Source organism: Candidatus Goldiibacteriota bacterium HGW-Goldbacteria-1, assembly GCA_002839855.1.
GTDB lineage: Bacteria > Oederibacteriota > PGYV01 > PGYV01 > PGYV01 > PGYV01.
Genome location: PGYV01000007.1, coordinates 152,615 through 261,291 on the forward strand (window position 1 = coordinate 152,615; position 108,677 = coordinate 261,291).

Below are 108,677 nucleotides of genomic sequence, written 5' to 3' on the forward strand. Positions count from 1 at the left end.
CCGTTGCTGTTCCGGTAACTGTCTGTGTTGCCGTATTTGAAGGTGTCGAAGTTTTTGTTGTGGTTTGTGTTACAGTTTCTGTTGAAGTCTGCGTGGCTGTCTGCGTTATTGTACCAGTAACAGTCTGTGTTGCAGTTCCCGTTGATGTCTTCGTGGCTGTGCCTGTTGCAGTTCCGGTAACTGTCTGTGTTGCCGTATTTGAAGGCGTAGAAGTTTTTGTTGTTGTTTGTGTTACAGTTTCCGTTGAAGTCTGCGTGGCTGTCTGTGTTATTGTACCTGTACTAGTCTGCGTTGCAGTTCCCGTTATTGTCGGCGTGGGCGACTGTACTTCTCCCGTACCATATTCATCCGCCCCAATATCCCACACTCCAGCACGCGTTTTCATATCAATATCGTCATTTAACGCAAACAGAATGTCGCCTGAAAGGTTTACGCCAAAATCTATGGCTTCAGTATCAAGCGCTGACAGATGCAAATCTTTTCCCGCAAGATCCACAAAAGAAACAGTTCTGTTTGTTTTTGAACCTGCGCCGGGAGCTGTCGAATCAGAGGATATATTTGCGGTTGACGCTATATTAAACAGGCCATAAAAATCATCGCTGTCGTTATCAACGCTTATATTATTCTTTGCAAAAGCAGGTACTGAACCCATATTATCAACACCGCTATAACAGCCCTGAACCGTATTATTATATAAAACATAAGTTCCTGCTTCAACGCCTCCGGCCAGTCCTGAAGATGACGGGTTTCCATTTACACCATAAATAATATTATTCCAAACCATAACATTTCCGCCAAAAGTAGAATAACAATAAAGACCCCAGTTAAATGAATATGATGACGCAGGGTCTCCCCATAGAATACAGTGAGAAACGCGTATATCTGTATTTGACGAAGGATAAATAACCAGCGCGCCCTGGAACGTGCTGCTCATCGAAGAGAAACTCACCTGCAGCCCTTCAATACGCACATGATTTACAGGCATGTAAATGGACGCCTGACCTGTACCAGACAGCCTGTAGCCCGTGCCCCATTTTCCCAAATGGCGCTGGCTTGCGCCTACATCTGATAACAGATAAGGGGTAAAAATACGCAGATAATTCTGCGGACCTGAATTCCAACCGGTAAAATTTGCGGACAAAGTATCAACCGCATCGTCATAACACGCAAAATGCCATTCTTCATTAAATGCAACCATATCCCTGTTGCCCGTATCAAAAATTCTCACCGCGCTGTTTATGCCGCTATTTTCTATGCCTGTTTCCGCATTTGCAAGCGATGTGTAAGCGCGGTATATTGCCCAATCCTGATCAGGCGCTGTGGTATTTGCCGCACTGCCCCCTGAAGAATTTCTTACACTATAACTGACAGAATTTATTCTTTCTGTTATAAACGCAATAGAATCTATCATACCGTTATTATCCGCATCGTATTGAACAGCATCACCTACGCCTATATTTAGAGGAAGTGAAGCCGTAAAATTGGCGATAGAACCCATTATGGTCATATTATTTCCGCTGCCCGTGGCAAGCGGTGTTGTATTGCCCGGCCCCACAGAACGGTAAATAACAGAAGCTTCAACAGCCGTACTGGTGATGGTTGCTGTTGCTGTTGCTGTTAAAGTTTGTGTAACAGTAAATGATGGTTTCATTGTGGGTGTATCCGTCGGAGTATCTACACCACCAGCCGCACAGCTGTCAATGTATTTCCACAGTGTCATGTCATTATTTAAAGATACGTTTCTGCTTTCACCCGCAACCAAAATGCTTCCATCAGCGCCTACAACCAGATTCATGCCATGGTCATTTCCGCTGCCGCCCGCCGCGTTGCCGCTTATTAAAATACCGTCATCGTCAAAATCAGTATCAAGAACCCCTGCAGTTGTAAGCCGCCATAATATCATATCGTTATCAGTCCCGTTTGTGCCGTAACCTGATACAACAACTCTGCCTGATGCGTCAAGTTTGATGCCCGCGCCGTAGTCATTGCCAATGCCTCCGGCTGCGCTGCCATGTGTAAATACTCCCGGAACCGGCGATGCCGGGTTGAATGAATTATCCAGGCTTCCATTATTAAGATATTTACATACAATCATGTCATAGTTTATGGAGGCATCAGGGAGCACATCTGTCATACCCGTCACATAAATATTGCCGACACCGTCAGTTACAATACTATATCCATAGTCAGTTCCAATGCCCGGCCCGTCAAGCGTAACGATGCCCGGTATTACGCCTCCCGGATTAAAGGAAGTATCAAGCGTACCGTTTGTGTTGTAACGCCATATTGCCAAATCAGCATTTCCGTCAGGGTTATAACTGTAACCTGTCACCACTATTTTATTATTTATATCAATTGTGACCGCGAAAGCCTGATCTGATGAATTTCCGCCTGCCGCATTATGATGCACAACAATCCCCGGTATGGCGCCGCCGCTGTTAAAAGAAGTATCAAGGGTTCCGTCAAGGTTATACCGCCAGATAACCATGTCGGAATTCCACGAACTATTAAAACTGTTTCCCACCACAATAATCTTTCCGGAATTATCCACGACAACTCCATAGGCTGAATCCGCGCTGTTGCCGCCGGCAGCATTATGGTGTGTGACAATCCCCGGTATTGCGCCGCTGTTATTAAATGTGGTATCTAAAATTCCACCCGGCGTGTAACACCAAAGCGCCATATCATTTCCTGCAGCAGCCATACTATAACCTGCCACAAATACCCTTCCGCCTGAATCAAGCGCCACTGCCCTGCCGTAATCCGCGTCAGAACCGCCGGCCGCATTATCATGAGTTGAATATCCAAACCCGGGATTAAAAGAGGTGTCAATAAGGCCGTTTGAATTATATTTCCATACCGCCATGTCAACGTTCGTTCCGTTGTATGACACACCTGCCGCGTAAATACTGTCAGATTTAATTTCTATTCCATACGCAGTATCGCTTCCAAAACCGCCCGCAGCATTGTCATGCGTAACTATTCCCGGTGTTGCACCCGCATTGTTAAATGCCGTATCAAGTCCGACTATACACCCGCCGCTTTCTGTTGTTCCAAGTGGCCCTTCATACTGAAGCAATGACACATCTTCCGGCGAACCCTGCTGTGCCCATACCGTAACAGGCCGCATATCAGCGCGCAGTGCAAGCGAAGGCGAGTAAGAATGCGGAGCATTCTGCGATATATTGCGGGATTCAAGCCCGCTGCCGTCAGCGTCCACCCATCCCATATTAAACCGTTTAATATAATTAACTTCAAAGTTGCCGGTGTCATTGCACACGAACGAGATGTGCGGCCTGCCGGACGGCTCTACAGCAAGCGACGGAGTGATGCACTCGCCGGTGTAAGATGCTGCGGCAATGGATTCAACCCCGTTGCCATCCACGTCAACCCAAGCCGAGCCGTTAAACCACAGGTAATTGATCTGATAAAAAGTCCCGTTATCCTCCTGCCATGCCGCATGCGGCCTGCCAAAACTGTCTACAGCAATAGACGGCTTCATAGAATCATAAGGCGGCGTGTTTGAAACATTAATCGGGGTGCTCCATACAGAACCGTTATAAAAGGCATAATGCACTTCCATGAACCCGCCTGCATTACTCTCATAAACCACATGTATGTTTCCTGTATTTTTGTCAAAAGCTGCGGAAGGGTACTGCGACAGCACTGTGTCGTTTGATATATTAACAGCCGTCCCCCAGGAAGTGCCGTTCCAGCGTTTCATATAAATATCATAGTCTCCGTCATTATCGTCTGTCCAGAAAATGACGGGGTATCCGCTGTTATCTATTACTATTGAAGGATAACCGGAATTACCCGCGTTGTTAGAAACATTTCCGCCGCCTAAACCCTGCCAGGCCGAACCATTCCAGTAATAACAGTAAATTTCCGAAGGCAAAGCGCCTTCCTGCCAGGCAATATAAGGAGTGCCCGTACCGTCAACCGCAAGCGCCGGAATGTTGCTTGGGTCAACCGTATTTGAAACATTTATATTCCCCCGTATGTTCCATGCCGTTCCATTCCAGTATTTATAAAATATATCTGTGTTACCGGGAGTGTCGTCGCGCCATGCGGCATGGTAATATCCGTTGTTATCAATAGCAAGCGAACGCGGCATGGTATATGACACGCCCGCGTTTATTTCTATCTTTTCCGATTCCCTTGCTGTCCCGTCCGCGTCCACCCATCCGGTATCAACAGTATTTATAGGGGTAACCGTAACTGTAATAGTTATTGTATTTGTAAGAGTCGTCGTCGGTGTCGGTGTAAATGTAAAAGTGGGCGCAGCTGCAGGCCCGATATATCTTAACCTTACAAGCGCGTCGTAATTAAGATAATTAGTGTAGGAAATGTTATTGTTTGTGGAAAATCCGGCATAGCCCGCTTCTCCCTGAAAGGTTGCTTTTTGCATGTCTGCTGAACCTGACAAAGTCTGCCCCGCAATCACATGCCAGCGGTTTGTGGACGGGCTGTTATGCGAGCAGAATAATACTTTATATATCTTCCCTTCTTCAAGAATATACTGAGCTGCAAGATCCGCTTCAACCCATGTACCGCTTATCGCAACAGGCGCATTGCTTGTCCCGGCAAGAACACCGCTTGTTATTGTAACCTTTGCGGCTTCATCATAAATATAATAGTCAAGCGTCCCGCCGGGCGCCGCGGTTGACGCGTACACAAACGCCCCAATTTTATCAACTTTCCATCCGTTTGGCCCCGGTACAAATACCTGCATGGCAAAACGGTCATCGCTTACATCACCTGCCGTACTGTTATTATGGACAGCAAGCGCTACGTTCGCGTGATAAGGGTTTCCACGCACGGTTCCGTCTGAATATTTCAGCGCCATAATCGGATGTGTTGAATCGGGATTCCATCCAAGCCCAAGATTTGAAAAAGCAAGAAATTTAGAGTCATAGAAATTATCCGTGGGCCATATCCGCCAGCCCGGTGTATTTCCTTCTTCCCATTCGGAATATTTAGAGCCGTTTGGATTTCCACTTGGTTCTATCACAACAAAATAATCTCCCGGATTAAGCGTGTAATTTGTAACAGGGCATGCAATCCACCCTGCCGCTGCCGGGGTAATAAAGCCCGATGTAAGATATATTCCCGAAGGCAAATCGCCTGCTGCCGCCTGTATGCCCACTTTGTACTGCGGCGATGCACTTACAGCATTAACATATGTGTAAACAGAAGTTATTATTTTTGATTCCGGCTGCGTAAAGCGCATTGCAATACGCTTACCTGTTGCATCAAGGCGGGAAAGCCTTGAACTTTCCGCGGCTGACCTGTGCCCCACCCATTTATGCTGCGGGCAGTACGATGCTTTTACTGTGTATCCGTTGGTATTTGATGTACCTGCAGGAAACACGGCAGGAAATGGCCCTTCACTGAAAGCCGAAATATATCCCGGTACATTCATAGTAGTGTCATAATTAAGCATTGAATCGCCCGCGTCGGATAATTGTACCGCTATCCAGTAATAACCTTTTTGAAGACTGTACTGCGTATTAAGCGGTGTACTGTTCCAGCCTGCAGCGCATGCCTGCGGTGCACCCTGAAATAAAAGGCTTCCCGGCGCTCCGGCAGAATCCGAATAAAGCGCCAGCCTTATTGTTCCGCCTGATGACGAATAAATATAAGCGGATAATTCATTTATAAAACCATCTTCATGCAGCTGATAACGGCTTGCTGCAATATATGCTCCGTTTAAATCCACATCAATCAAGCCGGTGGAACACGCGCCAAAAAATTGCATGTCAGAACAGGCATAAACAGTCGGAGTATAAGTCGGTGTGAATGTAAAAGTGGGCAAGTTTGTGGCCGTTGGCTGAACTATCGGGCCGGAATACCATACGTCATTCGGATATGTGCCGGTGTTACCTGATATTGCCCACATGCTGTCATTAAAAACGCACGCGGCAGGGGCAAACCTTCCCGAAAAATTGGCGGCAGCGGTTTTTTGCGTCCAGACAGAACCATTTTCTGAATACCAGACATCATTAAAAAACGAAGCGCCAAGACCCGCGTAAACCCACATTTTCATCCCTGTGCCGTCATCAAAAGCAACGGCGCACAATCCCCTGCGTTCTTCAAAAGGCGCGGCAGCGGTTTCCTGCGTCCATACAATTCCGTCAGGGCTGCTCCACACGTCATTAAGTGTCGCCGCGTTATTTCCGCCTATTACATACATTTTTCCATTATACACAACCGCTTCATGCTGCCATCTTCCCGAAAACTGGGCGTTTCTTGTAGCAGCTGTCCAGTCAACTCCGTTTGTTGAATACCACGCATCATTAAGAAACGCGCTGGAATTATCGCGGCCGCCTATTATCCACATCTTATTGTCAAAGACCAGCGCTTTTGCAGAGCCCCTTGCCGGAAAACCCGCCGCTGCAGTTTCCTGAACCCAAGAGGAACCGTTAACAGAACTCCACACGTCATCATCATAAGGCCCTGTCACTCCGGTCATAACCCACATTTTTCCATTATATACAACACCTGTATGATATGCCCTTGGAAAAGTAAACGCGGCGTTTGTTTCCTGTGTCCAGTTTATTCCGTTTGAACTGCTCCACACATCATTTTTAGCCGCGGCATCAGTTCCGGCAATCAGATACATTTTTCCGTTATGAGGAAGAAGCACCGCTCCCGCCCTTCCGCTGAACTGCGCGTTACCGGTTGCAAGTATCCAGTCCGCACCCGCGTTAGGCGTTGATACAGGATTGTATTGAAGTTTAAAAAGAATATCCGCTTCATTATATATGGACCATGTTCCGCCGCCGTTTCCGGAAAAAACCGCTTTTTGATTCAGGCCCTGATAATTTATACCATCATGAATAGGATCTGCAACAAGACTGTAATTTTCCGGCATATTTATTTCATAATAATCCGCGCTTCCTGTCCCTGTGTTCTGAGAATGAAAAGTCAGCCTGTATGTTTTTCCCGCAATAAGCGTAACCGCAGGAAAGCCCGCGGTCTTCCACTGATAAGCTGCAGTTACATCCCCGGGGTTTGCAAGTACGCCTGACGCTTCATCAAAACCGTCAGTTATATTTTTAATGGTATAAGACACCGGATCTGTTGGATTTCCCGCCTTTCTTAAATAACACACAACTTCATTTATTACGGTATCAGCGGTAAGGTTTGATATGTCCTCGCCATATATTTTATCATCCGAAGTTGAAGCGGAATTATTTCCGTGAATGTATGCAGTAAAAATATTAAAGTCGTATGGATTTCCAAAATGTTTTCCGCCTGTGTCTTCAATTTCAAAAAGAGGCATTCCATTATATGACGCCCATGATGTACCATTAAAAAACAGCACATCCGCATCCGCGTCATAGTACTGATTAAGGGGAAAAACTTTGTGGTTTGGCGTTGTATATGAAAACTGGTATCCCCCAACCTGCAGGACAGATGCTTCAACCACAATATGATAGATGTTTCCGGCATTTAAAGTATACGCGGGAACTTCAAAAGTATTCCAGTAATTCGCGGCTGCAGTAGGTGTGCTGCTTGTAAGATACCCTGCCAGCGGTTTTCCAAAACCGTCATCCGCTTTAATACCAACCACAAAAGTGGATGTTGCTCCGCCCTTATAACCTGTAAGCCTGATACTCTGCGCCTGAATGTCATAAGGCGCCTTAAATTTATAGCTTAATTTATATGATGCATTTGTAAAAAATACTTTTTCCAGAGTTTCTACAGAACTGACGTTAGACAAAATAACGGGCGGTGTCGGTGTAGGCGTCGGCGCTTCGCCTTCGCAGTACTGCGCGTAAATAGACCACTGCGTGTCATCGTAATTTGTCGCGGCAAATACGGCCGGAAAGCTTCCAAAAACATAACCCGTCCTGTATCCTTCACTGACTGAACCTATAGAATAATTATTGTCAATTTGCACTCCGGTTTCCGCCTGAAACGCAAGCCAGTAATCTCCGGGCGTAATATTAATTTCAGGCACAGGAACCGCATTCCATCCTAAAGCCGCATTATATAAAGCTGATTGTGTTAAAAGATTTTCCGGCCCGCCTATACCGCCGTTTAAAGACTGGTTGTTGGAATACAGCGCCGCACGTAAACCTGTATTTACCGACATGGCGGCAACGTTAATATTAATTGTATTTACAGTTCCGGTTACACCCATTTTATATTTTGTGGAATTTAAAGACGCGCCGTCGGACGCCCACGGATTTGAATACCCTTTGGTGGTCTTTCCAAAAGTCCCCTGAACACATCCCGCGTCCCCCTGCACAAGGCTGTAAACAAGGTCAGTGTCATCATAGAAAGTAAACGAAGCCCCGCCGTTGGAATCAATAATAAAATTATTCTGCGTGCCGCCAAAAGTCTGCGACAAAAATAAAGTTTCCGTCCTTGGATAACAGCTGTTTGTCAGCACTTCATATTCATTTAAACTTGAAGAAATCCCGTCAGCGTAAAGATAAATTCTGTATGTCTTTCCGGTTTCAAAAGTAACAGGTGTAAACAGCGCCCTTTTCCAGGCGTAAGAGGTTGAAACATCAGTCTGATCAGCAAGAATACCATCGGCTAAAACAATGCTGTTTGTAACATTTATAATTCTATACTTTAATGGTTCCCCAGGATTTCCATATCTTCTTACATAAAATTCAACACCGGTTATCTGTGTGGCGGGCGGCGCCCATACTATTTCTTCGCCCGCAACGCTGTCATCGGTTGTAACACCGCTTGTGCCCGAAGCGTGTACGGAGTAATAGTACGGATACATATATGGATTGCCAAATTCCGTGGTGCCGGATTCATCTATCAAAAATATCGGCATACCTCCTTCGCCAAAGTTTGCAGGCTGCCATGTGCCGTTGTATTCCAGCACCTGGGCATTGCCGTCATATTCCTGATTTTTAGGAAATAGTTTTTGATTAGGATATGAATACGCAAGATTATTATATACCGAAGCTGTTGCATCGCTGCTTCTGATGACAATGTGATATATCTGCCCTTTTGTCAGCGCAACCGTTGTAATGTTCACCTGCGTCCAGTCATTCGCATTAAGGGAAGTTATTGTGCTTCCGTTTAAATAAGTGCCGCTTGGCACGCCGTTAGAATCTGTCTGAATTCCAATTTCGTAGCTGGCATTGCCGGATTTTGTTCCGCAGTAAACCCACAAAGAACTTGTGGTCATATTGAGAGATGCCGTGAAACGGCAGCTTAATCTTTTAGTTGATGAATTCAATGAAACATATCTGTTGCTATCTTCGGAAATATACCTGTTTCCAAGAAGCACGGGTTCTGCTTTTATGGAAACCGGCACAGTAATAGACACAAGTATTAATAGTATAATTTGTGTTATTTTTACCGCTGCCCTCTTCAAACTCTTTTTCCCCGCAACAAATCTGAAATCATTTTTTCCCCTGTTTTAAAATATTCTCATCCGTTATAAATTTTTAAACTTCCGCTTTTTTAATTGCAGCTTCCACCACTTTATTTCTTACAGTTACAGAAACTGCTTTCGGATACCCCGCCTCTATTATCATAAGTTTCTTGTTTATCGCAGCCGCTGCTTTCTTATAATTTTCCACGCCCGTGCCTGTCTTTATCGCTTTAAGCCTCATCGCCAGAAGTTCCATCATTGCGCTGAATGCTTTTTCAATGTTTTCATTGCCAAACTGCTGAATATTTTTAATGAATCTCTCAAAATCGACAGAACCGTCTTCTTTTAATCTGCCGTCGCTGTCCCAGTTGGTGTTTTTCATTACAGGGTGCATAAGCGCTATTTTTTCCAGGGAACGCAGCATCATATTATTTACCGCTTTTTCACTTATAGATGACATTAATATATTTCTAAGTTCCGCCGATATTTCTTCATACATTTTTATCATAGCGGCTTTTTCTGTTTCACCGTAAAAACCAAAGCCGGAAACAGGCTGCGCGGCTTCTGTCTGCTTCGCAAACTCTTTTTCAAGTTCCTTTGCCCGCTTCATAAAATCATCAGTGTTGTTTTCCTGCACATACGGCTGTTCTAAAATTGCTGCAGGTTTTTCTTTTTCTGCCGGCATAACTGCTGCCGCAGGCTTTGCAGGTTCAATTACCTGCATGACAGACCCAAAAATTTCCTGTATATCTTCCAGGCTTAAATGATTATCTGTTTCCACTTTTATACCCGCCCGTTTTTATCAATTACCTTTTTTGCGTTTACAATACTGTCTATTACTCCGCCTTCTATGCACCATGCGATATATGCTGAAATATTCTCGGTTTCATCAGGTGTTAAATTTATCACGCAGTCAATAAGCGCCTTATTTCCCGCGCCTATGAGGGATGCAAAAGTAAGCCCTGCGCCGCGGTACCCCGCGGCAATGGAAATAACCTGTTTTAAATTCTGTTCAATTATTTCGGGCCTCATTTTCTCCCTTTTCTTTTCATCGGCACAGGCTGCATACTTTACGCAAAGTTCTTCCAGCTTATACACCGGTATTTTTTTTACTGCGTTTATAGCCAGCAGGTAGTCCTTTAACTTTGTATCTTGCGGGCAAAAAATTCTATTTTTCATAAAACACTCCCCCTTTTTTTACCGCTTTCTTTTTCTATTATTTTCATAAGGATGTTCATATTAACCTTTTTATCTTCCATTATTCCGGGATGCTCTTTTAAAAATTTACCAAATGTCGGTAATGATACCTTCATGTAAGCCGCACCTTCTTTTTTGCTTCTTAAGGTATTCATTAAAGCACCTTCCTTATTATACAATCCGCCCATTATCTGTAGCAATTACCATGCCCTTTTTTACCCTATAATTTAAAGGCAATAATAACTGTATTTTCACAATGTGAAAATATTTAGCCTGTTTTTTGACTGTTTGTTTGTTTTTTGACAGGTTCTTAATAGTCTGGAATTGTACTTCTAATGGCAGGTAATATATATGCAGCATCTATCCATAAATATTCTTTTCCATTTCTATCAGTTTTACCACCTGTTCTTTTACTATGTCTATGTCTATGCGGTCCTGTTCCTCTTCATTTGTTTCAGACAGCACCCGCAGGGAACATGACGCAAGCACATTTAACGAATAAAATCCCGCAAAGTATTCCATTACTTCCGGCCTTAGTTTATGCTCTTTAAAATTCTTTCTATACTCCGCGTAAAACTTTTCGAAATCAGGCAGCCGCGTCATAAACCATAAATCACCTTCCGGCGGTCCAAAAAAAGAAAATTCCCAGTCAAAAAAATGCAAATGATTATTTTTATCGGCAAGTATGTTCCAGCCGTGCAGGTCGCCGTGGCAGAATACTACCGGCCCTTTTAAATTTTTCATCATAGGCGCAAGTTTTTTTATCCTGTCCATATACCCGCCGCACCTGTTTTCAAAACCATCCAGCACTATCTTTAACACCCCGCACGACGTGGTGTCCCCGCTGTGGCGCGATATTTTAATGACAGACTTTAATCTGCTTTCAAGCCCCGGAATATCCGAATATATTTTTTCAAAATCCGGTTTTTCATTCCACTCAGCGCTGGCAGCATGATAACGCCCCATATCCTGCGCAAGGTTCATTGACATCTTTAAATCAAGTTTACGCAGGTCACCTATAGGCACGCCGCTTATAAAGTCATAAATCATAACAGTCATGGAATTAAAGGTCATTTTCATCGCACCGCTTTTGGTAATGTATGGGACATTAATGTCGGTGATATTTCCTTCATTTTTAAGCTTATAGATAAGGGGCAGGTATCTTTTCGATAGGGCGGATGCTTTTTTTCCTTCTTTTGAATTATCATATATTTTTATGAAATATGTCTTTTTATCGCTTCCCGCCGCTTTATAATTATGGCTTACAGCGCCTTCAGGAATCAGTTCAGGAGGTTTAATTTGAATGCCGTATTCTTTAAACACGGCTTCCGCAAACTGTTTTTTGTTAAATTTAAGTTCTGCCTGCATCGTTACCTTCCGCCCGCAGAAGCCGGCAGTGCTTCCAGCTTCTTTTTTATCTGTGTCATTTCTTTTATTTTTTCATTTACGGTGTCTGTATTTGCCGTATTAGACACTATGCCCGCTTTTTTTGCTTCAACTATAATATTTTTTTCGTCATTAAGAATAATAAGCCGTTGTTCCGCCTGCATCATTTTTTTCGCGTAATATTCCCTGACATCATCTTTAGAATCCCTGCTATCACCCGCAGCAAGGCCATAATTTACATCAAGTTCAAACACATCCTTAAAATTAATAACTTTATCAGACCAAACACGCCTTTGCACAAAAATAGCCGCAGCGTCAGGGCATTTCTCTTTAAGGCAGTCCCTGAACCTGCGGTTATGCTCTTCCAGAACAAGTGCATTGTAGGTAAAATAATCGTCTTTTGTTTCCCTTATTTTTTGTTCCGCCTCTTCAATTTTAAACGCGGTTTTATTTCCTCTTACCAGAAAATACCACAGGAAAAAGTCCCTGATAACCCCTTTTTTTTGCCCTTTAAGGTGGTTAATTGTTTCTGTGATGGAGGTGTTCTTTATTTCAAGTTTGGATAGCTTTTTTTCAATACTTTCAACTTTCTTTCCGCATTCATCCGCTTTAACCGCAAAATTGTCATCCGCCACGGCAATAACCGCAACTGCCGAGAACATCAGCGCCATAATCCACATCATAATTACTTTCATGTTATTCTCCGTTTTTCAGCATTCATTATCATGATTTTTTTGTCTTGGTCGCCGCGGGCTTCAGCCCGAGGCAGTTAAATACAAAACATACATCTAAACAACGCGCCCTAAAGGGACGCGGCTACCAAACATATAATACAAACCCCGAGACATAATATATTGTATCTCTACATTAAAACCATTAATTCCTACTCAATCCCTAATTTTTTTATCTTCGCCAGAAGCGTGGTCCTGTTCATTCCCAGAATCTCCGCGGCTTTTGCCTTATTCCCGCCGCTCTTTGTCAAAGCCCCGTTTATCTTCTGCCTTTCAAAAGCTTCAACTTCATTTTCAAGCCCGGCGCGGATTTCTTTTGCCGTATTGGACCTTATTTCGTACGGAAGGTCTTCCGGGGCAATCACTTCGTTATTACAGGTCACAAGAATCCTTTGAATAAGGTTTTCCAGTTCCCTGACATTTCCCGGGAAATCATATTTCATTAAAATATCAAGCGCGGCTTTTGAAATTGCTTTAACTCTATATCCGCCGAATTCGGCGTATTTTTTTATAAAATATGAAACCAGTTCCGGGATGTCCTCTTTTCTGTCGCGCAGCGCGGGCACGTGTATTTCCATCACATTAAGCCTGTAATAAAGGTCTTCCCTGAAAACCCCGTCCGCTACCGCCTGTTTTAAATCCCTGTTTGTGGCGGCAATTACCCTGGCATCTGACCTTATGGTTTTTTCGCTGCCCACCCTTTCAAATTCCATGTTCTGCAGAACGCGCAGCAGTTTTACCTGCATTTCAGGGGCAAGCTCCGCAATCTCATCCAGAAATATTGTCCCCTTATCCGCAAGTTCAAACCGCCCTTTTTTCATGTACATAGCGTCTGTAAACGCCCCTTTTTCGTGTCCAAATAATTCAGACTCCAGCACTCCCGGCGCCAGCGCCGCGCAGTTTACCTTTACAAGCGCGCCTTCTGTCCCGCGCCTGCTTCTTTTGTGTATCTCTTCCGCTATCAGTTCCTTGCCGGTGCCGGATTCGCCTGTTAATAATATTATTACTTCTTTGTCCGCTACTTTTGCCGCAAGGTCAACTGCCTCTTTTATCTTCGCGGAATTTCCCACAATAACCCTTGAAGTGATTTTTTTAAAATTCCTGTTTTCTTCTTTAAGCGCGCGCTGGCTCATTATCTTGGCGGTAAGCACCCTCATCTGTTCTATGGAAAACGGCTTGGTGATAAAATCAGATGCCCCTTTTTTCATCGCCTTTACCGCGGTATCCACAGTGCCGTACGCGGTCATAATAATCACTTCAGTATCAGGGCTGGTATTTTTTACGGCTTCAAGGACGGCCATACCGTCCGCTTCAGGAAGTTTTAAGTCTGTTATCACAAGGTCAAATGATTTTTCTTTTATTATGGAGAACGCCTCTTCAGCGGAAGCTGCCGCAATTATTTCATTGCCCCTGTCGGATATGGCCTCTGCCACTATTTCCCGCAGGCCGTCATTATCTTCAACTATAAGGATTGAATTCATCTGCTTTTCTTTCCTCCGCTTTAATTTAACTTATTGTATCACGCAGTGCTTTTCTTACCAACGAATAACCTGAACTCTGTGCCTTTACCTTCTTCAGAATATACTTTAATATCCCCGCCGTGCGCTTCGTGTATTATTTTATAGGCAATGGGAAGCCCAAGCCCGTGCCCTTCTTTTCTGCCGGTAAAAAACGGCTGAAAAATCTTTCTTATAATTTCCTCTTTTATCCCTGCGCCGTTATCTTTTACCGAGATAAACACCTGCCCATTTTCTTCTCCGGCGGATATTAATATTTCTTTTTTATCCTTATCAAGCGCCTGATAAGCGTTAAGCACAATATTATAGAGCGCTTTTTTAATAAGATAGGTATCCACATTAGCGCGCAGCCCTGCGCCGGCGCCTGTTATTTTAACCGCCGCCTGTACCTGCATTGGCATTTCAAAAACTGCTTCTTCCAGAAGTTTATCCATGTCAGCGTCCTGTTTATCCGCTGTAAAATCCTTAGTATAGGACAGAAAGTTATTTATAAATTCGCTCATCTTTAATGTGTTTTTTACAATGTCGGCAGAGTATTTTTTAATTTTTTCATCCTGCGCTTTTTCGTTTATCAGCTCCGCGTACCCCAAAAGCACGCCAAGCGAATTGCGTATCTCATGCGCAACGCCGGCTGAAAATTCACCCACATCCGCCATCTTATCCCTTTTTTCCATGTACTGTTTTACTTCCACCCTCATATTTTCCATGGCATCCGCAAGCACCTTAATTTCCGCCCCGCCTTTGGTCTCTATCTTTTCGGAAAAATCCCTTTTTGAAAGTTTTTCCGCTTTTTCTTTCAGCCTGCGCAGCGGCACGGTAATTCCCGAAGAGATAATAAACGCAAGTATAAAAGCCGCGGCAATGGCAAGCGCCCCGATTACGATAAGAAAAATTCTGTATCTGGAAACATACTGCAGGTATTCAACGCTGGCTTCCACGCCCACCACGCCTGCAATTTTGTTTTCATTTTTTACCGGAACATATCCGGTTTTAAAGTATTCTCCGCCCTTTCCCGCGTAAAGGCGGGAAGACGCTGCAGCTCCCGACAGCGCTTTATCAATTTCATATTTATCCATTTTTACAAAGAACTTGCCGTCATTTTCAATTGTGGAAATGGTAATTTTACCGGCTGCCGGTTCAATTATGAAAATATCTTTAACTTTAAGAATTTCCCTGAGGTTTATAAGTTTTGCAAGATAACCGGCATAAACTTTTCCTTTAAGCCCAATATGCACAATGTCTTCAGGGTGTATATCCGCCGCTATCACCCTTCCCGCGGATAAAAGCCTGTTTTCCATCTCGCTTTCAATATTCCCCAGGATAAAATTATATGTAATGATGCCGAACACGCTTATAATAAGCGCCGCGGAAAGCAGAAAATACATAAATACTTTTACCCTGATCGTCCTGGCCATCATCCATCCCCGATTTTTGTGCCTTATTACATTCTGCCCTTTTTAAGCCCTATGCCGCCGGATGCTTTATCCTTTTATAAAACAGAATAAACATTTCGCATCCAAGAAAAACCACAAGGCATCCGATAACAGTTGTCACAATATCCGGATATTTGCCGGAAAAACCCGTTTGTGACAGGTGCTTTAAAAGTATGCCGCAGTAAGCCCACATTAACACAAACCCGTAAGCCATATCCATGCGCTTTATCATAGTAACAGCGCCTATCAGCATTCCCGTTGCCAATACAGCCATGGTCCAAACTGATTCCGGATATCCAAAACCATCCCATTTAAGGCTTACAAGAAGCACGGTCATGTTGGCAATTGTGGCAACAGTTATCCACCCGAAATACACGCTGAAAGGCAGCCTGATAAAAACTTTTTCCCTTTTTGTAAGGCTTTCTTTATGGATGATACCGTTTATTTTAATAAGGCATACAAGAATTACAGCCATAAGAATCATTGAAAGTATTATGTACTTATAGTGCCAGGAAAAAATCCAGGCCGCATTTGCCAGGCAAGATGTCGCAAAAAGGCCGCCCACTTTTCCAAACAGGGCGCTTCTGTCGGTATCCTTAGGCTGAAAAACCCCAAACTGATATACGGTATAAAGCAAAAGCAGCAGATATATCAAACCCCATATGGCAAATGTAATGCCGGCAGGTGCGAAAAGGTTTTTATAGGAATCAGACACTGCACCTGTATTAAGCCCGTTTATCGGAAGCGCGTTTGCAAGGTAATTTACCCCCACCATAATTATAAAAGTTAAAGCCACCCATATTTTTCCTTTAATGCCCCATTTTACTGTCTCCATTTGTTCTCCTTTACTTTTTGCACAAAATTTAAAACCGCCCTAATACCCTATTTTATTACTTAAACGCGGAATTATCCACAAAAACTTGTATTAAATACGTGTATTAAAAGAAACATAATTCTGGCTTCCTTGACAATGGTTGTTTTTTCATATAACATTATCTTCATAAGGGATGTTAATTTTCAGCATGGGAGGTCTTAATAAATGGGATTATTTGGAAACATCTTATCAAAGCTTGGACTTGGCAAGAAACCTGCGGCTGCAGCAGCAGCGGTATCACAGGTTGATGTGGTTGCAAAACTGGAAGCCCTGGCAAAAGCAAGCAAGGAAAAACTTGACTGGAAGGTTTCTATAGTTGACCTTCTTAAACTTCTTGGCCTTGACAGCAGCATTGGGGCAAGAAAAGACATGGCAACCGAACTTGGCTGCCCGGCAGAAAAAATGGCGGATTCAGCACAGATGAATATGTGGCTGCATAAAACCGTCCTTCAGAAAATAGCAGAAAACGGCGGAAACATACCTTCCAAATTCACAAAATAAGCCTTATCAATATAAAGAGCCCGTATCTGCCTCAGGCGGATACGGGCTTTTTTTTTATTTTAAATTCTTAATAATTTCTGCCTTCTGCTTCTTGTTTAAAAACTTTGCTTTTTCGTCATTTGATTCCACCGCTTTTAGCAGTTCTTCCTTTGTACCGAACACCGTATATATCTCCCTTTTAGTTTTCTCGCCAATGCCGGGGATATCGTCAAAAACAGATTTGATTAATTTTTTATCTGACAGCGTCATCTGATATGTTATGGCAAACCTGTGCGCTTCATCACGCACGCGCATTAACACAAACCGCGCCGCGTCCGACAGGGCAATACCTTCGTTTTTCCCGGGGAAAAAAACAAGTTCTTCCCTTTTGGCAAGGCCTATAACAGACACATCTTCCGCGCCCACCATTAACAGCGCCTCTTTTGCCGCGTTCACCTGGCCAATTCCGCCGTCTATCAGTATTAAATCCGGAAAATTAATGTTCTCCTGAATCATTTTTCCGTACCTGCGCATGACCACTTCACGCATGGAATCAAAATCATCTATCTTATGAACCGTTTTTATTTTATACCTTCTGTAATTTTTTTTGTCCGGCACGCCGTTGCTGAATACCACACAGGACGCCACCGTGTTTTCGCCGTGCAGGTGGGAAATATCAAGACCGTCAATCACCTGCGGCATTTTTTCAAGTTTTAATTCGGTCTTTAAAGCTTCAAGCTGTTTTAAGAACTCGCCGCTTGATTTATGTCTGCTCTCTTTTGTTTTTTCATCCTGCTTTATCTTTTCGTGTATGTTCTCTGCGGCCATGGATAAAAGGGAATCCCGCACCCTTTCGGAGAGTTTTATTTTTTTACCGGAAAATACCCCGTTAATAAGCACTTCAGTATCCGCCGCCCCTTTTCTTATGACAATTTCTTCCGGCAGCATCCTGCCCGCGGAATAATACTGCGCCAGATATGTTTCAAAAGCATTGTCAGATTTGGCGGCATTTTCAAACACATCGGTTTTTTTATTAATCAGCCTCCCGCGCCTTATGTTAAGCACGCAGAACCAGTAAGTTCCGTTCTGATATGCAAAATCAAAGACATCACATTCAGTTTTTTCAAGCCCCACCACTTTCTGCTGAATGGATATTTCGTCTATTGCCTTAATGGCGTCGCGCGCCTCTGCCGCCTGTTCATACTTCTGAGCGGCGGAATATTGCGACATTAATACGCTTAATTTTTCCTTAACCGCATCATAATCACCGTTTAAAAAATCAATAACCTCTTTTATCATGCCGGCATATTCGGCATCAGTTACGTGCCTAATGCACGGCGCAAGGCAGACGCCTGAATCGTAAAATACGCACGGTCTTTTAAGCGGTTTTTCATCAAACGAATATGTGCACTGCCTTGCCTTAAAAATACTGTATATGGCGCGCACCACCCTTTTGGTTTCAAGGGCGTAATACGGTCCAAAATACAGGGCGTTTTTATCATCCGTCATCCTTGTGACATAAACACCCGGATATTTTTCTTTTGTGACTTTAATATAAGGATATGATTTGTCATCCTTTAACAGGATGTTATATTTGGGTTTGTATTCTTTAATAAGGGAGTTTTCAAGAAGAAAAGCTTCCAGTTCGTTTTTTGTAACCACATAGTCCATATCTATAACAAGAGACGCCATTATCTGTGTCTTTAAATCTTTCTTGGAGCCTCCAAAATATGACCCCACCCTGTCACGCAGGACTTTTGCTTTTCCTATATAAATAGTATCCCCGGCTGCGTTTTTAAAAATATAAACACCGGGTTTTTGTGGTAATGCCTTTAATTTGTCTTTATCCATGTGGATATTATAACATATAAGAAATGAGGGACGGAAGGTCGGATGCACAGAGGGACAGTAAAATATAAACCCGATGTTCGGAAGGTCGGATGCACAGAGGGACAGTAACTACTAAATAAACCTTCTGACCCTCTGTCCTTTTAACCTTCCGTCCCTCTGTGCATCCGTCCCTCTGTTTTATAGTGTATACTTACTATGGAAGATGAAATAAGGAGGTGAGGGTTATGGCAACGGCAAAGAATCCAAAAGTGAAAGCAATTCCTTTTTATCCGCACACCAGATATGAAGCAAAAAAAATGCACCCGTGGGAAAAGTTTACCCCGGAACACGCACGTGACATGCATGTAATTCATAACACCGACAAACACCACAACAAGAGCGGGTGGAGGAATTATTAGAACAGCAGATGATTGGATGCTTGGAAGGTTAGAGGCTTGGTAAAAATAATAAAAGATTAATACATAAACATTTTATAAAACAAAGGTTTGATTATAGAATTTGGGTTATTTTTGCAGGTTTTTAACTAAGTTGCCAAGCATCTAAACATCTAAGCATCTATGCGTCCCTCTGTTCTTACTGCACTTTCTCCATCTGAACTTTTTTCCCTTTAACCGTGCTTTCTTTTATTTTTCGGATTACCGTATCAACTATTTCATGTTCAAGCTCTATATATGTATGTGAAGCGCGTATCTCCACCTTGCCTATCTTATCAGCCGAAACACCGGCCAGGTCTTCTATTGCGTCAATTATGTCATGAACTTCAACACTGTCATCACTGCCAACATTTATAAAAACAGTATCTGTCGCAATGCCTGTTTTTTCCGGCAGTCTTGCCATTTCCGTCCTGTTATGATTAAGGTCATCTTCCCTCTTGTCAGTCAAAGACGCAATTTTTAAAAGCGCGGCTGCAACTTCTTTAAGGCTGTAATTTTTCTGCAGCAGTTTTTCTATTTCAGCAGTCTGCCTTTCAAGATTGCCCGCGGCAAGTTCTTCACGCAGCCTGTCCATTACCCTGACGGTTTTGACATCCGTAGATTCATCAAACGTGGGAACTTTATCACAGCGCACCTGTACATTGGCATACTGCTCTATTTCATAAATTTTATTTCTTTCAGCGGCGTAAATAAAAGTCAGGGCTTTGCCCTTTTTGCCCGCCCTTCCTGTCCTGCCTATCCTGTGCACATAATATTCAATATCCTGCGGAATATGATAATTAATAACCGCGTCCAGCCCTTTTATATCAAGCCCGCGCGCCGCCACATCTGTTGCCACAAGAATTTCTGTTTTTCCTTTTTTAAAACGCTCCATTACTTTTTCACGCTGCTGCTGCGTCTTGTCGCCGTGCAGCCCTTCGGTGGTATAACCCATAAGCTTTAAACGCTCCGTCACGCTGTCCACTTTATGCTTTGTATTGCAGAACATTAGCACGTTATTAAATTCAAAAGAGTCCAGCACCCGGCCTATAGCGTCAAGCTTGGCGCCGCGTTTTACTTCATAATAGCACTGGTCTATTCCGTCGGCGGTAAGCACTTCTTTTACCACCGTGATATATTTGGGGTCGTTCTGATACCGTTTTGTAAGTTTTAATATCGGTTCCGGCATTGTGGCTGAAAACAGGGCAGTCTGCCTGTCTCTTGGAATCTTTTCAAGGATAAGGGATATGTCTTCAATGAAACCCATGTTAAGCATTTCATCCGCTTCATCAAGCACAACAATTTTCACGGTGCTTAAATCAATGTTACCTCTGTTTATATGGTCAATAAGCCTTCCGGGCGTGCACACAATCACCTGCGCGCCGTATTTTAACTGCCTTATCTGTCGGTCTATGGGCTGTCCGCCATAAATAGGAATGACTTTAATGCCTTTGACGTATTTGGAAAATTTTATTATCTGTTCAGCCACCTGCACGCAAAGTTCCCTTGTCGGGCACATGACCAGCGCCTGCGTAAGGTTGGAATTAAGGTCTATTTTTTCAATGATTGGAATTCCAAAAGCCGCGGTTTTTCCGGTGCCTGTCTGCGCCTGCCCGATAACATCAAGGCCTTTCATCATGTCAGGAATAGCAAGCGACTGTATCTGGGTGGCCTCTTCAAAACCCATTTCCTGGGCTGCTTTTTTTACCTCTTTGGAAATTTCCAGGTCGCTGAATCTGATTGTCTTCAAAATGTCTCCTTTTTGAATCTTATCCCTTTATTATAAGCCTAAAAAGAAGGACATTCAACAGATTAAATAATAGGGCATAAAGAATCCGAGGGACAGATGCACAGATGGTCAGATGTCAGATTTTAACCATGCATCCAAACATCTAAGCGTCCAAGCATCCTGATTATTGATTTTTCTTCTTGGTAGGTATTAAAATTATAATAATTGTGGCTGCCAGAACGCCCGCGGCAAAAGCAACTTTCATCCAGGTTTCATGTATTAAAAAATGTGATGATATTGCCATACCCACCCATGCGCTTCCTGTTCCCATTATTTTCGCGCGTACAGAAATTCCCCTGCCTTCCATAAAATCCCTGACAAAACGCCCAAGAATTTTATGGTGAATAAGCCACTTGTAAAACGCGTTGGAACCCCTTAGATACATGGCAGCCGCCACTATAAGAAAAGGCGCCGCCGGTATTATAGGCATTATAAATCCTATTATTCCCAGAACCGTAAACGCGTGGCCGACGGCAATATACGCGTCTCTTTTATTATTACTTATTTTTTCCGCACAAATTAAAAATATGGGATATTGCCTGTTGTTCCTGTCAATTTTATAAACTGTTTTCAGCCTTATTCCGGTAAAACCCGCGTCTGCCATAAGGTCAAAAATTTCATCACTGTCAAAGCCATAGTGAAAAATTCCATTATTATCACCGTGAAAAGTGCCGTCTTCTTTTTCCAAATCTGCTATCGCAATACGGCCGTTTTCTTTAAGCGCGTTAAAAAGTTTTTTAAGCGCTCCGGCTGTGTCTTTTATGTGGTGAATTGACATGGAAGATAAAATCACATCATACTTTTCATTAAAATTGTCAACAGTTTCAATATCCGCCTGCATGGTAATTATATTGCCTGTTTTGGACTCTTCTATTTTTTGTTTAAGGTTTTCAAGCATGGCAGCCGAAGAATCAACCGCTGTGACAGAATTTACAAACTGTGCGGTTTTAAAAGATATAAGGCCGGTTCCCGCGCCAAAATCCATGACTTTATGTGTTTTTTTCAATTTTACGCGTTTCATCATGGCGTCAGCTATAGCGGATGCCATTTCAACCCGCGCGGGGGTATCCCAATTTTTGGCTTTCTCTTCAAAATTATCCATTTATTCTCCCGGCTTGTTTATTTATCCGCATATGAATTATAAATATTAAAATTCAATAAAGCAATGGTATTTGCCGGTAATAGAAATAACTGGATGTTTGGATGCTTGGAAGTTTAGATGCTTGGTTTAAACCATATATCCGGCCATACATGTATCCATCCTTTAGAATCAGCAGATAAAATAGAGATGCTTGGATATTTAGATACTTGGTTGTTTAGTTTTAACCGAACATCCAACCATCTATGCATCCAACCTTCAGGTTATTTATGGGCTATGGCTTATTAACCGCCCTTTGGGCCGGCCCTTCTGTTCATGTGCTGTCCCGCGAAACCCTTCATATTTTTGAAGGAATTAGTCTGTTTAAAATGTTCCCACGGTTTTTCTTTCTGCATTTTTTTTACAGGTTCTGCAGTTCCGTCAGCCTTCACTTCCACAGGCTCCTGTTTCTTCTTATTTTCCGCCATATAGCACCTCTTTTAATAGTTTTAATTATTATACTACATATTTATTACTTTTTTACTTTAAAATTATAATACGGCTTAAACGCGCAGCATAGCTGCGGCACACACTCATATTATAAAATAAAAAAGGCGCAGAATACCAAAAGCACCCGCGCCCATGTTTATCTTTAATATTAATACCTTATTATTTCCTCAACAACAGTTTCTATTTCCTCAACAACTGTACCGCTTCCTATGGTGCCGGGCGTGGGAGTGGGTTCTATCGTGCCGTTCTTTATAAGCCCCTGCCCCTGACCGTTAGGGATATTCTTTTTTTCCTTTCCTTCCTGTGAAGCCATTACTGATACTGCAAGTACCAAAACAAGTGCGATTATGACAAGTCTCTTCATCTTTTTTTCCCCTTAGTATTTGATATTTACCGCCATGCTGTAAGCTTTATTTTTTGCGTCGTATCCTGTCTTTACGCTTACATCACCCTTAAAGGCATTATGCAGCCAGAAATAATCAATAGCCGTATAGCAAAGCGCCGCACCGGCTGTGATTGTTGATATTAATACCAAGTCTTCAGCTGCGGTGACTTTTTCTTTCTCATATTTAAGCCTCCAGTACTCCGCTTCATCAAGCTCCCCAAGGTTTGTCTTAAGTGTGTCATAGTCAGTTGCCAGCGTATTCTGCTGAACAATTGCCATAACAGATGCCGTTACCAAAAGCGCGTCAGAAGCAAGAAGCACCACCGGCGCCCACTGAAATTCCGCAGCCGGGCTTTCTTCAGCAAAAATACTAAACGGCACTACAAAACACATAACAATTAAAGTAATAACAAATTTTTTCATCTGCTTTTTCCTTTTTTAAATTATTATATTACTGTTTTTACATTATAATACAAAACAAATATAAAGATTATCACTTTAATAAAAGAGCCCCGCAAAAATCACGGGGCTTTTTTATTATTTAAGAATTTTTATTCCGGCCCCGGAAAAGTATCACATGTTATATCTTTGTTTGATCCCGGAAGATATGTATTTGGGCTTGCCGGGAAAGGATTATCCCAGTCAGTTATAGGCGGCGTCACACCGCATATTCCCGCATAATCTCCCGGTGTAGGGCCGTCATCCAATCCATTACCGTCAACATCAACAACTGCCGTAACATAATACGTTCCCGGATAAAACATAAAAAAACTGTAATTAAATGAATTACCTGATGCGGGAGTCGTACCCTGAACGCCGGTAAAAGGATCATACCCGTCTGACATAGGCCCTGTTGAAACATATATGATATACGCATCGCTGGTGACCTGACCCGGCGTTGTTACAGTTCCTTCGACATTGTCCGCAACGTTGACCATTGTAAGGTTTACCGTCATATTGCCGTTTACGGTAAGATTCGGCGCAGAAGGGATATTCTGAAGATTTGTTGTATTATAAACACCTACATAATCGCCGTAAGACGGGTCTATATTATCTGAATCATCCGCGTCCGCAAATCCGCCCAGTATGTATGTTCCGGATTCAACCCCGTATAAAGTGACGCTGAAATTATTGCCGGCAGGCAAAACCTCTGTTCCATATTCAGGCTCTACTCCGGGTTTTAAACTTTCTGAAAATAAACCTATATGCGCGTCACCCGAAGAAAGTCCGGGCATTGTCACATTAACAGTGACGTTATACCAGTACCGTTCCAGCTCAATTGACAGCCCTGTATTTGGAAGATATGTTGACGCGGAAGAAGGCGGTTCAAAAGGCGAAGATGCATTTGCATACCCCAGAAAATCACCTGACGTGAATGTCCCTGAATTGTCCATATCAACAATGGCATACACGTAATAATTTGTTCCCAGTCCAAAATCAGGTTCAAAAGAGAAATCAGTAAAAGTACCTGCCGTACACAGATTATTGTACATGAATAAGTAACCGTCTGTTTCATCCCCATTATTGTCAATAACCACAAAATACTGTTTACCTTCCAGGGAAACATCGTAGTTTAAGGTTCCTCCCACGCTTCCAGGAGTTGGATTAACAGTTGGCGTGTGAATCAAAGTAAAAACAGGCGTTGGCGTCGCAGCCGGCTGTGACGGAGAAGAACCGCTGTCTTTTGAACACCCCGAAAAAACAAAAACAAGCGCGAAAACAAAAAAACCAAACAAAGCCACAACTTTTTTCATTTCCCATACCTCCCGCATTTATTTGTATATAAATTATACCTGTATTTAGAACTTTTTCAATTTTTTATATCTTAAAACCGAATTTTTTCTTTTTGCCTTTTTTTATATTTATTCCGCCCCTTATATCTTCTATTTTATCGCGCAGTATTGCGGCGCGTTCAAAATTAAGCGCGGCTGCCTCTTTTGCCATCTCTTCTTCCATTTTTTTCATCAGGTCCGCCCTGTCGGTATATTCTATGTTTATTTCTTCTTCTGCCACAGGAACCGTAAAATAATCCATTTCATAAACGCTTCCCTGAATGGATTTAATCTCTTTAATGATGCTCGTGGGGGTTATGTTGTGTTCTTTATTGTAAGTTTTCTGTTTTACACGCCTTCTGTCTGTCTCGTTTATCGCGCGCCTCATGGAATCGGTCATATTATCAGCGTACATTATCACCCTGCCGTTCACGTTTCTTGAAGCGCGGCCCGTGGTCTGTATAAGCGATTTATCCGAACGCAGAAAGCCTTCCTTATCAGCGTCAAGAATGGCAACCAGCGACACTTCGGGAATATCCAGACCTTCGCGGAGAAGATTAATGCCTATTAACGCGTCAAACTTTTTCTCGCGAAGCTCCCTTATTATCTGAATACGCTCCAGCGTGTCAATATCGCTGTGCAGATAGCGGCACTTTACCCCTTTATCCTTCAGATAGGAAGTAAGGCTTTCCGCCATTTTTTTTGTAAGCACGGTAACCAGCACCCGCTCCCCTTTTTCAGCGCGTATTTTTATTTCTGCCATCAGGTCATCCACCTGTCCGTCTGTCTTTCTTATCTCTATTTCCGGATCAATAAGCCCTGTGGGCCTTACTATCTGCTCTGCTATATTATCCGTGCCGGATTTTTCAAGTTCATAATCGCCCGGGGTGGCGGATACAAAAACCACCTGATTCATCTTTTTTTCAAACTCTTCAAAGTTAAGCGGCCTGTTGTCAAAAGCGCACGGCAGGCGGAACCCGTAATCTATAAGATTCTTCTTGCGCGAGCGGTCGCCGGCATTCATGCCGTGAAACTGCGGCAGAGTAACGTGCGATTCATCCACAAACATCATGTAGTCTTCCGGGAAATAATCAAGAAGCGTGTACGGCGCGTCGCCGGGTTTTCTGCCGTCCATAAGGCGCGAATAATTCTCTATTCCTTTACAGTATCCCATTTCTTCAAGCATCTCTATGTCATAACTGACGCGCGATTTTAACCTTTCAAATTCCACCGGCCTTTCCTTATAAAACTTAAGCCGGCTTTCCAGTTCCGCTTTTATCTGCTTAACCACGCCTTTCATTTTTTCAGGTTCCATTACATAGTGAGAGGCGGAAAACACAGCTGTCCTGCGTATGCGGTTAATCACATTCTTAGACACGGGTTCTATCTCTGATATTTTTTCAATTTCGTCGCCGAACAATTCCACCCTTATGGCTGTGGTGGAATAAGCAGGCCAGATTTCAACTATATCTCCCTTTACGCGGAATATGCCCTGCGTAAATTCAAATTCATTTCTCTGATACTGCATGCGGACAAGGCTTTCCGCTATGTCATTTACGGACATTCTTCCGCCCTCTTCCATAAAAAGGCGGATATTTTTATAATTTTCCGGCGAACCCAAACCGTATATGCATGACACAGATGCCACTATGATAACGTCCCTGCGGGTTAAAAGTTTCTGAGTGGAAGCCAGCCTTAACCTTTCAAGTTCATCATTTATCGCGGAATCTTTTTCTATGAACATATCTCTATGGGGAATATAAGCTTCCGGCTGGTAGTAGTCGTAATAGGATACAAAATATTCCACGGCATTATCGGGAAAAAATTCCTTGAATTCCATATAAAGCTGCGCCGCAAGGGTTTTATTGTGTGAGACTATGATAGCTGGCCTGTTAAGCTGTTCTATTACCTTTGCCATGGTAAAAGTCTTGCCGGAACCGGTAACGCCCAGAAGGGTCTGAAACTTTTCCCCCGCCGCGATGGACGAGACAAGTTTTTTAATTGCCGCGGGCTGGTCCCCCTGCGGTATAAAATCTGATTTTATTTTAAATTTATCCAAAAAAATAGCTCCTTAGCGGATTAAGCATTTAAGCTATAGCATTAAACATAACCCTTTAACAAATTAAGCAATTAAGCTATAGCATTAAACATAGCACTTTAACGAATTATGCAATTAAGCTATAGCAGAAAACCTGATGTTTCGCTTATGCTTATCTGCTTAATTGCCTAATGTGCTATTATTTCATCTTCCTGTATTTCGCAATCAGCGCGTTGGTGGAAGCGTCATGATTAAGTTTTGTTTCTGATTCTAAATCAGGCGCTATTTTTCCCGCAAGCACCTTTCCAAGCTGAACTCCCCACTGGTCAAAAGCATTTATACCCCAGATTACAGACTGCGTAAATACACAGTGTTCATATAGCGCGATTAACTTGCCCAGCGCTTCAGGGGTAAGTTTTTCCATTAATATTGTGGTGGACGGTTTATTGCCTTCAAACACCTTATGATTCACAAGATTTTCAGGGGTTTTTTCAGCCCTTACTTCTTCCGCTGTTTTTCCAAACGCAAGGGCCGCTGACTGCGCGAACACGTTTGCCATTAACAGGTCGTGATGTTTACCGGTCGCGTTAAGTGATTTCCCGAACGCGATAAATTCGCACGGTATAAGTTTTGTCCCCTGATGTATAAGCTGGTAAAAAGAGTGCTGCCCGTTGGTTCCCGGCTCTCCCCAGTATATGGAACCTGTCTGATAAGTTACACGCTCGCCTTCATTGGTAACTGTTTTGCCGTTACTTTCCATTGTCATCTGCTGAAGGTAAGCGGGAAAACGTTTTAAATACTGTTCATACGGAAGCACGGCTATTGTTTCCGCGCCAAAGAAATCCGCGTACCAGACGCCAAGCAGAGCCATAATTACCGGCATGTTTTTTTCCAAGGGAGCCGTACGGAAATGTTCATCCATTTTATTAAAACCGCTCAGCATAGCACGGTAATTATCCGCCCCAAGCGCTATCATATTAGAAAGCCCGATGGCCGATGTCATGGAATACCTGCCGCCCACCCAGTCCCAAAATTCAAACATATTAACGGTGTCAATTCCAAATTTTGAAACTTCTTCCGCGTTTGTGGACAGCGCCACAAAATGCTTTGCTATAGCGTCATCATCTTTAAGCGCGTTTAAAACCCACGCGCGCGCGGTAAGGGCGTTTGTCATTGTTTCAAGTGTGGTAAATGTCTTGGATGCCACAATAAAAAGCGTCTCTTCCGGGTTCAGATCCTGCGTGCATTCGGCAAAATCCGTATCATCTATGTTTGAAACAAAACGGAATACAAGGTTTCTCTGCGTGTATTTTTTTAAAGCTTCGTACGCCATCACCGGCCCCAAATCAGACCCGCCGATACCTATGTTAACTATATTTTTAATTGTCTTTCCCGTGTACCCTTTCCATTCTCCCTTTCTTACCTTCTCCGAAAAAGCTGCCATTTTATCAAGCGTGGCGTGTACGCCCGGCATTACATCCCTGCCGTCCACAATTATCTTACTGCCTTTTGGGGCGCGCAGCGCTATGTGCAGCACAGACCTGTCTTCTGTGTTATTTATTTTTTCGCCTTTAAACATTGCCTCTGTCTTTTCTTTAAGGCCGGCTTCTTTTGCCAGTTTAATAAGCAGGTTTATGGTTTCTTCGTTAACCCTGTGTTTGGAATAATCAAAATAAATACCTTCATCTTCTATTAACATTTTTTCCGCGCGCTTGGGGTCAAGTTCAAAAATCTCCCTTAAATGCAGATTTTTTACCTTCTCATAATTTTCTTTTAATTCTTTCCAGGCCGGAAGTTTCACTGTCTGTGCCATTTTATTTCTCCTTTATATGTAAAATAATTTTTTAGCCGGCTTACATTGGCTTCAATAGGTATTATATGCGGCGTGGCTGCATATCAGCTGCTTTATTTCCCCTGTCTTTTTGCCACTTCAGCGGCTATCTGCTGAACTTCAGGATTGCCGCTGTATTTTTCAGATACTTTATTATAAATATGAAGAGCTTCTTTTAAAAGATTCTGGTTTATGTATATAAATGCGGTTGTGATAAGCGAATCAAGAGTGTCATCATTTACTTCAAGGTCATCCCTTGATTCCATTTCATTATCTTCTATCAGTTCATCAAACTTTGACGAACTCCTTACCGGCACTTCCACTATGGGCTGCGCGGAAGCGGTAACAACAGAAGGGGCAGAAACAGGCGCCTCTTCTTTCGCGTTTTTTATTTCCCTTGCTGTTTCCAGCGCGGACTTGGCAAGCGTTGGAAGCGCGTAAGCCCCTTTTAAAGCGTCAGATAAACTTTTCTTCTTTTCTTCTCCATTTACAGGCTGTTTTCTAAGGTCATCTATTTTGAAAGGCTGCTGAACAGGTTCATTTTTTATTTTTATCATCTTTGGTTCTTCAGGCACGGACGCAAAAGAGGGCGCTGCCGAAGGAACGGGCTCCGGCTGTTTTGCAATAAGCGGCTTAGATGCTGCCTGTATTTCCGGCTCCGGCATTCCTTCCCTTGCTTTTTTCATAATATCATCTTTTTGTTTATTCCATTTATCTATAGCTTCACGTTTTAGTTTTTCAAGAAGCGCTTTTTTCTTTTCTTCCTGCTCTTTCATTATTTTCTGAACTTCTTCAGCTTTTAATTTTTCATTCTTCTGCGCTTCGTCCAGTTTTGTTTTAAGCTCCACAGCGGCTTTCTGAATAATTTCAAGCTCCAGTTTTTCATATTCGCCCTGCATTTTTGCTTCTTCTTCCAGCAGCAGGCGCGCGCGGTCTTCTTCTTCCTGCATTATTATTTTATTGCGTTCTTCCACCGCTTTTCTTTTTGCTTCTTCAAGCTTATCTTTAGGTGAACCGTCAAGTTTCTCCCATATTTTTTCCCCTGTGGATTTTGAGGCAACAATGGAATACACCCTGTGCAATTTATCCCTTAAACCCTTATCATTAGGCGCAAGTTTAAGCGCGGTAATATATGTTTCCACAGCGCCGTCATAATCCCCGTTATCCAGATAGTTCTGCGCCATTATTTCAAATTTATCCACAAGCTCGTTTCCGGTTCCGGACGTCTTCGCCTTCATTTCATTTTCCATCTGTTTCATTTTGATGGATTTGTGCCTGGCTTCGGCATCATTTAATTCCTTCATTTTTATATTTATAGGGTATTCTTCACTGTTAAAATCAATTATGGATTCATAGATGTTCCTGGCTTCTTCAAATTCCCCGTCCATCACTTTCTTTTCCGCGTCGCGTATCATAGTCCTTAAAGCGGATTTAAGCTTATTTTTTACCCTGGGTTCTTCCGGATAGGTTTTCATAACTTTCTTTATTATCCTTACGACTTTTTCATACTGAAGTTTTTTTTCATAAATGGAAAGCGCCGCGACATAGCCGTCAAGCGCTTTTAAGGAATTGCCTGTTTTGGAATATGAATCCGCAAGCATATTAAGTATGTTAACATCTTCAGCATCGGCACTGTACAGTTTTTCATACAGTTCAATGGCTTTTTTGTACTCTTTATTCTGGTAGTAGCCGTTGGCAAGTTTTACATAAAGCTTCTTTTCGTCCGCGTCCACTATCGCCGTCTCCCTTGATGCCGTCTCCCGCAATGAAAAAGTAATAAACGCTGAAATACGGGGCTTTTTCAACATTAATACATAAAATATTATAATACAATCAGGGTATAAACTCAATTGTTAAAAACCGGAGGGACGGATGGACAGATGCACGGATGGCCGGAAGTATAAACAAATATTGAAAATTCGAAAATTAGATGAATAGAAAAATCAAACAGGGATTGGGTGTGTTTTTTCAGTGCGCGCCGCCCTAACCTGCTGTATATGCGGCAGGGGCGGTTTAATGCAGCGCCGGCATACATGTATGTTACGCGGGCTTACGATTGCCAATGAATTAACATACCTGCTGATTTCAAATTTGTTTGGATACAAGATTACCAATTTGCGGCGCGTGCTGAAAAAATACACCCAAACCCTGTAAAACTGATGCATAGAGGGTCAGAGGGACGTAAGCAAATAATAAATTAACTATTGCGCCCTTCTGGGCGCGTTGTTTTAATTTATGGGATATTAGTTTATGGGTTAGGTAATCTTTCGTCCCTCTAAATTACTCCGTCAGCAGTTCAACTTCCACCCTGTTTCCCTTTGCGGGGGCTGATTCTTTGATGGAAACATCCGCGTATTCTCCGTCGCCATAACCAACAATATATATATTTTCGGCCGGAATACCTTTGCCTTCAGACAGATAATCCGCAACCTGCCTTGCCCTGTCAATGGACATTTTAAGGTTCCTGTCCGGATCATTGGAATCAGTGGAGAAGCCTTTTATGAATATATTATATCCCTGCGCGTACTGTTTTACCGCTTCAGCTGCCTGATTTAAAACGCTGTATTCTTCAATTGGTATCGTTGCATCATTTGCCGGAAACTTTACCGCGGCAAGAATTAATTTTATGCCTGTGGCCTTAAATTCCGGAAGGTCTGCCTGCAGCAGGCTCTTTTGTTCCGACAACACGCCGGATTTCTGTATAACTTTCACGTTCAGCCTGTAACCCCTGCCGCCTGTGACAAACTGATTTTTACTGTTGGTGCCGTCCCATACAACGCTTTTAATGCCCGGGGGTTTATTGTTAAATTCCGCCATTACATTGCCCGCGCCGTCGGTTATTTCTGCTGACCAGTTTAAAACCTGCAATTCAGGAAACTTTACATTAACCGTGACGCTGTCCCTGCCCGGTTTAAATATTACATTTTGGGTATTAACGCTGAATTTTATTTTTTCTGTGTTTATTATAAACTTTTCTGAAGCGTCATATTTATTTCCCGCAAGGTCCTCAAGAAAAAGCTGAGCCCTGTAGCCGCCGTCTTTGGCGTAATTTGAAAGCGCGTCTTTTCCGTTCCACATAAGCCTGGAAGTAAACCCTTCTCCTGTTATCTTTTTTATTGTATGGCCGGCATCATCTTTTATAAAAAACTGCCACGCTTTTATGTCCGTGTATTTTGACTCTATGCTTATTGACATTTCTTTTATTACTGTCATTGGCCCCGGAGCAAACACTTTAGGTTCCAGATATAAATCAAATACCGGCGGCGTTTTATCCACCGTTACCACCCTTGTCTTCTGCCAAAGCAGCGATTCACCTGACATAATGGTCACACGCGCGGTATAATCGCCGTCATTTAATTCAATTGCCTCTTCATTAAGGCCGTTCCATTCCATTGAAAGAGGCACGTTTCCCGTGTACTTTATTTTCCGCACAATTTCATTAAGGGAATTAAATATTTCAAGCGTGGTCACCGTATTACCCGGATCATAAGGCGCGTCTTTTATCACAAACTTTATAGTATCATTCACACCGTTCTTATCGGGAGAAACGTATTTTGAGGAGATTGAAAGAGAAGCCTGCGTGTACGCGTCTTCCGGAACCGCGGCTGCTTTTTCTTCCGTCTTTTTTTCAGCCGTTATAACAGACGGTTTTTCTTCTTTTTCTTTTTTAATCAAATCACCAAAAAACCATGCCGCATCTATTTTATGGGTTTCCCCGAATCCTCTCATGTCCGGCAGGAAAACATAATCAACTTTAAATTCTTTCCTTGCGTATGAAGCGCCAAAAGCAAGCGTAATTCCGGATTCATAAAGAGATTCCCACGCAAACCCCGCCCTGAAACCAAAATTTCCGGCAACCTCATTATCGAACGTCTTTTCGCCGCCAAAGTGCACGCCAAAACCTTCATTGCCGGCAAGGCCTGAAATATATTTAAGGTCAAGCGAGGCAAAAGCCGAATCATCAAAAAAATAGACACTTCCAAATCTTGCAAAATACGGAACCGTTTCCTTTACGCCGTTATTCCATTCAGCATTGGTATCCAGGTCATTTATGACAAAAGCAAAACGCATTTTTTTCTCAAGGTATAACGGTATGTACATTATTCCGGCATTCAAACTTGGAACAAAAGCGCTTAAATCATAATCGGCCGCAGATATGCTTGTCCCTTTAAAATTTATCCCAAGATAGAACTCTTTGGCTTTGTCAACAATGGCGGATGCCGAAAGGTAAAGCACACCTTTTGAAAAAATTGAAGAAGAATATGAAGTACTTATGTAGGCTGCAGAAAGCCCTATGTCCTGCGGCCCCGGATAAAATACTGAAAAACCAAAATCAGACTGAGTCCCTTTAAAAATTGAATGATAAAAAATATTAGCGCTTGCGGTATCAAGAAGGGATAACCCGGCAGGGTTCCAGTAAAACGCCGAATAATCATCAGCCACCGCGGAAAAAGCGCCTGCCAGGCCTGACGCGCGCACTCCCGGTGATTTAAGCATGTCGTCGCTGAATTCCGAGGCGTAAACAAAACATGCCGCCGCAGATATTAAAACTGAAATTAAAAGAATTTTTTTCAATTTTTCCCCTGTAATTAATTCAAACACAAATACAGCCGTAAAATCAGGTTTTATTACAACCGGCAGGCTTAATTTTATGCCGTACGGTCAACTTATTTACTCCATCTAAATATACTATAAATATATCATAAATAATACCCTGCAGCATAAATAAAAAAAAATCCCGGCGCCCTTGCGGGAACCGGGATTCTTATCTTATTACTTGATTGCCTTTTTACAGGCAATTAACTATTAAAGTACTTTATCTTTAAGATCTTTTGCTACCCTGAATTTTACAACTCTCTTTGCAGGTATCTTGATTTCCGCGCCTGTGGCGGGGTTTCTTCCCATTCTTGCTTTCCTGTTCTTTACGGCTAAAATTCCAAGTCCCTGAAGCTTAACCTTTTTTTCTTTCTTAAGGGTCTTGATAACCACTTCGTTAAACGCGTCAAGAACCGCGTTAACTTCTTTCTTGCTCATCTTTGATTCTTCTGCAATTGCTGCGATCATCTGGCTTTTCGTCATGCTGCACTACCTCCTGATAATTTTGTGGTTCTTTTTATTGAATAGTATCGTTTATTTTTAATTAAAAAGCCCACCCAAGTTCAAAATCAAATGAAGGAAGAATTACGCCGCTGAAAGGAGCGTCCACATCAAAATTGGCATCCGGCGATGTAACTGATGCGGCAAAATTTTTCATTCCGCCGAGAGATATACCCATTTCAAAACCGCCTTCAAACACCCATCTGTAGCCTGCCTGAAGCCCAAGAAAATAAAGCGCCCCTGTTGCTGTCTGGTTATCTTGCGAGTATGAAGCCACCCATGAATCAAACCTTGGCCCTAAAAACCATCCAACCAGACCAATGTTCTGCGGGTGAAAGAAAACATCCGCGCCATATCCCATAAGCCCCCAGCCTGCCTGGTTCATTCCCCAGTAAAAACCCCTTACTCTTACGCTTAAGTTATCAATTATTTTTCTTTCATACCCAAGATTAAAAAACGCGCCAAGATAAGGCCATACATTAACGCTTATTGCGTTGTCATAAATCTGTTCTTCTGTCTTTTCGGCCATACATACAGTGGAAAATACCAAAAGTAAAACCAGAACAATTGCTGCTGCTTTTTTTCCCATATTGCCCTCCTTATTTTAATTGTTTATTTTATAACACACTATAACAGACAGGTCAACAAAAAAATCAATGTTTACGGGCTTTATATCAGACACTGTTTATTATTTCTTAGGAAATAACGCATTTTTTATTTCTAATTTCAGATGTACTGCTTTTTCTGTATTATAAACAGCGCGTCTTCCGCGAAAAAATTGGCAAAAAGAGATTTTCTGCGCATTCTGTTGCCGTTTTTTACAAGATAAATTTCCTTTAATATTTTTATGCCGTTCTTCGCGCAGAATTCTTTAAAGTCCTTAACTGTAAGGTGCCTGATATTGGGCGTGTTATACCATTCATAAGGAAGCTTTGACGTTTTTGGCATCACTCCCCTGAAAAACAATCCGAACCTTATGGAATGATGCGCAAAGTTTGGAAAAGAAACAATTGCTTTTGAACCTATGCGCACAATGTGCTGCAAAACGCTGTCCGGCCTTTGCACCGCCTGCATTGTCTCTGTCATTATTACATAATCATATGATTTATCTTTATACTGGGAAAGCCCTTCGTCTATGTCTTCCTGAATTACGGATACGCCTTTTTTTACGCAGTTCAATACGGCTTCCGTACTTATATCTATACCAAGGCCATAAATGTCTTTTCTGTCCATTAATAGTTTTAGAAGGTCGCCGTTTCCGCACCCAAGGTCAAGCACCCTTGCCTTGTCTTCTATAACGGCGGAGATTTCCTCGTTTATCCTGTTTTCGTATGCCTGTCTGTCCGTTGTCAATTTTTTCAGCCTTTCCGTATCATATGTTTTTACTTCCACCCTTATCTTTTCATTCACTGCTATGTCCTTGAATGTAATAGGAAATTCTTTATTGCCTGTGACAGAATTTTATTTTCATTCATCGTCTTTTTTTCAAGAAGAAAAGCGTCGTGGCCGTGCTTGCTGTCAATTTCTATATAGGATACGTCTTTGTTATTCACCCTTAGCGCTTCCACTATTGCTTTTGACTGGTCAGGGGAAAAAAGCATGTCAGAAGTAAAAGAGATAAGAAGATACTCCGCTTTAGTGCGTTTCATCGCCTGTTTTAAAGAGCCGCCGCCCCACTTGGCCGCGGCGTCATAATAATCCATTGCCTTTGTTATATAAAGGTAGCTGTTCGCGTCAAACCTCTTTACAAATTTTTCCCCCTGATACGCAAGGTAGCTTTCCACGGCAAACTCCCTTTCAAAATCCTTGTCAAACACAGTGGACCCGGTAGTACACGGTACCTCTTTTTCATACCTTATTTTATAGCTTAAATTTTTATCGCCGCTCTGCAGCCTGCGTTTGAATTTTTCAGCCATTCCTTCTTCGCTTAAATATGTGATGTGCCCTATCATCCTTGCGATGGCAAGCCCTTTTAATTTTTTATCTTTGCCGTAATACTCCCCGTTTTCCCATTCTGTGTCAGACTTTATGGCATTTCTGCCTACTGTGTCAAACGCAATTTCCTGGTCAGATAAAGCGGCGCACGAAGCGATTACAATGGCGCTTTTGGGGACGTCCGGAAACTGCAGCGTCCATTCAATTGCCTGCATTCCGCCCATAGACCCGCCTATTACCGTCACAAGCTGGCTGATACCAAGCGAATCTAAAAGCGCCTTCTGCGCTTTTACCATGTCGGATATTGTGACAATTGGAAATGAAAGCCCGTATGGCTTTCCTGTCTTGGGGTTTAAGGAAGACGGACCTGTGGAACCGTAGCAGCTTCCTATTACATTGGAACACAAAATAAAATACTTGTTGGTGTCCATTGCCTTGCCGGGGCCCACCATAAGGTCCCACCAGCCTGGCTTGTTCTGCCCTTCAAGATAACCTGCCACATGCGCGTCGCCGGACAGGGCGTGCAGGATTAAAATAGCATTGGTTTTATCTTTATTCAGTTCGCCGTATGCTTCATAAGAAAGGGTTACAGGGCCAAGTTTCTGCCCGCTTTCAAGGATAAGTTCATTGGGAGATTCGCCGAATGTGAAAAACTGCGGTTTAACAACAGGTTGTGCATTACCGGGGGGTTTTTCCATTTACCGCGCGACACTCTCCTTTACCGGAATTTTTTTATTCTGTAATGATAATTTAACATATTCACGCAGGAATACAAGAAAAAATTAAACTGTTGTTAAGGCAGAACATAAATATCCGGTCTGATGCAGGTATACTTTAAAAACGAGCTTTTTCCTGCCTGACTTTTTTGTACATGTACAATTTTGTCGGTTGTATTTTATCTTATACCCGCTGTTATTTTGTGATAACATGACAATATTATATTATAAGGAGATGTAAAGGATGAAAATACTGCTGCTTGTCTGCTGTGCACCGGACGCTACTTACAGCACTTTGGCGCTGCGCGAAGCGGGATACGAAGTTATAACGTATTTCTATAATCCCTGCATCCATCCTCAAGAAGAGTATGATAAACGCCGCGGCGCCATGACGCAGCTTGCGGAAAAAATGTCAATTGAGGACATAAAAGAAGTGCCGTATGATCCGGAACGTTTTTTTGAAGCGGTTAAAGGTTTTGAAAATGAACCTGAAGGCGGCAAACGCTGCGACATCTGTTTTAAACTACGCCTTCTGGAAGCCGCACGCAAATGCAAAGAACTTGGGCTGGAAATTTTTGCGTCCACGCTTACCATTTCCCCACACAAGAACGCCGTTCTTGTAAACAAGCTTGGAAATGAAGCCGCCGCACAATACGGGGTAAAATATTACGAATCTGATTTTAAAAAGAAAGACGGATTTAAAAAATCAATTACAATGTCTAAAGATTTCGGCCTTTACAGGCAGAATTACTGCGGATGCTTATTTTCAATGAAGTAAATATTTATCCCATAGACTGAAGCCGAGGTACGGATGCACAGATGGTCGGAGGGACGGAAGTAAAGACAAACAACAAATCAACTGCCGCGCCTTAAAAGGCGCGCCTACCAGTACATATACCAAAAAGACAATACCGGGATTGGGTGTGTTTTTTCAGTGCGCGCCGCCCTAACATACTATGTATACGACAAGAACCATTTAATGCAGCGCCGGCATATTCGGATGTGCCGCGGGCTCAGGATTGCCAATGAATTAACATACCTATTGATTTCAAGTTTATTTGGATACAATATTACCAATTTGCGGCGCGTACTGAAAAAATATACCCAACCCCGGTGAAGCCGAGGGACGGATGCACGGATGGTCGGAGGGACGAAAGTAAAGATAAAACAAACATTAAAAATTAAGAGAAAAAAACAGGAATTGTGTGTGTTTTTAAACAGGAATAATAGAAAATTTATATTTTAAATTTTTCCATCTGCGAAGAAAGGATTGAAATGGTCTCTGACATTTTTGAAGCGGTTTCTGCCACCTGCTGGGCGTGGCCAACCTGTTCTTCCGCGGATGATGACACCTGTTCTGAAGATGCAGAAGCTTCTTCAGTTGCTGCTGCCACCTGTTCCATCTGCATGAAAACATCTTCAATTGACTTTGTAATGTCGCCAAACATTTTATCCACGTTTTCCATAAGTTCCATACCTTCATTGGCTGTCTTGTTTGTCTCTTCCGTTATGCTGGCAGCGTGTTCCGAATACTGCAGGATTTCTTTTAATATTTTTGTTACTTCTTTTGTAGACTTGGCGGAATCATCCGCAAGTTTTCCAACTTCTGTGGCCACCACGGCAAACCCGCGGCCTGCCTGCCCGGCGCGCGCGGCTTCAATGGCCGCGTTTAATGAAAGCAGGTTGGTCTGTGACGTAATTTCCTGAATAACCTTGACTATGTCGCCTATTTTGGAAGCACGCTCCCCAAGCTGCCGTATTATATTGGAATCTTTTTCAACTGATTCTTTCATGGACTTCATTTTATCAGAAAGCCCTGTTACCATTTCATTTCCGCTCTTTGACATTTCACTGGTATTCTTGGCCGATTCCGCCACGGCCTGCGCGGTTTCCGCTATTACCTGATTGGCGCCGGAAATCTGGTTCATTGTTTCAGTGACCTGTTCCGTGGCATTTCTTGAATCTTCTGAAACCCTTGCAAGTTCCTGTGAAGATTCACTTAAAAAATTAGACGTTGATTTGATATCATTAAGCAGGTTTTCTATACTTTCCACCATTTTTTTAAAGGAAATACCAAGCTGGTCTTCTTTTGAACGCATAAAGACATCCGTATTAAGGTTGCCTTCCGCAATCTGTTTTGCGCAGTAGGTCATCTTTTTTTCTGCCTGAATAAGAATATTTGTTTTCTTGCCAAGTTCATTCATCATCTCATCGCCGGTCTTTTCATTCGCGGCAACGCTTAAATTTCCTTTTGACAAAGCGTCAATCACCTGAAAATAATCGCTTAAACCAATTGACTGATTAAGGATTGTATTATGAAGTTTTTTATTTTCAGTAAACAGTTTGCGCAGTTCCAGCCCTATAAAGCCGGCAAGGATAAATATTGCAAACGCAAGCAGTATAAAAACGGCGGGGCCCGAGCTTATTTTTTCAAGCCACTGCATTAATCCTATAATGGCGGCTATAAAAAGCAAAACTGCCGCAGCGCCAAAAAAAACCGTGATTTTCTGTTCTCTGTTCAGTTTGACCACTTATTTACGCCTTTCATGACTTTTTTATTTAAGGTAATTATGGCCTTTGTTATTTCTTATAATAACATATAATATTTGAATTATCTGCCTGTTTTTTATACAGGCGACCCTATCACAATTATACCTATAATAATGAAGACAGCAGCGCCTAATACCGGAAGTATATCTTCTATAATATGGCCTGCTTTTTTAAACTTTTCGCCCACTGCTTTTTCCCTGACAAACCATACCGCCATCGACACCGCCGTAGTGGCAAGCGCCATTCCCGACATAAAAATAAGCATAAACCATACAGCCTGCTTTACAAGCCCCAGCGCAATAGCTGTAACAATTATTCCGCTTGTAACCGGACAGGGAATAATTCCCGCGTTAAAAGCTATAATAAAAGGATTCCCGTCGTTTTTAAGGTCGTGGTCGTGGCAGTGCGCGCAGACATGTTTTATCTTGGCAATAATAAAGGTATAAAGCATATAAGCGCCGATGCTTATTGTAATACCGCCGGCTACAAATTTCATAATTTCATTTAACCTGTCAACGGAAACTGTGGATTTTAAAAGAAACCATGTGCCAAAGACCACCACGGATGCTGATAAGGCGTGAAAAACCGCGGTCATTGACGAAGCAATAAGGACATTTTTAAATTTTCTTTTGGACGCAACAACCCAAGCCTGTACTATAATTCCGCCGTGCGCCATTCCAACGCCATGAAGAAGCCCATAAACAAAAAGTATAAACGCCACTCCCCAGAATGCGCCAGGACTTCCTTCTTTAAGCGCCTCTATCGCTTCATGAATTGCGCCAAGTTTACCGCCATGGTCATGCCCGTCTTCGGCATAAACCGGAACGGAGGCGATAAATACAAACAGTTGAAATAACAGAATTTTTATTTTTTTCATATTCCTATTTTCCCCTAATTTTTGTAAAAAATCAAATATAAAGACGGATGCTTGGACGCCTGGATGCTTAGTAAAACATTTTGTTTTCCGCTTATGCTTATCTGCTTATAGTTTAATTTGCTGTTATTTTTCCCGCCGCAATTCATCCTGTACATTTTTTTACCATTTCAAGCACACATTCAGAGTCTTTAATCATTTTTTCAGCTTCTTTTGGTTTCATAATTCTTTCTTCATATTCCGCCATATTTTTTAGCCTGATAACTTTCATAGCTCTTTACCCAATAAGTTCCAGTTCATCTTTTTTCACGGTATTGATGCCATATATGAACCTTACGCCGTCTTCGTGATTAAACCCGGCATGCCTTTTGCGCATATGATTCACGCACAATGCGTCCAGCGCGGATATGCAGCAATGAACAGCGCTTATAGGAGCGGACATTATTTCATTATTCTCAAGAGCCCTTTTTGCGCTTTTAAGGCATTCTTCAGAACGCCTTAAAAAATTTACATATAAATGTTTATCAACCGCCCTAAATTTGTATTTTTCCATCTCTACCCCTCTATTTTTACAAATCTATATTATTTTTATTCCCTTTTCGGCCTCTTTTATTACGCCCAAATTTTTCTTCATTTTATACTCATCAGGCGTAATCATGTATGTTACCAGTGTGTTTCCAAAAGAACGCGAGATATATGTTTCAAGATCATTTAAAACGTTTTCAAGTTTTTGCAAATCTTTTTTTGAGTTTGCCACTACAAAAAGATCTATATCACTTTCCGGCTTGGATTTTTCTGAAGCAACAGAACCATAAACATAGGCCTTTTCAATAAGTTTTGCGGGAAGTTTTTCTTTAAATATATCCTTCATATATTCAACAGGGTTTTTAATATTTTCGAATGCCGAATATACACGCATAAGCATTTTAATCGCATAACTGTCTTTGTTTATACGAAAAAAATTTACATTTCCAGCCCTGCGGTGATGCATAGCATTCATAGCACAGTAATTGTTTAATATTCTGCTGACTGTCATAACCGGCAGTTCTGCCTGGCGGGCAAGTTCCCCCGCTGTTATTTCTGTTTTTTGCCCCATTATCAAACTAAAAAGCTTAAGTTTAACCCTGGAATTTATCAATTCATAAGGCATGGTATTTAAATCCATAACCGCTCCTTTAACATTTATGTTATAAGTATAACAAAAATGTTAAATATGTCAATTATTTTCAGATTGTTTTTATGCTAAAGGTGTTCCGGCAGCCTATCAATCCATATCCCATAAATAAAGAATTTACATCAACTGCCGCGGGCTAAAGACCCGCGTCTACCATTACCAAACCGACCTTCCGTACAGCCGTCCCTCTGGCTTTCTGTTTTCCGCTTATGCTTATCTGCTTATAGCTTAATTTGCTGTTATTTTATAACCTAGCCGCTTTCTTTATTCAACTGCCGCACTCTTAAGGGATGCGCCTACCAAATCTAAACCGTTCTGCTGAGCCACCGGGCTGCTTTCCTTCCGTCCCTCCGTGCATCCGTCCCTCTGTACCTCAGCCTTTTCGTCCCTCCGCCCATTCGTACACAACCGGTATTACAACAAGGGTTAAGAAAGTGGAAGTGATAAGCCCGCCGATTACCGCGATAGGCATAGACTGTGTTCTAAGCGCGCTTTCGCCGAAGCCCAGCGCCAGCGGCAGCATTCCGAATATCATGGCAAACGTGGTCATTAAAATAGGGCGCAGCCTTATCGGGCCGGCGTGTAATAAAGCCGCGCGCGCGGACATTCCCTCTTCCCTCATTTTATTCGTGAAATCTATAAGCAGTATCCCGTTCTTTGCCACAAGCCCAAGCACCATTAAGAAACCTATCATTGCCATTATGTCCAGCTGCTGCCCGGTGATAAGCAGCGCCAGGAAAGAACCAATTATGGCAAGCGGCACAGAAAGCATAAGTATCAGCGGCTGCGTAAGCGAATTATAAAGCGAAGCCAGAATCATATACATAAACAGAAGTGCAAGCAGCATGGCTTTTCCCATCTGTACAACAGTATCTGTCATCTGCGTGGCCTGTCCGCCGAAGGAGTATTCGTACCCTTCGGGTATATGCACTTCTTTTTTTATTCTTTCATTTAAATCCCTTACCACATCGCCAAGGGCAAACCCTTCCGCGATTCCGGCTGTCACTTTAATTATCCTTTTTTTATCTTCCCTTTTTATTTCCACAGGGCCGGACCCGGATTCAAAACGCGCCACTGCGGATAAAGGAATTTTATCCCCTTTAGCGTTGGTCAGCATTATGTCTTTTAACGAATTTAAATCTGTCTTGTCTTCCTGCGCCATCTGCAGAATTATTCCGTATTCTTTATCGCCTTTTCTGTAGCGCGACACTTCCTTGCCGTTTATCAGGATGTTTAAAAGCATCCCTGTTTCATAAGTGGAAAAACCAAGTTTTGCCGCCTTCACCCTGTCAATCATAATACTTATTTCCGGCATGCCCGGCCTGGAAGAAGTATTCGGGCCGGACGCGCCCGGCGTTTCCAGCGCGGCTTTTTTTATGTCCATGGCAATTTTTTCCAGCACTTTTGTATTTTCTCCGGTAATGTTAATAGTTATAGGGTCTGTATCCCCTCCCCCGGAAACCACAGTGCCTGCGCCGCTGTCCTGCTTGGTAAGCAAAATTCCTGGCCCAAAATTATTTTGTATATGATTCATAACTTCATCACTTACTATTGTGGTGGCCCTTGCTTTTTTATGTATAGCGCAGTAAATTCTGCCTATGTTATTTTCGCCGTAACCCGCGACCGTATAGTAAGTCTCTATATCTTTTACTGTTTGTAAATACCGCTCTATCTGAAGCAGTTTTTTGTCCATCACATCAATTGTGGCCCCCGGCTGCATTTCCATTGTCATTTCAATTTCCCTGTAATCGGAATTTGGAAGAAAGCTCATGCCTATAAACATCGCGGCGCCTATGCTTGCGCCTATAAGCCCCGTCACGGAAACAATTACGGTTTTTTTGTGGTCAAGGCACCATTCCAATACGTCTTCATACACTTCTTTAAAACTGTCATAGTACACATTAAATTTCTGATGCATTTTATCAAAAATATTTTTCTTTTTATCCGGGTCCTCTTTTTTCCACCAGTACGCTGAAAGCATGGGAGCCGTGGTAAAAGCATCCACCAGCGATATTGCAAGCGCGAAAGTTATGGTAAGCCCAAATTGCTTGAAAAACTGCCCTACAATACCTTCAAGAAAAGATATGGGGATAAAGACGGCAAGAATTGAAGCGGTTGTGGCTATGACAGCCAGCGCCACTTCATTGGTACCTTTAACAGCGGCTTCTTTCGGAGAAAATCCTTTTTCCAGATACCTGAAAATATTTTCACGCACAACTATTGAATCGTCTATCAAAAGCCCAATGGAAAGGGACAAAGCCAGCAGCACCATCATATTTATCGTAAAGCCGGACGCGTTTATAAAAAAGAAAGCGCCCAAAAGGGAGTTTGGCAGGGCAACAGCTGTAATCATTGTGGAACGGAAACTTCCCAGAAAAAGCCAGACTATTATAATGGCACACAGCGCGCCAAGCCCTATGTCTTCCTGAAGCCCTTTGATACTTTCTTCAATATGTAAAGTCGGATCCCTGAAAACACTTATAGTCACACCCTGCGGAAGTTTTTTCTGTAATGAATTTATTTTTTTCTTCACGGCTTTTGATATGGCCACGGTATTTTCACCGCTCTGTTTATATACGCCGAAGATTATGGCATTTTCGCCGTCCACGCGCGACCTGGCGGTTTCTTTTTTCAGTCCAAAATCAACTTTTGCCACGTCTTTTAACCTGATAGTCTCGCCTGAAAAAGTTTTTATAGGCACATTTTCAATATCGCTTATGGATTCAAACCTTCCTTTAACCCTAACAGCGGTTATCCTTCCGGGTTTTTCTATATTGCCTGCCGGATAATTAAGGTTTTCTTTTCCTATGGCTTCCATTACATCCGCGAATGACACCATGCGCGCGGCCAGCGCGCTTTTATTTACCGTGACATTTACCGCTTTATCACGCCCGCCCCACAGGTCAATTTTTCCCACACCTTTTACTTTTTCAATATCAGGCTTAATTTCTTCATCAATAATTTCTTTTAATGCGGCAAGGTCTTTTTTTCCTTTTACCTTCATCATTAATACCGGTATCCATTCAGCGGACGAAAATCTTACCACGGACGGTTCGTCCGCGTCATCCGGAAGCTCCCATTTTGCCTTATTAACGGCGTCGCGGACTTTTGTCTCCGCGTATTTGATGTCTGTGCCAAGCGAAAAACGCGCGGTGACACGTGACATATTTTCACTGGAACCGGAAGAAAGTGATTCCATCCCTTCCACCACGGCAAGTGCGTCTTCTATAGGCTTGGTTACAAGGTTTTCTATTTCTTCAGCTGACGCGCCTTCATAAACCGTTACAACAGACAGCGTTGGGTATTCCACATCCGGCAGCATGTCCACTCCCATGGAAGAATATCCCAGCGCGCCAAGCACAAGTATAGACATAACTATCATTACTACAAATATAGGCCTCTTTATTGCAAGTTCCGCTATGTTCATTTATTCTCCAATAAACTGGAGGGACGGATGCACAGATGTTCGGATGGTCAGCAAAAACATTTATTTCGCTTCTGCTTAATTGCTTATAGCTTAATTATCTTTCTTTCTTCCGTCCCTCCGTGCATCTGTCCCTCTGTCCCTCATTCTTTGATTTTCAAAAGGTTTCCTTCGTTTAATTTAAAATTACCTTCCGTCACAACAACATCTCCTATATTAATACCTTCTGTTATTTCAATATTATCCCCTTCAATATATCCTGTTTTAACATCCGTCATTTTCGCGCGGCCGTTATCATTGATATACACATATGACCGGCTTTCCCCAAGCAGCACCGCGTTTTCAGGAAGCATTATCCCCTGCCGGCGCTGCCCGTAAATTTTTACATTTACCGACATGCCGGGTTTAATATCCCTTTTAGGATTATCAGCTTTTACAATTACCGTACCTGCCATTGTATCCTTGTCTATGAAAGGGGTGACGGATGAAACACTGCCTTTTAATGTTATCTTATCGCCGTAAGCTGCGGAAATTTCCGCAGTCTGTCCGGCCTTTATTTTAATCATATCCTCTTCACCGGTGCTTAATATCACCTTTATTTTATCCGGATTTGCAATTTCTGCCACGGGGTATTGCGGAGTGACAAACGCGCCTTTGTCAGTGGTGTATATTTTTGTCACTATCCCGGCTGCCGGCGCCATTACATTGGCAAGCTGATAATCCATACCGACAATATCCCTGTTTATATATAATATGGTATCGTCTTTATTTACAAAGCTGCCCTCTGATACTGCATTGCGTTCAAACTTGCCCGGCACCTGGGAATAAACTTTTATCTGTGGATTCCCTTCCGCAATGCCGCGGATAAAAATAGCTTCCTGAATATCTGTTTTGCCTGCCTGAACCGCTTTTACGTCATAAGCCGTTTCTGAAAGTTTTTCTCCCGCGCGGGTCACTTTTTTTATTATCTGAAAAAGTATAACCGCGCTTAAAACGGCTATTATTATCAACGCCCATCTTTTTGCTTTTGAATGCATCTTTCCTCCGCTTATAATTTTTTCAGAAGTCCCTGAATTTTTTCAAGCAGGCCAATGGCATTTTTTCTTTCCTGCCGGCTTATCATTGAAAAAAACATCCCAAGATATCCAAGGTTTACATCCCTGGTGTGTTTCATTACTTTTTTTCCGCGTGCTGATAATCCCACAAAAACTTTTCTTTTATCCTTATTATCCCTGTTTTTTTCAACATAACCCAGTTTTTCCAGGCGCGTAATGCTTTCTGTCATACTTGGCAGTTTAACACCCGCGGCTGACGCAAGTTCCCCCATTGTTTTACTGCCGGAATCAAGCAGAAGCTGAAGCACAAAAGTCTGCCCAAGGTTTAATTCCTTTATTTTTCCCTTGAAAATCTGTATTTTCCGGCTTTTCCTTATCCGGTCGCTTATATCCACAAGCATGTCAAAAGCTTTTTGCGCGTCTTTGTTCACATTTACTCCTTAAACTGTTTAGGCATACCTAATATTTAGGCAGACCTAAGTATATATATTTACGGGATTAATGTCAAGTTTAAATGATTTTTTAAAACGCTTCGAACGCGTAAAAGATAAACGCCAGGCCGTCGCGGCCGTACCCAAGGTCTATCCTTAAGTTGGCGCGTTCTTCGGGCACAAGCCCTATCCTTAACCCCACGCCGCCCGCGAACTTCACGTTCATATCCGCCGGGGATGATTCGTACACATCACCCGCTCCGGCAAACACGGTAAACCCCACACGCTCCCATGGTATTATCCTGTATTCCGCCTGTACAAAACTCATGCATTTATCCCGGTACCTTCCATAAAAATACCCGCGCATTTTGTGGTCGCCGCCAAACTGTTCCATTAATTGGATTGGAGGGCTTCCGGCAATAACTCCGGTAAACACTTCCGCAGCTATAGACTGGTTGTCAGCCAATTTAAAATACTTTCTAAAATCAAACTCTGTTTTCACAAATGAATCCCGCACGTTAAGCCCAAGCCCGTAGTAATCGCAGTATAAAGTGGTATAAATTCCGTCCATGGCAAGAAGCGAATTATCGCGTGTATCCATTGAAAAAACCAGCCCCTGCCCAAAATAAGACCCGCCCCTGCTGCCCTTAAACACTTCACTGCTTATAAGCCCGTTTGGTTTGGCTTCTAAAAGTACAAAGTTTTCATATGACAGCCTTACACCCGCATACAAAAGGCCGGCAATTTTTTTATGAAATTCAGCCCTGAACTTTAACATCTGAAAAGTAACTTTTTCCGCGGCGTCATCTTTATTATCGTTGCCCACCCCAAAAAATGTGTCAGGATATTTTTTATAATATGAATTATGATACAGCTTATATTCGTTATTTTCCCAGTAATGCCACCCTTCTTCTTCAACTGACACCTGGTTTTTTAAACTGTAAGAAAGGTACAGCTGGATGTTGGAAGAAAAAGTATCAGGCTTTTTATTGTAAAAATACGCGCCTGTTATTATGCCTTTTAAACCTGTTTCTTCGGAGTATAAAGGAAGCGGAAGAATAAGCCAGGAATCTTCGTATTTTTTGGCATCATCCGCGGCAAAAACAAAAGACGCTGTTATAATCATAACCGCAATAATAAGAATTTTTTTCATAACACCCTCCTGCTTATTGTTTTAATCCTGCTCAAGGTATTCCGCAAATTCGTCCGATGTCATTGATTTAAAGTGATTGTCTATGGCGTACTTAATAAGCCTGTTGTCGCTGGAAATAACCATATGGTCTTTTGCCTTGCCTGTCCTGTTTCTTATCATCTCTTCTATTATATCGTCAGCAGATTCGCCCGGCCCGGAAAAAACAGCCTTTATATCGCCGAACCTCTGATGCCCGCGGTGGTTGGAAATGGAACGGGAAGCGTCAAATATGACTGTTACTTCGTTTGGATTAAGCGCAAGAAATTCCTTTATCATATCCATCATCTCTTCGCGCTTCTGTTCAAGGGTAACCCCCTTAAACCGCACCCTGTACATTAAATTGTACCCGTCAATAATAATTTTCATCTATCCTCTACCCTTTATCCCTTTTGTATGAAACCGAGATTTGTTTCGCTTCTGCTTATCTGCTTATAGCTTAATTCGCTCTTATTTAAACCGTCCCTCCGTGCATCCATCCCTCTGTCCCTCTATACTTTATATTTCTCCGCTTCTTCCCTGCTTATTGGTTTTACATTTATAACCCTTTCATTATTATCCTTAATAATTTTGACAGCTACTTCTTCTTTATCCATTAACTTTGTATAGCCGGCGGAAAACGCGGCTATATCTCTTATCGTCTCTTCATCAGGGCTGTCAAAAGTAAGGACAAGCGGGCCGGGAATATCCATAACTTCAAATACTATTGCCCCATCTTTTACCTGCTCCAGTTTTTCATTATCGCCGTTGTGCCTTCCTATTATAAACTTTATGCCGTTTTTTCTGAAATGCCTTCCGGCCGATAATAAAAACATATCCTGTTCCGTTATCTCTTTTTCTTTATTGTGCTGTATAAGGTCATTTAACCTTGCCGCATAGTGTTTATCCGTTAAAAGGCATCCGCCGCCCGGGGTTTCCATCACATCGGTAATTTCAAATTCCACCGCAAGCTTAAGCTGCTGCTGCCTGTTTCTTCCTTCTATGCCTAAAAGCTGTTCCCTGTCCACCCAGCCAAGTTTTTCCGGTTCTGTGGGTTCCATTAATTTTGCGGACAGCGGCCGCAGCAAATACCCTTCAAGGCCCGATTCATTTTTTATCATTTTAATTGAATTTGAATTCTGAGTCATAGGCCGCTGACCCAGCACTTCACCTGTTATGACAAAACCCGCGCCAAGTTCTTCCATCATCTCTTTTGCTTTACGCATCATAAGTATTTTGCAGTCAATGCACGGGTTCATGTTCTTGCCGTATCCGTGCGCCGGATTTTTCAGCATATGCAGAAAATCTTTTGTTATATCCACAACTTTTACTTCTATGCCTTTTGGAAGCGGTTTATTGTATTTAAGCTCACCGCCCTCCCGGATATATTTTTTAAAAAATACGCCTATGTTAAAATTTACCGGTATGACATTTATTCCCTGTTTCTGCAGCAGTTTTACCGCTATCATGCTGTCCAGTCCGCCCGAAAAAAGAGCGATACATGTTTTTTCTTTCATCAGATTTTCCTTTTTTGACACAAATGGTTTTTTACGATTTTATTTTTGATTATGCCTTATCTTTTAATCTTTATTTATGGGCTTTCTTTTTACTTCATAACCGCCATTTTTCCAAAGACGTATTTTTTCTCATCCCCGTTAACGGCATCTATTTTATAAATATAAACTCCGGATGACACGCGTTCACCCGCGTCATTCAAGCCGTCCCACAATGTTTTATTTACTCCCTTAACCCCGTTTATGCCGTCTATCTTTCTTATCGTTTCACCGGATATTGTAAAGATTTTAATTGTGACATCCGCGCGTACAGACAGATGAAAAACAATTATTGCCTCTCCATCGGTCGGATTTGGATATGTGACGTCTTTTTTAAGTTCAAGGTCGGGCACAATTGCCGCAAGCGTTGTCTGGTTTGAAACAAAAGCGTAAGCCGCCACATCGCAGTTGGAAAGCGCTGTGTTATAAAATTTTTCGTTTTTATTAATTGAATCATCAAGCATCGCGGTAAACGAATAATCAATATAACTGCCCACAGGTATGGTTCCCGTGCTGAAAGACACAACCCTGTTTACCGCGTCATAAGTACCGCCCGCTATATAAGTGTGTTTTGGCGGCAGAGTATCCCAGATAATTACATTATCAGCTGCAATAAGCCCCGCGGCATTGGAAGCCCTTATTGTATAGGTTATTGTATCGCCTGTGGCCGCGCTTGACGGCGCAACTGATTTGGACATTACAAGAACCGGAAGAATAGGCGTAGGGGTCATTGTTAAAGTAACTGTCATTGTCATGGTGCTTGTAACTGTAATTGTGGGCGTAACTGTAATTGTAATAGTGTCAGTGGGGGTTATTGTCGGCGTTATTGAAGGCGTGCCGCAAGGTATGTCATACATAACGCTGTTTGAATTTATTATCGGATTAAAATCATTTGCTTTAATCGCGCCTGTGTTTGTTATCTGGCCGCAGGAATTAATCACGCCGCTCCACATTAAAATATCTGCGCGGTCTGTCTGCAAACCGGGATAAAGCCAGCTTACAACACTTGAAACACCATCATAAACCGCCGCATCGTGAACGCCTGCAAGCGCGCCTGTTCCGTCAAGATATGTTATTTCAGCAGGCACGGTGTCAAATATAACAGCGCCGGACGCTATCGGGTTGCCGCTTATAACTTTCAAATTATCATAATAATTGAAATTATCGGGGTGCCCCTGAAAACCCACATATCCGCATCCGGGCATCTGCGTATAAGTTGCATTTGCAGTGTCTGTGACAGCTAACATCCACGCTGCAGGTTCAGCGGTTCCTTTAATCCACGTTTTAGCCCAAAGGCCTACAGAATTTCCTGAAAGGCTCATTACCTGAACTTTTACCGTATACCACTGGCTGTCACTTACTGATATTGCATTGCTGTGCCAGGAAGCCGGAGAGTAAGGCCCTGCAACTCCCGGATTTGTTTTCTGAAGATAAAGGTCGCCCGGCGTATGGTCTCCGGAAATACCCACACCATACGAAAGAGCCGGAGCTGTATTGCTGTGCCTGAAAGATATTAATCCGTCTTCATATCCGCCTGCTCCTACATAAATATCAGCCTGAACTATACCGTCGCAAAAATCCGTTGGAGTGTCCCTTAAATATTGAGGATATGACCCTGCTCCCTGTGAAGGCGAATAAAGATAACCGCTTCCGGCGCCGTCGCTCATCCAGCTCCATGACCCGCCGCTTACCGGATGAAAACCGGTTATGGGATTTGAATCAAATGTATCATAAGATTTAAGGCTGTACCCTGTCAGCGAAACACTTAACGTGTATGTAACCGTATCGCCAATCTGTGCTGTCGCGGGCTGCTGGCTTTTATTAAAAGCAAAAGGCCTTATAACCGTCACCGTTGTATCATTGCTTGTGCCGCTTGTTGACGCGCTGAAAGTATCAACCAGTGTCCAGTCAGCCGAGTTATTTATAATTGTCCCCGGCACTGCTGCCGCATCCACGCTTACAAGAAACCATACTTTTTCACTTTTTCTTTTTGTTACTGCAGGCAGTGTCCAGGTAAGGGCTGAACCTGCAGCTGTTCCGGAACTTGTTCCTCCCGGACTTATCTGCTGAAGAGTACAGTTTGGCGGCACCATATCTGTGATTGTAAGGCTGTTTGAATTTACATAACTGTAATTTAAAGTGTAAAGGACAAGCCCTCCGGGTATTACTGTTGAAGCTTCCGCGGTTTTTGTCAAAGATGCTGATGCAGGCGGAAGAGGTACTGTAAAAGGATAATTAGCCTGCGAAACCGGCAGAGCGGATCCTGAATCAACAAAATCCCTTTTGCCGCCAATTAAAATAAAATATGGGCCGCCTTCAAGTGTGTCAGGTATATGAAATGTATATGACGCGGGGCTTGCAATAAGAGAAGCTCCGTTTCCATCACCCATTCCGTTACCGCTTGAAGCGCTTATAGCTCCGTCACCTGTACCGCCAATATCTACAATTCCATTTGCCACTTTAAAGGTCTGGCCTAAGGTGCTTCCGCTTTGAAAAGTTCCAACCGTTGATACTGCTGCCAGAAAGAAACTCTGATTCCACACATCGCTTGTCCTGTCATATGTAAAATTCACTGTTACCAAATCGCCGGCATTAGGGCTTGGAGGAACCACACTTACAATTGTAACATTACTGACTTCTGCCATTACAGGCGCGTACAGTGTTATTAACAGAGCCAAAAGGCACAGTATTTTTTTCATACTTATCTCCCTTAAATGCAGGTTTATTGATATATTTTTAATTATATGCCATGTAATCGCTATTTTCAATACATATTATTTCTGTTATACTTTATTCATGATACCCACAATAACCATAGGAAACTTGCAGCTTGATTCATATCTGTTGTTTATTATAATTGCGGCTGTGTCCGGTTTTGCCTTTTACCTTTCCGGGCTGTCCGGAACAAAAAAAGAAAAAACCATAACACACGCTTACGTGCTTTTTTTTGCAGCTGCTTTTATAACAGGCGCGGTTTTTATTCCAAAAATATTTGGCATACAGGGAGCTTCTTTTTCTGCCGGTATTTTTCTGGCCGTGCTTGTTTCAATACCTGCGGTTAAAAAATACAGTACGGGTTTATTTCACGCTTCTGACAGTTCAGTGGCGGCAGCCGCGCTTGGGCTTTCCATAGCAAAATTGGGCTGCCTTTTTAAGGGGTGCTGTTACGGCATTCCGGCTGACCCGCAGAAAACCTTCACAGTTTTCTATCCCGAAACATCCGCGGCTTTTGAAAAATTTTCAGGTGTCCCCCTTTTACCCTCTCAAATATACCAGTCGCTGGCATTTTTTATCATATTTATTGTCCTTATTAAGCTTACTAAAACAATACCATTTTATAAAACTGCAGTTTTTCTGATATTGTCATGCGCTGTAAACTCCCTTATTTTATTCACCAGGCCTGTCAGTTCATCCGAATTATGGCTTTTTCTTATACTTAACTGCCTAATCTGCCTTGCAGCTTCTATTATGCTTATAATAGGAAAGCACACTAAAACAAATACCTGACGAAATACTTGACATAAGTTATATTTGTGTATATAATTACTATGGATTTAACTCCGTAAAGGAAGTGGTTGTATGAAGCTTTTTAGAGAATCTAAAGGCCTCACTTTCATAGAAGTAATTATAGCTTCTTTTGTAATAATATTTTTAGTAATGGGTTCTTTAAATCTTATCACAAGGGTATATAACGATATTTTTGCATCCCGCGTAAAAACATATGCTTTTAACATTGCCGCTGAAAATCTTGAAAACCTTAAAAGCTATAATTTTGGCGCTTTAAAAATTACCCCGGATGATTTATTGCCTTACCCTCTTACAAAACTGGAAAGTGATTCCAATCCCTGGGGAAACCCGGACGACCCTTCAAATATTCTTCCTGTAGGCGGGATTAAAATGAAAGTTTATAAAATAGTCCAGAACGCGGAAGAAGATGGCGAAAGCAATATTGTGGGGCGCACGCAGTCAGACCTTCCAATATCAAACCTTAAAAAAATAAAAGTTGTTATTGCTTATCAGATAAAAAGTGCTTCCGGCGGTTTTATGGACAGGACTACAGAACTTGAAAGTTTTGTATCAAACCCGGAAAGCCAGATGTCAGGCGCCACCATACGCGGCAGGGTTTTAAGAAAAGAACGCAGCAACCCTAATGCTAATCCGGCACCGCCCGGACATGCTACTAAAAGTTTTGTACATGTTGAAGGGCACCCTGAATACACGGTTAAAGTTGGAACAGAAGCCACAACGCCGCAGGAACGCGGCTACTATACAATTTATAATGTATTGCCCGGAACATATAATTTATATACACAGGGTGACGGTTATGAAAAATCTGATTACAAAGATAACCCTGTAGTAATAGAAATTACAACAAATAACGTCAACGGTATTAATTTTACAGCGCCTGATATTCAAGAAGCTTCAATATCCGGAACAATATTAGATTCTTCCGGAAATCCTGTTAATGTCAACGACTATAAAAAAGAATCGCGCGAAATACGCGCCGATGACGGAACATCTTTTACCACAACCGCAGACACTCATGGAGATTACCTTATTTCCGGCATAAATCCGGATGCAGGTTCAGTTTCGGTAACTGCTATTTTTACACATAAAGATACAGGCGTGACATATTACGGCGCTTATCCCGGAAGGGTGAATGTGGGCAATAATTCTAATATTACAAATGTTAATATCACCCTTCAGCCGGTAACAGGCAATACTGCGGTACTTATGGTGCAGGCGCTTGATGCCAGGGACAAATCCACCCCTATCGGCAATATAAATATTGTGTTAAAAAATGTTGTCACTGACGCGGTTATGTATACAGCCACAACCGCGCCGGTTTCGGGAATTGCCACAATTCTTGTCGATGTGGGCAATTATAAACTTACAGGTGCCGGTAATTATTACGTGCCTGAAGAACCCACAAAATTTATTTCCGTGGCAGCAGCCCCCCCGTTAATTAAACTTTATTTTTACCCAAGCGGAAGCATAAGCGGGCAGCTAATTGATTATGATACCAATCTTCCTCCGGCAGGCCCTATTAACCTGCAGGCTTACAGCGAATACAGCAGGCTTGTAGGCAGCGCGTCTTCTGACACAATTACAGGACAGTACCAGTTTGACGGCGTGTGGGCGGGTACTAACAACGTGGTGCGCATTTACCCGGACGCTTCTTCTTACGCGGGATATCCGGATGAAGGCGCGGAAGCCATATATTCAATTTTAGTCACACAAGGCAACGTGACGCCAAATCAAAACTTTACCGTACAGGTTAACGCTAAAGAAGTTTCCGGCAAGCTTCAAATAAGCGCGCCGGGCGTGGGAAACGATATAATGGACGGCGCGATGATAATAGCGCAGCCTTCAAGCATAACAACACCTCCGCATACTTACACGCTTGACAGTGTAAACCCGGATGAAAAAATTCAGACATCCTTAAAAAGAAAAAGAATGCAGTTTTACGGATTGGTTTCCGAGAGGACAGGCGCTTATAAAATAATGCTACCGGCAAACACAGACTATGACATCTATGCTTACTATTCCTATGTATCATATCCGGCATCAACTATTTTAAAATACTATAAAAAATTGTCCGGAGTGACCCCTCCTTCTGAAGACCAGGATTTTAGCGGAGCATGGATCACTTATTAAATAAAAGAAGGGCTGATAAAAATGAAAAGATTTAAAAAACACACAGGCGGCTTTACCCTGATAGAAGCTTTAATAGTAATTGCCATAATGGGCATAGTAACATCGGGCCTGGGCCAAATGCTTAATACGGCAATATACGCGTGGAACTTTGGTTCCGCAAATATTGCCGTCAATATGGAAGGCCGCAACGCCGTCACCGCGCTTACAAAATTCATGCAGTACGCTCAAGCGCCCACTATAAAAATTTCAAGAATAAATACCAACCAGCCTGCAAACAGTTATGTGTCCGGAAAACTGGCGGAAACTGTTTACGTCACCACATCAAGCCCGGGCAGCTGCGGATTTACCACATCTGCTTCCGACATGGTGGGCGGCGCCGGAGCTGAAGTGGAAATGTTTCAATACGGCAGAAAACTTTACGCGCGCGTACCAAAACTTGCAGCGGGGTCTTCCATATCCAACCCGTCCACAATCAACTATACCTATACTTATATGACAGTGACTTCAAACCTGGATTCATTTATGGTTACATTCAACGATTCAAAAAAAGAAAAATCTGTCTCCGTGGCAGTCAGGCTTTCAAAAATGGTTTATAAAAACAGGCCGCCTATACGGGTACTTTTAAAACAGCAGATTGTGTTAAAACACAGCACTTCTGCGGGATTTTACGGAAATTAAACAGGAGGACTTATAATGAAAATAAAAAATTCAGACGGGCAGATACTTGCGACAGCCCTTATCGTGGGCGCTGTCATTGCTATCCTTGCATATGCGCTGCTTTTTCTTTTTCAGCAGGAATCAAAAATGCTTGTAAAAACAATGGATATAACCCGCAAGCAGGAGCTTGCTTCTATAGGAATGGAACACGCGCGGTACAAAATGCAGCTTCAGAACAACTGGTATAATGTTCCAATGACCGGATTTAAATATGATGAAGAATATGAAATACCGGGGCTTGGTTCCTACGCAGTAACAATTGAAAAAGGAAATTTATTTATGATAGATAACGTACGTCAGGGCAACGAAGAATACAGGACTATAGGAGTTAAAGTTAAAGTTTACCCTTCCGGCGAACTTCACCAGTTTTATGGCGTAATTAAAAAACTTGGCTACGGCGGGCCGCTTATTTCCAAAGGTAAAATCAACCTGCCCTGCACAAATGATTCAATAGACGCCAACGGCATTCCTATGTATGGTTTTTTCTGGGGTGATGTCTACCACGCAAACAGAACAGACGATACTTTTCACTTCCCATACATACCCGTGGCAATGGGAAGCACCACTCCCAAAGCCTGGGGTCCTGCCGTATATTCAGCTTCAAATATTTACACTGCTTACGGTAAAAATGGCGGCAATTACCAGTTTGGTTACGTGGGCGAAGATATGAGCCCTACTGCAAAATCACACCCTTATTCCCCTATGGCTATAGCGCCGCAGCTTTCCCTTCAGGCATACAAACAGCTTGCATATGAAAAAGGCAATTATTACGGGCCGGCAACAGTCGGCGGGTCAGGCACAGCCAATCCTTTTTACATTAACGACGGCCTGCACGACCTTGCGGATTTAAACAGCGTGGCAATTCATAACGCGCTTAAAACCACTTCCGACGTCCTTTTTGTTGACACCACAGACGCGCTGCCATTAAGGGTTCCTGAATCGCCTTTAACGCCCACCAATACCTATTGCGGCACAACTTATGTTTCCGCGAACACAGTGGCTGTCTATTACAACGCTTATTCCCAGCTTTACACTGTAGGGTCAATGATAATACAGGGGCCTTTGGTTTTAAAAGGCGCTGACCCCGGACCGGAACCTGCTAATAATGAAAAAGACCCTTTATTGCCTTTCTGGCCCACTTTATTGGGTATTGATATTCCTTCAAATTATTATTACCCGCAGGAAGATACAACAAACCATCTGGAATTTGACACCAAGGGATTTCTTGGCTCTGCCCTTAACAATATTAAACACGCCGGCTTTATGTACATAGACGGAGAATTGAAAATTGGCGGCGTGCGGTGCAAAACAAGCACCTGTGATAATACTACCGCAGAAAAAACAAATGCCATTGCATCTGCAAAACCTTCGCTTTTTACAAAAATTAAAGCAGCCGCTTCTAAACTTATGGAACCACCAGCTGTTTACGCAAACTGGAAAGATGATGCCACGGCAACCGCTGTGGCCGGAACATTAACGGCAGTTGCCACTTTAACACCGCAGATAACAAATACCCCCGTTGCTACAAATACACCCGGCGGGCCTACTGAAACACCAACGGTGCCTGTTCCACCCACTGCAACAGTAGGGGTTGTACTTGGCACACCCACACCGCCTGCTGACTGCGACGGAAAGACAACAGTTTCAGATATTGTAATATTCGGTACTTTATATATTGGCGAACACGGCTCCCTTTCCATAGATACAGTTAATGACACTCCAAGGCTTGCGGTATATTTTAATATGAACGCCAATGCCTTCTCTTACCTTCAGAACAGCGTATCTCTGCTTTCTTTCAGAGAGCTTACATACCTTATTCCGACGCCGGTTCCGGAATACCCGTTCTGATAATGGTCGATAAACGCAATATTTCTCTTCAAAATTATCTGTTTTACGGAATTTTTCTGTGCATCCTTACTTTTACACCCTTATTTTATGATATGTATCAGCTGCCGAAAGCATTATTTCTTACAGCAGGATGCGCTTTATATATCGCTGTTTTTTCTTTTTTTCATAAAAAAATAAATTTTGGTTTCACTGCTATTGCCGCGGCTGCATTTATGCTTTATATATCACTGCGCACCCTTTTTTCATTTGATAATTTTCCGCCTGTTTATTATCTTCTGACTCTGCTTGCACCGGCGGCTTTTTTTATGCCTTTGATAACAAAAATAAAAGCCGGTAATTTTCTTTTTTTCATAAATATTATTTCTTTTGTATCTTCTATCTACGCAGTTTTCCAGTATGTAAATACAGGTGAGCGCCCCATATCCTTTTTTGGCAACCCCGTGTTTCTTGCGGAATTCACTGCATGCCTTTTTCCTCTTATTCTTGTATCCCTGCTGGCATATAAAAAATACAAGCTTTTTACCGCAATCAACCTGTGTTTGTCATTGCTTGTACTTGCTTTAGCTTCTTCCAGGGGCGCCATATTATCGCTTGGCGTTTCACTTTTTATTTTTTTATATCTGTCAGTCTCAAATAAAGCTTTTGCGGTAATTGACAAAAAGAAGACTGCCATAATTTTACTTATTACTTTTGCCATATTTACAGCCATAACTTTTTTTCCCCGTTTTAAGCCGGCAGTTACCTACAATATAAACAGGGCTCTTGAAGTTACCCATGGCGGCGGCGCTTCCCTTTCTAACAGGGCTGTCATATTAAAAACAGGGCTTAAAATGTCAGCGGAAAAACCTGTTTTCGGGTTTGGAACGGGCGGATTCAGATATTATTTTCAGAAATATCAGGTATCTGTGATAACCGCTGAAAATCCCTCTTTTATAAACACTTCTTACGCCCATAACGATTATCTTCAGCTGCTTGTGGAAACAGGCGCTGCCGGGCTTTTGCTTTTCCTGTTATTTGTATCCTCTCTGCTTATTTCTTTTGACAGGACTAAAACTTTAATTATCAATCAGGATAAACCGCCGGCTTACGCGCTTTTGGCATCCGTAATATTTTTTCTATGTGAATCAATGTATAATTTTCCGCTTTTCATAATGCCGTCTGCGTTTATCTTCTGGCTTTTCTGCGGCATTCTATATTCACTGCCAAAAAAAGAAAATAAACAAATACAACTGCCTTCTCCTTTTCTTACATTATTAATAGTGCCGGTATTTATTTATCTTTTTATTTCCATTATGCCTGTTGCGGCAAACCTTCATATTAAAAAAGGCTTTACCGCTCTTCAGAAAAAGACAAATATGGAAATGAAGCATTTTGACACAGCCCTGTTGCTTGAGCCCAATAACTTTTATACACGCTATTACAGGGGATATTCCCTGCTTAATAATAACAGACATAAAGCCTACACAGAATATGAAGAAGCATTAAAAATATACCCCTATTCGGCAGATATGCTTTATAACCTTGGCGCCATGCATCTCTCGGATAACCAAAATGAAAAAGCTGAATTTTATCTAAAAAAATCGCTTGAACTTAACCCTTATTTTGGAATGGGGCATACAGCAATGGCAATGCTTTATATGAAAACAAAAAGAGAAAATTTGGCATCTGCGGAACTTTATCTTGCCGCCAAATATGACCCAAATTCCCTTGGCAGGGGCACCGACCAGATAATAATGATGATGGAAGAGACAAAACTTAAACCATAATTTTTTTTAAATTTAAAAAACAAAAAGCCACAGGTTTTAACCTGTGGCTTTTTTAATTTATTTATCCAACTGCATCATTTAGAAAGCGTTTATTTTAACACGCTCGAAGGTGCAGTAAAAATATTTTGCATTTTAAACAAAAATCTTAGCTATTACCATTTCCGGGTTGTTGCCAAGTATTCTCTGTACCATTGCGTCTTCTTTTACGCACGCCCTTACCATTTCTTTGGACTGTTCATAATTTCTGTTTGTATATTTAAGGATAGTGTCGCGTACTTCCGTGGGCTCTGACTGCGCCACATAGGTTAAAAGCAATTTAACATTATTTTCCATGCTCTTTACCGTAGCATACCTTAAAAGCACGTTAATTTTACGTTTTGACATTTTAGGCGGAGGCCCAAGCCCGTTTAACGCGTTAAACATAAAGTCCATGTAATCCTGGACCGCGTCATCGCGCGACGCGGCGTCCACAAGCTCCGCGCTCATTACCATGTTCATTTTCTTATCCGCTCCGGTCCATTTTACCTGGGCTGTTTTTTCTATTTTTCCTGTGTAGTCTCCCATAAACGTACCTTCGTTTATTTCACCGCGGTAGTCATAAACCGGGTCTTTTGCAAGGTACATTCCTATGGCTTTCATAACCTGAAAATCAATGGGTGAAAAAGTAACATAAGCGCCTTTTTTTCCTGATTCGCCGCTTACAAAACCCATAACAAACCTGTCTTCAAGAAAATCCACATAGTTTCTTAACGGTTCAATAAGGATAGGCGGAATTTTATAATTGCCGTCTTCATCAATAGGGAAAGCGTTTGTGTGAATGGAAAGGATTTTCTTCAGCGATTCTATCACATTATGCGGCGTGCACAGATAGTTTGTCATTGCAGTCGGCATATCTATAATCTGGCTGTTTAAAAGTATCCTGGCGCCGGAATATGGCACTCTGTTGCCGGCTTTTTCCGCCGCAGTTACAATAAAACTGTTAAGTATGCTTATGTCTTTTTTTATTATTTCAACATGTTCCGGCCTGAAAGAATCAAATACCCTTGAAGACTGATCCGCAACCACATCTGATACTTTTGACAGGTCATTTTCAAGTTCCTTAATTACATCAACTTTTTCTTTAATGGCATCAACGCTTTCAGCAGACCTTGTAAAAGTTTCGGCGTACATTTTTGTAAAATCCGCAAGCACTTTTGCCATGCCGTCGCTTCTCATTGCAAGGGCGGACTTAAGCTTTTTTTCTTCGGGGGTGACCCTTTCGCCCTTCGCAAGAATTCCCATATATTTATCCAGCGCGTCAAAATTAAGTTTTAAAGTTTTAAGTTTTGTAGCATCAAGCTGCAGCATTTTATCTATATTTGTGCCAAGCGTTCTTACAAGGTTGGCTCCCGCTTTTAACGCGTCATTCTTTTTCCATTCAAGTTCGGCTTTTACTTTTTTCGGGTCGCGTATGTCATCTTTTTTTCTTTTCTTTTTTCCGGATGTGTCTATCAGTTCAATGTTACCTTCGGCAAGCGCCCTCATTTTATCCGGAACGCTGAAAACCACCTGAGACAAAGCGCTTAAAGAATCCTTTGTTTCAAAAGCTTCAAGCAGCTGTTTGTAAATTTCCGGGTCAAGCAGGTTAATTCTATTTTCGCCGATTTCTACAAAATCACCGATAGCGCCGGTGGCAAGAAAAAGCCTTTGCTGTTTGTTCAGATCATTCAACCTTGTATTAACCAAAGCGGTAATAAGGGTATTGTAAGCCGTCCTAAGCTTATTTACTTTTATGACATCTTCTATTTTATTGCCGTTATCTGATTTCTCTTTTCCAAAAAATTCAAGGGCTGTCATTACCCCGTCTTTAACTGTCTGATCAATACCTTCAAGAACGTAATTTATTGCTTCACCTTCTTTGATTGCTGTTTCAGACATACCTGACTTCCTCCTTCAAAAAAATAAATTAAAGCCGTTTCTGCCATATGAAACAGCTTTCTATTATGTAAACAGCGAAAAATGCTCTCTGTTTAATCGCTTAATACGGTATTATAATGCGTTTTTAGACTTTCTTTTGGCCAGTTCTTCTTTGATTATAGCAGATATCTTGGGGTTGGCAAGAAGTATTTTCTTAAAAGAGTTCTTATGCAGTACAAACAGTTCTGTAGGGGCCTCTGCAATAACAGTGGCATTTCTTGGGGCATCTGTAACAAGTGCTGTTTCGCCAAAAAAATCACCTTCAGCCAGGCCTGCCACTTTTTTTTCTGACATTCCTTTCTTTATATGTATGGATACCGACCCTACCGATATCATATAGAAAGCATCGCCGGTTTCACCCTGTTGAATTACCACTTCGCCTTTTCTGAATTTCTGCTTTTTCATGGCTTTAATCAGTTCATCAAGCTGCGCGAAATTTAAGGAATAAAAAAAATCAACTTTCTTAAGTGTTTCCCTTAACTTTGTAATGTCATCTGCCATCTTTTGCCCCCGGTATTTTTTTTAAATTCATTAACATTATATATTTTGTCAGTTATTTTGTCAATATTACTTTTATTACTTTTTCTTTTTATTAAATACCGACGTCTTAACAGCCACAAATATCATAGCTATGCCTCCTGCTATCATAAAAAAATGAAACCAGGGGCTTACCTTTTCTTTTACAAATATAAGCAGAATTGCCAGTCCAAAAATAACACAGGTAACAGTCCATACAATCATCGCCACAGGAGATTTTAAAGTATTGGCAACATAACCCATCCTTTTGGCTCCGGGAGCCATATTTACATCTTTTTCCATTTCCCCGCTTATCTGCTGCGCTTTTTCCGCAAGGCGCGATGACACACGCCCGCCTTCCAGGCCATGCTGCCTGTCATTTACATCCTGCCACATGGCAAGCTCCCGCATGCACAGTTCGCACTTTTTAATGTGCGCCTCTATTTCAGTTTCTTCCGTTTTATTTGTTATAAAACCTTTTGAATAATCATTAAGCTTTTTTCTTACATCAGAATGTTCCATTTTTTACTCCAGCCCTTCAAGCCTTATAATCAGCTTTTTTACTTCATTTTTATCCGCGTTGTGCCGCCTTATATAACTGCGCCCTTTTTCAATACGGTCCACAAATTTTTTAAGTTCTTTTTTATCATGTTTTAACCTTGAAATGTATTTTATAAACTCCGGCATTTTTGCAAAGACATACATAAGTTCAAGCGAGCGGTTAAAAAAACCTTCTTTTGAATCACAACATACGGTATTGGGGTGGACTGTCTGAAAAGTATCCGCGGATTTTTTTTCTCTGTCATAATGCCACCTGACAACCGCCTGATTATCTTTTATCTTTAAACCGCATGTTTCACAGTCAAACGGCTTCATACGTTAAAGCATTTTAAGCTTATTAAGCATATTTTTTGCGCTCATACTGTCCTGCGTCCTGTGCGCGGCGTCATAAAGCGACGCCAGCTTTGTAAGCGAGTCTATAAGCTTGTTTTTCATCTGTTTTTTCGTGTAAATGTCAGTTAAAATTTCATGCACTTCTATGTTATCGCCGTCCACATTTAGCACTTTGTTTGCCGCAAGCATGGTGTGGTCAAGGTCGCCCTGGCTTTTAAGCATACGTACCACTTTCATATAATATTCGGAAGATGTCTTTAACTCTCTTAACTTAAGAAATACATCGCCTATCTGGTCAAGCAGTTCTTCGCTTTCATTTATTATTGCCGGGTCCATTGAAAGAAAAACAGATTTTGCTTTTTCAAAATCGTTCATCTTGTAGCATATTTTTCCAAGAAGCAGTTTTTCTTCAAGCGTAAGGGAATATTTCTTTTCCAGAATTTTTCTGGCATCTTCATATTTCCCGTCTTTAAAAAGAAAGTATGAAAAAAACTGTTCGCCGTATGTTATCCCAAGTTCCATCGCCCTTTTTGACACGCCTTTGCCTTCTGCCACAAGGTTTTTTTCCGCTAAATTTATAAGCACATCCTTAAACATCTCTTCAGCTTCCTCTTTTTTGCCGTTTTTTACCATGTCTTCCGCTATCATTGCAAGCGCGTCGGTATTTTCTTTCTGCAGGTTTATTATCTTTTTGGCCAGTTCCAGACCCTTGCTGCTGTTGTTTTTTTCAACATATATCCTTAACGCCTTAACATAAGACTCTATTGCGTTGCCAATATCCGTCTGTTTTTCATATACCTCGCCTAACATCATAAATAATTCAGGGTTCATTTTATCGTTTGTAAGCGCCTCTTTAAGCGCCGGCAGTGCGGAAGCATCTCCGCCATCCTGTTTTTCAAACATATCCTTTGCCTTAACCGATTTGGAAATGGTTTCGTGCAGCGCCTTGCCGTCAAGGTCAAACTTTTTGGGGTCAAGTTTTGATATTTTTTTATTCAAAAACGACATTTTTGTCGGGTTTGCCTTTATCTGCGGGTCATTTAACACGCGCAGATAATGTTCAAACGCTTTTCTATCTTCGCCCATTTTGGAAAAGGCGTCGCCTATTGAATTGTGAACATTAATGTCATCAGGATCGGTTTTAAGCAGTTTTTCATACTCTGCTATAACCTTTACCCATTCGCCTGCCTGGGCATATCTGGTGACTGTTTTTAATATATCTTTTTTAAGCTCCATTAGTTTCCTTTTCCAGCAGTTCTTTCGGGTATTCCATTATAACAGTTTTGGGGCTGTAAACTTTTACCGGTTCTTTTTTGCCCTTTACCATTATAGGCGTAAGTTCTTCATATTCAATATAATCTTTTGTCTCCAAATATGTGCTTTCGCTTACCCATACCTGACCGCCCGGAGCATTTGCTTCAAGCCTTGCCGCAAGGTTTACATTATCGCCAATAACAGTATAATCCATTTTCTGGGGTGAACCCATGTTTCCGGAAACCACATCCCCGGTATTTACCCCTATGCCTATCTGCACCACTATCATATTTCTTCTTTTTCTTATCACATTTAATTTTTCCACGCCTTCCCTTATTGCCATTGCCGTCCTTACTGCGCGGTATGAATCATCCGCTTTGGGAAAAGGCACGCCATATACCGCCATTACGCAGTCACCCACAAACTTATCAAGAAGCCCTTCAAATTTAAACACCTTGTCGGTCTGAAGTGTTAAGTATTCATTTATAACACTTACAACCTCTTCCGGCTGAAGATTTTCAGACATCGCGGTAAAACCCCTGATATCTGTAAACATCATTGTGGCTTTTACTTTTGTCCCGTGAAGCTGAAGTTTATTGGGGTCTTTTAAAACCTGCTGCATTACTTTATCTGACACATAAGTGGAAAACGCGCCTTTTAATACTTCTTTTTCTTTTAAACTTTTAGCCGTTGAATTAAAAGCTTTTGTCAAATCGCCTATTTCATCGTGCGATTTGGTGGGAATAACCACATCATAATTTCCTTCCCCGATTTTATTGACGCCTTTAACAAGCAGCTTTATGGGTTTTACCATAAAATTTACCAGCAGCACCGTAAAAAGTATTCCGGCTATAAGCCCTATTATTGTAATAAGAGCGACTTTAACAGAAGCCACGGCCACGCTTTCGGTTATTATCTGCGTGGAAACCGTAAGGTGAACCTCTCCTATCATATGTTCATTCATACCAAGCTTTGCTATTAAGGGTACCGCAATATCAAAATAACTTTTCCCGTTTTCTTTATATTCCTGAATAAGCACATCATTTTCTTTTTGAACCGGTTTTAAACCCGCAGGAAGGGTATAACTTTCATCTATCCTTCTTACTTCATCTGCAGATGCTATGCTTCCGTCTTTTTTTACCACAACCGCTTCCATAATGCCTTCATTTTTAATAATTTCTTTCTTTTTCTGTTCAATTATATCTTCCTTTAATATCTTCACTATCCGGTCATATAATTCCATTTGTGTCTCGTCAAATTTGGTTTCCTGTACTGCCTCTCTGGCAAGTTTTGAAAGCGTAAGTTCATCATCGTTGGTCAGCGCTTCGGACGCATTATTTGCAAGGTTAACTGCAATAGCCGTACCGCGCTGCTTTATTTGGTTTGAAAGAACATCGCTTTCGTGATTATAAATAAATACGGTGACAACCGTCATTATTCCGGCAAACAACAGCCCCACCAAAAAACTGAACTTGGCCCCCAGTGAAATTTTTAATCCTTTATTTTTTTTCTTTACCGCTTTTTTTTCTGCCATTAGGCTTTTCCTCCTTCCTTATTAATTACCTCAATAAACCTTTCGGTTATAACAGGGTCAAACTGCTTTCCTTTATTAAGCCTAAGTTCATAAACGGCCTCTTCTTTATCCAGCGCTTTTCTGTGCTCCCTTTCGGTTGTCATGGCGTCATAAGCGTCCGCTACCGCAAGAATCCTTGCTTCTACCGGAATTTCTTCGCCTTTCTTGCCGTCAGGATATCCGTTGCCGTCAAACCGTTCGTGGTGCGCCACTATAATAGGAACCACATCTTTTAAAGCATCAATATTTTTTATTATCTTGGCGCCAATTTCCGGGTGTTTCTGTATTTCAAGCACATCATCAGCCGTAAGCGGGTCTTTTTTATCTAATATTCTTCTTTTAACCCCTATATTGCCCACATCTTTTAATATGGCAGCCACCCTTAAATTTTCCGCCCTTTTGGGTGAAAGCCCTGCTGCAACTGCTGTTTTAAGCGCCATCTTTGAAACTCTTTTTGCGTGCGCGGGAATATATTTATCCTGGGTATCCACAGCCACCGTAAACGCGTTTAAGATGCCGTCATAATAATCCTTAAGCTTATCCGTCATGCCGTTAAAACTGTTTGCAAGCTCCTGAAATTCATTTCCCGCGGAAATTTTTATCTTATAACTTAAATCCCCGGCTGCAATTTTGTTTGTCCCACTTACAAGATTATTCAGCGGATTCATCACCCTGTGCATAAGGGCTATAACAAAAAGTATTGATATAATAATTACACCTGCCGCTATACCGGCGCTTTTAACATATACTTTGAACAGCTTTTCTTTTACGTATTCATTATCAAAACCGGCGTAAATCTTTCCCACTTCTGTTTTACTGTGCCCGGCCTTTACATCCACGGTTCCGGAAAAAGCAATCACTGAATAATCTCTGCCTTTATATTTCAAAGAAACATTATTTTCACCCGTTACAATCTGCGGCAGCCTGTTTTTTAAACCGGCTCCAAGCAGTGAAGAATCATTGCCGGCTTTCACGTCTCCGTCTCTTCCGGTTATAATAAGGTAGACAAGCCCTTCAGTTGAAATCATTTCATTAAGATATGTGTTAAGCGTCACCTCATCATTATTTAGAAGCGGTTCCGCGGAAACCCCCTTGAAGTAATTTATTATGATGACCGCTTTTTCGTTTATCTGCCCCTGTATTATTTCTCCGGCATCCCTTACAAGCACAACAGTGGTTGCCGTGACAGAAAGAATGACAATGGCAATTATTCCTAATATCAACTGGCTTCTGATTTTCAAAAAAACCTCCGCTAAATGCTGTAGGAATATAATATCACAACGGTAAATCAAGGTCAACAATAGCCATTTTTTTGGGGGGAACAGGCCAAGCGGCTGATAAATTTTCAAATTTTGTTCCGGTTTCGGCTGTTTAAAAATTCACGCGGGGAGTATTACAGTCTTAAAATGTATTTTGTTAGTCTTGTCTAACTTTACCTTGTTCCACGTGGAACATTCTGGCGGGGATAAGTTCTTTTAAATTTTCCGGATAGGTGGTCGTGATAATTATTTGTTTAAACTGTTCAAGCGTCCTTCCAATAAATCCCCGGTTGGGGTTGTCAAGTTCGGAAGAAAAATCATCAAGCATAATTACCGGGTAAGTATTTTTTCTTTCTTTTATAAAAAGCCCCTCTGCAAGTTTTAATAAAATGGCGGACACCCTCTGCTGGCCTTCAGACGCAAAAGTTTTTGCTTTTCTGCTGTTATAAAATATTTCAACGTCATCACGGTGAGGCCCTATTAAAGTCACGCCTCTTAAAATTTCGTCATCAATTTTTGTTTTAAAATGATTTTCATATTCGGCTTTTATGTCATCCGGTTTGACTGACATAAAATTTTTGGAAAGGTACGTCATAGACACATCATTTTTTTCCGATGAAAATTTTGAAGCAAGAATTGAATTCAGTTCTTCTATGGCTTCAAATCTTTTCAACACTAAAAGCGTTCCGTTATTTTTAATCTGTTCATTCCATACATCAAGGTTAGAAATATTTATTTTCTTTTCTTTGATCCCTTTAAGCAGATAATTTCTGTGGCTGACTTCTTTTGTATACTTTACCAGTGTCTCAAAATATTCTTTGCTTACCTGGCACAGCATCTGATCAAGATACTTTCTTCTTAAAACCGGTTCGCCTTTTATTATCTGTATATCTTCCGGAGAAAAAAGTACAACAGGAATTTCACCTATTATGTCAGCCATCTTTTTTATTTTAGTGTTATTAATTCTTATACTTTTTTTTCTTGATGCCGCGGAATAATCAAGTGAGAATAATTTATCAAGGCCGCTTATCTCTGCTTCCGTATATACCCGGCATGAATCACAATTTTCTTTTACAATTTCTTTATCATCAGAAGCTCTGAAAGATTTCCCCAATGACAGCCAATAGATGGCTTCAATAATATTTGTTTTACCGGAACCATTCTCACCATGAAAAACATTTATACCCTTAACAAGCTGTATATCAAGTGATGAATAGTTTCTAAGGTTTGAAAGTTCAATCTTTTTTATGTACATCCTGCCTCCATAAATATATTTCTGATGAGACAAAGATACACTAATAGAAATATATTTTCAAGACATATATTCTTAAGCAACTTTATAGATTGTTCCACGTGGAACAATTTGCAAATATTCTATATTTGATAACTATGATCTTATAAATTTCTTTCCTAAGTTGTATTTTACATCAAACATAGAAAATTTTTACATGTAACTGATATGTAAAAGAATATTTTCATCTATAACATCATTAGTTTGCCATAAAGTAATTAATATCAGTTATTTGAATCTTATCAATACCATATTATACACTTAAGCTTGTGTATTTATCTGCCGATATTGATTCAATACTGTATATTTTAATGGCATAAATCTGAATTACCGGCACACTTAAGTTATTGTTCCACGTGGAACAATAGGTACTACTAAAAAATATATATTTGATGTAATTTAACCGTCTTAAAATTGTCATTTGATAATATGCAGGAATATTTTTTAAGCATTAGTTATGGATATATAATATTAAGTATATTCTTAATGTCAGCATATTGTCTATTTGTTTGAACACGCTAAATTGTTCCACGTGGAACAATGGATGTAATAATAAGGATTAATTGTTTTTAATCATATTATTATCCGGAAGACAATCAATACAAACAAAGTACAAAAATAAATATATCTGAAATAACTTCTGATTAGCTTACAAAAATTTCAATGATTAAATATTTTAAGGTGTTGATGTAATAGAATCTTTCACCTTTAACAAAAAGCAATTTATGAAAGTATAAACTATTTTGCTGATTAAAAATATATTTCAATACATTCAAAATAGTTTAAATATTTTACAGACAAATATATCCGCATAAAATTATCCGATGAGGTTATGAAAGTCTTTATGATTTAAAAAATAATTTGTCAAAATATTGTGATTGTTCCACGTGGAACAATTTAGAAGCTGATAGGTTTTATCTTAATTTTCTGAAATGTTCTTGGATAACAATTTGGTGTGTCCCCTGTCCTGCTTAAAATTACAATGTGCCGTTTTCCAAGATCAAGCGGCAAAGTATAATCGTAAATATTTTCAAATTTTAATTTCAGTTCTTTATAAATATTTCCATCACTCTTAATTTCTTTAACCTGGTCCGCGCTTGCAAAATAATAAATTTTTCCTTTAAGCGCGCACAGCGGCGATGTCAGTTCCATTGCAGTTTTAAATTCCGCAAACGCCCTCATAGTCACCGCTGAAAATTTTTGCCTTAACTTTTTATCACGCGCACATACTTCACTGCGTTCCTGAATTACTGATACATTTTTCAGTTCAAGTTTATTAATGACATCTTTTAAAAAATTTGCTTTCTTGCCGTTTGATTCAATCAGTGTAACTTTAATATTTTCATTTATTATAGCCGCGATAATTCCCGGAAGGCCGGCGCCGGTTCCGGCGTCTGCAAGTGATGATGGTATGTCTTTTCCCATTGCGCCTGACAGGTGAAGTGAATCCAGAATGTGTTTTACCGCCACTTCTTCAGGGGCTGTAATTGCCGTAAGGTTAAACTGCCTGTTCTTTTCAATTAACTCATTTGAGTAAATGAGTATCTTGTTGAACATTTCACCGCTTATAACAGCCGGGCTTTTCTCTAGATGCTTTTCAAGTGCAACTTGTAAGTTCATAAAAACATTATGGCATACAGAGTGCCTGCGGAAAACACTTTTTTTCTTAATTGAAATTAACCCGCTCTGTGATAATATGAAGTATGAAAAAAAATAACACGGTGAAAAATGATAACTTTTAAAAGCATCCGTCAGGGGCAGCAGCAGAAATTTTTTAAGGATACATCCACCCTTGCGGCTATGTGGACCTTTAACCCGGATGGCAGTGTTGTAAAAGAAGGCGAAACAATTTCCGGAGAAACCGCCTGTGTGAAAATAGATTCAGCCGGCATCAAAACTGCCGCAAAAATAACCTATGAAAACAATTCTATAAAAGACGGTATTGTTACCTGGTACTTTGACAGCGGCAAACCGGCGGAACAGGAAACCTATCAGGACGGTGAAATTTCCTGGCCATATAAAAGCTGGTTTGCGGACGGCAGCCAGAAAAATGAACGCACTATAAATGAACTTACAAGCGAAGCTGTTAACCGCACCTATTACGAAGGCGGCATCCTTAAACTTAACGAAACCTACCGTGACGGAATTAAACACGGAAGTTTTATAACTTTTTACGACAATGGAAATAAAAAGTTAGACGGTTCTTACAAAAACGGAAAAGAAGAAGGCGCTTTTAAACTTTACTACCCTTCCGGATCCATTAAGCTGGAAGGCATTTACATTCAGGGAAAAGAAAACGGTGTCCATAAACTTTACTATGAAAACGGAAATTTAATGGTAAAGGAAACCTACACATCCGGAATCAAAAACGGGCCTGTTCAGAAATATTATGAAAACGGCACCCCAAAAATGACCGGTGAATACATAAACGGAAAAGAAAACGGAAACTTTACCTTATATTATGAAAGCGGCGGGGTTAAACTGCAGGGTATTTATAAAGAAGGGCTTGAAGAAGGCCCGTATAAACTTTTTTACGAAACAGGCGAACTTAAAGTGGAAGGCGAATATCTAAACGGCGAAGAACACGGATTTTATAAACTATACTACAAGTCCGGAAAACTTAAAGTGGCGGGCGCGTATAATAACGGCAAGCAGCAGGGGCTTTATAAAATGTACCACCCTTCCGGCGAAGTTCAGGTGGAACAGTATTTTGAAGAAGGCATACCCTCGGGCAACTATACAAGTTATTTTGAAAACGGAAAGGTTAAACTTGAAGGGCGCTATAAAAACGGAGAACTTACAGATGTAAAAAAATATACAGAAGAAGGCACTCTTGCTTAATAAATTTTTTAATCTTTCAGCCGGTAAAATAAAATATAATTGCTGCCCTGCCTGCCCTTCTTAAAAAAACCTTAAACGCTTTTACCGCAAATTAACAGCTGTCATTTTTCTTAACATATATTTCACCTCAAATATGTATTAAACCGGCGCTCAAAAAAACATTCTTATATGTTATAATTTCACGCATGAATAAATTCAATCTTGAAAATTACGACTATGAACTTCCCGAAGGGCTTATAGCGCAGTTGCCAAGCCCCCAAAGGGATAAATCACGCCTTATTGTGGTTGATAAACATACAGGCGTACTTGAACACAGGCTGTTTGAGGACATTACCAATTATTTAAAACCCGGCGACTGCCTTGTCTTAAACGATACCCGCGTTATACCCGCGCGTATTTACGGAAGGACAAAAACAGGAGCCGCGATAGAACTGCTTCTTCTTTCATTTAAAGAAGGCCAATGGGAAGCCATAATGGGAAATTCACGCAGGGTTAAAGAAGGCGATTCCGTTATACTGGATGGTAATATTACAGCTGTCATTAAACAAAAAAACGGCAAGACGGTTATGGTTGATTTTTCGGCCGGCAGGGAAGAAGTAATGAAGGCTTTTCAGAAACACGGTAAAATACCGCTTCCGCCGTATATAAAAGAAGATGACAGCGCTTTTCACAGGGAAAGGTATCAGACTGTATATGCCAGTAAAGAAGGCGCTACAGCCGCTCCAACTGCGGGACTGCATTTTACCCCTGAACTTATTAACAGAATTAAAAAATCCGGTGTATCTGTGGAATATATTACTCTGCATACCGGGCTTGGCACTTTTGCTCCGGTGACAGAAACTGATATAAGAGAACATAAAATACATAATGAAGAGTATGAAATATCGCAAGCAGCGGCCTGCGCCATAAACGGCGTGAAAAAATCCGGCAGCAGAATTATAGCGGTAGGCACCACATCTTTAAGAACCCTTGAAAGCGCCTGCAGCGAAGGTAAAATAGTAAGCGGCAAGGGCAATACTTCCATATATATATACCCTGGTTATGAATTTAAGGCCGTAGACTGCCTTATAACCAATTTTCACCTTCCAAGAACGACGCTTCTTGCGCTTGTTTACGCGTTTGCCGGAGAAAAAAACACCAAAAACGCCTATAAAACAGCCATTGAAAACAAATACAGGTTCTTTTCATACGGCGACGCTATGCTGATTAAATGATAAACCCCTTATTTACTGTTGACACTTCCATAAAAAGCATATATTATAAAGGAAAATATACCTTATGAGGTAAAAATGGGCGTGAAAAAAGGCAATTTAATTGCAGTGCTTTCCTTATTATTAATATCTTTCATGCTTCCTTCTGCTGTTTTAGCACTTATAGAAGAAAATACCAAGCCTGTTTTAAAGAAGGTTTTATATTTTGTAATGGAAGACAACAAAGGCAGATATCAGATTGGAACCATGAATGAAGACGGCACAAAAAAAGAAATTCTTACCTCCCTTGGAAATAACTGGTCGCCATGTGTTGATCCCACAGGAAATAAAATAGCCATGTTTTCTGACAGAAACGGATCTGTTAATTTATATATAATGAATGCTGACGGCACCAGGCAGGAAGCCCTTACAAAATACACTTCAAATAAAGTAATCCCCGACCTTTATAACAAGGGGCTTATACAGTGGGACAAAGAAGGAAAAAATATTTATTATTTAATGCATGGAAACATCTGGTCAGTTGATAAAGGCGGCCTTTCGCAGTCCGCTTTAACACAGCACCACGATGTGACTTCATTTAAACTTTCACCAAATTTCGCAAAAATTGTTTTCTTCAGGGAAAAAACAAAAAATAACAGCGGCATCTTTGTAATTAACATAGACCTTACCAACGAAATACAGCTGGCTAAAAGCGAAATAATATTTCCTTCCTTTGACTGGTCCGGCGATGATTCAATAATTTATTCCGACAATGCCGGAATAAAAACAATAAACGCGTCAGGACTTGGCATTAAAGTGTTATTTTCAACAAATTATATAAAAAACGAATTGGCATTCAACAGGGCAAAACTTGAAGCCAAGCAGCAGGTTTTTTCATACATAAAAAACACTGAAAAAAACATTCCTGTGATTTACATAAATAAGACAGAGGTAAAACAGCAGAAAGACCCCAAAGCAGACCTTAAAATAACAGACAAACCCGGCTACAGCGCTGTGTTTTCAAAAGACGGAAAGTTTATCTATTATATTGAAAACTATGATATTTACAGCCTTGAATATGAAACAGGCAAAAAGAAAAAACTTACAACATTTTTTAAGGCATTTTTTCCTGTCCCTTCAGAAATAGAAGATACAGCCGCCATGAAAGGTAATAACAGATGAAAAATAAACTTTTAATAATCTGCATCCTTTTTCTGTGCGTTATTATTCCTTTCAGCGGGTGCAAAAAAAAGAAAGCAGAAATTAAAGCGGTTCCCACTCCCGTGCCTACCGCCGTGCCCGCGCTTGATAAAATAGTATATACATCAAACGGCTCCCTTCACTGGATAGACCGCGACGGTAATTCAAAGCAGGAACTTTTCCCTGACGGAAAAAGTAAATGGTTTCCAAGTGTTTCGCCGGACGGCTGGACAATTGCGTACTGGGTGCAGCAGAACGGATACTTTAACCTTTGGACGGGAAATTTAAGAAACAACAGGGCATCACAGATAACTTTTGACCAGGACTCCCTTGAAGGCGACACCACAAATTTAAAGATGAGCAATCCCGGCGGCTGGACAGCCGATTCAACCGAAATAATATATTCACGCCACAAGAATATCTGGAAGATAAGCAAAGAAGGGTATAACCCTGTTGCGCTGACAGACACACACGACTGCGTTTCCCCGTCGCTGTCAAAAGACGGTAAACTGATTTATATAAAAATAGAAGATGCAAACACGTCCAACATATATTCAAGGGAAGCCGACTTTGTAAATGAAACGCGCCTTACAACCTACACCAACAAAAAAGCCGCTTCGCCTTCTTTTTCGCCTGACGGCAAAAAAATTGTATTCACGCTTTTTGAAGGCGAAACATCAAACATCGCGGTTCATGACATTGCTTCGGGTAAAACAGAAGCCATAACCCTTGACGGAAAAAGCCACTCCCCTGTTTATTCATATGACGGCAAAGATGTCATTTTTGTTAATTTTATAAACAATAAATACATTCCGGAAATATGGATAATGAGGCCTGATGGCACCAACAGAATGAAAATTGCAGGCGACGGCGGCGTTTCGCCTTATTGGCTGCACAGAATTCTTGATGCACCGCTTCCCACATACACGCCCACGCCGGCTCCCGCATCCGCAGATAAAACTTTGCCGGCGGTTGTTCCCGGTAATAACGCAGTTTCACAACCCGCTGCTGTTAATACGGTACAAACCACAGCCGCACCAATAAAAGCCACAGTAAAAAAAGGCAGCAAACTTTCCGCTAATATAGCACAGCCACAACCAACACAAACACCAATTACTTCTATCCCGGGCACTGTTGCCACACCAATCCGCGCTGTACCTAATAAATCCACAGGAGCCGGCTGGTAAGTTAGCCCTTGCCGAGGTAGTTTCGAGGTTTATACCCAAGCTATTATCATAAGTTAATAACGAGCGACATCACGCCCTTAAAATAAAATTCACTTTTTTTAATGCATTGTTTTTATTATCTTTGTTGTATAATATTGCCTGATAAATCATTATATTTTTTTCAGGAGGTACAAATGGGCAGCGTAAAAGAGGTTGAAATAATAAAAACCGCGACAGACAATTCAGAAGGGGAAGGTACTTTTACATTTTCAGACAGGTACTCTGTTTTTGACTGGGGAGAAATGCCGGACCATATAGACCATAAAGGTGCAGCACTGTGCACCCTTTCTTCATACTTTTTTAACCTTCTTGCAAAAAAAGGAATTAAATCCCACTTTCTTGGCCTGGCAGAAGGAAATAAAGTAATTCCCTATGAAAACGCCTTTAAACCCTTCAATAAAATGAAAGTTCAGGTTCTGCGCGTAATTCGCCCCGCTTATAATAAGGAAAGGAACACATATAATTACGCACAATATGAAAATGTATCCGGAAATTACCTTATTCCGCTTGAAGTTATATATAGAAACAGCCTTCCGGAAGGTTCTTCCGTATTCAAAAGGATAAAAAATGGAGATGTTACTTTTCAGGCGCTTGGACTTGAAAAAATGCCGGTTCCCGGCGATGATTTACAGACACCCATACTTGATGTTTCCACAAAACTTGAACATACCGACCGCTACATTGACTGGACAGAAGCAGGGGTAATTTCCGGGCTTCACAATGAAGGCATAAAAAAGGTTAAGAATCTTATACTGGAAATTAATACCCTTATCACTGAAAGGTGCGCAGCTGCCGGCATTAAAAATGTTGACGGCAAATTTGAATTCGGAATGAACAGCAGCGGCGAACTGATTGTGGTTGATGTGCTTGGAACACCGGATGAATGCAGATTTACCATAGACGGATTCCATATAAGCAAAGAAATCGCGCGCAGGCATTACCGCGGCACACAGTGGGCGGAAGAAGTGGAAAAAGCAAAAAAAGAACGCGGTAATGACTGGAAAACTTTTGTAAAAACCGCGCCGCCTAAACTTCCGTCAGAAATGAAAAACCTTATTTCCCAGATGTACCAGGCTGTCACCAATGAAATATCCGGCACTAAATTTTTTGACGTGCCGGCGCTTTCAAAAATAATACCGGAGCTGAAAAAATATGACAAGTAACGCCCCAAAAAACGCGCAGTCATACAGGTTAAGAATTCTTGAAAAAATAAAACCATATTTTTCCGGCGATTCACTGCTGGATGCCGGCTGCGGCGACGGCGAAGACGCGGTTTTAATGGCTCCGTTTTTTAAAAAAACAGAGGCCATCGATTTAGAAGAATCCATAAACTGGAAAAAATTTGACGGGTCGGGGATTGAATTTAAAACAGGCAACTGCGAAAAATTAAATTATCCGGTCGGTTCATTTGACACTGTTGTGGAAAAAGACATGCTGCACCACGCGGGCGACCCGGTAAACGCCGTAAAAGAAATGTGCAGGGTTTCAAGAAAAACCGTGATTATTCTGGAAGCCAACAGGTACAACCCAATTTTTTACCTTCACCTTACTTTAATGGGCGGGCACCAGCATTTTTCACAGAAACGTTTTGAAGAAACTATTAAAGCCTGCGGCCTGCCTTATGAAATAAAACATTTTTCAGCCAGGGTAAGCCCGATAAATATGCCGTTTTTTATAAATCTGGTAAACGGCGCGTCTGACCTGCTTGAAAAGATTCCGTTATACGGCCCCATCATAGAATACAATATGGCGGTTATCAAAAAAAAATGAATTTTAAAGCGCGCGTAAAAAAAGTTTCAGCATCATTAAAAAATAATGAATGCTTTTACGCGGCCTTCGCTTCAGACATTTTTTATCTTTCCGGCTTTTCAGGCACTTTCGCAAAAATAATAATCACGCGCGATAAATCTTTTTTTATAACAGACAGCCGCTATAAGGGAATTACGGATAATCTGCATCTGGCTTCTTTTTATGAAGTGATAATCACAAATAAGTTTAAGGACAGCCTTAAAAAAATAGTGTCAGCCAAAACAAAAACCCTTATTTCAGCGCACACCCCCCTTGCAGACTATCTTAATCTTGTAAAAATAAAAAAGAATCCTCAAATCACTCCCTTAATATCATCCATGCGTCTTATTAAAGACGGTGATGAAATACAGGCAATAAAACATTCCATAAAAATAAATGAACACGCCATCATGGCTGTTGTCAAATCACTTAAAGCCGGGGTAACAGAACAGGACCTGTCCGCTGAATTTGAATACAGGGCAAAAAAACTGGGGGCGTCTTCAGTAAGTTTTAATACAATTGTTGCGTTTGATGAAAATGCCGCAATCCCGCACGCCATGCCTTCTGACAGAAAACTTCAAAAAGGATCGCTTATCCTGCTTGACTGCGGGGTGAAGTGCGGCGGCTACTGTTCTGACTTGACAAGGGTAATCAGCTTCGGTATAATGGGAACTCGTTTCAGGGAAATACAGCGCAGTTATGATATTGTAAAAAAAGCCAAAAAAATGGCTTTAAAAATGGTAAAAAATGGAAATAAAGCGGTTTTAGCGGACAGGGAAGCCAGGCGTGTGCTTTTTGAACACAAGCTTGATAAATTTTTCACCCACTCCCTTGGCCACGGCCTTGGGATAGACATACACGAAGAACCGTATATGAATTCCACTACGGATACAGTATTAAAGCAGGGAATGGTAATAACCTGCGAGCCGGGCATATACCTGGAAGGCAATTACGGAATAAGAATTGAAGATGATTATCTTGTAACAAAAGACGGGTCCGTTAAGCTTGGCTCTATGGATGATAAACTTATTTTACTTTAGGAGGATTTTTTAATGGTAAGCGCAAATGATTTCAGGCAGGGCGTCACGTTTAAAATGGAAGGTATTGTATACGAAGTTGTTTCATTTCAGCACGTTCAAAGGCCAAGATTAGCCCCTCTTGTAAGGGCAAAAATAAAGAATTTAAAAGCAGGCGGAGTGGTTGAAAGGACTTTTTCGCCTGATGATAAATTTGAAGATGTCCAGCTTGAACAGAGAAACCTTCAGTTTTCCTACATTGACGGCGACGTCTATCACTTTATGGATACAGAATCATTTGAACAGTATGAATTTCCAAAAGAACAGATAGGCGAGCAGATAAAGTTTCTTAAAGAAGAAATGATAATTAACATGCTTATGTTTGAAGGTGTGGTTCTTGGGGTAAAGATACCGTTTAAAGTGGATTTAAGGGTTGTGGAAGCGCCCCCGGGAATCAAGGGAGATTCCGGCGGTTCAGTTACAAAACCTGTTACTTTAGAAACCGGAGCTATTGTCAACGTCCCTCTTTTCATTAAAGAAGGGGAAATGATAAAAGTTGATACAAGAACCGGCGAATATATAGAGAGATCAAAATAAGAAAAAGAGGTGCTTAAAACATGGCAAAGAAACCCGTGGTCAGCAAAGCAAAAATAGACGCCGAATCACTTACACTTGCCTTAACCATCATGGAAAAAGGGGACCTTGTTGAATTCATTTATGAACAGGGTGACTTAAAAATTCAGTTCAGAAGGCAGGGCGCTTTCGCTCCTGCAACTATTTCCTACTCTTCAGCACCTGCTAACGTTTCAATGCCCGCTATGTCACATGCACCGGCTGCTGTTTCAATTTCCGCACCGGCTGCTGTTGCCGCTGCAGCTGCAGAAAACCCCAACGCGCACGCCGTGAAATCACCTATGGTCGGCACTTTCTACAAGTCACCCTCGCCGGATTCACCCGCTTTTGTAAACGTAGGCGATATTGTAGAACCCGGAAAAACACTGTGCATAATTGAAGCTATGAAAATAATGAACGAAATAAAATGTGAAGTTAAGGGAAAAGTAAAAGAAATTCTTGCAGAAAACGCTCAGCCTGTTGAATATAACCAGCCTTTAATAATTATTGAAAAATCCTGATTGAAAGGGGCCCTTACTTGTTTAAAAGAATACTGATTGCAAACAGGGGAGAAATTGCTTTAAGAATAATCAGGGCATGCAGGGAAATGGGAATTGAAACTGTTGCGGTTTATTCCGAAGCGGATGAAAATTCACTTCACGTCCGCTACGCGGATCACGCTATCTGCATAGGTCCAAACACTCCAAAATCAAGTTATCTTAATATTCAGGCTATTTTATCCGCGGCAGAAATTACCGATGCGGAAGCCATACATCCCGGATACGGATTTCTTGCTGAAAACGCTCATTTTGCGGAACTTTGCGGCAACTGCAACATAAAATTTATAGGGCCGGCTCCGGAAGCCATACGCCTTATGGGCGCGAAAGCCAAAGCCATAGAAACAGCCACAAACGCAAAAGTTCCCACTACGCCAGGAAGCGGCAGAATTCTGCGCGATGAAGAAGACGCGGCAGAAGTTGCAAAAAAAATCGGATATCCCATAATGCTTAAAGCATCAGCAGGCGGCGGCGGACGCGGCATGAGGGTGGCTCACACCGAACTTACCCTTCGCAACGCATATAAAACCGCAAGCCAGGAAGCACAAACAGCTTTTAATGACGCTTCCATCTATCTTGAAAAATTCGTGGAAGAACCGCGCCATATAGAAGTTCAGGTGCTTGGAGACCCCAAACATAACAATTATTTCACACTTGGAGAACGCGACTGTTCTGTTCAGCGCAGGCATCAAAAACTTATAGAAGAATCACCTTCGCCTTTTATAACAGATAAAATAAGGCACGAAATGTGCGCCGTTGCCCAGAAACTTATAAGGGCAATTAAATATGAAGGCGCCGGTACAATAGAATTTCTTATGGATAATAAAAAGAATTTCTATTTTATGGAAATGAACACAAGAATACAGGTTGAACACACGGTCACAGAAGCAGTCACGGGTTTTGACCTTATTAAAGAACAAATAAAAATAGCTGCAGGCGAACGCTGTTCCCTTCCTGCCAACAAAGATATAGCTTTAAGGGGCCACGCGATTGAATGCAGGATAAACGCTGAAGACCCTGACAATAATTTCATGCCTTCACCCGGAAAAATAACAGAATACAATGTTCCGGGCGGAGCCGGTATAAGGGTGGACACGCACGTATATCAGGGATACACAATCCCCCCTTATTATGATTCCATGGTGGCAAAAATTATCGCGCACGGTTCTGACAGAAAAGAAGCTATTTGCAGGATGAAAAGGGCGCTTGATGAATTTGTCATAGAAGGCATTAAAACCACAATTCCTCTGCATAAAAAAATACTTGAAAATGAAAATTTTATACAAAATAACTATTCAACTTCCTTCATTGAACAGATGGGAAAGTAAAGGGGTAAAATAATGGAACAGAAAACTTTTTCCGGCAATATAAGGATTTCCGACGAAGCAATAGCGGCAATAGTTGCCATCGCGGCAAAAAGCGTTGACGGCGTTATTGACATGGACAGCGGAACTGTGGGCGGAATTGCCGAAATACTTGGAATAAAGTACCTTAACAAAGGCGTAAAAGTTGACCTTAAAGGCGATACCGTATCGGTTGACGTAAACATTATTATCGCTTTCGGCAGGGACATAATTGAAACAAGCGCAGAAGCACAGGAAAAAATAAGGGAATCAATAGAACAAATGTCGGGGCTTATAGTGGACAAGATAAACCTTACAGTAACCGGGGTAAGGCCGGCTTCTGAAAAAAAGAAAATCTGACCGGAGGTAATAAAAAATGAGATATTTTAACCGCATCATTATTGCACTTAATACGCTGCTTTTTATAGCAGTGGGTATATTTTTTGTGTCTGTCAGCGTTAATGCCGGCATGAATAAAATTGTTGTTGAACACATGAATACAATCCTTACCAATTTAAACATGCAGTTTGCCGCAAGGCTTGTGGTGTTTATAACAGGCGCCATTTTATTATTAATAGCCCTTATGACAATTATAGGAAACATACAGAACAAAATTAATGAAAGGACAGTTGTGCTGCAGTCGCCGCTTGGCGACATACTGGTGTCGCTTTCCGCAATAGAAGATTTCTCCAAAATTATCAAAAATCAGGTTGCGGGAATAAAAGAAATCCGCGGCAGGGTCACTTCCAAAAGAAAAGGTTTAAACGTAACCGCGTGGGCCACGCTTTATTCAGACCGCTCTGTGGCTGATGCCACCCAGGAAATACAGGAAGCCATAATCCAGTACATTAAATACACCCTTGGAATTGAAACGGAAATTAAACCGCGCATAATTGTCAGTAAAGTTGTCTTTAAAAGCCCGCAGGAAAGCGGCAAAGGCAAAAAATGACCGAATTTTTAAAATTAATTTTACTTAACATAGGCCGCATCACAGGCGTGCTTGCAGGTTTCATACTTGCTCTTTTTCTTGTTATCTTTGGCGTATGGAAAACCGTGTTTATCCTTCTTCTGACAATTTTTGGTTTTATTCTTGGCAGGTTTTACGATGACGGATTTGACATCAAAAAAACCTTCCGGGAAATTCTTTCCGTCCTCCGGATGGATAAATGGCACAGCTGAAAAAAAATCTTTACCGTATAATTGACGCCAACCTTAACAGGGCGCTTGAAGGCATAAGAGTCTCTGAAGATATCGCCCGCTTTGCCTTATCGGATAAAAAATCAACATTATTACTTAAACAGATACGCCACGCTGTTGCTTCTGCGGCTAAAATTATAGAACCCGATTATTCCGCCATTGTCTCATCTCGCGACAGTGAAAAAGACGCGGGCAGGTCATTAAACACAAAAAGCGAATTTAAAAAAAATAACCTTAAAGAAATATTAATATCAAATTTAAAACGCGCTCAGGAATCCTTAAGGGTGCTTGAAGAAACATCAAAACTTATAGACATTAAAGCGGCCGCCGCTTTTAAAGAAGCGCGTTATAATATGTACACAGCCGAAAAAAATATTCTTAAAAGAAGGAACCTACAATGACACAGCTTGAATACGCAAAAAAAGGCATTATCACGGAAGAAATGCGCCATGTTGCCTCCGATGAAAAAGTAACTGTTGAATTTTTGATGGCAAAAATGGCAGCGGGTGAAATTGTAATCACAAAAAATAAAAAACACTCCAAGGTTAAACCTACAGGTATAGGCAGCGGCCTGCGCACCAAAGTAAACGCAAACATAGGAAGCTCGCAGGATGTCTGCGATATGAACAATGAACTTGAAAAACTTGACCTTTGTGTTAAACACGGCGCGGACGCGGTAATGGACTTATCCACCGGCGGCGACATAAGGGAAATAAGAAAAGCCATAGTGGCAGCTTCGGTTGTCCCCATTGGAACAGTGCCTATTTATCAGACAATGGTTGATATAAAGCGCGACGGCCGCGGTTTAAAAGAAATGACCGGCGATGACCTTTTTAAAACAATAGAAGAACACGGCGAACAGGGCGTGGACTTTGTAACAGTTCACTGCGGTATCACAAAAAACACAGTGCAGTCGCTTTTATCACAGGGAAGAAAACTTAACATAGTAAGCAGGGGCGGGTCAATGCACGCCGCCTGGATATTAAACAACGAAAAAGAAAACCCTCTTTATGAACAGTATGACCGCCTTCTTGAAATTGCATACAAATATGACATGACGCTTTCGCTTGGCGACGGCATGAGGCCCGGCTGCCTTTCAGACGCCACAGACAGGGCACAGATACACGAACTGTCCGTGCTTGGCGAACTTGCAAAACGCGCTTATGATAAAAACGTGCAGGTAATGATTGAAGGCCCAGGCCATATGCCTTTAAACCAGATAGTCACAAACATGCAGATACAGAAAAAACTTTGCAACAACGCGCCTTTTTATGTATTGGGCCCTTTAGTCACTGACATTGCCCCGGGCTACGACCATATCACCGCGGCAATAGGCGGCGCATTGGCGGCGGCTAACGGAGCTGATTTTCTGTGTTATGTGACCGCGGCAGAACATTTAAAACTTCCCGGCGCTGAAGAGGTTAAAGAAGGCGTAATAGTTTCAAGAATTGCAGCGCACGCGGCTGATATAGCAAAGGGAATTCCCGGCGCGATAGAATGGGATAATAAAATGGCAGAAGCCAGAAAAAACCTGAACTGGGAAGCACAGATAAACCTGTCAATAGACCCGGAGCGCGCTAAAAAAATGCGCGAATCTTCCAAACCCGCCGCGGAAGACGTATGCACAATGTGCGGCGAACTTTGCGCCATTAAAGAAATGAACACAGCGCTGCTTAATAAGGAAATTGAAGATAAAAAGAAAAAATAAAGTATAATTACCTTGTACTGTCTTAACAACCCGGAAAAAACATACACACCTTAAGGAGACAGCAATGCAGGTAAAAGGAAGGACTTTAAAACAGACCCTTGAATATTTAAGGGAGAAATTCGGGGAACAGAAACTTTTATCTTTTCTCGATAAATATCAGGAATTTGAAGCCATTAATTCCTCTTCTGAAATTGACTGGTATCCCGTAGAAACTTTAATTTCAGCCCTTGAAAAAGCAGACTCTTATTTTGGCTATTGCGATTTGTCATTACTTGAAGATATGGGCTTCTACGCGTCAAAAAAAGCTTTTGAAGGTTCACACAAACTTTTTACCGGCATGAAACCAGCCACGCTTTTTACCAACGCCCCTATGATATTTTCCACATATTATTCAAACGGCAGCGCCCGGGCGGAATTTATAAAAGATAACAGGGTAAAACTTACTTTAAACAATTTTCCATGCTCCCCGCACCTTTCAAGAAGGATACTTGGATGGTCAAAAGGGGTAATTGCCCTTACAGGCGGCAAAAATGTAAAAGGCAGTGAACTGCCGTGCAAAAACGGCCTTTCTTTTATATTTGAATGGAATAATTGATAAAACCTGACGTTTAGAAGCTTAGATGGTTGGATGCTTTGATGCTTGAAAAAATAAAGCCTTGGTAGGCGCGCCACAACAAAAGCAGCTGGGCAGCTAAGCAGCTAAGCGGCTGGGCAACATGGTTTGGTATTAGTAGGTGCTCCTTTTAAGGCGCGGCAATAGACTTAGATTTGTTCTTTACTTCTGACTTCCCGACCTTCTGCCTATACTTTCGTCCCTCGTGTTTATATGGTTGCCTATCTGCGGCTTTTCTTCCGTCCCTCTGTCCCTCGCGTTTTTTCTTCCCAGCTGCCAAGCTGCTTAGCCGCCAAGCTTCTTATTTTACGACTTATAAATCACAGAAATACATATTCCCGCCGCCACATAGCTGATAAGCCCCTGTGCCAGCCATGAAATTAAAAGCCCTTGTGTAAGCGTTCCCGCTGCTATAAGGGTAATTAGCGGCTGTGTAATAAGTAAAAACCAAATCATAAAACCCATAAATATGCCTTTTATCATCCCTTTTCCCGGAAGCCCCCCATTTATTACGGAATAAAACCCCGCCATTACCATTCCCATTCCTATATTAAGGAATAGAAGCTTATAAAACCACTTCATTGATATATTTTCCCTGAAAAGGTAGCGTAAAGAAGGGTCGGTAAGCTGATTATTGTATTTATACGCCAATGCCGCCACCAAAAACAGCACAAAACCCGCAACTATCCCCGCCAGAACAAGCCTGAATATCTTTTCCATTGATATTACCTCCCGTGATTTTTGATGATAATAACACAGATAACCGCATAAAACAAGAGTATTTGAACAATTAATGATATCTTAACACAATATTTACTTCATATATAAAATACCATAATAAACTTACATTTTTTCTTGACACAAAAATCATTTATGATATAATCTATTCAATTATAACAGGGCAGGGTTATTAAACGTTCATTAAAGCATACAGATAAAACTTAATTAACTTGATATTTATGCAATAAAGAAGCATAAAATACCCTTACAGGAAGGGGGGTGGATTAAGAGAGTTACAAAAAACGCTCTTTACCCCATTTTTAAGAAAAGTTAAGCATCTGAACCAAAAAACAAGGTAATTAAAAAAAACAGGCAGTTCAAAATCCTTTAGGAGGGCAATAAGAATGAAGAAATTTATCGTTGTAGTAGCTTTACTCGCACTCGTTGCCGGTTCCGCTTTCGCAGGCGTAACCACAGCAACAAAGCTTCAGTCACAGGCAAACTATCCGGGAGTATTAGTACCGGGCAGCGTAATTGGAATGGGAACATTTGTAACAGATTTATCAATAATGTCAAACGTAGCACTTTTAGAAGTTGTTGATGGCGATGCTTACGGATTGACAGTTTTAAAATCAGACCTTGGCACATTCGCAGCATCTGTTGCAGAAAATTCGTTACTTGGACTTGGCTGGGCTACAGCACTTGACGGAATGAACGTAGCAGCAATGATACAGTATGGCGTTGTAACTGACGGAACAGAACTTAAAGACGAAGTACTTGCTGCACCTTTAACATTAACATCAAATTATAATCAGACACTTGACTTAACACTTGGCGCAGCATTACAGGGCGACATGCCTATGGATCTTTCCTTAAACTTTGGACTTGCAGGAACAGAAGCAGTTGCAAAAGACTATGCAACAGACAAATCCATCACAGAAATAACAACAACAACAGTTTCTGTAATGAACATCGGCGCAGCAGCAAGAATGGGACTTGGCGACGGACTTAAAGCAGTTCTTGACGTAAATTATTTAATGGGTTCATCTTCAGTTAAAGCAAAAGAAGCTGATACAAGCTCAGTAACTGAAGGAAGCTTGCTTTCAGTTGCAGCTTTAATTGGAAAAGACATCAAAGCATCTGAATCACTTACAGTTAAAATTGCTTCAGGCGTTGAAGTTGCTTCTGATTCAGTTGTTATGAACACAGCAAAAGGCGCAACCACATCATACTCATTAGTTGACGGAGATTCTTCAACAGGTATTGTAATTCCTTTTAACTTTGCAGTTGAAGGAAAACTTAACGAAACCTGGTCAGTTAGCTCAGGCGTTGAAGCACGTTTACTTGCAGCTTCTTTTGGTGCAGAAAACGTAATAGAAGACAACACATCCAGCTCAACAAAAGTTTACAGGACATCAAGCTCACTTAACATTCTTGATCCTTTAACACTTGTACCGGTTACATATGTTGGATACGCAATCGGAACAACAGCAAAGATCGGCGACCTTACACTTGACCTGAACGTAAACCCGGGAATTCTTATGAACGGGCCTGAATTCATCTCAGGAAACGGCGTTACTCTTAACACAGATTTAGCAGTTGTTTACAACTGGAAGTAATTTCAGTTTAATTAAGTCTTCACAAAACGCCCGGGTTAACAGCCCGGGCGTTTTTTTTTGTCTGAATTTATAATACACACAATAATTAATTATAGACAGACCGGTATGTTTGTTCTATATTATATGGACAAACTAATAAGGAGAGACACCAAATGAAAAAAATATTTTTGACACTTGTATTTACAATAGTACTAATACCTTTCGCGGCAGCTGAAGGCGCAGATTATTCATCGGTGGCCGCAACTGCCACGGCAATAACCGCAGCGCTGCAGAATATGTCAACCACACCGGTAATTTCACCTGTGATAAATACAACCACTGCTGTTATCGCATCGCCTGTGCCTTCCGCAACTATTATACCTACAAAAACAAGAAATATGTTTGATGACATAGGTGACTTTCTTGGGGTAAAAAAAGACCCTCTTCAGGTTCAGGCAGAAGCAGCTGCAGAAGCAGCAAAAGAAGCGGAGATTGCAGCAAAAAACAGGGAAAATGAAATGTCCCTTGCGGGTAAACTGCTTATTACCGCAGATATTTTTGGCGCTGCAACCACAGCCTTTACCTGGCTTGGCTATTCTTCAATGTTATCTGATTATAATGACATATATGCTATAGAAGATAACACTACAATGGAAAATTATGAAATGTTAAAACGGATGAGTAAATCTGTAGATGATAAATTTACCACTGCGGTTGTAGTGACATCCATCACATCTGCCCTCCTTATATATACTGCTGTAGATGCTATATGGCTTCACCTTGCTTTTCCTGTAAAGGTTCAGGCTGCTTGTTACGATAACAACCCTGGCGTATTGCTGACATATAATTATTAAACCCTGTAATTAGCGCTTGACATTTTAACCGCATCTTCCTATAATACGCTGTCATTTAAAACTACTATTATTTGTGTATATTTGTATTCCATAATGTGATATTATTGCTTTGTTGATAAGTTTTGTGGAAAATCTTAATAAGTTATAAAACGTCTTATTTATATGGTATTAATATTGTGGATAACTATACGTCAACTTGTGGATAAGTTGTGCAAAAACAAGGGGTATTTTAGCTTGAAAAACAAAGAATTTAATTGGGAAGTTATTATTGATTCCCTTAAAGAAGAAAATAGCGGCCTGAACTTATGGCTTGAAAAGGCCACAGCGTCTTTTAACACAGAAAAAGACTGTGTTGTTATCACCATACCTGATTCCCTTCATCAGAAAACCCTTGCCAAGTACAAAAACGAGCTTATGGAATCAATTGAAAAGGTATTCAAAAAAGTATCTGACCTTAAACTTGAAGTTTCAAAGACAGAAGAACCCAAAAAAGACCACTCATCCAAAATTGTCATTAAAGAACAGCAGATATTGCTGCCGCTTGACCCACAGCACCCTTTTATACCTTCATTAAACTCACGTTTCCGTTTTGATAACTTCATAGTGGGCCAAAGCAACAGGTTTGCCCACGCAGCCTGTAAAGCAGTGGCAGAGGCACCGGGGCAGGCATATAACCCTTTATTCATCTACGGGGGCGTAGGGCTTGGAAAAACCCATCTTCTGCACGCTATCGGCACATACATTTATGAACAGGACCCTTCAAAAAAAATAATGATAATCACGGCTGAAAAGTTCCTTTTTGAAGTCACCCAGGGAATCCGTGAAAATAAGATGGATGAATTTAAAAACCGCTACAGAAGCACTGACCTGCTTTTAGTGGACGACATTCAGTTTTTACGCGGCGACGCCACAATTGAAGAATTCTTCCATACTTTCAATGAACTTTACAATCACAACAAACAGATAGTGGCCACATCAGATTCCCCTCCGGGAGATTTGAAACTTGAAGACCGCCTTAAATCAAGATTCTCTTCCGGAATAATAGCGGATATACTTGCGCCGGATTTTGAAACAAGGGTCGCCATTTTAAAACAGAAAGCTATGGAATCCAACAAAGAAGTACCTGATAACGTTATCGGGTATATTGCGGAACACATTGATAATAATATAAGGGAGCTTGAAAGCACCCTTAAAAATCTGCTTATACTTGCAGAAAATCCCGAAGAACTTGATATTGAACTTGCCAAAAAAGCCATTAAGATAAGAAATCCAAAATTTGACCAGGCAAAAAAAATAGGCATTGATATGATACAGCAGATAGTGTCGGATTATTTTGGAATAAAAGTACAGGACCTTTTATCCAAAAAAAGACATGAAAACATAGCAAAATCACGCCAGGTTGCAATGTATATCACCCGCAACCTTACGGATTATTCGCTTGTTCAGATAGGGCAGTACTTTGGCGGCAAAGACCATACAACGGTAATGCACGCAATAAATAAAGTGGATAAACTTGTAAAATCAGACGATAAATTTAAAAACACAATAAATGAAATAGTAATGAGAGTGAAAAAGTAAAGTATTGTACTTTGTTACCCCGTCATCACACAGAAGCTTGATATTTTTCATCCTTTATTTGCTTACCAAGCCTCAAAGCCTCAAAGCATCTAACCTTCTGTGTTTTTAAGCATTCTTTCTTTATTATATATTTAGCAATAGATACTGTGTTAACAACTATCGTAACAACATGTTCATTAAAATGTTAATAAAAATAGGGTCATTTTTTTGTGGATAAATACCGGGTTATGTATTAAAATGTTATAACAATTAACATTAACAAAACTTATAAAGCTTTTTAAAATATAATATTTTTAAGGTTATTAGTCATATTAACACTACAACAACTACAACAAAGGTTATACATATTTAAATAATTGTTATTGCTGCGTTTTTACAATGTTGAAAACTTTAAAAAATATTTTATTCAGGAGGAAATATGAAAATTAAGACTAATAAAGAAGAAATTTTAAACTCGCTGCAGGTTGCACAATACTTTATAGCTTCCGGTTCCACATTACCCCTTCTTTCCAATATCCTTTTTGAAGCTGACGGGGATTATTTAAATCTTACTGCTACAGATATGGATATAAGCGCTAAAATTAAATGTAAGGTGGAAAATATTAAAGAAGAGGGAAAAACCACTATTCCAAGAAAGATAATAACCCTTATTAAAGAATTTGAAGATGGCGCGGATATTACAATAGAATCAGATAAAAATGATAATATAAGTTTAAAATGTAAAAAAGCCGCGTATAAAATGCCGGGATTGCCTGCTGAAGATTTTCCCGCGCTGCAGCTTGATGAAAAGAAACTTGAAAGTGTTAATATTTCACAGGCTCTGTTAAAAGAAATACTTGATAATATCCAGTACGCCGCTTTAAAAGATACATCAAAGAGAAATTTAAACGGGGTATTTATAAAATTTGAAGGCAATAAAATAGAAGCTGTGGCAACAGACGCGCACAGGCTTGCTTATTATAAAGCCGAAACAAAATCACCTGTAAAAGGCAAACTGGATTATATAATTCCGCTGAAAACTATTAACGAAGTATCCAGGGTTTTAAACCCGTCAGATGAAACAGAAATTACTTTGAATTTTTATGAAAAGGTTATTGAATTTATTTTTCCCAATATGGAAATTGTGTCCAGGGTAATTGATGAAAATTATCCCAATTACTCGCAGGTAATTCCCAAAGATTTCAATATGAAAGCGCTTATTAAAAAAGAAGAACTTGCATCATCCATCAGAAGGGCTGCTGTTATTTCAAGCGATAAATCCAAGATAGTGCTTTTTAAATTTGAAAATAACAAACTATACATTAATGTTTCCACCGCGGATGAAGGCGAAGCGTTTGAAGAAATTGACATTACTTATGACGGCGAGCCTATAGAAGTTTCTTACAATGCTGTCTATATAATGGATTTTTTAAAAGCCAATGAATCGGAAAATATTGAAATAAAACTTATCAGCTCCATGAATCCGGGAGTAATGAAGGCCGAAGGCAAAGAAAATCTTACTTATGTGATAATGCCCATAAGAAAGTAATCGGAATGTAAAAGAATATAGTATAGAAACAACAAGGAGACTACCATAATGGAAGAAGAGATAAAACCGGGCGGAAGAGTAATTCAGGCCGCTATAGAAGATGAAATAAAAACATCGTATCTTGATTATTCAATGAGCGTTATCGTGGGAAGGGCTCTTCCTGACATACGTGACGGTTTAAAACCGGTTCACAGAAGGGTCCTGTATGGAATGCACGATATGGGGCTTTATAATAATAAATCTTATAGAAAATCCGCGAAGATAGTCGGAGAAGTAATGGGTAATTACCATCCTCACGGAGACTCCTCTATTTACGATACCATGGTAAGGATGGCGCAGCCATTTGTATTCAGAATGCCCCTTGTGGACGGACAGGGTAACTTTGGTTCGGTGGACGGTGACCCGCCCGCCGCTATGCGTTATACAGAAGCGCGCTTAAGTAAATTCGCGGAAGAACTTTTAAAAGACCTTGATAAAAACACAGTTGATTTTGTACCCAACTATGATGAATCCACAAAAGAACCCACAGTACTGCCGGTATCTTTCCCGCACCTTTTAGTAAACGGTTCTTCCGGTATTGCCGTAGGTATGGCTACCAATATTCCGCCGCATAATCTTGCTGAAGTTATTGATGCAACGGTAATGGTCATAGAAAATAAAAATACAAAGATAGAAGAAATTATGGGCGTAATAAAAGGCCCTGATTTTCCGACAGGTGCTTTCATAATAGGCAAGGAAGGAATAAAATCGGCATACAATACGGGCAGGGGCTCTATTGTAATGCAGTCAAAGATAAAAATTGAAGAAAGCAAAAAAGGCAAAAAACAGATAATAATAACAGAACTGCCTTATATGGTTAACAAAGCCAATCTGCTTGAAAACATAGCCAACCTTGTAAAAGACAAAAAAATTGAAGGTATTACGGATTTAAGGGACGAATCGGACAAAGACGGCACAAGGGCCGTAATAGAAATTTCCAAAAATGATAATCCTGAAATAATATTAAATCAGCTTTATAAACACACGCAGATGAGGACCACGTTTGGCGTAATAATGCTTGCAATTGTAGACGGCAGGCCGCGGGTTCTTAACATAAAAGAATTCCTTGAAAATTTCATTATATTCAGAAAACAGGTAATAATAAGAAGGTTGAAATTTGAACTTGATAAGGCAGAAAAGCGCGCCCATATTCTGGAAGGGTTAAAAATAGCGTTAAAGTATCTTGACAGGGTTATAAAGATAATCAGGGGTTCTTCCAGCACAGAAGAAGCAAAGGGCAAGCTTATAGCGGCTTTTAATCTTTCTGTTATGCAGGCACAGGCAATTCTGGACATGAGGCTGCAGCAGCTTACCAACCTTGAAGTTGAAAAACTGGAAAATGAATATAAAGAACTTTTAAAACTTATAGAACATTTAAAATCAATCCTTGCCAGCGATAAGAAAATTCTTGATTTGATGAAAGAAGAACTTCTTGAAGTCCGCAAAAAATATTCGGACGACAGAAGGACACAGATAATTGCCAAAGAAAAAGAGATGACAATGGAAGACCTTATTCAGGAAGAGGATATGGTTGTCACCATAACCCACCGCGGCTTTATTAAAAGGACTCCCGTGTCCGCTTACAAAGCGCAAAAACGCGGCGGCCGCGGCATAATAGCCATGGAAACAAAAGAAGAGGATTTCATAGAAGATCTTTTTGTTTCCAACACGCACGAATTTTTAATGTTCTTTACCTCCAAAGGGCGCTGCCACTGGCTTAAGGTATATGAAATACCCGAAGGCGCAAGGCAGACCAGGGGCAAAGCGATTGTCAACCTTATTAAGCTTGAAGAAAATGAAACTGTGGCGGCTTATGTCTCTGTCAAATCATTTGATGAAGATAAATATCTGATAATGTCCACGGAATCCGGGCTTATTAAAAGGTCAAACTTATCGCTGTTTGGAAATCCAAGAAGCGGCGGCATCATAGCAATAGGGCTTAATGATGATGACAAGCTGATTGATACCAAAATAGCGTCAGAAAAAGATGAAATTTTTATCGCCACAATGGACGGCATGGCGATACGCACAAAGGTAAAACAGTTCAGGGAGATAGGCCGCACAGGAATGGGTGTCCGCGGAATTAACCTGAATAAAAAAGATAAAGTGGTAAGCATGACAATTCTTGCCATTGATAAAAAAGATTCCACCCTTTTAACCGTGACTGAAAAAGGATTCGGCAAGCGCACAAAAATTTCAGAATACAGGGAACAAAGCCGCGGCGGAAAAGGGCTTATAAGCATAAAGGTGACCGATAAAACAGGCGAAGTAGTTTCCATAAAACTTGTGGAAGACGCCAATGAGCTTATGATAATTACGAATAAAGGCACCCTTATAAGGACAAAAATTAAAGATATTAAGACCATAGGCAGAAACACGCAGGGCGTAAGGTTAATTAAACTTAAAGACGCGGAAAAAGTAAGCGCTGTGGCAAGGGTTGCTGAAGAAGAGGAAGAATCACAGGAATAACAAAGGCGGGTTAATTGATAAAATTATTCCGCCATAGATATTTTTTTTGTAATACATTTTTAAGGAGGAAGTAAATGAATAAGGGATCTCTTATCAGAAACATGCTGCTTGCGGCTGTTTTTCTGTTTGGCGTGCCTGCTGCGATATTTTATCTTTATGATATGGCAAGGGTGGCGCAGTTAAATGACCTGAATTCCAAGATTGCTTGGGCGGATAAACAGAAAGAAATAAATATAATAAGCGAACAGATGAAAGAAAAACTTAATGTTGTTCATAATGGGACTGTAATGCTTTCAGAACAGAAAATTCAGAATAGATATTCAGGAGTCACATCGGATTATGTTATTCGTAATTCCAGTTACAGCAATTCTAAAGTAAAATCAAGAATAATATCGGCTTATCAGAAAAAAGTATCAGGTCTTTCCGGCGTTACAGCATTACTATATCCCAATGGCAATGTGCTTGCCGGCGCCGAATCTTCAAGTTCGGGAAAATTTGCCCAGAACGCAAAATTTATACAGGCAAAGGCTTCTAAAAAAATAATAAGCGATATAAAATTCAGTGAAGGCACTGCTGAATATTATATTCCCATTGTTGATGTAAAAGACAACCTTGCTTCCGTTTTATATGTAAAAGAAAATATAGAAGCAATAGCCGATAAAATACGCAAAGAAACTCAGTCTGCAAGGGGCCGTAATTTTATAATTAATATGGCTGGCACCGTGCTGTTAAGCACTGATAAATCAAAAGAAAACGCGGAAAATATTCAGGAATCCAAAGATTTAAAAATAATTTTAACTGATAATGTGGAAGATGAAAATATTAAAGAAGCGGTATATGTAAATGAAAGAGGGCTTCTGGCATATAAAAAGAACAGGGAAACCGGAATGATTTCATGCGTATTTACACCTTATATAGATTATAAATCGCTGCAGACAGATAGTGTTAAAAAATATAGCCACTCAATTTATGACACAAAATACATACTTCCTGTTTACGGTATACTTGGGCTGGGGCTTCTGGCGGGGTTGCTGATAATTATAGGCGCAAGCGGTGCTCCTTTTGCGCCGGTGTCAAAGATAACAAAAGCCATGACCCATATTGACGAAGAAAGTTTTGAATCAATGCTTCCAAAACTTAAAAGCGGGCCTTATAAAAAAATGTCGGATTCTCTTGTAATATTAAAGGGAAGGATAAACGCGTCAGAAGACAAAGCGGCAAAGCTTTCGCAGATGTCAAAAGAACTGGAAGAAGAACTTTCAAAGGAAGCGTCAAGGGCTGATATGGAAATATCTGAACTGCGTGACGCTTTAAAAATAGCGGAAAACGGCAAGATTAATTTTGAAGATGAAGCGTCAAAGTTAAAAGCGGAAACTGCCAGGGTAAAAAAAGAACTTGAAGACAGATTAAAAGCGGCGGCAGATGAAGCAAAGTTAAAAATTGACTCGCTTGAAAGGGAAAAAATACAGCTTAAGGAAGAAGCAAAGAAAATAAAAGACGCGCCTGTTGTTTCTGATAAGGAAGACATGCGTACTGACGCGGTTTTAATGATGAACACGGAATTAAAAGGAGTGCTGTCGGTAATTAAGACTTATATCTCTTCCGTCCTTGGGGGAGAAGGCAAAATAACAGACGCTCAGCAGCAGTTTTTGGGCGTGGTTATAAACAAGTCGGCAAGGCTGGAAAGGCTTATAAACGATTTATCCGAACTTGCAAGGCTTGAAAAAGGCGAAATAAAATTAAACCAGAATCCTGTGGATGTTAATACCATAATTCAGGACATAATTTTCTCTGTGCAGCCGCAGGCTGACGTAAAAAAGGTGGAAATAAAAACCAAGTTTATGCAGACGCTAAACGCGGCTTCAGGCGATTCCGCAAGGCTTTCCGCTGTGCTGTCACAATTATTAACACAGTCCATTAAAGTATCGCCAAGGGGCGGTGCGGTTTCTGTGGAAACAAAACAGGAAGGAAGTACTGTTAAAATAGTGATAATGGATTATGGAATGAGTATGCCAAAGTCAAAGGCAGAATCCCTGTTTTCAAATTTCCACGGCCCTGAATCACAGGCCGGGCCGGAATTTATAAATTCAGGCTTAAGATTCCCTATAATAAAAGCCGTCATTAAAAAGATGGGCGGAGATATCTGGATAGAATCAGAAATAGGAAAAGGAAAGGCCTTTATAATCTCAATGCCATTTGATAAAAAAGGCGGATTAAAGCCGGATACTGTTCCTGCTTTTAAATCAGAACCCGTAAAATCTGCAGCAGAAATTAAAACTGTGATGGCTGACATGAAACCACAGCCAGCTGAAAAAATAGAGCCGCTTCCTGAACTTGCGGAGCTTCCGGAAATAAAACCCGCAGCCGAACCACAGAAGCCAAAAATAGTGAATTCTTTTGCCTCTATGTTTGGCGGTCAGGAACAGCCAAAGGAAAAACCCGCGGAAAAACCGCAGGCTTCTTTTAAAATTCAGACAAATTCAATGGCAGGCTGGGACACATCAAAATCTCCGGAAACGCAGCCGGAAGTTATAAAAGTAAATGATATTCTTGATATGGATAAACCGGCCGGCCCTGTGCCGGAACTTCCCGGCAAAGAAGTAAAAATACCAGAAAAACTTCTTGAAAAAGAGCCGCCTGCGCCTTTTACAGGCGAATTACCTCCGCTTCCGGACCTTGAAGATGACAAAGGTACAGATATCATATAAAAGGGGTGGTGTTTTTGAAAAAAATCGCCGCTGCGGCAGTTTTACTGCTGTCAGGGATCTTTACAGCCGCCTATGCAGAAACTAATGTAAACGGTACACTTGAAAAAAGTGAAACGTGGAGCGTTAAAAATTCTCCATATATTATAAGCGATAATGTCACCATAGGAAAGAAAACAATAATAAACGTTCAGCCTGGCACCGTAATAAAATTTAAAAAAGAAGGAAAAATTACGGTTCAGGGGGTGTTTAACTGCAAAGGCCTGCCGGAAAACCCCGTAAGGCTGCTGCCGTTTGATGGTGAGACTTTTTATGAAGGGCTGGTTTATGAAGGCAAGTATAAAAGTATCATGGAATTCACGGTCTTTATAAGAGGCACAATTAAAGTTGAAGGCGGAAGCCTGATTTTTTCAAATAACTATATTTTAAATGCCACAGGCATTACGCTTTTCCATTTTGCCAAGGCTGTTATCAAAGACAGTTATTTTTTTAATAATACGTACGGCGTTTATGCAGAAGGCCAGAAGATGAGTTTTACAATAACCGGAAATACTTTCAGCAAGAACAGGTTTGCTGTTTATCTTCAGCGGTTTGATGATACAAAGATGCTTATTGAAAAAAATAATTTTTCTTCAAGCAGTGTAAATGTCACAAATTATTCGGTGCTTAACGCGGAATGTAAAAATAATTTCTGGGATTATACGGAAGATAATAAAATACAGAAGTTTTTGTATGACAAAAGAAATAACCCAAAAGTGGGAGAAATTAATTTTAAGCCTTTCGCGCAGCAGAAATTCGCGGCGTGGATGCCGCCTTCACAGTTTCAAGCGCTGGTAAAATACTATCTTTCTTTAAAACGGCCGGATGAGGAAATGCCAAAGGTTACGATAGGCGCGGGCGCAAGCGGGTTTATGCCCCTGTCCCCGGATTATTTGAAGGAAGAAACGAAATTCGGCCTTGGGTTAAACGCTGAATTTCAGTTAAGCATTAACGGTGTTTTCAGGATTGGAGTGGCAGGAAGGACAATGTCGCTTGAAAATGAGAAGGAATTTTATAAATATAAACTTGATATGACAGATTTGCTGGTAAATGTTTACTGGTATATGGGTTACAGAAAAGACCTGTTTCTTATGCCTTACTTAAGGCTTGGCAACGGGGTAGCGCTTGTAAGCACCATGTATTTATTTGATACCGGTGATTCTTTTAAAGATAATGACATAGATTACACAGTTGAAGCCGCGGCAGGTGTGGAATATATTTTTCTTAAAATGTTTTCAATAAGGGCTGATGCGGGTTATAACTATACTTTAACCCCAAACGGAAAGAATATTTCATACCCTTTTCTTAATATTACAGGCGGGGTGGTTTTTGATGTCCCGCTGTTTTTAAGTGAATAAAATGGAAGAGATAAAAAACATAGTCGAAAGGCTGATGAAGAAGACTGGTATTTCGCAGGAAATGATAATTGAAAAGATTCACGATAACTGGAGCAGGATAGCAGGCCAGAAACTTTGTTCAAAGACAGAGCCTTTTAAATATAATGAAGGCAAACTTTTTGTGTACGCGGATAACAGCACGGTAAAGTCAGAATTTGGATATATCCGCAGGGAAATAATGGAAAAAGCAAACCTGGCTGCGGGCAGCAATATTATTAAAGAAGTGGTAATAAGGATAAAAGGGTGATGAAAACGCTTCACATAGGACAGGGAGTTTTTTTTGGAGAACATGAAGTAATTGGAATTTTTTCATCAATAAGTTTAAATTCAGATTTTTTGGAAAAAATGAAAGAAGAAAGAAAAATCAGGAATGAATCGGAAAAACAGAAAAGCCTGGCGCTGATAGATAAAAAAGGAAAAGTACTGTTATATTTTTCCCGTATAAATGCGGGAAGCCTTATAAAAAGAATAACGGAATAAACGGAGGAATTAAATGGCAAAGAATGATAAAAAAGATAAAAAATCCGCAAAAAAAGAGGAAATAAAACCGGATAAAAATATCAAAGCTGAAAAAGAAACACAGGCTGATAAACCAAAAGATGTGAATAAACAGGATGCTTCAGCCGGCGACTATACAGCTGATAAAATAACCGTTTTAGAGGGGCTTGAAGCTGTAAGAAAAAGGCCTGCCATGTATATAGGAAGCACATCAGCAGCCGGGCTTCACCATTTGGTATATGAAGTTGTGGATAATTCCATAGATGAAGCTATGGCGGGCTACTGCGACAGCATTAATGTACTTATCCATGTGGATAACAGTATCACTGTCACGGATAACGGCAGGGGTATACCTGTTGAAATTCATAAACAGATGAAAAAATCCGCCCTTGAAGTTGTTTTAACTGTGCTTCACGCGGGAGGTAAATTTGACCATAATTCATACAAAGTTTCCGGCGGCCTTCACGGGGTGGGTGTTTCCTGCGTAAACGCGCTGTCTGAATGGCTTGAAGTTGAAGTCAGAAGGGACGGTAAAGTTTATACGCAAAGCTACGCGCGGGGCGTTCCTCAGGCTCCCGTAAAACAGATAGGCACAGCCAAAAAAACAGGAACAAAAGTGGTTTTTAAACCCGACGCGAAAATATTTGACACGCTTGTGTACAGTTATGAAATACTTGCCACAAGGTTAAGGGAACTTGCGTTTTTAAACAAAGGTATCACAATTACCATAATGGATGAACGCGCCGATGAACCAAAAGAGGAAGTTTTTAAATTTGAAGGCGGTATATCAGAATTTGTAAAGCACATGAACAAGAATAAGGAAGTTATTAATAAAAAACCCATTTATGTTGAAGGCGAAAAAGATAATACCATAATAGAAGTGGCGCTGCAGTATAACGAAGGATATTCGGAAAATATCTTTTCCTTTGTAAATAATATCAGGACCACAGAAGGCGGGACACACCTTTCCGGTTTTAAAACTGCGCTTACAAGGGCTGCGTCCACGCATGCCAGAAAAAATAACCTTATAAAAAAAGATAATTTTACCATTCAGGGAGACGATGTCCGTGAAGGGCTGTATGCCGTAGTAAGCGTTAAGGTACAGGACCCTCAGTTTGAAGGGCAGACAAAGGCAAAACTGGGAAATTCAGATGTTGAAGGAATTGTAAACTCGCTTGTATATGAAAAACTTGTGTCTTATTTTGAAGAAAATCCGGGGGAAGCAAAAAAAATAATAGGAAAGGCCGTTTCAGCCGCAGAAGCGCGCGAAGCCGCAAGAAAAGCGCGCGACCTTGCCAGAAGAAAAAGCACTCTGGATTCCGCGGGGCTTCCGGGAAAACTTGCGGACTGTTCCGAATCAGAGCCTGCATTGTGTGAACTGTACCTGGTAGAGGGAGATTCCGCCGGCGGTTCAGCAAAAATGGCAAGGGACAGAAGGACACAGGCAATACTTCCCCTTAAAGGTAAAATTCTTAACGTGGAAAAAGCGCGTATTGATAAGGTGCTTTCAAATGATGAAATAAGGACAATGATAACCGCAATAGGCGCGGGGATAGGAAAGGATAATTTTGACGTCACAAAAGCCCGCTATCACAAGCTTATAATAATGACCGATGCCGACGTTGACGGCGCGCATATTTCCACCCTTATTCTGACTTTTCTGTTCAGGCAGGCAATGCCGCTTTTAGAATCGGGTTATGTATATATAGCCCAGCCGCCGCTTTATAAAATAAAAAAAGGCAAGTCAGAGCGTTATCTTAAAGATGATAAAGAAATGAATGAATTTCTTTCAACAGAAGGTACAAAAGAGCTTAAACTTGTATTGTTAAGCAGGAAAGGAAAAGATAAGGAAATAAAAGAAGCTGACCTTAAAGAAATTCTTGGGTATGTCATAGATTTAGAACATATGATACCCCGTTTAAAGAAAACCGGATGCAGCCTGCAGAGTTTTCTTTTATCGCGAGAAAAATGGAAAAAAATACCCATGTTTGAAATCGGCCATAAAGGGAAGACAGAATATGCTGATAATGAAAAAGAAGCGGTGGAGCTGATTAAAGACCTGCTGCCAAAAGTGGGTTCAAAGATAACTTTTGATGACATTGTGGAAATAATCAAAAAGAACAAGGAAACTTCGTATATGATAGACCTGCGCGACAGGGCGGAACTAAGGACAATTGACGAGATTATGAAAAAACTTGAACATCACGGGCTTGACGCAGAAGGCCTGTTTGAAGAAGAAATGGAATCTGTATCAAAAGAAAAGGACTCGAAAAAGGAAAACGTTCTGCCTATATTTAAAGCGGTGGATGATTCTGAAGAAACGCTTCTCTTTAACATCGGGGAACTTGCGGATTATATAAAGGCAAGGGCAAAAAAAGGCCTTCACATACAAAGGTATAAAGGTCTTGGAGAAATGAACCCTGAACAGCTTTGGGAAACCACCATGGATCCAAAGACAAGGACTTTAAAACAGGTTACGATGGAAAATGTGGCCAAAGCGGACGAGCTTTTTACAATTTTAATGGGTGATGAAGTGGCGCCAAGAAGGGAATTTATTGAAACCCACGCGCTTGAAGTAAAGAACCTTGATATTTAAAGGAATGTAAAATATAGCCGGAGATAAAAATGACAAAAAAGGAACTTATTCTTTGTCTGAAAGAAAGTTATATATTTTCCGGCGTAAAAGACAGCGGGCTTTTAATAATTCTTAAGCATATGAAAGAAAATGTATTTTCCTCGGGAGAGACGATTTTCAGCGAAGGTGAAGCGGGAGATTCGCTTCACATAATAATTTCAGGCGTGGTCAGGGTGGTAAAATATTCAAAGGACGGCAAAACAAAGACCCTTGCCATTTTAAAAAGAAAAGATGCTTTCGGTGAAATGGCCCTGCTTACAAAAGAAGCGCGGTCTGCCACCGTTGAAGCTTTTGAAGATACAAAAACACTCAGTATTTCCAGGATAAATTTTGAAGAAGTTATTTCAAAAGAGCCTTCAATATCGCTTCAGATAATTAAAAGCCTGTCGGAAAGGCTTTCAAAAGCTGACCGCGATATTAAAATTCTGGCTCTTGGAAATGCCAAAAGCAGAATAGCCTGTGTATTGATGGATTTTAAGGATGTTGAAGGAAAGGTAAAATTTACTCATCAGGAAATAGGCGATTTAGCCGGGCTTACAAGAGAAACCACAACAAGAACCTTAAAATTAATGGAAAAAGAGTCAATTATTTCCGTAATACAAAGAAGGATATACATTAAAGATATTAAAAAAATGAAAGAATTGTGTCTGTAAAAATTTAAAAAGACAGGGTGAATTAATGGAATTAAAAGCGGTAATTTTTGATGTGGACGGGGTTATAATTGACACAGCGCCTCTTCATCACAAATCCTGGGAAACGGTTCTAAAGAGGGATTATAATATGAAATTTACATTTGCGGATTTTAAAAATAAGATAGACGGTATGCCGCGGGCAAAAGGGGTAAAAGCGCTTCTGCCTATGGCTGATGATAAAGAAGTGGAACGCATATGCGCGGAAAAACAGAAATTCTTTGAAATATATCTTAAAAAAAACGGGGTAAAAATTTTTAAAAGCACCGTAAACCTTATAATTCAACTTAAAAAAGAAGGAATAAAAGTGGCAATGGCAAGTTCAAGTAAAAATGCCAGGCCGATTCTTGAAAAAGAAGGTATCTTTAAATATTTTGACATAGACGCGGAAGGGGCGCTTGCAATAAAAGGAAAGCCGCACCCGGATATTTTTTTAAGGGCTGCAAAAAAGCTTAAAGTAAAACCGGCTGAATGTGCTGTTTTTGAAGATGCCCAGATAGGTATTGACGCCGCTAACGCGGCAGGAATGATAAGCATAGGCGTAACAAGGGAGCACGAGCTTAAAAAAACATGCCTTAACGTAAAAAATATGAAACAGATAAACGTAAATAAAATAAAGGAGTTATTTTAATAAAGGCGCGTATTTTAAGGGGAGAAAAGGCAGGAGATAATTATGAGAAAAAATAAAGCCCCTATAAAAAGAATGATGTTCTTCAGCGGGTTAATCGGAATGCTTATAGCTTTTGGTTATGATCCCCTGTTTAAACTGCTGTCAGACACACTATCAAAGAAATTTTCAGTATCGCCATGGGAAGATATTCTGGCCTCCGTAATTTTAGGCGCGTTTTATCTGGGTATCCTTATTTATTTTTTTGTTATGATGAACCTTTCCGCGCTGGCCTCAACAATATTGAAACACATGGTAACTCAGATGAGAAGCAAGGAAATTCTGCCTGCCGGGTTTCAGATGAAAACAAAAGGCGGATATGCAGGTTCATACGCCAATATACTTAAAATATTTGATTTATTTATATGCTCTTTTATCAGTGTTAAGCAGGATAAGGACAAATTTAAATCTTCGCTTGGAAAATATCTTGACCCTTCATTGAAAGATGAAATAGAAAACCGCGGGATTAATGAGCATTACGTGGGCGGAAAGAAAAAAACTGCCACAATATTTTTTTCCGATATCAGGGGATTTACATCGTTTACGGAGAATTCTGAGCCTGAAAAAGTTGTAATGATGCTGAATGAATATTTTACCATTGCCACAAAAGCGATACAGAAAAACAGGGGAAGGGTGAATAAGTTTATCGGGGATGCGGTAATGGCCGTGTTTGAAGAAGCGCCAAAGTATATAGATTATCTTGACGGCGATAAAGCCATATTGTCAGCGCTTGATATACAGGTGCAGTTTGCAATGAAATTAAAAGAATGGAAAGAAAAAGACCCCACCCTAAATATAGGGCTTGGGATAGGGCTTGCAAGGGGTGAAATAATAACAGGAAACATGGGGTCGGAAGAAAGGCTTGAATATACTGTTATAGGGGATACGGTAAATTTTGCAAGCAGGATATGCGGCACCGCGCTTAACGGGCAGGTGATAATTTCCGAAGAAGTCTACAGACAGGTGGAAAAAATCGTGGAAGTGGATTCGCTTCCGCCCGTGGAAGTAAAAGGAAAAGCGGGTTTTCACAATGTTTATTCTGTAAAAACAAGAAAAATGCTGATATAATTTCCAATATGAAAAATATAAAAATTTCAGCGGTTAAAATTATAACAGTTTGTTTATTTATCGCGTGGGCAGTTGTGTCTGTTGCAGCCATGAATATGGGTGTAAGCGCGGGTGTAACAAAAGAATATATCCCTTTTGACGTAAAGGTAAGAAAAAGTAATTTCATTAAAAGCGGCTGGACAATATGGCTTGAAGAAGGCCGCAAAGGCTACAGCCATTCAGTCAGTAAAAATCTGAACCTTGGCGATAAAACTATTTATTCAAAAGCAATATTCAAAACAGGAATAATAAAGAAACCAAAAAATGGTTTTATGATACAGGGTATTTCAAAAAATAATCATCCCATAACTGTTCCGCAGACCACGTATGTGCATTATGTTCACGATGTGGAAGCCACTGCATATGACCCGTCGCCTGAATCCAACGGTTTGAAATGGGCGGGAATAACAGCCCTTGGATGGCGTACCAGGTACGGAATAGCAGCGGTAGACCCTAAAGTAATTTCATTACGCTCTCTTATTTATGTGGATGGGTACGGATTCGCATGGTGCGGTGATACCGGCGGCGCCATTAAAGGCAAAAAAATTGACCTTTGCTACAATACTACCGAAGAAGCTTTCAGATGGGGAAGAAAAAAAGTCAAAGTCTATGTACTTGGGACAAAACCTCAAAGTTTCTATGCCAATAAAAAGAAAAAATAGCCGTTTATAAGGCCGCGCATGTCCCGAATTTAGGATGGTTTTTTCGTGATTTTCATGATAACATTACCTTTATTCACGCGGTGTTTATTGTTTTAACCGCTGTTTTTACGGCAGCCGCCGTTAAATACGCCAAAAAAGGAAAATATAATGAGTCAGGATTTGGTAAAAGAGATATTACTTTCTGTAATTATACCGGTTTATAATGAAGAACGCACCCTGGAAGAGCTTGTGGACAGGGTAATGAACGTGCAGCTTGAAGGGGTAACTAAACAGGTTGTAATAGTTGACGACAAGTCCACGGATGCCACCCATTCAATACTTGAAAAAATAAATTTAAAATATCCGCAGATTGAAATAATTTACAAAGAAAAAAATGAAGGCAAAGGTGCGGCTTTAAAAACGGGTTTTGCCCTTGCAAAGGGCGATTATACCATTATTCAGGACGCAGACCTTGAATATGACCCTGAAGATTATAAAGTGATAATTGATTCTTTTAAGCATAAAGAAGTTGATGTGGTATATGGTTCAAGGTTTCTTGGAAGGCACAGGGCTTTTTTATTCATGAACCTTATAGCAAATAAAATACTTAATCTTGTCACCAATATACTTTATAACACCACCCTTACGGACATGGAAACCTGTTATAAGATGTTCAAGACAGAACTTATACAGTCACTAGAGATAAAATCAAAGGGTTTTGAAATAGAGCCGGAAATAACCGCTAAAATGCTGAAAAAACAGGCAAGAATATATGAAGTGCCTATAAGTTTTTATGGAAGAAGTTATAATGAAGGAAAAAAAATAAAAGCCATAGATGGTTTTAAAGCAATCTGGGCGCTTATCAAATACAGGTTTGTGGATTAAGTAAATGGATTCAAAGCACAGCCTTACAGATTCTCTTAATAAAATCAGTAACTTGCAGAATTATAATTCATGGATATATGAAAATATAAAAAAAGGTATAAGCGGCAGGGTGCTGGAAATAGGCTGCGGCATAGGCAATATTACTGATTTTATCTTAAAAGACAGTCAGGAAGTGTGCGCTTCTGATATTGATGACAGTTATCTTAAGTATGCCTGTAAAAAATATAAAGGAAATAAAAAAGTAAAAGTTACAAAAATTGATATAATAAAGCCGGGTAATAAAATTGCAAAAGGCAAATATGATACAGCTGTAATGCTTAATGTGCTTGAACATATTAAAGATGAAAAAAAAGCGGTTGTAAATGTAAAAAACGCGCTGGTAAAAAATGGAAAATTTGTTATTCTGGTTCCGGCAATGAAGTCAATTTACGGCGAAATGGATAAGGCTTTGGGACACTATAAAAGATATAATAAAACAGAGCTTAAAGAACTGCTTGAAAAAAATGGTTTTAAAATTCTTGATATTTTTTACCTTAATTTTGCGGGAATTATAGGCTGGTATTTCAGCGGAAGAATTTTAAAAAAAAGCTGTATTCCGGACAATCAGGCAAAATTTTTTGACAGATATATACTGTCCTTTACAAAGCCGTGCGAAAGATTAATAAAACCGCCGGCCGGGCAGTCAATAGTGGCAATAGCGCAGAAAGTTTAATAAGGCGGGGCCGGCGCGCTCGCGGCCCGTGAAGTCCGCCAGGACCGGAAGGTAGCAACGGTAAGCGGATACCGGAGGTGTTGCCGTAACCCCGCTTTTTAATACTTGAATTTAAAAGTAATTGTAGGAACAGCGCTCCTGCGCTGTCCGTTTGAACTAAGATATAAAAATTATAGAAAATTTTAAAAGGATAAAAAATGTCTGAAAATTACTTGGTTTATACAAGAAAATGGAGGCCTCAGGATTTTACTTCCATCATAGGGCAGGATCAGGTTATAAAGCCCATTATGAGGGCTATAGAGACTGAAAGGGTAATGCATTCATATCTGTTTTCCGGCCCAAGGGGTGTGGGTAAGACCACGACTGCCCGCGTATTCGCAAAAGCCTTAAACTGCAAAGAGGGCCCAACTGTAAACCCCTGCGGCGTATGCCCAAGCTGCGTGGAAATTAAGGACGGCAGTTCGCTTGATGTCATAGAAATAGACGGCGCATCCAACCGCGGCATTGATAAAATACGTGAATTAAGGGAACAGGTTGGTTTTTCAGCGGCAAGAAGCCGCTATAAGGTATATATAATTGACGAAGTGCACATGTTAACCACAGAAGCGTTTAACGCGCTTTTAAAAACACTTGAAGAACCGCCGAGGCACGTAATATTTATTTTTGCCACCACTGACCCGCAAAATATTCCGCAGACAATCCTGTCGCGCTGCCAGCATTTCAGGTTTAAAAGGGCGGCCATATCAACCATAATTGAAAACATAAAAATGATAGCTTCGCGTGAAAAAATAGACGCGGAACCTGAAGCCATGAAAATGATTGCAAAAGCGGGCGACGGCGCTTTAAGGGACGGTCAGCGGATATTTGATCAGGCTGTCACTTTTGCAAAAGGCGGAAAGCTTACAGCCTCCGCGGTCGCGGAAATGCTTGGAGAAATAGAAAGTGATAAACTTTTTGGGCTTATAAAAAACGTGTTTAACCATGATTTAAAAGCGGCTCTTACTTCTGTTGAAAATGTGGTGACAGACGGTTATGACCTTAAGCATTTTACAAGGGGAATAGTTGAAACACTGCGCAACCTGCTTGTAATGAAATCATCGGGCGATACGGCGGGGATAGATTCCACAGAGGATGAAATACGTGAAATGGCCTCTTTATCGGCGCTGGCAGATAAAAAGGCCGTGCTATTAATGCTTCAGAAGGCGATAGATACGGAATCAAGGCTGTCCAGAAGCAATGTCCCGGCCATAATAGTGGAAGCTTTTGTAGCTGATATGATATTATCATCCGGAGCCCAGATACCTGATGTGCCTGTGGCAATAACCGAAAAAAAAGAGATTAAGACAGCTGTTCCGGCGGAAGCTGCTGAGGCTGAACCTGAAACAGAAATACAGGAAGAATCACCGGTAAGGACAGGGCTTTTAATAGCTGATGAAATTGAAGAAGAAGTGGAAGTAAAAAATCTTACGGCTGATATTATAGAAAAACGGTGGAAAAATGTGGTGGCAAGGGCAGGGCGCGCCGAAAACGGCGATGAAGTGATTCCATCCATAGAGAATGCCAAGGTGGTATCATATGAAAATGAAGCGCTTACTATAATCGGAGAGAATCCTTTTCTTGCCGAACTTATCAAGAAACACGCGGAAAAAATAAAGGAATTTTTAAAGGAAGAATTTAAAAGGGATATGAAACTTGTGGTATATGAGAAAAATGAATATAGAAAAAAAGTCAATATTCAGAAAGAAGTAACCCAGGAAGAGGCAATGAATCTGCAGCCCATTAAAGACCTTTCAAAAGTATTTAAAATACAGAGCGTGGAAATAAAAAAACACGGCAGGCACGGAGGTTAGATATGAACATGAATCAGCTTATGAAACAGGCGCAGCAGATGCAGGCGCGTTTTGCAAAATTACAGGAAGAACTTAAAACCAGGACGGTGGAAGCGCAGTCCGGCGGCGGGGCTGTTAAAGTAACCGCATCGGGCGGCAAGGAAATTAAAGAGATAATAATTGATAAAGAACTTATATCATCAGGCGATGCTGACATGCTTCAGGACCTTGTACTGGCGGCGGTTAATGAAGCTTTAAACCGCGCCCAGGAAATGGTGGAAGAAGAGACCAAAAAACTTACAGGCGGAATGAACATTCCCGGATTATAGCCCATAAGGCGGAAAAATACAAAAGTGTATACATACCCTTTTAAACTTGAAAAACTTATCAATGAAATATCCAAACTTCCCGGCATAGGCCCTAAAATGGCTGAAAGAACGGCTATTTATCTGTTAAAAAAAGGGCAGCCTGCCGCAGACGCGTTAAGTGAGGCGTTAGGCGGCATTAAAGACATAAAATTCTGCGCCATATGCGGCAATATAAGCACCCTGGATACCTGCCCGGTGTGCATGGATGATAAAAGGGATAAAGGCGTAATATGCGTTGTGGAATCGCCCGAAGATGTAATCACAATAGAACATACGGGAAAACACGCCGGTGTTTATCACGTCTTATACGGCCTTATAAATCCTTTAAATAATATTCTGCCTGAAAATCTTAAAATAATATCCCTTGTGAAAAGGGCTGCAGCCGCTAATGTACGCGAAATAATTCTTGCCATTAATCACACGGTGGAAGGCGACGCCACATCTTTATATATAGCGGATGCGGTGAAAACCGAAAAACCTGACGTAAAAATAACCCGCCTTGCAAAAGGCCTGCCCACAGGGTCTGATATTAAGTATGCCGATGAAATAACACTTGGGCAGGCAATCCTTGAAAGAAAAGAAGTCTGATATTAAAATGAAAAAACCGGAGATACTATCCCCCGCGGGAAATATTGAAAAACTTAAATTTGCATTTGCTTATGGCGCGGATGCTGTTTATGCTGCCGGAAAAAACTTCAGCCTGCGCAACTTTTCCGGAAACTTTGATGATAAAGGGCTTAAAGAAGCCGTGGAATATACCCATTCAATAAATAAAAAAATATACATAACCGTAAATATCTTTCCGCACAACAGGGATCTTGAAGGTATTAAAGAGCATCTTAAATTTTTAAATACAATCAAACCTGACGGCCTTATTATTTCCGACCTTGGAATATTCGCGATGGCAAAAAAAGAAGCGCCCGGCATACCGCTTCATATTTCCGTGCAGTCAAATAACCTTAACTATATGGAAGTGAATGAATGGTATAATCTTGGCGCCAAAAGGATAGTGCTGGCGCGCGAACTTTCTTTTGAGGAAATAAAAGAGATAAGAGAAAAATGCCCAAAAATGGAACTTGAAGTATTTGTACACGGCGCCATCTGCATGTCCTATTCGGGGCGGTGTATGTTAAGCGATTACATGACAGGCAGGGGGGCTAATCAGGGAGAGTGCGCCCAAAGCTGCAGGTGGAGTTATGAACTGACAGAGGAAAAAAGGCCCGGTGAAAGAATGCCGGTTAAAGAAGATGAAAGAGGCACATATATTTTTAATTCAAAAGATTTAAAAACCATTAATCACATTCAGGAGTTCATAAAAATAGGAATAGACAGTTTTAAAATAGAAGGAAGGATGAAAAGCCTTCATTACGCGGCGGTAACCGCTGCGGTATATAATAAAGCATCAGAAAATTTTATAAAAAATCCTGGCGGTTATCTGCCTGACCCAAAGCTTGACGCAGAGCTTAATAACATTTCACACAGGGAATATACCGCAGGATTCTATTTTGGAAAAAAAGGGGACATACAGCAGAGTTTTAAATCTTCGGATTATATGTCAGACAGTATTTATATGGGGCATATTAACGCGGTACAGGATAATAATACCTATAAAATTCTTGCAAAAAACACAATAAAAATAGGTGATAAAATTGAAATATTTACGCCTGCCGCGCGTTCTATAGAAGCGGCGGTATTATCCATAAAAGAAATTGATGGAACAGAAATTACACACACAAAAGGTGAACGGGAATACTATATTAAGTTTGAAATGAAAGAAACAGCTGATACTTTCAGTATAATAAGAAAAAATACTGATGATAATAAAAAACTATTAGAATTATAATAAAAAAATTAGTTTTTTATATATATCTATATACTTCCTGGGTGGCACATTTACAGCGTTTTCGGGGTATATTTCGCAAAAAACAGGTTTTTCCACAGGTTTTCCACAGTTATTAACATTTATTAAATTCTATTTTACTCTTATTTTAAAGGCATTTTATAAGCTATACGTAAGAGTTTATCACATAAATGGTTATTAACTATAATATTACAATTTCTGTGTGAAATGAGTCATTTGTAACGTTAATAATACCCACAGAATTAACCCCATTTCCCTTTGTGGGGCTTCCCGGATTAAATAATAGTATACCGGCGTGCAGTTTATTCATCGGCACATGAGTATGGCCAAAAATTATTACATCAGGTATTTCAGAAATAAATTTTTTATACATTCTTTGCGGTGTGGTGGAATGAATACCGGCGCCGTGACAGACTGCAATTTTGAATTTATTATTTATCATAAGAGTAGTTTGTTCTTCAAGGTTTAATTCAGCGCCGTCCATGTTTCCGCGTACTGATACAAGGGGCGCTATTTTTTCAAGGTCAGTTATAATAGACTGCGAGGTATGGTCGCCGGCGTGAATAATTAAATCTACCCCGCTGAAAATTTTTTTCACTTTATCAGGAAGATGCGTGGAATGGGTATCTGAAATAACGCCTATTTTTGAAATACTATTTATTGTCTCCATTGTCCTTTTTCATAAGTTCCGCCAAAAGCGACTGCAGCTGGCCGTCTGACAGCTTATCCAGCGCTTTGTCCACAACTTCCTGGTGTGCTTTTGGGGAATTAATTATTTTATAATCGGTGCCTTCCGGCGGTTTCATAAGCCCGGCTGCCACTACATATTTCTGCTGAAGTTCCCCTAAAATCCTGAAAACAAGTTTCGATTCACCGGGTGTTAATTTCCCCGCTGTTTTATCAGCTATTGCTTTTATCATGTTTATTGTCTGGCGTGCCATTGGAAGGTTCTGCTGTTTTTTGCCGGACACAAAACGTGCGGCTTCTCCAAGGGAAATAAGGGCATTCTGATTTAACATAAGGACAAGATTGATAAAATCAACATTATCTTCTTTTTTTATCTCCATAAGTAGCTCCCATATGTTTTTTTACATTAAAACACAGGGGAAGTTAAAAATCAAGTAACAGATAACAAGTTACAAGTTACAAGTATCAACTTACAGGTTATAAACAAGTGGCAAGTTACAAGTATCAACTTACAGGTTATAAACAAGTGGC

90 protein-coding genes and 1 other RNA gene are annotated in these 108,677 nt (G+C 40.9%); 44 read left to right on the forward strand and 47 right to left on the reverse strand.

The annotated features are described in order from the left end of the window. The 9 genes from CVV21_08835 to CVV21_08875 all read right to left on the reverse strand — a co-directional run. Positions 1–9,355: hypothetical protein (locus CVV21_08835; GenBank protein PKL91307.1), on the reverse strand; the 9,355-nt coding region annotated here is incomplete at its 3' end. A gap of 73 nt (positions 9,356–9,428) precedes the next feature. Continuing rightward, positions 9,429–10,136: a hypothetical protein gene (locus tag CVV21_08840; GenBank protein PKL91308.1), complete on the reverse strand. Its 708-nt coding sequence runs from the start codon at positions 10,134–10,136 to the stop codon at positions 9,429–9,431. A 2-nt stretch (positions 10,137–10,138) separates the two neighbouring features. Further along, positions 10,139–10,534 carry a hypothetical protein gene (locus CVV21_08845; GenBank protein ID PKL91309.1) on the reverse strand — a complete coding sequence of 132 codons (396 nt, stop codon included), beginning with the start codon at positions 10,532–10,534 and terminating at the stop codon, positions 10,139–10,141. 189 nt (positions 10,535–10,723) lie between these two features. Next, on the reverse strand, positions 10,724–10,912 hold the full coding sequence (locus CVV21_08850) for a hypothetical protein (protein ID PKL91310.1): 189 nt from the start codon (positions 10,910–10,912) through the stop codon (positions 10,724–10,726). After that, entirely contained in the window at positions 10,913–11,920 is a 1,008-nt protein-coding gene (locus CVV21_08855) for a hypothetical protein (GenBank protein ID PKL91311.1), read from the reverse strand. It lies immediately after the preceding gene. A 2-nt stretch (positions 11,921–11,922) separates the two neighbouring features. Further along, positions 11,923–12,633, reverse strand: coding sequence for a hypothetical protein (locus CVV21_08860; GenBank protein ID PKL91312.1), 711 nt, complete (start codon positions 12,631–12,633; stop codon positions 11,923–11,925). Between the two features lie 188 nt (positions 12,634–12,821). Continuing rightward, positions 12,822–14,150 (reverse strand): hypothetical protein, encoded by a 1,329-nt coding sequence (locus CVV21_08865; protein ID PKL91313.1) that lies wholly within the window; start codon positions 14,148–14,150, stop codon positions 12,822–12,824. Positions 14,151–14,188: 38 nt separating this feature from the next. Then, positions 14,189–15,604, reverse strand: coding sequence for a hypothetical protein (locus CVV21_08870; protein PKL91314.1), 1,416 nt, complete (start codon positions 15,602–15,604; stop codon positions 14,189–14,191). A gap of 46 nt (positions 15,605–15,650) precedes the next feature. Further along, the gene (locus CVV21_08875; GenBank protein PKL91315.1) at positions 15,651–16,454 is read right to left on the reverse strand and encodes a lantibiotic ABC transporter permease; all 804 of its coding nucleotides are present in this window, start codon (positions 16,452–16,454) and stop codon (positions 15,651–15,653) included. Positions 16,455–16,658: 204 nt separating this feature from the next. Here CVV21_08875 and CVV21_08880 point away from each other — a divergent pair, with 204 nt between their 5' ends. After that, positions 16,659–16,994 (forward strand): oxidoreductase, encoded by a 336-nt coding sequence (locus tag CVV21_08880; protein PKL91316.1) that lies wholly within the window; start codon positions 16,659–16,661, stop codon positions 16,992–16,994. A gap of 54 nt (positions 16,995–17,048) precedes the next feature. Here CVV21_08880 and CVV21_08885 read toward each other — a convergent pair whose 3' ends face one another. The 15 genes from CVV21_08885 to CVV21_08955 all read right to left on the reverse strand — a co-directional run bounded on the left by CVV21_08885 (position 17,049) and on the right by CVV21_08955 (position 36,370). Beyond that, positions 17,049–18,824 carry an excinuclease ABC subunit C gene (locus tag CVV21_08885; protein ID PKL91317.1) on the reverse strand — a complete coding sequence of 592 codons (1,776 nt, stop codon included), beginning with the start codon at positions 18,822–18,824 and terminating at the stop codon, positions 17,049–17,051. Between the two features lie 573 nt (positions 18,825–19,397). Continuing rightward, entirely contained in the window at positions 19,398–20,987 is a 1,590-nt protein-coding gene (locus CVV21_08890) for an ATP-dependent RNA helicase (GenBank protein ID PKL91318.1), read from the reverse strand. A 163-nt stretch (positions 20,988–21,150) separates the two neighbouring features. After that, positions 21,151–22,128 carry a hypothetical protein gene (locus tag CVV21_08895; protein PKL91319.1) on the reverse strand — a complete coding sequence of 326 codons (978 nt, stop codon included), beginning with the start codon at positions 22,126–22,128 and terminating at the stop codon, positions 21,151–21,153. A gap of 281 nt (positions 22,129–22,409) precedes the next feature. Then, positions 22,410–22,592 carry a hypothetical protein gene (locus CVV21_08900; protein ID PKL91320.1) on the reverse strand — a complete coding sequence of 61 codons (183 nt, stop codon included), beginning with the start codon at positions 22,590–22,592 and terminating at the stop codon, positions 22,410–22,412. Positions 22,593–22,762: 170 nt separating this feature from the next. Further along, positions 22,763–22,978, reverse strand: a complete 216-nt coding sequence (locus tag CVV21_08905) for a hypothetical protein (protein PKL91321.1) — start codon at positions 22,976–22,978, stop codon at positions 22,763–22,765. 12 nt (positions 22,979–22,990) lie between these two features. Beyond that, positions 22,991–23,422: a hypothetical protein gene (locus tag CVV21_08910; GenBank protein PKL91322.1), complete on the reverse strand. Its 432-nt coding sequence runs from the start codon at positions 23,420–23,422 to the stop codon at positions 22,991–22,993. Positions 23,423–23,550: 128 nt separating this feature from the next. Then, the gene (locus CVV21_08915) at positions 23,551–24,753 is read right to left on the reverse strand and encodes a hypothetical protein (GenBank protein PKL91323.1); all 1,203 of its coding nucleotides are present in this window, start codon (positions 24,751–24,753) and stop codon (positions 23,551–23,553) included. Between the two features lie 64 nt (positions 24,754–24,817). Further along, positions 24,818–26,830 carry an excinuclease ABC subunit B gene (locus tag CVV21_08920; GenBank protein ID PKL91324.1) on the reverse strand — a complete coding sequence of 671 codons (2,013 nt, stop codon included), beginning with the start codon at positions 26,828–26,830 and terminating at the stop codon, positions 24,818–24,820. Between the two features lie 178 nt (positions 26,831–27,008). Next, positions 27,009–28,622, reverse strand: a complete 1,614-nt coding sequence (locus CVV21_08925) for a glucose-6-phosphate isomerase (protein ID PKL91325.1) — start codon at positions 28,620–28,622, stop codon at positions 27,009–27,011. A gap of 92 nt (positions 28,623–28,714) precedes the next feature. Continuing rightward, positions 28,715–30,490 carry a hypothetical protein gene (locus CVV21_08930; GenBank protein ID PKL91326.1) on the reverse strand — a complete coding sequence of 592 codons (1,776 nt, stop codon included), beginning with the start codon at positions 30,488–30,490 and terminating at the stop codon, positions 28,715–28,717. A 430-nt stretch (positions 30,491–30,920) separates the two neighbouring features. Continuing rightward, positions 30,921–33,242, reverse strand: coding sequence for a hypothetical protein (locus CVV21_08935; protein ID PKL91327.1), 2,322 nt, complete (start codon positions 33,240–33,242; stop codon positions 30,921–30,923). 204 nt (positions 33,243–33,446) lie between these two features. Beyond that, positions 33,447–33,719: an HU family DNA-binding protein gene (locus CVV21_08940; protein PKL91328.1), complete on the reverse strand. Its 273-nt coding sequence runs from the start codon at positions 33,717–33,719 to the stop codon at positions 33,447–33,449. 61 nt (positions 33,720–33,780) lie between these two features. Further along, the gene (locus tag CVV21_08945; protein PKL91329.1) at positions 33,781–34,326 is read right to left on the reverse strand and encodes a hypothetical protein; all 546 of its coding nucleotides are present in this window, start codon (positions 34,324–34,326) and stop codon (positions 33,781–33,783) included. 137 nt (positions 34,327–34,463) lie between these two features. Then, positions 34,464–35,168: a methionine biosynthesis protein MetW gene (metW, locus tag CVV21_08950; GenBank protein ID PKL91330.1), complete on the reverse strand. Its 705-nt coding sequence runs from the start codon at positions 35,166–35,168 to the stop codon at positions 34,464–34,466. After that, positions 35,150–36,370: a homoserine O-acetyltransferase gene (locus tag CVV21_08955; GenBank protein PKL91331.1), complete on the reverse strand. Its 1,221-nt coding sequence runs from the start codon at positions 36,368–36,370 to the stop codon at positions 35,150–35,152. Before CVV21_08955 ends, metW begins: the two co-directional genes overlap by 19 nt. 262 nt (positions 36,371–36,632) lie before the next feature. Between CVV21_08955 and CVV21_08960 the strand changes: the two genes are divergently transcribed. Next, a complete protein-coding gene (locus tag CVV21_08960; GenBank protein ID PKL91332.1) occupies positions 36,633–37,166 on the forward strand; it encodes a hypothetical protein in 534 nt (177 codons plus the stop codon). A 457-nt stretch (positions 37,167–37,623) separates the two neighbouring features. On the opposite strand, the gene CVV21_08965 is transcribed toward CVV21_08960, so the two are convergent. From CVV21_08965 to CVV21_09015, 11 genes are all read right to left on the reverse strand, one after another. Then, a complete protein-coding gene (locus CVV21_08965) occupies positions 37,624–38,919 on the reverse strand; it encodes a hypothetical protein (protein PKL91333.1) in 1,296 nt (431 codons plus the stop codon). 95 nt (positions 38,920–39,014) lie between these two features. Then, positions 39,015–39,815 carry a hypothetical protein gene (locus CVV21_08970; GenBank protein ID PKL91334.1) on the reverse strand — a complete coding sequence of 267 codons (801 nt, stop codon included), beginning with the start codon at positions 39,813–39,815 and terminating at the stop codon, positions 39,015–39,017. 274 nt (positions 39,816–40,089) lie between these two features. Further along, the gene (locus CVV21_08975; GenBank protein PKL91335.1) at positions 40,090–40,365 is read right to left on the reverse strand and encodes a hypothetical protein; all 276 of its coding nucleotides are present in this window, start codon (positions 40,363–40,365) and stop codon (positions 40,090–40,092) included. A 24-nt stretch (positions 40,366–40,389) separates the two neighbouring features. Beyond that, on the reverse strand, positions 40,390–40,977 hold the full coding sequence (locus CVV21_08980) for a hypothetical protein (GenBank protein PKL91336.1): 588 nt from the start codon (positions 40,975–40,977) through the stop codon (positions 40,390–40,392). Positions 40,978–41,359: 382 nt separating this feature from the next. After that, positions 41,360–44,413 (reverse strand): hypothetical protein, encoded by a 3,054-nt coding sequence (locus CVV21_08985; GenBank protein ID PKL91337.1) that lies wholly within the window; start codon positions 44,411–44,413, stop codon positions 41,360–41,362. A 140-nt stretch (positions 44,414–44,553) separates the two neighbouring features. Next, entirely contained in the window at positions 44,554–45,447 is an 894-nt protein-coding gene (locus CVV21_08990) for a hypothetical protein (protein PKL91338.1), read from the reverse strand. A gap of 11 nt (positions 45,448–45,458) precedes the next feature. Then, complete coding sequence (locus CVV21_08995; protein ID PKL91339.1) at positions 45,459–45,896, reverse strand: hypothetical protein; 438 nt, start codon at positions 45,894–45,896, stop codon at positions 45,459–45,461. A gap of 91 nt (positions 45,897–45,987) precedes the next feature. Then, the gene (locus CVV21_09000; GenBank protein PKL91340.1) at positions 45,988–47,049 is read right to left on the reverse strand and encodes a hypothetical protein; all 1,062 of its coding nucleotides are present in this window, start codon (positions 47,047–47,049) and stop codon (positions 45,988–45,990) included. A 21-nt stretch (positions 47,050–47,070) separates the two neighbouring features. Beyond that, positions 47,071–47,454 carry a hypothetical protein gene (locus CVV21_09005; protein ID PKL91341.1) on the reverse strand — a complete coding sequence of 128 codons (384 nt, stop codon included), beginning with the start codon at positions 47,452–47,454 and terminating at the stop codon, positions 47,071–47,073. Positions 47,455–47,576: 122 nt separating this feature from the next. Beyond that, positions 47,577–48,581 (reverse strand): tRNA 4-thiouridine(8) synthase ThiI, encoded by a 1,005-nt coding sequence (locus tag CVV21_09010; GenBank protein ID PKL91342.1) that lies wholly within the window; start codon positions 48,579–48,581, stop codon positions 47,577–47,579. An 89-nt stretch (positions 48,582–48,670) separates the two neighbouring features. Further along, the gene (locus CVV21_09015) at positions 48,671–51,316 is read right to left on the reverse strand and encodes a hypothetical protein (GenBank protein PKL91343.1); all 2,646 of its coding nucleotides are present in this window, start codon (positions 51,314–51,316) and stop codon (positions 48,671–48,673) included. A 97-nt stretch (positions 51,317–51,413) separates the two neighbouring features. Here CVV21_09015 and CVV21_09020 point away from each other — a divergent pair, with 97 nt between their 5' ends. The 5 genes from CVV21_09020 (at position 51,414) to CVV21_09040 (ending at position 58,606) form a co-directional block, all read left to right on the forward strand. After that, complete coding sequence (locus CVV21_09020; GenBank protein PKL91344.1) at positions 51,414–52,124, forward strand: hypothetical protein; 711 nt, start codon at positions 51,414–51,416, stop codon at positions 52,122–52,124. Positions 52,125–52,196: 72 nt separating this feature from the next. After that, the gene (locus CVV21_09025; protein ID PKL91345.1) at positions 52,197–54,275 is read left to right on the forward strand and encodes a hypothetical protein; all 2,079 of its coding nucleotides are present in this window, start codon (positions 52,197–52,199) and stop codon (positions 54,273–54,275) included. Between the two features lie 21 nt (positions 54,276–54,296). Then, positions 54,297–54,953: a hypothetical protein gene (locus CVV21_09030; GenBank protein ID PKL91346.1), complete on the forward strand. Its 657-nt coding sequence runs from the start codon at positions 54,297–54,299 to the stop codon at positions 54,951–54,953. Positions 54,954–54,968: 15 nt separating this feature from the next. Beyond that, on the forward strand, positions 54,969–56,840 hold the full coding sequence (locus CVV21_09035; protein PKL91347.1) for a hypothetical protein: 1,872 nt from the start codon (positions 54,969–54,971) through the stop codon (positions 56,838–56,840). Between the two features lie 2 nt (positions 56,841–56,842). Beyond that, positions 56,843–58,606, forward strand: coding sequence for a hypothetical protein (locus CVV21_09040; protein PKL91348.1), 1,764 nt, complete (start codon positions 56,843–56,845; stop codon positions 58,604–58,606). A 132-nt stretch (positions 58,607–58,738) separates the two neighbouring features. Here CVV21_09040 and CVV21_09045 read toward each other — a convergent pair whose 3' ends face one another. The 9 genes from CVV21_09045 to rsmG form a co-directional block, all read right to left on the reverse strand. Continuing rightward, positions 58,739–60,523, reverse strand: coding sequence for a hypothetical protein (locus CVV21_09045; protein PKL91349.1), 1,785 nt, complete (start codon positions 60,521–60,523; stop codon positions 58,739–58,741). Between the two features lie 111 nt (positions 60,524–60,634). Then, the gene (locus tag CVV21_09050) at positions 60,635–61,063 is read right to left on the reverse strand and encodes a hypothetical protein (GenBank protein ID PKL91350.1); all 429 of its coding nucleotides are present in this window, start codon (positions 61,061–61,063) and stop codon (positions 60,635–60,637) included. Positions 61,064–61,138: 75 nt separating this feature from the next. Next, positions 61,139–61,600 carry a hypothetical protein gene (locus CVV21_09055; protein PKL91351.1) on the reverse strand — a complete coding sequence of 154 codons (462 nt, stop codon included), beginning with the start codon at positions 61,598–61,600 and terminating at the stop codon, positions 61,139–61,141. 3 nt (positions 61,601–61,603) lie between these two features. Next, a complete protein-coding gene (locus CVV21_09060) occupies positions 61,604–61,954 on the reverse strand; it encodes a hypothetical protein (GenBank protein ID PKL91352.1) in 351 nt (116 codons plus the stop codon). A gap of 3 nt (positions 61,955–61,957) precedes the next feature. Next, entirely contained in the window at positions 61,958–63,208 is a 1,251-nt protein-coding gene (locus CVV21_09065) for a hypothetical protein (protein ID PKL91353.1), read from the reverse strand. Then, entirely contained in the window at positions 63,198–64,760 is a 1,563-nt protein-coding gene (locus CVV21_09070) for a hypothetical protein (protein ID PKL91354.1), read from the reverse strand. The genes CVV21_09065 and CVV21_09070 overlap by 11 nt, the downstream gene beginning before the upstream one ends. Then, positions 64,760–66,040: a hypothetical protein gene (locus CVV21_09075; GenBank protein ID PKL91355.1), complete on the reverse strand. Its 1,281-nt coding sequence runs from the start codon at positions 66,038–66,040 to the stop codon at positions 64,760–64,762. Before CVV21_09075 ends, CVV21_09070 begins: the two co-directional genes overlap by 1 nt. 175 nt (positions 66,041–66,215) lie before the next feature. Further along, the gene (locus tag CVV21_09080; protein ID PKL91356.1) at positions 66,216–67,313 is read right to left on the reverse strand and encodes a DNA replication/repair protein RecF; all 1,098 of its coding nucleotides are present in this window, start codon (positions 67,311–67,313) and stop codon (positions 66,216–66,218) included. A gap of 933 nt (positions 67,314–68,246) precedes the next feature. Further along, complete coding sequence (rsmG, locus tag CVV21_09085) at positions 68,247–68,969, reverse strand: 16S rRNA (guanine(527)-N(7))-methyltransferase RsmG (protein ID PKL91357.1); 723 nt, start codon at positions 68,967–68,969, stop codon at positions 68,247–68,249. Positions 68,970–69,077: 108 nt separating this feature from the next. Between rsmG and CVV21_09090 the strand changes: the two genes are divergently transcribed. The 16 genes from CVV21_09090 (at position 69,078) to CVV21_09165 (ending at position 82,622) form a co-directional block, all read left to right on the forward strand. Next, complete coding sequence (locus tag CVV21_09090; GenBank protein ID PKL91358.1) at positions 69,078–70,190, forward strand: hypothetical protein; 1,113 nt, start codon at positions 69,078–69,080, stop codon at positions 70,188–70,190. A 185-nt stretch (positions 70,191–70,375) separates the two neighbouring features. Beyond that, on the forward strand, positions 70,376–71,404 hold the full coding sequence (locus CVV21_09095) for a tRNA preQ1(34) S-adenosylmethionine ribosyltransferase-isomerase QueA (protein ID PKL91359.1): 1,029 nt from the start codon (positions 70,376–70,378) through the stop codon (positions 71,402–71,404). A 75-nt stretch (positions 71,405–71,479) separates the two neighbouring features. Beyond that, entirely contained in the window at positions 71,480–72,562 is a 1,083-nt protein-coding gene (locus tag CVV21_09100; GenBank protein PKL91360.1) for a hypothetical protein, read from the forward strand. Next, positions 72,559–73,767 (forward strand): hypothetical protein, encoded by a 1,209-nt coding sequence (locus tag CVV21_09105; protein ID PKL91361.1) that lies wholly within the window; start codon positions 72,559–72,561, stop codon positions 73,765–73,767. The genes CVV21_09100 and CVV21_09105 overlap by 4 nt, the downstream gene beginning before the upstream one ends. A gap of 173 nt (positions 73,768–73,940) precedes the next feature. Further along, complete coding sequence (locus CVV21_09110) at positions 73,941–74,969, forward strand: phosphoribosylaminoimidazolesuccinocarboxamide synthase (protein PKL91362.1); 1,029 nt, start codon at positions 73,941–73,943, stop codon at positions 74,967–74,969. Then, positions 74,959–75,576 carry a hypothetical protein gene (locus CVV21_09115; protein ID PKL91363.1) on the forward strand — a complete coding sequence of 206 codons (618 nt, stop codon included), beginning with the start codon at positions 74,959–74,961 and terminating at the stop codon, positions 75,574–75,576. Before CVV21_09110 ends, CVV21_09115 begins: the two co-directional genes overlap by 11 nt. Then, positions 75,573–76,634: a hypothetical protein gene (locus CVV21_09120; protein PKL91364.1), complete on the forward strand. Its 1,062-nt coding sequence runs from the start codon at positions 75,573–75,575 to the stop codon at positions 76,632–76,634. Before CVV21_09115 ends, CVV21_09120 begins: the two co-directional genes overlap by 4 nt. A gap of 12 nt (positions 76,635–76,646) precedes the next feature. After that, positions 76,647–77,207 (forward strand): elongation factor P, encoded by a 561-nt coding sequence (gene efp / locus CVV21_09125; protein PKL91365.1) that lies wholly within the window; start codon positions 76,647–76,649, stop codon positions 77,205–77,207. Between the two features lie 20 nt (positions 77,208–77,227). After that, positions 77,228–77,743 carry an acetyl-CoA carboxylase biotin carboxyl carrier protein gene (accB, locus tag CVV21_09130; protein PKL91366.1) on the forward strand — a complete coding sequence of 172 codons (516 nt, stop codon included), beginning with the start codon at positions 77,228–77,230 and terminating at the stop codon, positions 77,741–77,743. Between the two features lie 17 nt (positions 77,744–77,760). Next, on the forward strand, positions 77,761–79,107 hold the full coding sequence (gene accC, locus CVV21_09135; protein PKL91367.1) for an acetyl-CoA carboxylase biotin carboxylase subunit: 1,347 nt from the start codon (positions 77,761–77,763) through the stop codon (positions 79,105–79,107). Positions 79,108–79,119: 12 nt separating this feature from the next. Next, positions 79,120–79,482, forward strand: coding sequence for an Asp23/Gls24 family envelope stress response protein (locus tag CVV21_09140; GenBank protein ID PKL91368.1), 363 nt, complete (start codon positions 79,120–79,122; stop codon positions 79,480–79,482). Positions 79,483–79,498: 16 nt separating this feature from the next. After that, a complete protein-coding gene (locus tag CVV21_09145) occupies positions 79,499–80,071 on the forward strand; it encodes a hypothetical protein (protein PKL91369.1) in 573 nt (190 codons plus the stop codon). Beyond that, a complete protein-coding gene (locus tag CVV21_09150; GenBank protein PKL91370.1) occupies positions 80,068–80,301 on the forward strand; it encodes a hypothetical protein in 234 nt (77 codons plus the stop codon). The genes CVV21_09145 and CVV21_09150 overlap by 4 nt, the downstream gene beginning before the upstream one ends. Further along, positions 80,298–80,720, forward strand: coding sequence for a thiamine-phosphate pyrophosphorylase (locus tag CVV21_09155; GenBank protein ID PKL91402.1), 423 nt, complete (start codon positions 80,298–80,300; stop codon positions 80,718–80,720). The genes CVV21_09150 and CVV21_09155 overlap by 4 nt, the downstream gene beginning before the upstream one ends. Continuing rightward, entirely contained in the window at positions 80,717–82,027 is a 1,311-nt protein-coding gene (locus CVV21_09160) for a phosphomethylpyrimidine synthase (protein ID PKL91371.1), read from the forward strand. Before CVV21_09155 ends, CVV21_09160 begins: the two co-directional genes overlap by 4 nt. 64 nt (positions 82,028–82,091) lie before the next feature. Next, positions 82,092–82,622, forward strand: coding sequence for a hypothetical protein (locus CVV21_09165; protein PKL91372.1), 531 nt, complete (start codon positions 82,092–82,094; stop codon positions 82,620–82,622). A 324-nt stretch (positions 82,623–82,946) separates the two neighbouring features. On the opposite strand, the gene CVV21_09170 is transcribed toward CVV21_09165, so the two are convergent. Beyond that, positions 82,947–83,360, reverse strand: a complete 414-nt coding sequence (locus tag CVV21_09170; protein ID PKL91373.1) for a hypothetical protein — start codon at positions 83,358–83,360, stop codon at positions 82,947–82,949. Between the two features lie 404 nt (positions 83,361–83,764). Between CVV21_09170 and CVV21_09175 the strand changes: the two genes are divergently transcribed. The 21 genes from CVV21_09175 to CVV21_09275 all read left to right on the forward strand — a co-directional run bounded on the left by CVV21_09175 (position 83,765) and on the right by CVV21_09275 (position 107,441). Further along, positions 83,765–84,979, forward strand: a complete 1,215-nt coding sequence (locus CVV21_09175) for a hypothetical protein (protein PKL91374.1) — start codon at positions 83,765–83,767, stop codon at positions 84,977–84,979. Between the two features lie 152 nt (positions 84,980–85,131). Continuing rightward, positions 85,132–85,812, forward strand: a complete 681-nt coding sequence (locus CVV21_09180) for a hypothetical protein (protein PKL91375.1) — start codon at positions 85,132–85,134, stop codon at positions 85,810–85,812. A 162-nt stretch (positions 85,813–85,974) separates the two neighbouring features. Then, positions 85,975–87,390, forward strand: coding sequence for a chromosomal replication initiator protein DnaA (locus CVV21_09185; GenBank protein ID PKL91376.1), 1,416 nt, complete (start codon positions 85,975–85,977; stop codon positions 87,388–87,390). A gap of 418 nt (positions 87,391–87,808) precedes the next feature. Continuing rightward, on the forward strand, positions 87,809–88,918 hold the full coding sequence (gene dnaN / locus CVV21_09190; protein PKL91377.1) for a DNA polymerase III subunit beta: 1,110 nt from the start codon (positions 87,809–87,811) through the stop codon (positions 88,916–88,918). Positions 88,919–88,966: 48 nt separating this feature from the next. Further along, on the forward strand, positions 88,967–91,426 hold the full coding sequence (locus CVV21_09195) for a DNA gyrase subunit A (protein PKL91378.1): 2,460 nt from the start codon (positions 88,967–88,969) through the stop codon (positions 91,424–91,426). Positions 91,427–91,500: 74 nt separating this feature from the next. Then, the gene (locus tag CVV21_09200) at positions 91,501–94,134 is read left to right on the forward strand and encodes a hypothetical protein (GenBank protein ID PKL91379.1); all 2,634 of its coding nucleotides are present in this window, start codon (positions 91,501–91,503) and stop codon (positions 94,132–94,134) included. 5 nt (positions 94,135–94,139) lie between these two features. Next, positions 94,140–95,528: a hypothetical protein gene (locus tag CVV21_09205; GenBank protein PKL91380.1), complete on the forward strand. Its 1,389-nt coding sequence runs from the start codon at positions 94,140–94,142 to the stop codon at positions 95,526–95,528. Then, on the forward strand, positions 95,521–95,814 hold the full coding sequence (locus CVV21_09210; protein PKL91381.1) for a hypothetical protein: 294 nt from the start codon (positions 95,521–95,523) through the stop codon (positions 95,812–95,814). Before CVV21_09205 ends, CVV21_09210 begins: the two co-directional genes overlap by 8 nt. After that, entirely contained in the window at positions 95,814–96,047 is a 234-nt protein-coding gene (locus CVV21_09215; GenBank protein PKL91382.1) for a hypothetical protein, read from the forward strand. Before CVV21_09210 ends, CVV21_09215 begins: the two co-directional genes overlap by 1 nt. Positions 96,048–96,060: 13 nt before the next feature. Continuing rightward, positions 96,061–98,661 carry a DNA topoisomerase (ATP-hydrolyzing) subunit B gene (gene gyrB, locus CVV21_09220; protein PKL91383.1) on the forward strand — a complete coding sequence of 867 codons (2,601 nt, stop codon included), beginning with the start codon at positions 96,061–96,063 and terminating at the stop codon, positions 98,659–98,661. A 29-nt stretch (positions 98,662–98,690) separates the two neighbouring features. After that, entirely contained in the window at positions 98,691–99,353 is a 663-nt protein-coding gene (locus CVV21_09225; protein ID PKL91384.1) for a hypothetical protein, read from the forward strand. A gap of 25 nt (positions 99,354–99,378) precedes the next feature. Next, the gene (locus CVV21_09230) at positions 99,379–100,020 is read left to right on the forward strand and encodes a beta-phosphoglucomutase family hydrolase (GenBank protein PKL91385.1); all 642 of its coding nucleotides are present in this window, start codon (positions 99,379–99,381) and stop codon (positions 100,018–100,020) included. A 42-nt stretch (positions 100,021–100,062) separates the two neighbouring features. After that, entirely contained in the window at positions 100,063–101,124 is a 1,062-nt protein-coding gene (locus CVV21_09235; protein PKL91386.1) for a hypothetical protein, read from the forward strand. A gap of 8 nt (positions 101,125–101,132) precedes the next feature. Continuing rightward, positions 101,133–101,825 (forward strand): hypothetical protein, encoded by a 693-nt coding sequence (locus tag CVV21_09240; protein ID PKL91387.1) that lies wholly within the window; start codon positions 101,133–101,135, stop codon positions 101,823–101,825. Positions 101,826–101,972: 147 nt separating this feature from the next. Next, positions 101,973–102,689, forward strand: a complete 717-nt coding sequence (locus CVV21_09245; protein ID PKL91388.1) for a glycosyl transferase — start codon at positions 101,973–101,975, stop codon at positions 102,687–102,689. 4 nt (positions 102,690–102,693) lie between these two features. Continuing rightward, on the forward strand, positions 102,694–103,401 hold the full coding sequence (locus tag CVV21_09250; GenBank protein PKL91389.1) for a hypothetical protein: 708 nt from the start codon (positions 102,694–102,696) through the stop codon (positions 103,399–103,401). Between the two features lie 2 nt (positions 103,402–103,403). Beyond that, positions 103,404–103,501, forward strand: an RNA gene (ffs, locus tag CVV21_09255) — signal recognition particle sRNA small type. A gap of 97 nt (positions 103,502–103,598) precedes the next feature. Continuing rightward, the gene (locus CVV21_09260) at positions 103,599–105,251 is read left to right on the forward strand and encodes a DNA polymerase III subunit gamma/tau (GenBank protein ID PKL91390.1); all 1,653 of its coding nucleotides are present in this window, start codon (positions 103,599–103,601) and stop codon (positions 105,249–105,251) included. 2 nt (positions 105,252–105,253) lie between these two features. Continuing rightward, positions 105,254–105,559, forward strand: a complete 306-nt coding sequence (locus CVV21_09265; GenBank protein PKL91391.1) for a YbaB/EbfC family nucleoid-associated protein — start codon at positions 105,254–105,256, stop codon at positions 105,557–105,559. 24 nt (positions 105,560–105,583) lie between these two features. Beyond that, positions 105,584–106,186 carry a recombination protein RecR gene (locus CVV21_09270; protein ID PKL91392.1) on the forward strand — a complete coding sequence of 201 codons (603 nt, stop codon included), beginning with the start codon at positions 105,584–105,586 and terminating at the stop codon, positions 106,184–106,186. Beyond that, complete coding sequence (locus CVV21_09275) at positions 106,167–107,441, forward strand: peptidase U32 (protein ID PKL91393.1); 1,275 nt, start codon at positions 106,167–106,169, stop codon at positions 107,439–107,441. The genes CVV21_09270 and CVV21_09275 overlap by 20 nt, the downstream gene beginning before the upstream one ends. A gap of 199 nt (positions 107,442–107,640) precedes the next feature. On the opposite strand, the gene CVV21_09280 is transcribed toward CVV21_09275, so the two are convergent. Together CVV21_09280 and CVV21_09285 are read right to left on the reverse strand one after the other, a co-directional pair. After that, positions 107,641–108,129, reverse strand: a complete 489-nt coding sequence (locus CVV21_09280) for a hypothetical protein (protein ID PKL91394.1) — start codon at positions 108,127–108,129, stop codon at positions 107,641–107,643. After that, positions 108,113–108,526: a hypothetical protein gene (locus CVV21_09285; protein ID PKL91395.1), complete on the reverse strand. Its 414-nt coding sequence runs from the start codon at positions 108,524–108,526 to the stop codon at positions 108,113–108,115. The genes CVV21_09280 and CVV21_09285 overlap by 17 nt, the downstream gene beginning before the upstream one ends. Positions 108,527–108,677: the final 151 nt, after the last annotated feature.

Excerpts from the sequence above, each read along its gene's own strand:
- CVV21_08865 (PKL91313.1), bottom strand. The coding sequence starts at position 14,150 with ATGAATTCAATCCTTATAGTTGAAGATAATGACGGCCTGCGGGAAATA.
- CVV21_09040 (PKL91348.1), top strand. The coding sequence starts at position 56,843 with ATGGTCGATAAACGCAATATTTCTCTTCAAAATTATCTGTTTTACGGA.
- CVV21_08945 (PKL91329.1), bottom strand. The coding sequence starts at position 34,326 with ATGGGAAAAAAAGCAGCAGCAATTGTTCTGGTTTTACTTTTGGTATTT.
- CVV21_08875 (PKL91315.1), bottom strand. The coding sequence starts at position 16,454 with ATGGAGACAGTAAAATGGGGCATTAAAGGAAAAATATGGGTGGCTTTA.
- CVV21_09180 (PKL91375.1), top strand. The coding sequence starts at position 85,132 with ATGAAAAAAATATTTTTGACACTTGTATTTACAATAGTACTAATACCT.
- CVV21_09120 (PKL91364.1), top strand. The coding sequence starts at position 75,573 with ATGAATTTTAAAGCGCGCGTAAAAAAAGTTTCAGCATCATTAAAAAAT.
- CVV21_08880 (PKL91316.1), top strand. The coding sequence starts at position 16,659 with ATGGGATTATTTGGAAACATCTTATCAAAGCTTGGACTTGGCAAGAAA.
- CVV21_09215 (PKL91382.1), top strand. The coding sequence starts at position 95,814 with ATGAAAACGCTTCACATAGGACAGGGAGTTTTTTTTGGAGAACATGAA.
- CVV21_08940 (PKL91328.1), bottom strand. The coding sequence starts at position 33,719 with ATGACGAAAAGCCAGATGATCGCAGCAATTGCAGAAGAATCAAAGATG.
- CVV21_08990 (PKL91338.1), bottom strand. The coding sequence starts at position 45,447 with ATGCATTCAAAAGCAAAAAGATGGGCGTTGATAATAATAGCCGTTTTA.
- CVV21_09115 (PKL91363.1), top strand. The coding sequence starts at position 74,959 with ATGACAAGTAACGCCCCAAAAAACGCGCAGTCATACAGGTTAAGAATT.
- CVV21_08975 (PKL91335.1), bottom strand. The coding sequence starts at position 40,365 with ATGGAAAAATACAAATTTAGGGCGGTTGATAAACATTTATATGTAAAT.
- CVV21_09165 (PKL91372.1), top strand. The coding sequence starts at position 82,092 with ATGCAGGTAAAAGGAAGGACTTTAAAACAGACCCTTGAATATTTAAGG.
- CVV21_08960 (PKL91332.1), top strand. The coding sequence starts at position 36,633 with ATGAAAATACTGCTGCTTGTCTGCTGTGCACCGGACGCTACTTACAGC.
- CVV21_09045 (PKL91349.1), bottom strand. The coding sequence starts at position 60,523 with ATGTCTGAAACAGCAATCAAAGAAGGTGAAGCAATAAATTACGTTCTT.
- CVV21_09235 (PKL91386.1), top strand. The coding sequence starts at position 100,063 with ATGAGAAAAAATAAAGCCCCTATAAAAAGAATGATGTTCTTCAGCGGG.
- CVV21_09030 (PKL91346.1), top strand. The coding sequence starts at position 54,297 with ATGAAAAGATTTAAAAAACACACAGGCGGCTTTACCCTGATAGAAGCT.
- CVV21_08985 (PKL91337.1), bottom strand. The coding sequence starts at position 44,413 with ATGAACATAGCGGAACTTGCAATAAAGAGGCCTATATTTGTAGTAATG.
- CVV21_08980 (PKL91336.1), bottom strand. The coding sequence starts at position 40,977 with ATGGATTTAAATACCATGCCTTATGAATTGATAAATTCCAGGGTTAAA.
- CVV21_09065 (PKL91353.1), bottom strand. The coding sequence starts at position 63,208 with ATGGAGCTTAAAAAAGATATATTAAAAACAGTCACCAGATATGCCCAG.
- CVV21_09145 (PKL91369.1), top strand. The coding sequence starts at position 79,499 with ATGAGATATTTTAACCGCATCATTATTGCACTTAATACGCTGCTTTTT.
- CVV21_09020 (PKL91344.1), top strand. The coding sequence starts at position 51,414 with ATGATACCCACAATAACCATAGGAAACTTGCAGCTTGATTCATATCTG.
- CVV21_09280 (PKL91394.1), bottom strand. The coding sequence starts at position 108,129 with ATGGAGACAATAAATAGTATTTCAAAAATAGGCGTTATTTCAGATACC.
- CVV21_08925 (PKL91325.1), bottom strand. The coding sequence starts at position 28,622 with ATGGCACAGACAGTGAAACTTCCGGCCTGGAAAGAATTAAAAGAAAAT.
- CVV21_09250 (PKL91389.1), top strand. The coding sequence starts at position 102,694 with ATGGATTCAAAGCACAGCCTTACAGATTCTCTTAATAAAATCAGTAAC.
- CVV21_09015 (PKL91343.1), bottom strand. The coding sequence starts at position 51,316 with ATGAAAAAAATACTGTGCCTTTTGGCTCTGTTAATAACACTGTACGCG.
- CVV21_08870 (PKL91314.1), bottom strand. The coding sequence starts at position 15,604 with ATGATGGCCAGGACGATCAGGGTAAAAGTATTTATGTATTTTCTGCTT.
- CVV21_09260 (PKL91390.1), top strand. The coding sequence starts at position 103,599 with ATGTCTGAAAATTACTTGGTTTATACAAGAAAATGGAGGCCTCAGGAT.
- CVV21_09010 (PKL91342.1), bottom strand. The coding sequence starts at position 48,581 with ATGAAAGAAAAAACATGTATCGCTCTTTTTTCGGGCGGACTGGACAGC.
- CVV21_09150 (PKL91370.1), top strand. The coding sequence starts at position 80,068 with ATGACCGAATTTTTAAAATTAATTTTACTTAACATAGGCCGCATCACA.
- CVV21_09095 (PKL91359.1), top strand. The coding sequence starts at position 70,376 with ATGAATAAATTCAATCTTGAAAATTACGACTATGAACTTCCCGAAGGG.
- CVV21_08970 (PKL91334.1), bottom strand. The coding sequence starts at position 39,815 with ATGAAAAAAATAAAAATTCTGTTATTTCAACTGTTTGTATTTATCGCC.
- CVV21_09050 (PKL91350.1), bottom strand. The coding sequence starts at position 61,063 with ATGGCAGATGACATTACAAAGTTAAGGGAAACACTTAAGAAAGTTGAT.
- gyrB (PKL91383.1), top strand. The coding sequence starts at position 96,061 with ATGGCAAAGAATGATAAAAAAGATAAAAAATCCGCAAAAAAAGAGGAA.
- CVV21_09070 (PKL91354.1), bottom strand. The coding sequence starts at position 64,760 with ATGGCAGAAAAAAAAGCGGTAAAGAAAAAAAATAAAGGATTAAAAATT.
- CVV21_08845 (PKL91309.1), bottom strand. The coding sequence starts at position 10,534 with ATGAAAAATAGAATTTTTTGCCCGCAAGATACAAAGTTAAAGGACTAC.
- accB (PKL91366.1), top strand. The coding sequence starts at position 77,228 with ATGGCAAAGAAACCCGTGGTCAGCAAAGCAAAAATAGACGCCGAATCA.
- CVV21_09225 (PKL91384.1), top strand. The coding sequence starts at position 98,691 with ATGACAAAAAAGGAACTTATTCTTTGTCTGAAAGAAAGTTATATATTT.
- CVV21_09285 (PKL91395.1), bottom strand. The coding sequence starts at position 108,526 with ATGGAGATAAAAAAAGAAGATAATGTTGATTTTATCAATCTTGTCCTT.
- CVV21_08885 (PKL91317.1), bottom strand. The coding sequence starts at position 18,824 with ATGGATAAAGACAAATTAAAGGCATTACCACAAAAACCCGGTGTTTAT.
- CVV21_08900 (PKL91320.1), bottom strand. The coding sequence starts at position 22,592 with ATGGCGGAAAATAAGAAGAAACAGGAGCCTGTGGAAGTGAAGGCTGAC.
- efp (PKL91365.1), top strand. The coding sequence starts at position 76,647 with ATGGTAAGCGCAAATGATTTCAGGCAGGGCGTCACGTTTAAAATGGAA.
- CVV21_09060 (PKL91352.1), bottom strand. The coding sequence starts at position 61,954 with ATGAAGCCGTTTGACTGTGAAACATGCGGTTTAAAGATAAAAGATAAT.
- CVV21_09170 (PKL91373.1), bottom strand. The coding sequence starts at position 83,360 with ATGGAAAAGATATTCAGGCTTGTTCTGGCGGGGATAGTTGCGGGTTTT.
- CVV21_09080 (PKL91356.1), bottom strand. The coding sequence starts at position 67,313 with ATGTACATAAAAAAGATTGAACTTTCAAACCTTAGAAACTATTCATCA.
- CVV21_08910 (PKL91322.1), bottom strand. The coding sequence starts at position 23,422 with ATGAAAAAATTTGTTATTACTTTAATTGTTATGTGTTTTGTAGTGCCG.
- CVV21_09110 (PKL91362.1), top strand. The coding sequence starts at position 73,941 with ATGGGCAGCGTAAAAGAGGTTGAAATAATAAAAACCGCGACAGACAAT.
- dnaN (PKL91377.1), top strand. The coding sequence starts at position 87,809 with ATGAAAATTAAGACTAATAAAGAAGAAATTTTAAACTCGCTGCAGGTT.
- CVV21_09140 (PKL91368.1), top strand. The coding sequence starts at position 79,120 with ATGGAACAGAAAACTTTTTCCGGCAATATAAGGATTTCCGACGAAGCA.
- CVV21_09265 (PKL91391.1), top strand. The coding sequence starts at position 105,254 with ATGAACATGAATCAGCTTATGAAACAGGCGCAGCAGATGCAGGCGCGT.
- CVV21_09230 (PKL91385.1), top strand. The coding sequence starts at position 99,379 with ATGGAATTAAAAGCGGTAATTTTTGATGTGGACGGGGTTATAATTGAC.
- CVV21_09185 (PKL91376.1), top strand. The coding sequence starts at position 85,975 with ATGGTATTAATATTGTGGATAACTATACGTCAACTTGTGGATAAGTTG.
- CVV21_09200 (PKL91379.1), top strand. The coding sequence starts at position 91,501 with ATGAATAAGGGATCTCTTATCAGAAACATGCTGCTTGCGGCTGTTTTT.
- CVV21_09055 (PKL91351.1), bottom strand. The coding sequence starts at position 61,600 with ATGGAACATTCTGATGTAAGAAAAAAGCTTAATGATTATTCAAAAGGT.
- CVV21_09240 (PKL91387.1), top strand. The coding sequence starts at position 101,133 with ATGAAAAATATAAAAATTTCAGCGGTTAAAATTATAACAGTTTGTTTA.
- CVV21_09000 (PKL91340.1), bottom strand. The coding sequence starts at position 47,049 with ATGAAAAAAATTCTTATTATTGCGGTTATGATTATAACAGCGTCTTTT.
- CVV21_09090 (PKL91358.1), top strand. The coding sequence starts at position 69,078 with ATGATAACTTTTAAAAGCATCCGTCAGGGGCAGCAGCAGAAATTTTTT.
- CVV21_09100 (PKL91360.1), top strand. The coding sequence starts at position 71,480 with ATGGGCGTGAAAAAAGGCAATTTAATTGCAGTGCTTTCCTTATTATTA.
- CVV21_08850 (PKL91310.1), bottom strand. The coding sequence starts at position 10,912 with ATGCTGCATATATATTACCTGCCATTAGAAGTACAATTCCAGACTATT.
- CVV21_08860 (PKL91312.1), bottom strand. The coding sequence starts at position 12,633 with ATGAAAGTAATTATGATGTGGATTATGGCGCTGATGTTCTCGGCAGTT.
- CVV21_09195 (PKL91378.1), top strand. The coding sequence starts at position 88,967 with ATGGAAGAAGAGATAAAACCGGGCGGAAGAGTAATTCAGGCCGCTATA.
- CVV21_08855 (PKL91311.1), bottom strand. The coding sequence starts at position 11,920 with ATGCAGGCAGAACTTAAATTTAACAAAAAACAGTTTGCGGAAGCCGTG.
- CVV21_09005 (PKL91341.1), bottom strand. The coding sequence starts at position 47,454 with ATGAAAATTATTATTGACGGGTACAATTTAATGTACAGGGTGCGGTTT.
- CVV21_08915 (PKL91323.1), bottom strand. The coding sequence starts at position 24,753 with ATGAAAAAAGTTGTGGCTTTGTTTGGTTTTTTTGTTTTCGCGCTTGTT.
- CVV21_09160 (PKL91371.1), top strand. The coding sequence starts at position 80,717 with ATGACACAGCTTGAATACGCAAAAAAAGGCATTATCACGGAAGAAATG.
- CVV21_09175 (PKL91374.1), top strand. The coding sequence starts at position 83,765 with ATGAAGAAATTTATCGTTGTAGTAGCTTTACTCGCACTCGTTGCCGGT.
- CVV21_09035 (PKL91347.1), top strand. The coding sequence starts at position 54,969 with ATGAAAATAAAAAATTCAGACGGGCAGATACTTGCGACAGCCCTTATC.
- CVV21_09025 (PKL91345.1), top strand. The coding sequence starts at position 52,197 with ATGAAGCTTTTTAGAGAATCTAAAGGCCTCACTTTCATAGAAGTAATT.
- CVV21_09245 (PKL91388.1), top strand. The coding sequence starts at position 101,973 with ATGAGTCAGGATTTGGTAAAAGAGATATTACTTTCTGTAATTATACCG.
- CVV21_09105 (PKL91361.1), top strand. The coding sequence starts at position 72,559 with ATGAAAAATAAACTTTTAATAATCTGCATCCTTTTTCTGTGCGTTATT.
- CVV21_08955 (PKL91331.1), bottom strand. The coding sequence starts at position 36,370 with ATGGAAAAACCCCCCGGTAATGCACAACCTGTTGTTAAACCGCAGTTT.
- CVV21_08905 (PKL91321.1), bottom strand. The coding sequence starts at position 22,978 with ATGAAGAGACTTGTCATAATCGCACTTGTTTTGGTACTTGCAGTATCA.
- CVV21_08895 (PKL91319.1), bottom strand. The coding sequence starts at position 22,128 with ATGGATAATTTTGAAGAGAAAGCCAAAAATTGGGATACCCCCGCGCGG.
- rsmG (PKL91357.1), bottom strand. The coding sequence starts at position 68,969 with ATGAACTTACAAGTTGCACTTGAAAAGCATCTAGAGAAAAGCCCGGCT.